The sequence below is a fragment of the Streptomyces sp. VNUA24 genome (genome assembly GCF_029167005.1).
In the GTDB taxonomy this organism is placed as follows: Bacteria; Actinomycetota; Actinomycetes; order Streptomycetales; family Streptomycetaceae; genus Streptomyces; species Streptomyces scabiei.
The window spans coordinates 230,686-346,028 of the sequence record NZ_CP119143.1 but is presented as its reverse complement, the minus strand read 5'-3'; the positions used below and the strand labels follow the sequence as shown (position 1 = coordinate 346,028).

General features: G+C 71.5%; 77 protein-coding genes and 14 pseudogenes (2 of these 91 only partly in view). 64 read left to right on the top strand and 27 right to left on the bottom strand.

What is annotated here, in order from left to right:
* A protein-coding gene (locus PYR72_RS01415; RefSeq protein WP_275453427.1) for a GH1 family beta-glucosidase crosses the window boundary here: on the top strand, positions 1-825 show its 3' portion. Its footprint begins 615 nt before the window's first position; only the last 825 of its 1,440 coding nucleotides appear in the window; its start codon lies off the left edge, out of view; the stop codon is at positions 823-825.
* 518 nt (positions 826-1,343) lie between these two features.
* On the opposite strand, the gene PYR72_RS01410 is transcribed toward PYR72_RS01415, so the two are convergent.
* On the bottom strand, positions 1,344-1,802 hold the full coding sequence (locus PYR72_RS01410) for a hypothetical protein (RefSeq protein ID WP_275453426.1): 459 nt from the start codon (positions 1,800-1,802) through the stop codon (positions 1,344-1,346).
* A 410-nt stretch (positions 1,803-2,212) separates the two neighbouring features.
* On the opposite strand from PYR72_RS01410, the gene PYR72_RS01405 reads away from it, so the two are divergent.
* A complete protein-coding gene (locus PYR72_RS01405) occupies positions 2,213-2,818 on the top strand; it encodes a hypothetical protein (RefSeq protein WP_275453425.1) in 606 nt (201 codons plus the stop codon).
* 910 nt (positions 2,819-3,728) lie between these two features.
* On the opposite strand, the gene PYR72_RS01400 is transcribed toward PYR72_RS01405, so the two are convergent.
* The gene (locus tag PYR72_RS01400) at positions 3,729-4,772 is read right to left on the bottom strand and encodes a zinc-dependent alcohol dehydrogenase family protein (protein WP_275453424.1); all 1,044 of its coding nucleotides are present in this window, start codon (positions 4,770-4,772) and stop codon (positions 3,729-3,731) included.
* A gap of 88 nt (positions 4,773-4,860) precedes the next feature.
* Positions 4,861-6,048: an MFS transporter gene (locus tag PYR72_RS01395; protein WP_275453423.1), complete on the bottom strand. Its 1,188-nt coding sequence runs from the start codon at positions 6,046-6,048 to the stop codon at positions 4,861-4,863.
* Positions 6,049-6,499: 451 nt separating this feature from the next.
* On the opposite strand from PYR72_RS01395, the gene PYR72_RS01390 reads away from it, so the two are divergent.
* The 6 genes and pseudogenes from PYR72_RS01390 (at position 6,500) to PYR72_RS01365 (ending at position 11,559) form a co-directional block, all read left to right on the top strand.
* Positions 6,500-7,585: a hypothetical protein gene (locus PYR72_RS01390; protein ID WP_275453422.1), complete on the top strand. Its 1,086-nt coding sequence runs from the start codon at positions 6,500-6,502 to the stop codon at positions 7,583-7,585.
* 71 nt (positions 7,586-7,656) lie between these two features.
* Positions 7,657-7,746 (top strand): annotated as a pseudogene (locus tag PYR72_RS01385) (IS5/IS1182 family transposase); the annotation flags it as partial.
* Positions 7,747-7,962: 216 nt separating this feature from the next.
* A complete protein-coding gene (locus PYR72_RS01380; RefSeq protein ID WP_275460675.1) occupies positions 7,963-8,163 on the top strand; it encodes a hypothetical protein in 201 nt (66 codons plus the stop codon).
* A gap of 70 nt (positions 8,164-8,233) precedes the next feature.
* A complete protein-coding gene (locus PYR72_RS01375; RefSeq protein ID WP_275453421.1) occupies positions 8,234-8,899 on the top strand; it encodes a DUF485 domain-containing protein in 666 nt (221 codons plus the stop codon).
* Positions 8,896-10,473, top strand: a complete 1,578-nt coding sequence (locus tag PYR72_RS01370) for a cation acetate symporter (protein WP_275453420.1) — start codon at positions 8,896-8,898, stop codon at positions 10,471-10,473. The genes PYR72_RS01375 and PYR72_RS01370 overlap by 4 nt, the downstream gene beginning before the upstream one ends.
* A 474-nt stretch (positions 10,474-10,947) precedes the next feature.
* Positions 10,948-11,559 (top strand): XRE family transcriptional regulator, encoded by a 612-nt coding sequence (locus PYR72_RS01365; RefSeq protein WP_275453419.1) that lies wholly within the window; start codon positions 10,948-10,950, stop codon positions 11,557-11,559.
* Positions 11,560-11,576: 17 nt separating this feature from the next.
* Here PYR72_RS01365 and PYR72_RS01360 read toward each other — a convergent pair whose 3' ends face one another.
* The gene (locus tag PYR72_RS01360; RefSeq protein WP_275453418.1) at positions 11,577-12,464 is read right to left on the bottom strand and encodes an IclR family transcriptional regulator; all 888 of its coding nucleotides are present in this window, start codon (positions 12,462-12,464) and stop codon (positions 11,577-11,579) included.
* A 446-nt stretch (positions 12,465-12,910) separates the two neighbouring features.
* On the opposite strand from PYR72_RS01360, the gene PYR72_RS01355 reads away from it, so the two are divergent.
* The 26 genes from PYR72_RS01355 to PYR72_RS01230 all read left to right on the top strand — a co-directional run bounded on the left by PYR72_RS01355 (position 12,911) and on the right by PYR72_RS01230 (position 44,378).
* Complete coding sequence (locus PYR72_RS01355) at positions 12,911-14,236, top strand: aromatic ring-hydroxylating dioxygenase subunit alpha (protein ID WP_275453417.1); 1,326 nt, start codon at positions 12,911-12,913, stop codon at positions 14,234-14,236.
* Positions 14,236-14,598 (top strand): bifunctional 3-phenylpropionate/cinnamic acid dioxygenase ferredoxin subunit, encoded by a 363-nt coding sequence (locus tag PYR72_RS01350; RefSeq protein ID WP_275453416.1) that lies wholly within the window; start codon positions 14,236-14,238, stop codon positions 14,596-14,598. Before PYR72_RS01355 ends, PYR72_RS01350 begins: the two co-directional genes overlap by 1 nt.
* Entirely contained in the window at positions 14,595-15,821 is a 1,227-nt protein-coding gene (locus PYR72_RS01345) for an FAD-dependent oxidoreductase (RefSeq protein WP_275453415.1), read from the top strand. Before PYR72_RS01350 ends, PYR72_RS01345 begins: the two co-directional genes overlap by 4 nt.
* 121 nt (positions 15,822-15,942) lie before the next feature.
* Entirely contained in the window at positions 15,943-16,509 is a 567-nt protein-coding gene (locus PYR72_RS01340) for a 3-phenylpropionate/cinnamic acid dioxygenase subunit beta (RefSeq protein WP_275453414.1), read from the top strand.
* A 96-nt stretch (positions 16,510-16,605) separates the two neighbouring features.
* Positions 16,606-17,472 (top strand): alpha/beta fold hydrolase, encoded by an 867-nt coding sequence (locus PYR72_RS01335; protein WP_275453413.1) that lies wholly within the window; start codon positions 16,606-16,608, stop codon positions 17,470-17,472.
* 2 nt (positions 17,473-17,474) lie between these two features.
* Positions 17,475-18,368, top strand: coding sequence for an SDR family NAD(P)-dependent oxidoreductase (locus tag PYR72_RS01330; RefSeq protein ID WP_275453412.1), 894 nt, complete (start codon positions 17,475-17,477; stop codon positions 18,366-18,368).
* A 13-nt stretch (positions 18,369-18,381) separates the two neighbouring features.
* Entirely contained in the window at positions 18,382-19,968 is a 1,587-nt protein-coding gene (locus tag PYR72_RS01325; RefSeq protein ID WP_275453411.1) for a long-chain fatty acid--CoA ligase, read from the top strand.
* Positions 19,969-19,991: 23 nt separating this feature from the next.
* Positions 19,992-20,615: a hypothetical protein gene (locus PYR72_RS01320; RefSeq protein ID WP_275453410.1), complete on the top strand. Its 624-nt coding sequence runs from the start codon at positions 19,992-19,994 to the stop codon at positions 20,613-20,615.
* A gap of 197 nt (positions 20,616-20,812) precedes the next feature.
* The gene (locus tag PYR72_RS01315; protein WP_275453409.1) at positions 20,813-21,814 is read left to right on the top strand and encodes a zinc-binding dehydrogenase; all 1,002 of its coding nucleotides are present in this window, start codon (positions 20,813-20,815) and stop codon (positions 21,812-21,814) included.
* 9 nt (positions 21,815-21,823) lie between these two features.
* On the top strand, positions 21,824-22,762 hold the full coding sequence (locus PYR72_RS01310; RefSeq protein WP_275453408.1) for a 3-carboxyethylcatechol 2,3-dioxygenase: 939 nt from the start codon (positions 21,824-21,826) through the stop codon (positions 22,760-22,762).
* Between the two features lie 5 nt (positions 22,763-22,767).
* On the top strand, positions 22,768-23,598 hold the full coding sequence (locus PYR72_RS01305; RefSeq protein ID WP_275453407.1) for a fumarylacetoacetate hydrolase family protein: 831 nt from the start codon (positions 22,768-22,770) through the stop codon (positions 23,596-23,598).
* Positions 23,595-24,545, top strand: coding sequence for an acetaldehyde dehydrogenase (acetylating) (locus PYR72_RS01300; protein WP_275453406.1), 951 nt, complete (start codon positions 23,595-23,597; stop codon positions 24,543-24,545). Before PYR72_RS01305 ends, PYR72_RS01300 begins: the two co-directional genes overlap by 4 nt.
* Positions 24,542-25,564 carry a 4-hydroxy-2-oxovalerate aldolase gene (dmpG, locus tag PYR72_RS01295; protein ID WP_275453405.1) on the top strand — a complete coding sequence of 341 codons (1,023 nt, stop codon included), beginning with the start codon at positions 24,542-24,544 and terminating at the stop codon, positions 25,562-25,564. The genes PYR72_RS01300 and dmpG overlap by 4 nt, the downstream gene beginning before the upstream one ends.
* A 237-nt stretch (positions 25,565-25,801) precedes the next feature.
* Positions 25,802-27,142 carry an MFS transporter gene (locus tag PYR72_RS01290; RefSeq protein ID WP_275453404.1) on the top strand — a complete coding sequence of 447 codons (1,341 nt, stop codon included), beginning with the start codon at positions 25,802-25,804 and terminating at the stop codon, positions 27,140-27,142.
* A 244-nt stretch (positions 27,143-27,386) separates the two neighbouring features.
* Positions 27,387-28,184: an aminotransferase class IV gene (locus tag PYR72_RS01285; protein ID WP_275453403.1), complete on the top strand. Its 798-nt coding sequence runs from the start codon at positions 27,387-27,389 to the stop codon at positions 28,182-28,184.
* A 118-nt stretch (positions 28,185-28,302) separates the two neighbouring features.
* Complete coding sequence (locus tag PYR72_RS01280; protein WP_275453402.1) at positions 28,303-30,102, top strand: class I adenylate-forming enzyme family protein; 1,800 nt, start codon at positions 28,303-28,305, stop codon at positions 30,100-30,102.
* 108 nt (positions 30,103-30,210) lie between these two features.
* Positions 30,211-30,897: a DsbA family protein gene (locus tag PYR72_RS01275; protein WP_275453401.1), complete on the top strand. Its 687-nt coding sequence runs from the start codon at positions 30,211-30,213 to the stop codon at positions 30,895-30,897.
* Positions 30,898-31,056: 159 nt separating this feature from the next.
* Positions 31,057-32,442 carry a nitrate/nitrite transporter gene (locus tag PYR72_RS01270; protein WP_275453400.1) on the top strand — a complete coding sequence of 462 codons (1,386 nt, stop codon included), beginning with the start codon at positions 31,057-31,059 and terminating at the stop codon, positions 32,440-32,442.
* A 58-nt stretch (positions 32,443-32,500) separates the two neighbouring features.
* The gene (locus tag PYR72_RS01265) at positions 32,501-33,595 is read left to right on the top strand and encodes a phenazine antibiotic biosynthesis protein (RefSeq protein WP_275453399.1); all 1,095 of its coding nucleotides are present in this window, start codon (positions 32,501-32,503) and stop codon (positions 33,593-33,595) included.
* Positions 33,595-35,058: an aldehyde dehydrogenase family protein gene (locus PYR72_RS01260; protein ID WP_275453398.1), complete on the top strand. Its 1,464-nt coding sequence runs from the start codon at positions 33,595-33,597 to the stop codon at positions 35,056-35,058. Before PYR72_RS01265 ends, PYR72_RS01260 begins: the two co-directional genes overlap by 1 nt.
* Positions 35,055-35,705, top strand: a complete 651-nt coding sequence (locus PYR72_RS01255) for an NAD(P)H-dependent oxidoreductase (RefSeq protein WP_275453397.1) — start codon at positions 35,055-35,057, stop codon at positions 35,703-35,705. The genes PYR72_RS01260 and PYR72_RS01255 overlap by 4 nt, the downstream gene beginning before the upstream one ends.
* A 75-nt stretch (positions 35,706-35,780) precedes the next feature.
* Complete coding sequence (locus PYR72_RS01250; protein ID WP_275453396.1) at positions 35,781-37,202, top strand: 3-deoxy-7-phosphoheptulonate synthase class II; 1,422 nt, start codon at positions 35,781-35,783, stop codon at positions 37,200-37,202.
* Between the two features lie 70 nt (positions 37,203-37,272).
* The gene (gene pabB, locus PYR72_RS01245) at positions 37,273-39,456 is read left to right on the top strand and encodes an aminodeoxychorismate synthase component I (RefSeq protein WP_275453395.1); all 2,184 of its coding nucleotides are present in this window, start codon (positions 37,273-37,275) and stop codon (positions 39,454-39,456) included.
* Entirely contained in the window at positions 39,453-41,603 is a 2,151-nt protein-coding gene (locus PYR72_RS01240; protein ID WP_275453394.1) for a molybdopterin oxidoreductase family protein, read from the top strand. Before pabB ends, PYR72_RS01240 begins: the two co-directional genes overlap by 4 nt.
* A 22-nt stretch (positions 41,604-41,625) precedes the next feature.
* Positions 41,626-42,864, top strand: a complete 1,239-nt coding sequence (locus PYR72_RS01235; protein WP_275453393.1) for an FAD-dependent oxidoreductase — start codon at positions 41,626-41,628, stop codon at positions 42,862-42,864.
* Positions 42,861-44,378: an FAD-dependent oxidoreductase gene (locus PYR72_RS01230; protein WP_275453392.1), complete on the top strand. Its 1,518-nt coding sequence runs from the start codon at positions 42,861-42,863 to the stop codon at positions 44,376-44,378. Before PYR72_RS01235 ends, PYR72_RS01230 begins: the two co-directional genes overlap by 4 nt.
* A gap of 104 nt (positions 44,379-44,482) precedes the next feature.
* Here the strand turns inward: PYR72_RS01230 and PYR72_RS01225 are convergent, their stop codons facing one another.
* Positions 44,483-46,042, bottom strand: coding sequence for a PLP-dependent aminotransferase family protein (locus PYR72_RS01225; RefSeq protein WP_275453391.1), 1,560 nt, complete (start codon positions 46,040-46,042; stop codon positions 44,483-44,485).
* Positions 46,043-46,319: 277 nt separating this feature from the next.
* On the opposite strand from PYR72_RS01225, the gene PYR72_RS01220 reads away from it, so the two are divergent.
* The 4 genes from PYR72_RS01220 (at position 46,320) to PYR72_RS01205 (ending at position 49,300) form a co-directional block, all read left to right on the top strand.
* Entirely contained in the window at positions 46,320-46,646 is a 327-nt protein-coding gene (locus PYR72_RS01220) for a hypothetical protein (protein WP_275453390.1), read from the top strand.
* 238 nt (positions 46,647-46,884) lie between these two features.
* Positions 46,885-47,415, top strand: coding sequence for a hypothetical protein (locus PYR72_RS01215; protein ID WP_275453389.1), 531 nt, complete (start codon positions 46,885-46,887; stop codon positions 47,413-47,415).
* A gap of 44 nt (positions 47,416-47,459) precedes the next feature.
* On the top strand, positions 47,460-48,632 hold the full coding sequence (locus tag PYR72_RS01210) for a histidine kinase (RefSeq protein WP_275453388.1): 1,173 nt from the start codon (positions 47,460-47,462) through the stop codon (positions 48,630-48,632).
* Positions 48,629-49,300 (top strand): response regulator transcription factor, encoded by a 672-nt coding sequence (locus PYR72_RS01205; protein WP_275453387.1) that lies wholly within the window; start codon positions 48,629-48,631, stop codon positions 49,298-49,300. Before PYR72_RS01210 ends, PYR72_RS01205 begins: the two co-directional genes overlap by 4 nt.
* A gap of 529 nt (positions 49,301-49,829) precedes the next feature.
* On the opposite strand, the gene PYR72_RS01200 is transcribed toward PYR72_RS01205, so the two are convergent.
* From PYR72_RS01200 to PYR72_RS01185, 4 genes are all read right to left on the bottom strand, one after another.
* Positions 49,830-51,317 carry an FG-GAP and VCBS repeat-containing protein gene (locus PYR72_RS01200; RefSeq protein WP_275453386.1) on the bottom strand — a complete coding sequence of 496 codons (1,488 nt, stop codon included), beginning with the start codon at positions 51,315-51,317 and terminating at the stop codon, positions 49,830-49,832.
* Between the two features lie 742 nt (positions 51,318-52,059).
* On the bottom strand, positions 52,060-52,392 hold the full coding sequence (locus tag PYR72_RS01195; protein WP_275453385.1) for a hypothetical protein: 333 nt from the start codon (positions 52,390-52,392) through the stop codon (positions 52,060-52,062).
* A gap of 714 nt (positions 52,393-53,106) precedes the next feature.
* Positions 53,107-53,394 carry a hypothetical protein gene (locus tag PYR72_RS01190; RefSeq protein WP_275453384.1) on the bottom strand — a complete coding sequence of 96 codons (288 nt, stop codon included), beginning with the start codon at positions 53,392-53,394 and terminating at the stop codon, positions 53,107-53,109.
* Positions 53,391-53,630 carry a DUF6417 family protein gene (locus PYR72_RS01185; RefSeq protein WP_275453383.1) on the bottom strand — a complete coding sequence of 80 codons (240 nt, stop codon included), beginning with the start codon at positions 53,628-53,630 and terminating at the stop codon, positions 53,391-53,393. Before PYR72_RS01185 ends, PYR72_RS01190 begins: the two co-directional genes overlap by 4 nt.
* Before the next feature lie 54 nt (positions 53,631-53,684).
* Between PYR72_RS01185 and PYR72_RS01180 the strand changes: the two genes are divergently transcribed.
* Positions 53,685-54,158 carry an NUDIX domain-containing protein gene (locus PYR72_RS01180; RefSeq protein ID WP_275453382.1) on the top strand — a complete coding sequence of 158 codons (474 nt, stop codon included), beginning with the start codon at positions 53,685-53,687 and terminating at the stop codon, positions 54,156-54,158.
* A 442-nt stretch (positions 54,159-54,600) separates the two neighbouring features.
* On the opposite strand, the gene PYR72_RS01175 is transcribed toward PYR72_RS01180, so the two are convergent.
* The 5 genes from PYR72_RS01175 to PYR72_RS01155 all read right to left on the bottom strand — a co-directional run bounded on the left by PYR72_RS01175 (position 54,601) and on the right by PYR72_RS01155 (position 58,339).
* On the bottom strand, positions 54,601-54,933 hold the full coding sequence (locus PYR72_RS01175; RefSeq protein WP_275453381.1) for a tetratricopeptide repeat protein: 333 nt from the start codon (positions 54,931-54,933) through the stop codon (positions 54,601-54,603).
* A 145-nt stretch (positions 54,934-55,078) separates the two neighbouring features.
* Complete coding sequence (locus PYR72_RS01170; protein WP_275453380.1) at positions 55,079-55,747, bottom strand: NAD(P)H-binding protein; 669 nt, start codon at positions 55,745-55,747, stop codon at positions 55,079-55,081.
* The gene (locus tag PYR72_RS01165; protein WP_275453379.1) at positions 55,744-56,577 is read right to left on the bottom strand and encodes an NAD(P)H-binding protein; all 834 of its coding nucleotides are present in this window, start codon (positions 56,575-56,577) and stop codon (positions 55,744-55,746) included. Before PYR72_RS01165 ends, PYR72_RS01170 begins: the two co-directional genes overlap by 4 nt.
* 191 nt (positions 56,578-56,768) lie before the next feature.
* Entirely contained in the window at positions 56,769-57,689 is a 921-nt protein-coding gene (locus tag PYR72_RS01160; protein WP_275453378.1) for an RNA polymerase sigma-70 factor, read from the bottom strand.
* 176 nt (positions 57,690-57,865) lie between these two features.
* The gene (locus PYR72_RS01155) at positions 57,866-58,339 is read right to left on the bottom strand and encodes a carboxymuconolactone decarboxylase family protein (protein WP_275460314.1); all 474 of its coding nucleotides are present in this window, start codon (positions 58,337-58,339) and stop codon (positions 57,866-57,868) included.
* A 172-nt stretch (positions 58,340-58,511) separates the two neighbouring features.
* Between PYR72_RS01155 and PYR72_RS01150 the strand changes: the two genes are divergently transcribed.
* Entirely contained in the window at positions 58,512-58,895 is a 384-nt protein-coding gene (locus tag PYR72_RS01150; protein ID WP_143644986.1) for a DoxX family protein, read from the top strand.
* A gap of 115 nt (positions 58,896-59,010) precedes the next feature.
* Positions 59,011-59,482, top strand: a pseudogene (locus PYR72_RS01145) (LLM class flavin-dependent oxidoreductase); the annotation flags it as partial.
* Positions 59,483-60,031: 549 nt separating this feature from the next.
* Here the strand turns inward: PYR72_RS01145 and PYR72_RS01140 are convergent.
* From PYR72_RS01140 to PYR72_RS01125, 4 genes and pseudogenes are all read right to left on the bottom strand, one after another.
* Positions 60,032-61,270 carry a histidine kinase gene (locus tag PYR72_RS01140; RefSeq protein WP_275453377.1) on the bottom strand — a complete coding sequence of 413 codons (1,239 nt, stop codon included), beginning with the start codon at positions 61,268-61,270 and terminating at the stop codon, positions 60,032-60,034.
* Between the two features lie 256 nt (positions 61,271-61,526).
* On the bottom strand, positions 61,527-62,828 hold the full coding sequence (locus PYR72_RS01135; protein ID WP_275453376.1) for a heparan-alpha-glucosaminide N-acetyltransferase domain-containing protein: 1,302 nt from the start codon (positions 62,826-62,828) through the stop codon (positions 61,527-61,529).
* 701 nt (positions 62,829-63,529) lie between these two features.
* A pseudogene (locus tag PYR72_RS01130) lies at positions 63,530-63,694 on the bottom strand (dienelactone hydrolase family protein); the annotation flags it as partial.
* Positions 63,695-63,782: 88 nt separating this feature from the next.
* A pseudogene (locus PYR72_RS01125) lies at positions 63,783-64,022 on the bottom strand (transcriptional regulator); the annotation flags it as partial.
* Positions 64,023-64,143: 121 nt separating this feature from the next.
* Here PYR72_RS01125 and PYR72_RS01120 point away from each other — a divergent pair.
* On the top strand, positions 64,144-64,329 hold the full coding sequence (locus PYR72_RS01120; protein WP_275460313.1) for a hypothetical protein: 186 nt from the start codon (positions 64,144-64,146) through the stop codon (positions 64,327-64,329).
* Positions 64,330-64,421: 92 nt separating this feature from the next.
* Here PYR72_RS01120 and PYR72_RS01115 read toward each other — a convergent pair whose 3' ends face one another.
* Together PYR72_RS01115 and PYR72_RS01110 are read right to left on the bottom strand one after the other, a co-directional pair.
* The gene (locus tag PYR72_RS01115) at positions 64,422-64,577 is read right to left on the bottom strand and encodes a hypothetical protein (RefSeq protein WP_275453375.1); all 156 of its coding nucleotides are present in this window, start codon (positions 64,575-64,577) and stop codon (positions 64,422-64,424) included.
* Between the two features lie 175 nt (positions 64,578-64,752).
* Positions 64,753-64,959: pseudogene (locus PYR72_RS01110) on the bottom strand (helicase associated domain-containing protein); the annotation flags it as partial.
* A gap of 28 nt (positions 64,960-64,987) precedes the next feature.
* Here PYR72_RS01110 and PYR72_RS01105 point away from each other — a divergent pair.
* Positions 64,988-66,114: pseudogene (locus PYR72_RS01105) on the top strand (IS630 family transposase).
* A 41-nt stretch (positions 66,115-66,155) separates the two neighbouring features.
* Here PYR72_RS01105 and PYR72_RS01095 read toward each other — a convergent pair.
* The gene (locus tag PYR72_RS01095) at positions 66,156-66,779 is read right to left on the bottom strand and encodes a helix-turn-helix transcriptional regulator (protein ID WP_275453372.1); all 624 of its coding nucleotides are present in this window, start codon (positions 66,777-66,779) and stop codon (positions 66,156-66,158) included.
* Between the two features lie 257 nt (positions 66,780-67,036).
* On the opposite strand from PYR72_RS01095, the pseudogene PYR72_RS01090 reads away from it, so the two are divergent.
* The 8 genes and pseudogenes from PYR72_RS01090 to PYR72_RS01055 all read left to right on the top strand — a co-directional run.
* Positions 67,037-67,237 (top strand): annotated as a pseudogene (locus PYR72_RS01090) (IS630 family transposase); the annotation flags it as partial.
* A 155-nt stretch (positions 67,238-67,392) separates the two neighbouring features.
* A complete protein-coding gene (locus PYR72_RS01085; RefSeq protein ID WP_275453371.1) occupies positions 67,393-67,878 on the top strand; it encodes a hypothetical protein in 486 nt (161 codons plus the stop codon).
* A gap of 76 nt (positions 67,879-67,954) precedes the next feature.
* Positions 67,955-68,785, top strand: coding sequence for a SpvB/TcaC N-terminal domain-containing protein (locus PYR72_RS01080; protein ID WP_275453370.1), 831 nt, complete (start codon positions 67,955-67,957; stop codon positions 68,783-68,785).
* 13 nt (positions 68,786-68,798) lie between these two features.
* Positions 68,799-69,263 (top strand): hypothetical protein, encoded by a 465-nt coding sequence (locus PYR72_RS01075; protein WP_275453369.1) that lies wholly within the window; start codon positions 68,799-68,801, stop codon positions 69,261-69,263.
* Positions 69,264-69,273: 10 nt separating this feature from the next.
* A complete protein-coding gene (locus PYR72_RS01070; protein WP_275453368.1) occupies positions 69,274-70,506 on the top strand; it encodes a histidine kinase in 1,233 nt (410 codons plus the stop codon).
* 12 nt (positions 70,507-70,518) lie between these two features.
* Complete coding sequence (locus tag PYR72_RS01065) at positions 70,519-71,193, top strand: response regulator transcription factor (protein WP_275453367.1); 675 nt, start codon at positions 70,519-70,521, stop codon at positions 71,191-71,193.
* Between the two features lie 134 nt (positions 71,194-71,327).
* Positions 71,328-72,153 (top strand): annotated as a pseudogene (locus PYR72_RS01060) (ABC transporter ATP-binding protein).
* A pseudogene (locus PYR72_RS01055) lies at positions 72,150-74,685 on the top strand (FtsX-like permease family protein). Before PYR72_RS01060 ends, PYR72_RS01055 begins: the two co-directional pseudogenes overlap by 4 nt.
* A gap of 222 nt (positions 74,686-74,907) precedes the next feature.
* Here PYR72_RS01055 and PYR72_RS01050 read toward each other — a convergent pair.
* Positions 74,908-76,077, bottom strand: a complete 1,170-nt coding sequence (locus tag PYR72_RS01050) for an IS110 family transposase (protein ID WP_275460312.1) — start codon at positions 76,075-76,077, stop codon at positions 74,908-74,910.
* Between the two features lie 262 nt (positions 76,078-76,339).
* Between PYR72_RS01050 and PYR72_RS01045 the strand changes: the two genes are divergently transcribed.
* Positions 76,340-77,737, top strand: a complete 1,398-nt coding sequence (locus PYR72_RS01045) for an MFS transporter (RefSeq protein WP_275453366.1) — start codon at positions 76,340-76,342, stop codon at positions 77,735-77,737.
* A complete protein-coding gene (locus PYR72_RS01040) occupies positions 77,734-78,900 on the top strand; it encodes an FAD-dependent monooxygenase (protein ID WP_275453365.1) in 1,167 nt (388 codons plus the stop codon). Before PYR72_RS01045 ends, PYR72_RS01040 begins: the two co-directional genes overlap by 4 nt.
* Before the next feature lie 211 nt (positions 78,901-79,111).
* Here PYR72_RS01040 and PYR72_RS01035 read toward each other — a convergent pair.
* Positions 79,112-79,306: pseudogene (locus PYR72_RS01035) on the bottom strand (IS1380 family transposase); the annotation flags it as partial.
* Positions 79,307-79,617: 311 nt separating this feature from the next.
* On the opposite strand from PYR72_RS01035, the gene PYR72_RS01030 reads away from it, so the two are divergent.
* Positions 79,618-80,406, top strand: a complete 789-nt coding sequence (locus PYR72_RS01030; protein ID WP_275453364.1) for a hypothetical protein — start codon at positions 79,618-79,620, stop codon at positions 80,404-80,406.
* On the opposite strand, the pseudogene PYR72_RS01025 reads toward PYR72_RS01030, so the two are convergent.
* Both PYR72_RS01025 and PYR72_RS01020 read right to left on the bottom strand, forming a co-directional pair.
* Positions 80,355-80,894: pseudogene (locus tag PYR72_RS01025) on the bottom strand (GNAT family protein); the annotation flags it as partial. The gene PYR72_RS01030 and the pseudogene PYR72_RS01025 overlap by 52 nt on opposite strands.
* 101 nt (positions 80,895-80,995) lie before the next feature.
* Positions 80,996-81,166, bottom strand: a pseudogene (locus PYR72_RS01020) (IS5/IS1182 family transposase); the annotation flags it as partial.
* 286 nt (positions 81,167-81,452) lie between these two features.
* On the opposite strand from PYR72_RS01020, the gene PYR72_RS01015 reads away from it, so the two are divergent.
* Both PYR72_RS01015 and PYR72_RS01010 read left to right on the top strand, forming a co-directional pair.
* Complete coding sequence (locus PYR72_RS01015; RefSeq protein WP_275453363.1) at positions 81,453-82,091, top strand: dihydrofolate reductase family protein; 639 nt, start codon at positions 81,453-81,455, stop codon at positions 82,089-82,091.
* A 504-nt stretch (positions 82,092-82,595) separates the two neighbouring features.
* Positions 82,596-82,820: pseudogene (locus PYR72_RS01010) on the top strand (hypothetical protein); the annotation flags it as partial.
* A gap of 94 nt (positions 82,821-82,914) precedes the next feature.
* Here PYR72_RS01010 and PYR72_RS01005 read toward each other — a convergent pair.
* The gene (locus PYR72_RS01005) at positions 82,915-84,036 is read right to left on the bottom strand and encodes an FAD-dependent oxidoreductase (protein WP_275453362.1); all 1,122 of its coding nucleotides are present in this window, start codon (positions 84,034-84,036) and stop codon (positions 82,915-82,917) included.
* Between the two features lie 196 nt (positions 84,037-84,232).
* Positions 84,233-84,409, bottom strand: coding sequence for a hypothetical protein (locus PYR72_RS01000; protein WP_275453361.1), 177 nt, complete (start codon positions 84,407-84,409; stop codon positions 84,233-84,235).
* 255 nt (positions 84,410-84,664) lie between these two features.
* Between PYR72_RS01000 and PYR72_RS00995 the strand changes: the two are divergent.
* From PYR72_RS00995 to PYR72_RS00960, 8 genes and pseudogenes are all read left to right on the top strand, one after another.
* Positions 84,665-84,911, top strand: a pseudogene (locus tag PYR72_RS00995) (hypothetical protein); the annotation flags it as partial.
* Between the two features lie 608 nt (positions 84,912-85,519).
* On the top strand, positions 85,520-86,773 hold the full coding sequence (locus tag PYR72_RS00990; RefSeq protein WP_275453360.1) for an NAD(P)/FAD-dependent oxidoreductase: 1,254 nt from the start codon (positions 85,520-85,522) through the stop codon (positions 86,771-86,773).
* Between the two features lie 304 nt (positions 86,774-87,077).
* Positions 87,078-88,283 carry an aromatic ring-hydroxylating dioxygenase subunit alpha gene (locus PYR72_RS00985; RefSeq protein WP_275453359.1) on the top strand — a complete coding sequence of 402 codons (1,206 nt, stop codon included), beginning with the start codon at positions 87,078-87,080 and terminating at the stop codon, positions 88,281-88,283.
* Between the two features lie 2 nt (positions 88,284-88,285).
* Positions 88,286-97,783: a polyketide synthase gene (locus PYR72_RS00980; RefSeq protein ID WP_275453358.1), complete on the top strand. Its 9,498-nt coding sequence runs from the start codon at positions 88,286-88,288 to the stop codon at positions 97,781-97,783.
* Positions 97,780-107,115 (top strand): SDR family NAD(P)-dependent oxidoreductase, encoded by a 9,336-nt coding sequence (locus PYR72_RS00975; RefSeq protein WP_275453357.1) that lies wholly within the window; start codon positions 97,780-97,782, stop codon positions 107,113-107,115. The genes PYR72_RS00980 and PYR72_RS00975 overlap by 4 nt, the downstream gene beginning before the upstream one ends.
* A 26-nt stretch (positions 107,116-107,141) precedes the next feature.
* On the top strand, positions 107,142-113,444 hold the full coding sequence (locus tag PYR72_RS00970) for a type I polyketide synthase (protein ID WP_275453356.1): 6,303 nt from the start codon (positions 107,142-107,144) through the stop codon (positions 113,442-113,444).
* Positions 113,437-114,558 carry a DNA alkylation repair protein gene (locus PYR72_RS00965; RefSeq protein ID WP_275453355.1) on the top strand — a complete coding sequence of 374 codons (1,122 nt, stop codon included), beginning with the start codon at positions 113,437-113,439 and terminating at the stop codon, positions 114,556-114,558. Before PYR72_RS00970 ends, PYR72_RS00965 begins: the two co-directional genes overlap by 8 nt.
* Positions 114,555-115,343, top strand: partial view of an aminotransferase class I/II-fold pyridoxal phosphate-dependent enzyme gene (locus PYR72_RS00960; protein WP_275453354.1) — the beginning only. The gene runs 3,120 nt beyond the window's last position; 789 of the gene's 3,909 nt are visible here — the first part of the coding sequence; its start codon is at positions 114,555-114,557; its stop codon lies beyond the right edge, outside the window. Before PYR72_RS00965 ends, PYR72_RS00960 begins: the two co-directional genes overlap by 4 nt.

Here is a 115,343-nt window from a genome sequence, read left to right as displayed (position 1 = left end):
GCCCACCACCTCAACCTGGGGCACGGCCTGGCCGTCCAGGCACTGCGCGACCGCCTGCGCGCGGACGCTCAGGTCTCGGTCACACTCAACATCCACCATGTACGCCCGCTCACCGACTCGGACGGCGACGCCGACGCGGTCCGCCGGATCGACGCCCTCGCCAACCGGGTCTTCACCGGCCCGATGCTGAACGGCGCCTACCCGGAGGACCTGCTCAAGGACACCGCCGAGCTGACCGACTGGTCCTTCGTCCAGGACGGCGACCTGCGCACCATCCACCAGCCGCTGGACTTCCTGGGCGTCAACTACTACAGCCCCACCCTGGTGTCCGAGGCCGACGGCAGCGGCACCCACACCTCCGACGGGCACGGCAACAGCGCCCACACCCCCTGGCCGGCCGCCGACCGGGTCGCCTTCCACCAGCCGCCCGGCGAGACCACCGCCATGGGGTGGGCCGTCGACCCCAGCGGTCTGTACGACCTGCTGCGCCGCCTCTCCGCCGACTTCCCCGGGCTGCCGCTGGTCATCACCGAGAACGGTGCCGCCTTCGACGACTACGCCGACCCGTCCGGCCAGGTCAACGACCCCGCCCGCATCGCCTACGTACGCGGGCACCTGGCCGCCGTCCACCAGGCGATCCTGGACGGTTCGGACGTACGCGGCTACTTCCTGTGGTCCCTGCTGGACAACTTCGAGTGGGGCCACGGCTACAGCAAGCGCTTCGGCGCCGTCTACGTCGACTACCCGACCGGCACCCGCATCCCCAAGGCCAGCGCCCGCTGGTACGCCGAGGTCGCCCGCACCGGCGTACTGCCCGGCGCCTGACCGGGCCGGTGCGGCACACACCATCCCCGCGTGGTGTGCCGCACCAGGGGTCCGCTCCCCGCTCGCCGCGAGAGCGCGGGCGGGGGGTGGTCCTGTGCCGGGGCCCGGTGCGCATGAACGACGGCAGGGGGCGTCCATGCGGCGCGTCACTGCGTACACCGGAGCGTTCGCTGAGCATCTCGACGAAATTCAGGGAAGCCCAGCAAGTCCATCCCGAGAGCGTCTCGGAACACGTCGTCGGGCCCCAGCGCGGAGAAATCGACAGGGGGATGACGATGGCGATCGATTCCCGCTCCTGGAGCTGAGGTCGCGGCCGGGGCTGGGCCGGGCCCCTGGTCTGGCTCGGTTCCGGCTCAGGCTTTGGCTCTCGGCAGCCGGCGGTGCCACAGCTGCGGCACTACCCGGCGTCGCCGCCCGCCCTACATCTGATCGACACGCCGTCCCATCCTGCAAGCGTCCACCCCCGGCCGCTGACAACGCCAGACGCACGGCGCCGCCGAACCTCTGCCGTCACGGCACTACGTGATGTCGCCGGAGTCGTCGTCGTTGTCGGCGTACCACCAGCCGGCGCACTGCTGGTTGCCGTTGCGTCGCAGGCAGGCCCGCACGCCGTGGTGTGCCCCGTCGATCCGTTCGGTCCGGACGAAGCCGTCGCGGGAGGCTGTCGTCTCGCAGTAGTCGTAGGAGCCCGCCTGAGAGTTGTTCCACCAGTAGTGCTCGGCACTCCCCGTGGCGACTCTGTGGGTCCGGTGGATGGAGAGGACGTCCCCGGCTCGTGCGCCGACCGTCTGGAAGAACGCGGCTCCGTTCCTCCGCTCGCTGTACAGCTTGATGGTGGCGCCGTGAAGGGTCACGGGATAGTGGGTTTTGATCTCGGCTGTCACGAGGATGTTGTTGTTGCGGTGGCAGGCGTTCGCGGCGTGGGCGGCCGTCGGCGTCAGCAGCGGCACGGTTGCGGCCATGACGAGCGCGCCCACGGCAGCGGCGTAGGTTCTGGATCTCGTACGGTGGATCAAGGTTTCCCCTTGCTTGCTTCGCCCGGAGGGCGTTGGTCACCACTGAGACGCACGAAGGCGGCGCATGGTTGTGGCCCTTTCCCGCCCCGTCCCGCCTCTCGCGGCGGCGTCAGGTCGGCAACGAGGGTGGTCAAGTCGACGTCGCGCGGGTGCAGTTGGCCCACCACGGCGTGCCAGGCGATCGAGTTCCACGCCTGCTCGCCGTCGTCGTGCAAGGCCGACAGCAATGCGACCGGGGGTGTTGCCGGTTATGTCCCGCCCAACCGAACTGGCTGATATGGGACTTGTTCATCTCATGTGCCTCGAAGAACCCTGAAGTCAGATTGACCCCCAGTCACGCGAGGGGTCATCAGAATCGGGGGAACACCACCATGCGCGTACCCATACTCGCGGTCGTCGCCGCGACCGCCGCCCTCCTGCTCGGAACCGGGGCGACCTCTGCCGTCGCCGCGCCGGACTCCGACACCACGAGCGTCTCGGCCGCAAGCGGCGGAGTGCCCTTCGCGGACCAGGCCGCGAAGGCGAACCTGACGAAGGCCCAGACCACTTCGCTCCAGGCGAAGGTCGACCGATACATGAAGCGGACCGGCGGGAAGCAGGTCGCACTCAACGAGATCGACCTCGGTGGCGATGCCACCCTGCTGGTCGCCCTGCCCGGAGAGAAACACCCGAGGGACTTCGCGTCCGGCGACAGCTCTCGGGCCGCGTTCGACCCCTGCCTGCAAGGGCAGGTCCACAGTGGCTGGTTCTGCGCCTACAGCCGGGAGGGATTCAACGGCGACGCCCTGCGCTGGTACGAGTGCGGAAGGCGTGCCATGCCGTGGGGTGGCTGGGGGTCGTGGATCAACGATCAGACGCCCGGTACGAGGGCGATCTTCTACGGCGCGGACGGAGCCGCGTACGACGCCACCCCGGCCCCGTACAGCTCCAACAGCCGCTACTACTGGACACCCGTTTGGAGCATCAAGAACTGCTGACGGCGATTGCGGGCGCGGCCCGTGCGTACTGTGCCGGGAGCTCCGGCCATGGCCGGAGCTCCCAGCACAGTGCCGTTTCTGCCTGATGGTGGCGGCCCACGAGATACGACCGGCTCGCAGCTTCTCGAAGGCATGGAAGAGGCGTCCGACGGTTTGCCTCGCCAGGGCACCGCTCTCGACGTGCTCTCCGCCGACGCAGTCGCGCGCACGGTTACGGCCGGGAGGCCGACGTGCCCCCTCCCGAGCCCCGATTCTGTCCCCGCTCCGACCGAGGGTGCCGCGAACGGATGCCCGGTGGACCGGGCGGAGTCCCAGGGGCGCCGTCCACGCCGAAAGGCGGGGCGGCAGACCGGCGGGATGCGGCCCGCACCCGCTCAACGCCCCCAGGCGGTACTGCGGCCCGATCCGCTCGCGGTCGACGACGTCCTGCAGGCCGAGGAAGTCGACGGCCGCGCTGTAGTCCTCGGTGCAGATCTCGGGCGAGGCGACATCGCGCACCGTGCCGTCGATCGCCAGGGCGGGCAGCCTGCCTGTCGCGTTCTTCGGCACGTAGAGGTCACCGGCGACCTCGATGCCGTAGCGGTTCCTGAACCGCACCGAGGAGCGCTCGACGTTCTCGTCCAGCGCGAAGGCGCAGCCGTCCGAGGTGGTCATGGTTCTCTCCTGCTACCCAGCAGCGATTGCGGTCGGGGCCGGGTGCCGGGGTCGTTGCGTCACCGGGTCCAAGGTCCGCGGGACCGGGGGTGCCCGCATGTCCGGCAAGCCGCCGCCGTGGTCCCGCCCGGGGACGAGCGGGCAGGACAGGCGGCGATGGAATGCCGTACCTGTTCCTGCCCGCCTCACGGCGGCGGGTGCCGCTGTCGACCTCGCCGAAGACGGTGTGCTGCCGCTGTGTCGGCAAGGCGTCGGGTCAGGGGTTGATGAGGACCTTGAGGCTCTTGCGGTCGGCCATGTCCTGGTAGCCGGCCGGGACGCCGTCGAGGCCGGTGGTGACGTCGAAGACCTTGCCGGGCTCGATGGCGCCGCTGAGGATGTCGGGCAACAGCTCCTCGATGTAGGCGCGGACCGGCGCGGGTCCGCCGGCCAGCCGGATGTTGTGGCGGAAGAGGCTGCCGAAGCCGATCGGGGCCTCCTCGTACTGCGGGACGCCGACCCGGCTGATCACGCCGCCCGGGCGGACGACGCCGACGGCCTGCTCGTAGGAGGGCATGTTGCCGACGCACTCCAGGACCACGTGCGTGCCCTGTCCGCCGGTCAGCTCCCGCACCCGGGCGATGCCTTCTTCGCCCCGTGCGGAGACGACATCGGTGGCGCCGAACTCCCGGCCGAGGTCGGTACGCGCCTGATGACGGCCCATCAGGATGATCTGCTCGGCGCCCAGCCGCTTGGCCGACAGCACGCCCAGCAGGCCGACCGCACCGTCACCGATCACGGTGACCCGGGTCCGCTCGCTGACCCCGCCCGCGACGGCGGCGTGGTAGCCGGTGCCGAACACGTCCGAGAGCGTCAGCAGGGACGGGATCAGGGCGGAGTCGGCGGCGACGGGGAGCTTGACGAGGGTGCCGTCGGCGAGCGGGACACGGGCCGCCTCGGCCTGGCCGCCCTCGTCCGGCAGGCCGTCCCAGAAGTTGGCTTGGGCGTGGGCGCAGGAGGTGTGCAGGCCCTCGCGGCAGAACGCACAGGTGTTGTCCGAGATCGCGAAGGGGGCGACGACCAGGTCGCCGCGCTTGACGGTGGTGACCTCGGAGCCGGTGTCCTCGACGATGCCGATGAACTCGTGCCCCATCCGCGCGGGACCGTCCTCGGGCTTCGCCGAGGCGTAGGGCCACAGGTCGCTGCCGCAGACGCAGGACGCGGTGATGCGGACCAGGGCGTCGGTGGGGTGCTTGATGACGGAGTCGGGGACGTTCTCGACGCGGACGTCGCCGGCGCCGTACAGGAGTGTCGCGCGCATGATGTGTTCTCCAGGTGCTGTTTCGGGGCGGTGCCGTTTCCGGGCAGTGCTGTTTCGGGGAGGTGCCGGTCAGAGCGGGCGTGACGGTTCAAGCCTGGTCGGCAGGGGCGGGGGCCGCATACCGGACGGTGGTGCCGGGTGAACCGGCACGGTGGTGCGGTCGCAGAGCGAGGGTGACGGTGGGGATCAGGGTCAGGGCGGCGATGGCGGCGCCGACCACGGTGGGGCCGGTGGTGCCGGCGCGCTCCAGGGCGAGGCCGGCGAACCAGGAGCCGATGGCGGTGCCGAGGTTGAACGCCGAGACGGTCAGGGCCGAGGCCAGGGTGGGGGCCTGGCCGGCGTAACGGACGGCCAGGGCCATCAGGACCGGGTTGGCGCCGAGGCCGAAGAAGCCCAGCAGAGTGACCAGGACGATGGTGGCGGGGGCGGAGCCGGCCGACAGAACGATCGCCAGGAGCAGGAGCATGGCGCCCGCGGCGGCGACGACGGTCACCAGGTGCGGGCGGCGGTCGCCCAGCCTGCCCCCGACCAGCGAACCGGCGAGGGCGCCGAGGCCGAAGCCGACGAGGACCAGCGGCACCAGCCCGGCGGCGAGCCCGGCCCGGTCGGTCAGCAGCGGTGCGATGTAGGAGTACGCGGCCAGGACGCCGCCGGTCGTGGTGGCGCAGGCGGCCAGCACGAGCCACAGGCGGCCCGAGCGCAGCACGGTCAGCTCGGAGCGGATCGATCCCGCCTGCTGGGCGGCCGGGCCACCTCGCGGGACGGTGCGGGCGATCAGCGGGACGGCCGCGGCGGACAGAGCAGCCAGGGCCCAGAAGGGTCCGCGCCAGCCCATGAGCTGTCCGGCGAACGCGCCCAGAGGCACGCCGACGACGTTGGCGAGCATGGCTCCCGCCCCGACCAGGCCCAGGGCGCGGGCGCCGGCGGCAGGGCCGGCGGCACGGGTGGCGGCCACGTTGGCCACGGCCCAGAACGCCCCCGTGGCGATCGCCGTCAGGAACCGTGCCGCCAGCAACAGCGTGAAGCTGGAGCCGACGGCGACGATCACATGCCCGAGGGCGAACACGGCCAGGGCGAGCATCAGGGTCCGTCGGGTGGGCAACCGCAGCGTGAGCATCGCCATCAGCGGCGCGCCGACGATCATCCCGACGGCGAAGACGGTGATCAGAAGTCCGGTCTGGGCGACGCTGACCTGCAGGTCTCCCGCGATCTCGGGCAGCAGGCCGGCCACGACGAACTCCGTGGTGCCCATCAGGAACGTGCCCAGTGCGAGCACGTGGACGACCAGCGGAAGACGGGCGGACGGGGGCCGACCGTCTTCATCCCGTACCGCCTCAGCCGGAGCGTGGAGGGTTGCTCCTCGCGTACTCAAGGTTCATCTCCGTGGGGTTGTGATCGGGGTACGTCTCCCAGAGAACAACCCGCTGCACCCGTGAGGAAGGCTGCGTTTATAGGGGGGACAAACTCAACCTCCCTCTTCGCGAGCCGATCGCCACCGTGAAAGGCATGGCGGCTGTCACGTCAAAATCGCGCGGTCGGGCCGACCACCGGCCGGAACGGCCTGCCCCCCGGCCTCTCCACCGTCGTGTGCTGGTGGTCACGTCGGCGGGCCGGCTGTCGCTCTGGCCGGGGTGCATGCGTTGGACTTGATCTGCTGAACACCGTTGTCACCGAAGCTGGTTGAGGGGGCCAGGGGGTTGTCGGTGGCTGGTGGCAGGATCATCCACATGGTTTTCGTACGTACTACTCCGCCGCGGCCCGTGGACGTGGCCGCGGTCTTTCCCGAGCTGGCGCCGTTGGCGCGTCCTGCGCTTCGGCTGCATCCGCGTCCCGGGTCGCCTTCGGTCGGGGAGAGCTCGGTCGGGGGGCCGTTGCTGTGGCCGGCCGAGGAGCCGTGGCCGCACTGCGAGACCTCGCACCTGCACGTGGACAGCGGGTTCCGTCAGTCACCGGCCGACGTGCGGCTCAAGAGACGCATGCGGGCCCGGTGGCACCGTGATCACAATGGCCGTGGGACAACGCCCGAGGAGGCGGCGGTCAAGGCACAGAACGCCGCGAGGCTCGCGGAGCGGCTCGACGCCGGCCCCCCGCCCGCGGACTGTCCGGTCCCCATGCTGCCCGTGGCCCAGCTGTACCTGCGCGACATTCCCCTGCTGCGGCCGCCCGGACAGGCCGACCTGCTCCAGGTCCTCTGGTGCCCCTACGACCACGATCCGGATCACAAACCGTCGACCGCACTGTTCTGGCGGTCCGCCGCCGAGGTTGGCGACATCCTCGCCACACCGCCCGAGCCGTACGAGGTCAACTGGGAGGGCTATCTGCCGGAACCGTGCGTGCTGGCACCGGAAGCGATCACCGAGTACCCCAACAGCCTCGACCTGAACCCGCAGATGCGGCTGATGGTGGAGGACTTGAGCAGATGGCAGGCAGCCGGCGTCGACATGGACGGCTCCGAGCACGCGGACTGTCCGCGGGACTTCTATGACGTGCATCTGGCAGACGCGCCCGGCTGGAAGGTCGGCGGCTGGCCTCCATGGGGCCGCACCGATCCCAACCCCCGGTACTGCTCCGTCTGTGAGGTACGGATGGTCCCGCTGCTGACCATCGCCTCCTACGAATGGGACGGCGGTGAGGGACACAGCTGGGCACCTCACGAAGAACAGGCCGCCGCCTCCGCCGCCAACACCACCGGTCATTGCTGTGGCCAGGGCCCCTCGCAGCCGACCAAGGTCGAAGTCGGCAGCACCGACAACATGCAGATCTACATCTGCCCGACCTCCCCCGAGCATCCGCACACCGACCTGATCCAATGAACTACCGGGACGGTCGCACACCCTCCGCAGCCGGAGACAGAAGCCCTGCCGCACGCGACCTGCCGCATTAGGTGGTTGTGTGGGTCACCATGCTCGTCGTCACCTGTGAGGGTGACCGCCGCTGCAAGCTCCCGCCGCATCAGCGGGCACTGATCGCGCTGTTCATGGTGGGAGCAGGCGGCGCCGTCGATGCTCAGCAGAGTGCGCGTCATGGTGCTGGTCGGAGTGGACGGCTCCAAGGCGCGCCGCCGGCTCTCCCGGGCACGGCGGGTGTCCGCGAGCCCGGCCGCTGCTTTCGGGGCGCCGTAGTGGAGCGGGACCACCGCCTCGCGCGCCCGGACCCGGGCGTACAGCTGGCTGTCGCCGGGGATTGCGATGTGGCGCGGACCCATGCCCTGGGCGGGGAGATCATGGACGAGGGCGTGGTGGACGCGAGCCAGGTCGTCGCCGCGGTCGGCCGACGCCGCGTCCGGTCGTCGACGCGCTCCGGCGACCGTGCCCGCGAGGGGCGGACCCACGATCTGCCCCTATCTCCTCGCAGCAAGTCCATGTGCCGTGAGGCGGCACACGAGCTGTGAGGGGTCGGGCGATTGCTGTGTGATGTGGGGCGCCCCGCATCCCCACACCCAACCACACGAAGAGCCGCTCATGAACCTGCGCAAGAGGCATCCCCAGGATCCTCGCCGGCCACAGCCGACCCCCCGGCCACCACAAACTCCGCAGCCCCAGGATTCCTTACAGGACCCGCTCGTCGCCGTCCTCCTGTACCTCAGCCATCTCGACCACGAACACTTGCATTCCGAGGAGGAGTTGAGCCGGGCGATCCATGAATGCCACCGGTCGTACGGCAGCGTGGCGGACCTGTGCGTCTGGTATCGGCAGTCGCTGAGCGTGGGGCAGGCCGTGACGGTCGTCCAGGAGCGGCGGGAATGGGCGCTGAACATCGCCTCCCACCTGGCTCACCGCCACCCCTACGACCGCTCCCTGCCCTGGTGCTCGGGCGTCACCCTGGCCGAAGCCTTCCGAACGGTGGGTGTGGACCGCACCGTACGGCGCGCGCGCCGTCGCGCGTTCCTGGTGGCCGCGCCCGTCATCGGGCTGTACCTGCTGATCAGCTGCCTGGGAGAGACAGCCGCCACCATCATGGCCACGCGCGTCGTGGGCCTGTTGAACGTGGGCCTCCTCCTCGGTCTGGTCCAGCTCGCCGCCGTCGTGACATGGGTTCAGTGGTACGCCTGGTACTGCCGCACCACGATCGACCCGCTCGTCGAGAGCCCGGTGACGCCCGACGAGCGACTGGAGCACCAGCCATGACCGGTACCTATGTCACAGCCGATCTGCCGGTCTTCTTCGTCTTCCTCGTCTGCGCCCTGTTCCTGGTGATGTGGGCCGGACCCCAACGGGGGACGGTGTCGGAGTTCTACGTCAGCGACGGCCTTCTGAAGCCCGCCCACAACGGAGTCGCCCTGTTCGGGGACGTGATGTCCGCGGCCGCCCTGCTGGGCAGCCCCGGCCTGATCGCGCTGACCGGCTACGACGGCACGCTCTCCGTGCTGGGGCCGGCCGTCTCATGGATCGTCATCCTCCTCCTCGTGGCGGAGCGCTACCACAGCACCACCGAGTTCACCATCGGTGACCGCCTCGCGCGGCGTCTGCGGTCCCGGCCGGTGCATCTGGCGGCGGGTGTCGCGACTCTCGTCGTCTGCCTGCTGTACCTGATCGCCCAACTCGTCGGCGCGAGCGCGCTCACGGTGGGCATCCTGGGCTCGGCCGGACGGGGCATGGAAGGGGCCGTGTCGGCCGGTCTCGGCGCGCTCATGGTCCTCTACGTGGTCCTGGGAGGGATGCGCGCGGCCACGCTGGTCCAGACGGTCAAGGCGGTTCTGCTCGTGGGTGGCGGTGTCGCCCTGGCGGTGCTGGTCCTGGCCAGGTTCGACTTCGATCCGGGCGCCCTGCTGAGCTCGGCCGCCAAGGGCAGCGGCCACGGCGACGCTTTCCTGAGCCCGGGGCTCCGCTTCGGCGGTGGATCGACGCAACTGGACTCCCTGAGCGAGCAGCTGGCCCTGCTGATCGGAGCCGCCGGTCTGCCGCATCTGCTGATGCGGATCAGTACCGTACCCACGCCCAGCGCGGCCCGTCGGTCGGTCCAGTACGCGGCAGTGCTGACGGTCGTCTTCTATCTCGCCGCCCTCGTGCTCGGCTTCGGGAGCGCGGCACTCGTCGGCACACAGGTCATCGCGAGCGACAGCCCGTCCGGCAACACAGCGGTGCTCCTCCTCGCGGCGCACATCGGTGGCTCGCTCCTGCTCACGTTCGTCGCCTGTCTGACCTTCGCCACCGTCCTGGCCGTCGTCGCGGGCGTCACGCTCGCCGCCGCGACCTCGCTGGCCCATGACATCTACGGCGCCTTCCTCACGCATGGGACGGCGTCCGGGCAGCAGGAGCTGGTCGTCGCGCGCGTGGCGGCCGTGGCGGTCGGTACCACCGCCACGCTGCTGGCCGTGTTCGCGCGCAGCCTCAACGTCTCGTTCCTCATCGGACTGGCGTTCGCCGTGGCCGCGTCGGCGATCGTTCCCGCTCTGCTGTACAGCATGCTGTGGAAGAGCTTCACCACCCGGGGCGCGACGTGGAGCATCTACGGCGGTCTGCTCACCTCCGTGGTGCTGGTGGGTCTGTCTCCTCAGGTTTCCGGAAGTGCGACCGCACTGCTGCCGCAGCTGGACTTCTCGGTGTTCCCTTTCCGCAACCCGGCGCTCGTTGCGGTTCCGGTCGGCTTCCTGCTGGGCTGGCTCGGCTCGGCACTTCCCGGACCCGTCGAGCCGACCGACGCCCCGCCGAGCCCGCACGTCGTCCCGGAGGAGCCCGGCGCCCCCGTGGTCCGTCCGTGAGCATGAACGCCTCGGCCGGGGCGTGACCGCCGGGAAACCCGGCGCGGCATCACGCACTCCGGACCGCCCCGAACGCACCTCGGGCCGACGCGGACACGCCCGGTCGTGACTGCCGACGGACACCGCTCGGGACGGTGTCGGCGGCGGAACCGAGCGCGGTGCGGCCCGGCTTCCGAGCCAGGCCGTGCCGACGCCCGCGCGCCCACCACCCTCTCACCGCGCGCCAACCGCGCGCCAACCGCGCACGGGCAGCCGTGGCGGCACATCCACGTCTCCCTTGCCGCGCGCGAGCCGACCGCCGACCGGCTCGAAGCGGCTCGCACGCAACCGGCTCCAGCGTCCGCGCCGGCGGTCCGGCATCCTCGACGGCCCTCCGGCCCTCGTCCCGGCCTCGGCGATCCAAAGTCACGCCGACGAGCCGAAGTTCGGCACAGGACGAGCTGAGCAGGGCCGAAGCCCGCTTACAGTGGTGTGGTGTCCGCAGGAAATGCCGTCGTCGCGCGCAATGTGCGCCTTCTCAGAGAGCAGCGAGGTCTGTCCCTGGCCAGGTTGGCCCGGGAGGCGGGCCTCGCCAAGCAGACGTTGTCCAATCTGGAACAGGGCACGGGCAATCCCACCGTGGACACGCTGTTCTCGATCGCGACGGCTCTGGGGGTGCCGGTCACCAGGCTCGTGGCCGAGCGCGAGCAGGTGATGACCGTCCAGCACGGGGCCGACGTGGTCTGGAAGGAGCACGAGGGGTTGGAGACGCGAGCCCTGGACCATGTGTACGGGTCGGGTGTCATCGAGAACTACCTGGTGCGCGTGGGCCCCGACCGGGACGGCACGAGGAGGCCGATCGAGCCGCACCCGGTGGGCACGCTGGAGCATCTGTATGTGATCAGCGGGCGGGTGCGCGTGGGCCCGGCCGAGAGTCCGGTGGAGTTGGACGCCGGGGACTTCGTGCGCTACCCGGGTGACCGGCCGCATGTGTACCAGTCCCTGGACGGGGAGAGCCTGGTGCACATCGTGGTGAGCGTGCCGCGAGTGCAACCGGGCACGGCGGGCACGAAAACGCAGCGGACCCACGGCGGCGACGAGCCCTGAGCCGTGTGCCGGCCGGATCAGAGGGCGGGCGCGTCACCCTGGCTCGACGCCGCGTGCCGCTGGGCCCTCGCGGCCGAGTTGATCGCCCGCGCCGCCTCGTAGGCCACGCGGCGTAAGGCGGGGGCGAAGCGGGCCCGGTCGAACCGGTGATCGGCCCCGGCGACGGAGAGAGCCGCGACCGGTCGGCCCGCGGGTCCCATGACAGGGACGGCGACGCAGGTCAGGCCGAGGGTGGCCTCCTGGTGGTCGTAGGCGATGCCGTCCCGCCGGATGCGCTGCAGTTCGGCGCGGAAGACATCGGGGTCGGTGATCGTGTGCTCGGTGAGCCTCGGCAGTCCCGCCGCGATGGCCGCCTCCATGGCGTCGTGGTCGAAGGCCAGCAGCGCCTTGCCGACGGCGGTGCAATAGGCGGGCAGCCGGGCGCCGATACGTGAGGGGGAGCGGGTGGCGCGGTGCCCGTGGATCTTGTTGACGTACACGATGTCCGTATCGTGCAGCACCGCGAGGTGAACGGTCTCCTGGGTCAGTACGTACAGGTCCGCGAGATGGGGCAGGAGCGACTCGCGCAGCAGCAGGGAGGTGGGGCCGTACACCCGGGTACCGATGTCGAAGAGCTGGGCTCCCAGGCGGTAGTCGCTGCCGACCCGTTCGACGAGGTCGTTGCGCTGGAGGATGCCCAGCAGCCGGAACGCCGTCGACTTGGTGAGACGGGTACGGCGGGCCAACTCGCTCACGCCGATCTCCCGGTCCTGTTCGGCGAGCGACTTGAGCAGGACGAGTGCCTTGTCCACCGCGGTCCGCTGATCCGGCGCGGCCGTCCGCGCCTGGGGACGTGCAGGGTCTGCGGGTGGGGGCTCGGAGAGCGAGCCCTCGGCGAGGTGGGGTGTGGGGGAGGAAAGTGACATGGCGGGCTCCCGGAACTGTGCGGATGCAGCCATCATGATGGACGCGCGTCCAATGTAGAGGTCCCCTTGCGCGTTGTAAACGGCCGGGGACAGTGCGTTGACATCGGTTGTCGGTGTGCCACATCGCGGCACGTGGGCTGTGCCCGTTCCTCGCGTCCGTCGTCTTCTGAGCGCATGCACCGACTCGAAACCGCCGTGCCGACACTCCGCTCAGCACCCCGCGTGCCTCGACACCACAGCGCGGCGCGACCCGGGGAGCCGGGTGGCGTGCCGGTCTCACGCGCACGACCCGGACGCCTGGGATCCGCCCCGGTACCCGTGCTCCACCGTGATCGCGCGGTACTTCCGCCAGACCTTGCCGCCGCGCCCTCGTCCGCTGCCGGACGCGCACGCGCGCCGTTCGTTCGCCCGGACCTCGCCCAGGCCCGCGCCGAGGAGATCCAGCGATGACCGCTCCGCCGGTACGGCACGGAGAGCGTGTGACCGGGGTGCCGCGCGCCTCTGTCGACGTGAGCGCGTACTTCGACCTCGACCACGGGCTGATCGACCGCACGATCTTCAGTGACCAGGCCCTGTACCAGCAGGAGTTGCGCAGGGTCTTCGCGCCCAGCTGGCTGTTCCTCGCCCATGAGAGCCAGTTCGAGCGGCCCGGCGACTTCTTCACCACCTACATGGGCGAGGACCCGGTCATCGTCGCGATGGGCCGGGACCGGAAACTGCGGGCGTTCCTCAACGCCTGCCGGCATCGCGGGATGCGGGTCTGCCGGGCCGACGCCGGCGCGGCCAAGGCGTTCACCTGCAGCTACCACGGCTGGTCGTACGACATGTCGGGCAAGCTCGTCAACGTACCCAACCGGGAGGACTATCCGGACCACTTCGAGCAGGACCGGTGGGGACTGGTCGAGGTCGCGCGGCTCGACACGTACAAGGGCCTCGTGTTCGCCACCTGGAACCCCGAGGCACCGCCGCTCGTCGAGGCGCTGGGCGGGATGACCTGGTACATGGACGCGATGCTGGACCGCGATCCGGAAGGCACCGAAGCCGTCGGCGGCGTGCACAAGTGGGTGTTGGAGGGCAACTGGAAGCTGGCGGCGGAGCAGTTCGCCTCCGACTGGTACCACGTCAACATCTCGCACGCCTCCGCGCTGATGGTCATGTCGCCGACCGGCAAGGGGCCCAAGGCGGAGATCGTGCAGACTCCGGGACGCCAGTACACCGATCCGCTCGGCCACGGGCACGGCTTCCCGACCCACCCCAAGAGCCGCTTCGACGACCGGATCGTGCACGCCCACTACGACTACGAGGCGCTGCGCGAGCGGCTCGGCGACGCCCGGGTGGAAGGACCGATGACCACCGGGCACGCCACCGTCTTCCCCAACTTCTCCTACCTCCCGGTCAACGGCTCCATCCGGGTCTGGCACCCCAAGGGCCCGGACCGGATGGAGGTCTGGGCCTGGACGCTCGTCGACAGGTCCATGCCCGACGAGGTGAAGAACGCCCAACGGTTGTACAACCTGCGCACGTTCGGACCCACCGGGATCTTCGAGCAGGACGACGGCGAGAACTGGAGCGAATGCCAGGCCACGGCCCATGGGTTCGTCTCCGGTTCCATGACCCTCAACTACCAGATGGGCTTGGGGCTGGAGACCGAGGACGGTGTCCATCCGGGCACCACCGGCCGCCTCTACACCGACGGCGCCGCCCGGACCATGTACACGCGCTGGCGCGACCTGATGAACACGCCCGCCTGGCACGAGAAGGACGACACCTGATGAGCACGAACGCGAACGGCACCGCCGTGCGCGTCGCCGCTGTCGGCGACATCGAGGACGGCGAGGCGCTGAAGGTGCCGGCCGAGACCACCGGTCACGGCGAAGCCATCGCCGTGTTCCACGAGGGCGGAGCCTACTTCGCCCTCGACGACACCTGTTCGCACGGCCGGGCGTCCCTGTCCGAGGGATGGATCGAGGACGGCGAGGTCGAGTGCCCGCTGCACAGCGCCCGCTTCTGTCTGAAGTCGGGCGAACCGCAGTGCATGCCCGCCACCCTCGCCGTGCGCACCCACCACGTCGAGGTCCGCGACGGCGCCGTCTGGCTCCACCCGGGCCGGACCGCCGCGGAGGTCGGCGCATGAGCGCCCCGCCGCCCCCGCCCCGGCGGATCGCCGTCGTCGGCACGGGCCCGGCCGCCGTCTCCACCTGTGACGCGCTGCGCGCCCAGGGGTACGACGGGCACGTGGTCCTGTACGGCGCCGAGCACGGCCTGCCGTACGACCGGCCGCCGCTCAGCAAGGACGTCCTGCTCGGCAAGGCCCGGCGCGCGGACGTCCTGCTGCGGCCCGAAGGGTGGTACGAGGAGCAGCGCGTCCAGCTCCGTGACGGCACCCGGGTCCGGGCGATCCGGCCCCGCGCGGGCGGAGTGGAACTGGCCGACGGCACGATCGTCGAGGCCGACCGGATCGTGCTGGCCACGGGAGGCACACCGCGCCCGCTGCCGGTGCCCGGGGGCGACGACCCGGCGGTCCATCAGCTGCGGACCTGGGAGGACGCCGACCGCCTCCGGGAACGGCTGCTGCCCGGTGCCCGGGTGATCGTCGTCGGTGCCGGCCTGATCGGCGCCGAGACCGCCGCCGTCGCCGTCGCCCTGGGCTGCCGGGTCACCCTCGTCGATCCGGTGCCGGTACCGCTGGCCGCGGCGGTCGGCGGCGACATCGCGGGCGCGCTGCACCGCAGGCACACCGCCGAGGGCGTCGAGGTGCTCACCGCCGGGGTCGCACACGTCGAACGGAGCCCCCTGGGGCTGCGCGTGGGTCTCACCGGGCACGGCGGCACCCTGGCCGCGGACGTCCTGGTGGCCGGCATCGGAATCCGCCCGGCCACCGACACGGCCGAGACGGCCGGGCTGCGCGTCGACAACGGCGTCGTCGTCCACCCCGGACAGCGCACGTCCCACCCCCACGTCTTCGCCGTCGGCGACGTGGCCCGCCCCGACGGCCACCGGGTGCGGCACGAACACTGGGAGGCGGCCCAACGGGACGGTGAGGCCGCGGCCCTGGGCATCCTGGACCGTCCGGTGCCGGACAGGGGAGCGCCCTGGTTCTGGTCCGACCGGTACGGCTCGCGCCTGGAGGCGGTCGGCACCATGGCGGACGCGGGGCGGCACGTCCTGCGCGGCGACCCCGCCGGCGGTGCCTTCACGGCCTTCGGTCTGCGCGGCGACCGTCTGGTCGCGGCCGCCGCCCTCGACCGTTCCCGCGACATCAAGGCCGCCCGGCGTCTCATCGACCGAGCGATCCCGCTGTCCGCCGCGGAACTGACCGACGAGCACACCGACCTGCGGACCCTGCTCACACGCTGACCCGGGGCCGTTCGCCCGGCCGCCCACGCGGCCGTGCCGCCCCGTGGCACACGCGCTCCCCGGACCCGGTCCGCCGCGCTGGAATGCCTGCAAGCAGCAGGTCTCGTAGGAGGAACCATCGATGAGCATCCACGCACCCGAGCCAGCGGTCGCCGGGACGGAGCCGGTGTCCGATGCCGATGTCCGGCTGCACTTCGAGGTGCAGCGGCTGTACGCCCAGGAGGCGCAGCTGCTCGACCAGCACCGCTACGCGGACTGGCTGGAGCTGTTCACGGAGGATCTGCACTACTGGGCGCCGGTACGCACCAACCGGCTGCGGCGACAGCAGGCGCTGGCCGACGGGACACCCGGCGAGGTGGCGATCTTCGACGAGACCAGGGCGAGTCTGGCCTGGCGGATCCGCCGGTTCGACTCGGGCATGGCCTGGGCCGAGGACCCGCCGTCCCGATCCCGGCACCTGATCACCAACGTCATGGTCCGGGCCGCCGAGGAGCCGGGGGAGTACCTCGCCGAGTCGGCCTTCCTCTGCTACCGCAACCGCCTCGAACGCGAGGTCGACCTCTACGCGGGCGGCCGTACCGACCTGCTGCGCCGCGCCCCGGGCGACGGGCGGCTGCTGATCGCCCGCCGCACGATCCTGCTCGACCAGAACGTCCTGCTCGCCAAGAACATCAGCACTTTCCTCTGACCGTTCCTCCGACCGGACGACCAGCGGTCGGACGGGCGCGTCCCGGTCGGCCCGACGGAGGAACGGCCGGGTGAACGACCCCTCAGGAGATCTCCCGTGACCACAGACCAGACCCAAGAGCCGAAGCTCGTCGAGCAGACCGTGGGGACCACGCTCGGGCCCGTCAGGGTCAGCGAGACCGGCGAGGGGCCGGTGCTGGTGATGCTGCACGGCGGCGGTCCCGGCGCGAGCGCCGTCGCCAACTACCACCAGAACCTGCCCGCCCTCGCCTCCCGCTTCCGCGTGGTCCTGCCCGACCAGCCGGGCTTCGGCGGCAGCTACCGGCCCACCGAGGCGGATCTCGACGCCCGCAGCATCACCGAGATCACCGTCGACGCGCTGCTGCAGACCCTGGACGCCCTCGGCATCGACCGCTTCCACCTGCTCGGCAACAGCCTCGGCGGCGCCGCCGCCCTCGCCACCGCGCTCGAAGTCCCCGAGCGGGTGGAGAAGTTGGTGCTGATGGCCCCCGGCGGCGGCTGGCTGCCCTTCGGACCCACCCCGACCGAGGGGCAGAAGGCCATGTTCCGCTACTACCACGGCGAGGGCCCGACACTGAAGAAGATGCGGGACTTCATCGGGGTGATGACCGCCGAGCCCAAACGCTGGGCGGACACCGCCCAGGCCCGCTACGAGGCCTCGCTCGACGAGTCCCACACAGCCTTCTACCACGCCTACAACGCGGCCTTCGCCAAGCGGCACGGCATGGACCCGCTCTGGCAGCGCGTCCACGAGATCACGGCCCCCACCCTGCTGCTCTGGGGCCGCGACGACCGCACCATCACCCTGGACGGTGCACAGCTGATGCTCAAGCAGATCCGTGACGTCCGGCTGCATGTGTTCGGCGGCTGCGGCCACTGGGTGCAGCTGGAGCGCCGGGCCGAGTTCGAACGTCTGGTCACCGACTTCATCGAGGGGGCCTGACCATGGGCAGCGGCTGGCTGGAGAACGAGGTCGCACTGATCACCGGCGGGGGCTCCGGCATCGGCCGCGCCGTCGCCCTGCGCTACCTCGCCGAGGGCGCTCGCGTCGCCATCCTCGGCCGTACGGCCGCGCAGCTGGAAGAGGTGGTGCGCGCCGCCGGCGAGCTGGGCGACCGGGTACTGCCCCTCACCGGCGACGTACGGAGCCCGGACGATCTGCACCGGGCCGTGGAGACCACCGTCGAACGGCTGGGCAGGCTCGACATCCTGGTCCCGAACGCCGGCATCTGGGACTACCACCGCAGCGTGACCCGTCTGTCGGGCAAGGAACTGGCCGAGGCCTTCGACGAGATCTTCGCGATCAACGTCAAGGGGTACGCGCTGGCCGTGGAGGCCGCCTGGCGGGAGCTGGTCGCCACCCGCGGCAGCATCGTGATGACCCTGTCCAACGCCTCCCTGCACACCGACGGCGGCGGCTCCCTCTACACCGCCAGCAAGCACGCCTGCCTCGGCCTGCTGCGTCAGTTCGCCTTCGAACTGGCGCCGAGAGTCCGCGTCAACGGGGTCGCCGTAGGAGGCATGCGCACCCAACTGCGCGGCCCCGAGAGCCTCGGCCTGCACCACCGCACGCTCGCCGCGTCCTTCGCCAGGAACGAGGAGGCCCAGGCCCTCTCCGGTGAGAAACCGCCGCCGCTGATCCCGTTGTACGACTCCAGTGTGGAACCCGAGGACTTCACCGGTCCGTACGTCCTGCTGGCCTCCCGCACCGACAGCGGCACCATCACCGGTGCCGTGATCCCCGCCGACGGAGGCATCGCCGTCCGTGGTTTCCGCGCTCCCGCAGGCGGCGCGGGGCTGTGCCCCCCACGTATGAACGTCTCGCCCGACAGCCATTGAAGGAGCCGCCGTCATGGCCGCCGTCGACATCAGTCCCGCCGCCGCGCTGCACCGCAGAGCCCAGCACGCCAGGTCCCCCGCCGTCGTCTACGAGAACCGTGAGATCACGGCGGTGGAACTCGGCGCCACGGTGGCGGAGTTCGCCGCCGGACTGTCCGAGCACGGACTGCGCCGGGGCGACCGGATCGCCTACCTGGGCCTCAACAGCGTGACCTTCCTGGAGACGCTGTTCGCCGCGGCCCGTCTCGGCGCGGTCTTCGTCCCCCTCAACTTCCGCCTCGCGGCCGACGAGGTCCGCCACATCCTCAACGACTGCGGCGCCCACACCGTCGTCGTCGAGGAGGGCCACCGCGAACTGGTGGAGTCGATCCTGCACGACATCCCCGCCCGCACCCGCCTGCTCGTCGACACCGACCCCGCATGCCCGGCGACGCGGACACCCGCGCCCGCCTGGACACCGCTGTCCGCGCTGCGCGGCCCGCACCGCCCCGTACGGGAACCGGTGGCGCTGTACGACGACGACCTCGCGGCCCTGATGTACACCTCCGGCACCACCGGCCGGCCCAAGGGCGTCATGCTCACCCACGGCAACCTCTGGTGGAACGCCGTCAACGTCGACGCCGTCGTGGACACCCGCTGCGACGACGTGAACCTGGCCCTCGCCCCGTTGTTCCACATCGGCGGCCTCAACGCCTTCACGTTGCGCACCCTGGTGCGCGGCGGCACCGTGGTGCTGCGCCGGGCCTTCGAGCCCGCTCAGTGCCTGCGGGACCTCGTCGAGCATCGAGTGAACACCTTCTTCGCGGTCCCCGCCATGTACGCGGCCCTCGCCCGGGTGCCCGGCTTCGCCGACGCCGACCTCGGCGCCCTGCGGTCCGCGATCGTCGCGGGCGCTCCCGTACCACCGCAGCTGATCCGGGACTACGGCGAGGCAAGCCTGTCGCTCCAGCAGGCCTGGGGACTGACCGAGACGGCCCCGTTCGCCACCTATCTGCCTGCCCGGCTGCTCCCCGAGAAGGCCGGCTCGGCCGGTGTCGCGATGCCGTACACCGAGATCCGGTTGACGCACCCGGGCACGGGGACCGGGATCGAGGAGCCGGACACCCGGGGCGAGATCTGCGTACGCGGCCCCAACGTGACCCCCGGCTACTGGGACAACCCGGACGCCACCCGGGGCGCCTTCGACGACATGGGCTGGTTCCACACCGGGGACATCGCCTACCGGGACAAGGACGGCTTCTACTACATCGTGGACCGCCTCAAAGACATGATCATCACCGGCGGGGAGAACGTGTACCCCGCCGAGGTGGAGCGCGTACTCGCCGAGCTCCCGGGTGTCCTGGAGGCCGCCGTCGTCGGGGTACCGGACGCCAAGTGGGGCGAGACCGTCCTCGCCGTCCTGAGCTGCGCGTCCGGTGCCGAGCCCACGGTGGAGGAGGTGCGGGCGTTCGCGGACCGGCATCTGGCCCGCTACAAGCTCCCCACCGACGTCCTGGTCATCGACCGGCTGCCCCGCAACGCCAGCGGCAAGCTGGACAAGATCGAGCTGCGCCGGTGGGTGACGGCGCGGCGGAACGCGCCCAGCACGGCGACGGCCTGAACACCGTGCGGGGAGTACGAGTCGTGGTCACACCTCCCGACACCGCGCGGCGGACCGTCATCGGCGACGGCTGGTCCCTGCGGCCGCTCGCCGGCACGTCCGACGAGCCGCTCGGGGTACGCCGGTCGGCCGCGCGCGGCTATGCGGCCTCCTGCGACGGAACGGACCGTTCCGGAGGCGGAGGCAGAGGCAGAGGCGGGGGCGGGGGCGCAGACGGGGGTGGAGGCGGGCGCGCGGAGTTGCTCGTCCATGTCCAAGGGGTCCCGCACCACCCGGTGCGGGCCTGCTATCCCTACGGCGCGCACGACGTGGTCGTATGGCTCGGCGACGGTGACGACGAAACCGATCACGGTGACGACGAAACCGATCACGGCGACCGTGCCGACCGCGCGGGGCGTGTGCCCGAGGAGGCAGGCGCGGACCTGCTGCGTGTCCTCGTCCCCGCGCTCTTCGCCGCCGACGCCCGCTGCCGCCGGGTCGTCGCCGCGCCGGACGAGGACGACGGCCACGCCCAGCGCGTCCTGGCGGCGGGAGGGTTCCGCAGGATCACCGAGGCGGACCTGCCCCACGGCTCCGTGGTCCTGTTCGCCGCCGAGCCGCCCGAGCTCGCCGGGCTGTCCACCGCCCTCGACGACATGCCTCACTGAAAGGGCCGGCCGAGCGGGCCCACCACACCGTCAGCCACGCCACAGCCGCGCCACAGCCGCGCCGCGAGCCGGGACCGACCCGGCCCGCGGCGCGGCTGTGGCGTGCGCACACACATCGCTGGTGCGTACACGGAACCCGTGCTGCACAGCGGCACACGGGCTAGGCCGGTTCGGCCGGTCGGGGCGACCGTGGCCGCGTGCTTGCCGCTACCGCAATCTCCCAGAGCGCCGCCGACCCGCTGTCGGGGCTGGTGCTGCGCGACGTCCCTGAACCGACTCCGCGTCCGGGCTGGTCACGTGTCCGCGTCGTCGCCTCCTCGCTCAACATGCACGACGTGTGGACGCTGAGAGGAGTAGGACATCCTCCCGACCGGCTGCCCGTCATCCTCGGGTGCGACGCGGCCGGTTACGACGAGGACGGCAACGAGGTCATCGTCCACCCGGTGATCGGCGACCCGGACGCGGGCCGGGGCGACGAGACGCTCGACCCCGGTCGCGCGCTGCTCTCCGAGCGGCACGACGGAGCGTTCGCGGAGTATCTGACCGTTCCCGCCCGCAACCTGGTCCCGAAGCCGGACTGGCTCTCGTTCGACGAGGCCGCCTGTCTGCCCGTCGCCTGGACCACCGCCTACCGCATGCTGTTCACCCAGGCCCGGATCACCGCCGGTGACCGGGTGCTCGTCCAGGGCGCGGGCGGCGGCGTCGCCTCCGCGGCCATCAGGCTCGCGGTGGCCGCGGGGGCCGTCGTGTACGCCACCAGCCGGAGCGCGGACAAGCGTGCCGAGGCCGTGTCGTGGGGGGCCCGTGCCGCCGTGGCCACGGGCGAGCGGCTGCCCGAGCGGGTGGACGTGGTGATCGAGACGGTCGGCGAGGCGACCTGGTCGCACTCGCTGAAGTCGCTCCGCCCGGGCGGCACGGTCGTCATCGCCGGGGCGACCAGCGGTATGAACCCGCCCGCCGACCTCGGCCGGATCTTCTACCTCCAGCAGCGCATCCTCGGCTCCACCGGCTGCACCCGCGTCGAACTGGTCGCGATGCTGCGGCTGATGGAGGCCACCGGTGTCCGGCCGGTCATCGACCGGGCACTTCCTCTCGCCGAGATCCACAAGGGCCTCCAGCTCATGATCGACGGCGGCCTCACCGGAAAGCTCGTCGTCCATCCACCGGGCCCGGCCCGCCCCAGCACCTCGCAGCAGTAAGGAAGCACCATGACCGCAGCAGCCGTCGGGCTGTCCCACTCACCCCTCATCGGCAGGAACGACCCGGACCCCGAGGTCCTGGCCCGGGTCGACCGGGCCGTCGAGGGGGCACGGGAGTTCATCCGCGCCTACGACCCGGAGTTGGTCGTCCTCTACGCGCCCGACCACTACAACGGCTTCTTCTACAAGGAGATGCCGCCCTTCTGTCTGGCCACCGAGGCTCACGCGGTGGGTGACTTCGGAACGTCGGCGGGCCCGCTGTCGGTCGACACCGCCGCGGCGAGGACGCTGGCCCGCGGCGTGCTCGACCGGGGCGTCGATCTGACGGTCTCGGCACGGATGACCGTCGACCACGGGTTCGCGCAGCCCCTGGAGGTGCTGTTCGGCGGGATCGACAAGGTGCCCGTGGTGCCGGTCTTCGTCAATGGTGTGGCCACTCCGCTCGGTCCGGTCGGCCGGGTCCGGGCGCTCGGCACCGCCCTCGGACGGGCCGCGGCCGAGATCGACCGCAGGGTGCTGTTCCTGGCCTCCGGCGGCCTCTCCCACGACCCGCCCGTCCCGGTCCTGGACGGGGCACCGCCCCGGGTCGCCGACGCCCTGATCGAGGGCCGACCGCCCACTCCCGAACAGCGGGCCAAGGCCGAACAGCGGGTCGTCCGGGCAGGCCGCGACTACGCCGCTGGCTCGACCGGGATGATCCCGATCAACCCGGACTGGGACAACCGGTTCCTCGACCACGTCGAGCACGGCGAGCTGGCCGCGTTCGACACCTGGACCGTCGAGGGCATGGCGAAGGAGGGCGGCAACTCCGCCCACGAGGTCCGCACCTGGATCGCGGCCTTCGCCTCCCTCGCCGCCACCGGCCCCTACGACCTGGCGTCACGCTTCTACGAGGCCGTCCCCGCCTGGATCGCCGGCTTCGCCGTCGCGACGGCGAAGGGACGGTGACCACCATGGCCATCGACACGTACGCGGTGGAGCGAGCCGTCGCACGACTGGCGGCCGCGGTCGAGGACGGACGGCCCGTCGCTCCGGTGCGGGATCTGCTGGGTGAGCACGACATCGCCGTCGCCTACGCCGTGCAGCAGGAGTTGACGCGCCGCAGGCTGGCCGCGGGCGCGACCGTCGTCGGACGCAAGATCGGGCTCACCTCCCCGGCCGTGCAGAAGCAACTCGGTGTGGATCAGCCCGACTTCGGGATGCTGTTCGCCGACATGGACGTCTCGGCCGAGCCGGAGATCCCCATGGCGCGGCTGTCGCAGCCGAAGGCCGAGGCCGAGATCGCCTTCGTCCTGGGGGAGGACCTGGCGGAGGGGGATCTCGACGCCGCCCGGGTCCGGGGCGCCGTGGAGTACGCCGTCGCGGCGATCGAGATCGTCGACAGCCGGATCGCCGCCTGGGACATCCGGCTCACGGACACCATCGCGGACAACGCCTCCAGCGGCCTGTTCGTGCTGGGGGAACACCGGGTCACGCCGGACGCCTTCGAGCCGCGCGAGACCACCATGCGCATGTACGCCGACGACGAGCCGGTCTCCGAGGGCGACGGCGCGGCCTGCCTCGGTGACCCGTTGAACGCGCTGGCCTGGCTGGCCCGCACGGCCAGGGAGCACGGCCTTCCGCTGAGGGCCGGGCAGATCGTCCTGTCGGGCGCTCTGGGCCCGATGGTCCCGGTGTCGCCCGGCGCCCGGATACGCGCCGAGATCAGCTCGCTGGGCACGGTCACCGCGCTGTTCTCCGCGCGGCCGCAGGAGCGTCACCAGCCCGAGGAGGAGGACGCGTGAAACGAACCAAGGTGGCCGTCATCGGCTCCGGCAACATCGGCACCGACCTGATGATCAAGATCCTGCGCCTGTCGGACACGCTGGAGATGAGTGCCATGGTCGGCATCGACCCGGACTCCGACGGACTCGCCCGTGCCGCGCGGCTGAAGATAGCCACCACCCACCAGGGTGTCGAAGGGCTGATCGCGCTCCCCGGTTTCGAGGACATCGGCATCGTCTTCGACGCGACCTCGGCCAAGGCCCACATCGCCAACGCCGCCCGGCTGGCGCCGTACAAGAAGCGGCTCATCGACCTCACCCCTGCCGCGATCGGCCCGTTCGTCGTACCGCCGGTCAACGGGGACGCCCAACCGGACGCCATGAACGTGAACATGGTGACGTGCGGCGGCCAGGCGACCATCCCCGTGGTCGGGGCGGTCTCGGCGGTGACCCCGGTCCACTACGCGGAGATCGTCGCCTCCATCGCCTCCCGGTCGGCGGGACCGGGCACCCGTGCCAACATCGACGAGTTCACCGAGACCACATCCCACGCCATCGAGTCCGTCGGCGGTGCCGCCCGGGGCAAGGCGATCATCGTCCTCAACCCGGCGGAGCCCCCGCTCATCATGAGGGACACGGTGTTCTGCCTCATCGGAGACGCCGACCACGAGGCCGTCCGCGCGTCGGTCGAGGCCATGGTCGGCCGTGTCGCCCAGTACGTCCCCGGCTACCGCCTCAAGCAGGAGGTGCAGTTCACCCCGGTGGACGGCACCGAACCGGTGCACACCCTGGTGCCGCCGGGCGCGGGTCCGGTGCGCACCCGGGTGTCGGTGTTCCTCGAAGTCGAGGGCGCCGCGCACTACTTGCCCGCCTACGCCGGAAACCTCGACATCATGACGTCGGCCGCCCTGCGGGTCGCCGAGTCGATCGCCCGGCGCGACGCCGTTCCCCCGGAGGGCCGCCCATGACGCACAAGCTGTACATCCAGGACGTCACCCTGCGGGACGGCATGCACGCCGTCCGGCACCGCGTCGACCCCGTCGACGTCGGGCGGATCGTCGCGGCGCTCGACGCCGCCGGGGTCGACGCGATCGAGGTCGCCCACGGCGACGGGCTGGCCGGCGGCTCGCTCAACTACGGGCCGGGCAGCCACACCGACTGGGAATGGATCGAGACGGCGGCGGCACACCTGACCGACGCCGTTCTCACCACCCTCCTCCTGCCCGGCATCGGCACCATTGCCGAGCTGGAACGCGCCCACGCCCTCGGCGTCCGCTCGGTGCGCGTCGCCACCCACTGCACCGAGGCCGACATCGCCGCCCAGCACATCGCCAAGGCCCGTGACCTCGGCATGGACGTCGCCGGGTTCCTGATGATGAGCCATATGGCCCCGGCCGCCGAACTCGCGGCCCAGGCACGGCTGATGGAGTCGTTCGGAGCACACTGCGTGTACGTCACCGACTCCGGCGGCCGGCTCACCATGAACGGCGTGCGCGAGCGGGTCCGCGCCTACCGGGACGTGCTGGACCCGGCCACCGAGATCGGTATCCACGCACACGAGAACCTGTCCCTCTCGGTCGCCAACAGCGTGGTCGCCGTGGAGGAGGGCGTCACCCGCGTCGACGCGTCCCTCGCCGGACAGGGCGCAGGTGCCGGCAACTGCCCGATCGAGGTGTTCGTCGCGGTCGCGAACCTTCAGGACTGGAAGCACGGCTGCGACCTGTTCGCCCTCCAGGACGCCGCCGACGACCTGGTACGGCCGTTGCGGGACCGCCCGGTCCAGGTCGACCGGGAGACCCTCACGCTCGGCTACGCGGGCGCGTACTCCTCGTTCCTGCGCCATGCGGAGACCGCCGCCGCTCGTTACGGGGTCGATGCCCGCGCACTGCTCCTGGAGGTGGGCCGCCGGGGGCTCGTCGGCGGACAGGAGGACATGATCGTCGACATCGCGCTCGATCTGGTGTCGGCCCGGAACCCCACCCGCTGACCCCGCGCACGGTACGCCGCCCGCCCCACCCGCCCCAGGGAGAGACGGGCGGCATACCAGGAAAAGCATGCATATGGCATCCGCTCGACCGTGTCTCCCTCGCGCGATCGGCCGCGTTCCACAAGGCGGCACAGTCGAGCGCCGACGGACGGCCGGGCTTCCTACAGTCCACGGCATCAGTCCCCCTTGTGGCCCGTATCACTCCGAGACCCGGGCCTGTCGGAGGTGAACCGCTCCATGTCCGAGACCAGCAGCGACGCCGCGGTCGGTACCGTCGCAGCCCCAGCCCCGCCGCCCGAGCCCACGGAGAACGTCTCGCGCGTCGCCGTCGCCAGCCTCGTCGGCACCACGATCGAGTACTACGACTTCGCCGTGTACGGCACGGCCGCCGCGCTCGTCCTGGGCCCCGCCTTCTTCCCGTCCACCAGTTCCACGGGCTCGACCCTCGCGGCCTTCCTCACCTTCGCCGCCGCGTTCCTCGCCCGCCCCGTCGGCGTCGTGCTGTTCGGGACGATCGGCGACCGCCTCGGCCGCAAGCGGGCCCTGGTGACCTCGCTGGTCCTGATGGGCATCGCCACGGTCGGGGTCGGACTGCTGCCGACGTACGAGACCGTGGGCATCGTCGCGCCCGTGATCCTGGTGGCCCTGCGGCTGCTGCAGGGCGTCAGCATGGGCGGTGAGTGGGGCGGCGCGGTCCTGCTGGCCGCCGAGCACGCTCCGCCGGGGCGGCGCGCGGTGTACGCGTCCATCCCCCAGATCGGCGCGCTGCTGGGCTTCCTGTTGTCGAGTGCCGTGATCCTTCCCACGATCGCGATCGCCGGCCGGGACGGCTTCGCCGACGGGGCGTGGCGGGTGCCGTTCCTGCTGAGCACGCTGCTCATCGGCGTAGGGTTCTGGGTGCGTACCAGGGTCAGCGAGTCACCCGTCTTCCGCGCCGAGCCCGGGGACGACCGCCCCGCCGCCCCGCGGTTCCCGCTGGGCGCCCTGGTCAAGGAGTTCCCGGGACGACTGCTGCTCGGCATCGGCGCGGCGGCCGGCGGCTCGGCCGTCTACTACCTGACGATCGTCTACAGCCTGTCGTACGGGCCGAAGGCGCTCGGCATCGCGCAGAACACGATGCTGGCCGCCACCAGCGTGGCCGCCGGCGTCACCGCCGTCGCGGTGGTACCGGTCGCCCGGCTGGCCGACAGAGTGGGGCGGCGGCCGGTCATCATGACCGGCGCCATCGGGTGCGTGGTGTGGGCGCTGCCCATGTTCGGCTCCATGGGGACCGGCAACGGGCTGGTCATCACCGGCGCGTTCACCGTGGGATTGGTGCTGTTCATCCTGATGTTCGCGCCGATTGCGGCCTTCCTGCCGGAACTGTTCCCGGCCCGGCTGCGCTACACGGGGGCCTCGGCGACCTTCATCCTCGCCAACACCCTCGGCGGCGGGTTCGCTCCACTGGTCGCGACCTGGCTGAACTCCCACTGGAAGTCGCCCCTGGTTCTCGGTGTCTACGCGGGAGGACTGTGCCTGGTCAGTCTGCTGTGCGTACTGGCGCTGCCGGAGACACGAGACCGGGACTTCGCGGCCTGACCGGCCTTGCGGTGCATGACTGGGCGCGGTGACTCCGAACGGGGTCACCGCGCCCAGTCACGCACCGAGAAGAACGGTCCATCGGACAGGGGCCAATGGGGCGCTCGGTGTTTCGTATACAGCGGGATTGGCCCCCTCAATTCGGCCCGCACATGGCTCTGTTGCATCATTCGCGCCTTCATTACCTTCATGGCTGACAGAAGTTCGCATCCGGAGCTCTTCCGGAATGAGGAGGGTCACCGTCATGCGTACCGAAATCGACAGCCAGTCATTTCTCGTATGGAATTCCGGTGCCGGCCTCATCGCCGAGGAGAATGACAAGGGAATGGTCGTGGCGGATTCCTGGCTTGTCCGGGACGGCCGGGTCCGGGGTTATGAAATGCACTGGGACCGGTTCTCGGACTCGGTCGGCTCCCACGGCGTCGACCGGGGCGAGATCGCCGACTTCCGGGCTGCCGTCACCGCGAGGCTGCCGCGGGTCGGCGCCTGGTTCCCCCGGGTCGAACTGCTCGCCGGCCCGTCGCCCAGGCTCGCCCTGCGGCTGCGCCCCGCCCCCGCGCTGCGGGACACCGCCCGGGTCTGGGTGGCGGACGAGGTCGACCCGCGCACCCGTCCCACGGTCAAGGGCCCCGACTTCGCCGCCCAGGGCAGGCTGCGCAAGCGGGCCAGAGCCCACGGCGCCGACGAGGCGCTGCTGGTCGACGGCGACGGCCACGCGGTCGAGGGAGCCTTCAGCAGCCTGCTGTGGTGGGACCGCGGCGACCTGTGCACCGCCCGGGACGACGGCCGGATCCTGCCCGGCATCACCCGGCGGCTGCTGCTCGACCGCGCCGCCCGGCTCGGGGTCACGGTGCGGCACACCAGGGTGAGTCCCGCCCGCCTCGCCCGCTGCGAGGTGTGGATCACCAGCGCCCTGCACGGCATCCGGGTCGTGACCGGCTGGGCGCCGGGTGACGCACCGGCGCCGCCCGTCGCCCCCGGGGCGGCCGGCCCCTGGCAGGCCCACCTGGACTCGCTCCTGACACCCCTGCCCCCGGGCTGAGCACCACCGCATCCCCACTTCCCGGCCTGAACCCCAACCCCCCGTCCCAACCCGCAACACCCCACCCCCGCACCGATGTTCAGGACAGAGTCCCCGCACAGAGTCAAGGAGAGCCGAGATGAAGATCCGATCCCTGCAGCGGCATCTGGCGTCCGTCCGCCGTATGAAGCTGGGCCCTTCGCACCGCGGGCTGCGCGCGCGGCTGGAGTTGGTGTCCGAACGCTCCCTCGGTGTGGGGACCTTCCTGTGGCACACCCTCGACCGGGCCGCGGACCTCGACGCCCCGCTCCTGCACCATCTGCCGCGCGGCGGCGGCGAGAAGGACATCCGCACCTACTCCCTGGCGGATCTGCGGGACGCGACCGAGCGGTACGCGCGCTGGTTCCACGCCGCCGGTGTGGCACGCGGCGACCGGGTCGGCATCTACAGCGGGGACGGCATCGCCAACTTCGTCCACTTCATGGCCCTGAACAGCATCGGTGCCATCCCCGCTCCGGTGAACCCGAACATGGCGCCCCAGACCGCGGCACGCTACCTGAAGCGGCTGGAGCCGCGTGGCGTCGTCGCCGACGCCGACCGGCTGGAGACCCTGCTGGCGGCCACCGACAGCCCCGAGGGGTTCGGCTTCACCGTCTCGCAGGAGGAGGTGGACTCGGCGGGCCGCGTCGGCCCGCTGCCTGTCGGCTACCCGTACATGCACGGCGACCACGACCCGGTGCTGATCGCGCACTCCTCCGGCACCACCGGCATGCCCAAGGCGCCGATCCTCGGACACCGCCAGTTCTTCGCCGGCAAGCGCCCCCGCATCCTCACCATGCCCTCCGGCGTCGACGACAAGAACCTGCTGGTGTTCCCGCCGTCCCACGGCTCCGGCCTCAGCTACATGATGATGGCCACCCTGACCGGCGTACCGACCCTGGTGATGGAGGAGCAGCGCGGACCGGCCGTGGCCGAGGTCATGCGCTGGTGGAAGCCGACGGTCGTCATCGCCTTCCCCATCACCTTCGGCGAGCTGGCGGCACTGGGCGTGGAGCCGTCGGCGGCCTCCCGCGTGACCACCTGGCTCAGCACCGCCGACGCCTCGCACGAGGCACACGTCCGTGAGCTGGTACGACTGGGCAGGCACCGCGTCGGCGGCACGTGGCGCCAGGGCTCGCGCTACATCGACGGACTCGCCTCGACCGAGGTGGGCATGGCCGTGTTCCAGAACATCCACGGCCCGGACACCGACGCCTACAAGCGGTGCGTCGGCTACCCGGAACCCATCGTCGAGGAGGCCACCGTCTACGACGAGCACGGTAAGCGGCTGGGCCCGAACGAGATCGGGTTCATCGCGGTCAAGACCCCGACCGAGACCCTGGGCTACTGGAACGACCCCGATCTGACGCACCGTTCGAAGCACGACGGCTTCTGGCTCACCGGCGACATCGGGTACTACGACGAGCAGGGGCGCTTCTACCAGTACGACCGTGCCACCGACGTGATCCACACCGCTCGCGGGCCCGTCTACAGCCTGCCCACGGAGGAGATCGTCCTGAAGGCGTGCCGCCAGGCCGTGGACTGCGTCGTGGCCGCCGCCATCAGCCCCGCCGACGAGGACCTGTCCGAACCCATCGCCGTGGTCCGGCTGGCCGACCGCTGCGACCTCACCTCGCGGGAGCTGCTGGCCCAACTCAACGGGGCGCTGCGCAAGGCGGGGGCGCACGAGCTCTCCGCGGTCGTGCTGGTCAAGGGCGAGAACGACATCCCGCTCGGCGTGACCGGCAAGGTGCTCAAGCGCGAGGTGCGCACCACCTACGAGAAGGTCCTCCTCTCCGACGACGACCACGGGCTCGACATCGCCCGCACCCGCTCGGCGCGCAGCACACCGAGCGCCCCCGCCCCGGCCTCGCGGCGCCGGCCGGCGAAGGCCGCGTAGACCCCGCCCGCCCCTTCCGCGGCAGTCCCGGTCCTCCCCGCCCGGGACTGCCGCCGGGCAGGGGCCGGACCGGGTCACGCACCAGTACAGGAGAAGGGACCCTGACACATGATCAGCGTGCTGCCGGGCACCGTGGCGGTCTACGCGGACCTCGCCTGCCCCTGGGCCCATGTCGCCGTGCAGCGACTGTGGCGGATCCGCGCCGAGTTGGGCCTGGCCGGGACCGTACGGTTCGATCACCGGGCCGTCCTTCTCGAGGTGGTCAACCGGGGCACTCTGCCCAAGCCGGTCATCGACGCCGAGATCCCGGTCGCGGCGGAGATGGAACCCGACGCCGGCTGGCGGCTCTGGACGGAGCCCGACTGGCGCTGGCCGGTCAGCCGACTGCTCGCGGCGGAGGCGGTGCAGGCGGCGAAGGAGCAGGGGGCGGCGGCGAGCGAAGCCCTCGACCGGGCCCTGCGCAGGGCGTTCTTCGCCGACAGTGCCTGCATCACGATGCGCCATGTGGTGCTGGACGTCGCCGGGTCGGTGCCCGAGGTGGACGCGGCGGCACTGGGCGAAGCCCTGGACACCGGGCGCGCACGGGCAGCCACACTCGCCCAGGTCGCCGACTTCGCTGCCGGAGGCGCGGTCACCAGCCCGCACCTGTTCACCGCCGACGGCGGCTCCTGGCCCAACCCCGGGGTCGACTACCGGTGGGCGGGCGCGCCCGGCGACAGCGCCGTCGTCCTGAAGTCCGACGATCCCTCGGTCTACCACCGGATCCTGACCGCCGCGGCGGACTCCGCCCGTTGACGAGGGGATCACGACGCCGCCGGCCGGCGTCATGTACGGGCGTCGCCGACCGGTGGCGCTCCCGGCCCGGTGCCATGGCTCCGCCCGACTGCCGGCGGGCGGGCCGGCCCGGTGCCGAGGCCGGGCTCCGACGTGTCCGTCTGCTTCGGGAGGTTGTCGATGAGCGCTGAGGTGAAGCGCGGCTCGCCCGCGATCCGCTACTGGGATCCGGAGGACGACGCGTTCTGGCGCCGTACGGGGCGGCGCATCGCGATGCGGAATCTGGCGTTCTCGATACTCGCCGAGCACGTCGGGTTCTCCGTCTGGAGTCTGTGGTCCGTGCTGGTGCTGTTCCTGGGACCGGAGTACGGGCTGTCCCCGGCGGACAAGTTCCTGCTCGTCTCCGTCCCGACCCTGACGGGAGCCGTCCTGCGGATCCCCTACGCGCTCGCCGTGGGCCGGTTCGGCGGACGCACCTGGACCGTGCTCAGCGCGGTCGTCCTGCTGGTGCCCACCGCGCTGGCGGCGGTGTACCTGCGTCCCGGCACCTCGCTGGGCACCCTGCTCACGGTGTCCGCCGTGGCCGGCCTCGGTGGCGGCAACTTCGCCTCGTCCATGGCGAACATCAACGCCTTCTTCCCCGAGCGCCACAAGGGCTGGGCACTCGGCCTGAACGCGGGCGGCGGCAACCTGGGCGTCGCCGTCACGCAGTTGGCCGCCCTCGCGGTCCTGGGAACCTTCGGAGCGTCCGAACCACGGCTGCTGCTGGGGGTCTTCGTCCCGGCGATCGTCGTGGCCGCCGTGTGCGCCGCGCTGTTCATGGACGACCTGCCCGGAAACCGCAACGACACCGACGCGCTCAGGGACGTCCTGAGGGACGCCCACTGCTGGGTGATGTCCCTGCTCTACCTCGGCACGTTCGGCTCGTTCATCGGCTACTGCTTCGCTTTCGGCCTGGTGCTGCAGACGCAGTTCGACCGTACGCCGCTGCAGGCCGCGTCGCTCACGTTCCTCGGGCCGCTGCTCGGCTCGCTGACCCGGCCGGTCGGTGGCTGGCTGGCGGACCGGATCGGCGGCGCCAGGGTCACCTTCGGCGTGTTCGTGGCGCTGATGCTCGGGACCGGGGGCGCGGTCGTGGCCTCGCGCACGGACTCGCTCGGTCTGTTCGTCGCCGACTTCATCGTGCTCCTCGCCCTGGCAGGGGCGGGCAACGGATCGACGTACAAGATGATCCCGGCCATCTTCCGGGCGAAGGCGCTCCGGGACGGCGCGGCCGACGAGGGCGACGAGGGCGACGCGGGAACCGGCGCCCGGCTGGCGCGGGCCCGGCGGCTGTCGGGCGCGCTCATCGGTATCACCGGAGCCCTCGGCGCGCTCGGCGGTGTCCTCATCAACCTGGCCTTCCGCGCCTCGTTCGCCGGCTGGGGGAGCGGAGTCCCGGCGTTCACCGGCTTCCTGGTCTTCTACGCCGTCTGCGCCACGGCCACCTGGGCCGTCTACCTCAGGCGCCGCCCCCGCCCCCGGACCGCCCACGACTCCCGCCCCGATGCCGTCCTACCGGTCTGAACCCCGATCCGAGATCCCCGTCCGCACGCCGGTCCGCACCCGGCTCGAAGGAGCACACATGGCAGTCGCCTCCGACCCCGTCCTCACCTTCCCCCCGGACCAGGTCCCCGATCCGCAGGAGTTCGTCCAGGCCGCCATGCGGTGGCACTTCAGCCCCGAGACGGGTTCGCCGTACTGGCTCCGCAGGGCCCGGACCCTGGACTTCGACCCGCGCCGGGACGTACGCACCTTCGACGATCTCCGACTGTTCCCCAACACGGTCAACGAACTGAGGGACGTGCCTGCCCGGGACCTCGTCCCGCAGGGCTACGGTTCGGCGGCCGAGGTGGTCGGCATCTACGAGAGCGGCGGCACGACCGGTGCCCCCAAGCGCGTCGCCTATCTCGCCGACTGGATGGACCGGTACGTGACCTGGTCCACCCGGCGGATGGACGAGCGCGGCCACCCCCATGGTGCCCACTGGCTGGCCATGATCCCCAGCGGCCCCCATCTGTGGGGAGAGGTCGTCGCCCGGCAGGCCCGGCGCCGGGGCGGCTTCACCTCCACCATCGACCTCGACCCGCGCTGGGTGAAGAAGTGCCTCGCCGAGGGACGCGCCGACGAGGCCGGCCGCTATGTCGAACACCTCCTGGAGCAGGGCCGGTTCCTGCTGGAGACCCAGGACATCGGCGTCCTGGTCATCACGCCCCCGCTGCTGGAACGCCTCGCACAGCACGAGCACCTCGTCAAACTGGTGAACGAGAAGGTCCGGGTCATCATCTGGAGCGGCGCCCACATGGACGCCGACAGCCGGTACCTGTTCCGCACCGAGGTCTTCCCCGACGTCCAGCTGTTCGGGAACTACGGCAGCACCATGATTCTCTGCGGGGCCGTCGAGCGCGCCGGAGGCGACGAGGAGTGCGTCTTCGATCCCTTCTCGCCCCATGTCACCTTCTCCGTCGTCGACCCAGGGACGGGAGAGCCGGTTCCCTACGGCGCACGCGGCCAGGTCGTCATGAACCACATCAGCCGAGGCGCCCTGTTCCCGAACAACCTGGAACGCGACGTCGCCACCCGTATCCGTCCCCGGGCCGGACAGCTCGGCGACTCGGTGGCCGACGTCAGCCCCGTCAAGACCTTCGACGACGAGGTCGTCATCGAAGGGGTCTACTGATGAGCGCCCCGACGGGCACGGCGCCCCACGCCCCGACGGACGCCGCGTCGGGCCGCCCGATCCAGCTCGACGCGCTCGGTCCCCGTGGCGCCTTCCGGGCCCGGAACCGACTGACCGTGGCCGATGTCACCGGGCGGCCGGTCGCCGAACTCAGCCAGGTTCCGAGCCTGTTCGTCCAGCGCGGCCTGTCCGCGCTGCGGGCCGCGCGCCCGGCCGGCCCCGGTGAACTCGCCGAGGCCATCGCCCGGGCGGGGCACGCGTTCGCGCACGCGACGGTGGGCGGCCTGTCGGCCCCGGAGCATCAGCGCCTCGTGAGCCGGGTCGCCGGTGTGCCGGTCGCGGTGGTGAGGGCCGCCGCCACCAGGATCGAGCGCGCGGCGGCCGAGGTGGAACGCACCGTGCGCGGTGCCCGCCCCACGGCGACGGCCGGTCACTGGCGGGATCCGCTGACGCGGGGCGGCGGCGCGGTCTGGGCCCGGCGGGGTGACGTCTTCGCCGTGCACGCCGCCGGTAACCACCCCGGTGTGCACAGCCTCTGGCTCGAAGCGCTGATGCTGGGATACCGGGTCGCGGTACGGCCCTCCGGCCGGGAGCCCTTCACCCCGCACCGGCTGGTGACCGCGTTGCGCGAGGCGGGGATCGGCGACGAGCGGCTCCTGCTGCTGCCCACCGACCACCACGTGGCCGACGGCATCGTCCGGGGCGCCGACCTCTCCCTGGTGTACGGCGGCGACGCGGTGGTGGAGAAGTACCGGACGCATCCGAACGTGCTGACCCAGGGCCCGGGCCGGTCCAAGATCCTGCTGGCGGACCCCGATGTGGGCGCCGTGACCGGCGCGGGCGGGGCCGCGGGCCTGTCGTCCGCGCTCGACACGGTGGTCTCCTCGATCCGGGACGAGGGCGGAGTCGCCTGCGTCAACGCCACCGCCGTCCTCGTGGCCGGCGACCCGACGCCGGTCGCCGAGGCCATCGCCGAGCGGCTGGCCCAGCTGCCCAGCCTGCCGCCGGAGGACGACAAGGCGGTCCTGCCCGTCCGCCCCACCGCCGAGGCGCGCGGGCTGGAGAAGTACCTGCTCACCCAGGCGGCCGGCGCGCGCCTGCACCTCGGCGCCGAGGGAATCGCCGACGAACTGGGCGACGGAAGCGCCGCACTGCGGCCCGCCGTGATCCAGCTGGACCGCCCGGACGCACCGCAGCTCGGCGTCGAGCTCCCCTTCCCCTGTGTCTGGGTCGCCGCCTGGTCGCCCGAGGACGGCATCGGACCGCTGCGCAACACCCTGGTGCTCACCGTCGTCGGCCGGGACGGACGGCTCGTCGAGGAACTGATCGACGAACTGGTCGACGAACCGACCATCGGCAACGTCCATGTCGGAGACCGTCCCACGCACTGGATGGCGCCGGGTGTCCCGCACGACGGCCATCTCGCGGAGTTCCTCATGCGCTCCAAAGCGGTGGTCCGGTGAACGCGGACACGCCCTCGGCCCCCTCACGTCTGCTGCACATCGCCGCCTCTCCCATGGGGGAGCGCTCGCAGTCCAGAGCCGTCGCCGAGACCCTGGTCACCGCCTACCGCCGAACTCGTCCCCGCGCGACGACCGATGTTCTCGACCTCTGGCGGGAACGCCTTCCCGAGTTCGGGGCGGCGGCGGTCGGGGCCAAGCGGACGGAGGCCGCCGGGGGACGGGCCGACGGCGAGGGCGCCGTGGCGTGGAAGGAGGTCCGTCGCGTCTTCGAGCACTTCGACAGTTACGACCGATACGTGTTCAGCGTACCCATGTGGAATTTCGGAATTCCCTATGTGCTCAAGCATTTCATCGACGTGGTGAGCCAGGCGCACATGCTCTTCTCCTTCGACCGGGAATCGGGCTACCGGGGTCTGCTCAGAGGAAAGAAGGCGGCGGTCGTCTACACCAGCTCGATCTACGGGCCGGGTATGCCGACGGAATTCGGCGACGACCACCAGACACCGGCTTTCGACGGCTGGTTGCGGTGGGCGGGAATCACCGACATCTCCACCATTCAGCTGAGAGCGCATCAGATCGCCGACGACGCCGATCTGCTGCGCCGCGACGCACACGCCCGGGCACAGGAGATCGGGAGCAGACTCTGAGCCGCGGGGCCGTCCCTCCCGATGCGAACAGCCCACGACGCCATGCCGTTCTCGATCCGCAACAGGAGCACCCGCATGCCCGTTCCGCCCCTGCTCGAACCCGTCGGCCCGGCCGACCACGTCCCCGACACCCGGAAAGGCGAGGAGCCCGAGGCCGGCCCGAGCGCACCGTCCTGGCATCCGCCCGCCTGGCGGGGCCTGCCGATACGCCAGCAGCCGCAGTGGCCCGATCCCGACGAGGTGGCCGCCGTCACCGACAGACTCGCCCTGCTGCCGGCCCTCACCACGCCCAGCGACGTCCGCAGCGTCCTCGCGGCCCTGGCCCGCGTGCAGAACCGGGAGGCGTTCGTCCTCCAGGGCGGCGACTGCGCGGAGCCGCTCGGCCCGGCGGCCGTCACCGGCGCCCGGGACAAGCACCGGGTGCTGGGCGCCGTCGCGGAACGCCTCAGCGGCTGCCTGGACCTGCCCGTGGTCACGGTCGGCCGCCTGGCGGGGCAGTTCGCCAAGCCCCGCTCGGCCGCCGTCGAGGAGGTGGACGGCCGACCGCTGCCGGTGTTCCGGGGGCTCACGGTCAACGGGCCCGAGCCGCACGAGGACGCCCGCACCCCCGACCCGTACCGGATGCTGTCCGGCTACTACACGGCGAGGAACGTCCTGCGCGAACTCGGCGCCCTCGCCCACGGGACGGCCGGTTCGTTCGCCCCGCGGGCCTGGGACCCGGCAGCCGCCCGTGCGGTGCCGTGGAACCGGCGCGAGGAGGGCGTGCCCGACGGTTCACTGAGGTCGCTCGTCCACGGGTACGGGCAGACCCGCTGGACCGAGGACCGGGGCTGGCTCCACACCGGGCTGTGGACCAGCCACGAGGCGCTGCTCCTGGACTACGAGAGCCCGTTGACCCGCCAGGATCCCGTCACGGGTGAATGGTTCCTGCTCTCCACGCATCTGCCGTGGATCGGCGACCGTACCCGCCAGGTCGGCGACGCCCACGTGGAGTTCCTGGCGGGCATCGCCAATCCGGTCGCCGTCAAGATCGGCCCCGGCGCGGAACCCGCCGAGATCGTGCGGCTGTGCGAACGGCTCGACCCGTACCGCAGGCCGGGCCGGCTCACCCTGATCTGCCGGCTGGGTGCCCGGGAACTGCGCGGCCGGCTCCCGGCGCTCGTCACGGCCGTACGCGCGGCGGGCCACCCCGTGGTCTGGATGTCGGACCCCATGCACGGCAACACCACGGCCACCGGCACCGGCGTCAAGACCCGTCACCTCAAGGACATGCTGGACGAGGTCACCGACTTCTTCGACGTGCTGCGCGGCCTGGGCGAGTGGCCCGGCGGGGTGCATCTGGAGGCGGCCGCGGCCGAGGTCACCGAGTGCGTGGGCGGCACCCGCGTCACCTGCGAAGCCGAACTGGACACCGCCTACGAGTCGTTGTGCGACCCCCGGCTCAACAACGAGCAGCTCCTGGCCATGGCGGACATGGTCGCCAAGCTCGCCGTGTGACCACTCCTCCGACACAACCCCCAGCCGCCGAGCCCTCGGTGAGGGCCGCGCCGTCTCCAGGGAGACCGCCATGCGAACCCTGCTCGTCGACAACTACGACTCCTACACCTACAACCTCTTCCAGCTGATCGCGCAGGTGAACGGGGCCGAACCCGTGGTCGTGCACAACGACTCACCGGACTGCGCCTCGCTCGACCTGAACGACTTCGACAACGTGGTGATCTCGCCCGGGCCGGGTGACCCCACCCGGCCCAAGGACTTCGGCGCCTGCGCGCCGATCATCGCATCCGCCCGGCTGCCCGTTCTCGGCGTGTGCCTGGGCCACCAGGGCATCGCCGCCGGGTCGGGCGCCCGGATCGTGCGGGCGCCCGCGGCCAGGCACGGCCACCTCACCGCCGTACGCCACGACGGACGCGAACTCTTCCACGGCCTTCCGCAGGACTTCACCGCCGTGCGCTACCACTCGCTGTGCGTGCGCGAGCCGCTGCCGCCGGAGCTGGAGCCGACCGCGTGGGCCGAGGACGGGGTGCTGATGGGCCTGCGGCACCGGACGCGCCCGCTGTGGGGCGTGCAGTTCCACCCCGAGTCCGTCGCCACGGAGTTCGGCTACGAACTGCTCGGCAACTTCCGCGATCTCACCGAGCGGTTCCACCACGAGCGCGGTTCCGCGCGCCGACGGACGCCGGCGCGCTCCGCGTCCCACCTGGTGCCCGTGGACACCGGCACGCGGCCCGCACCCCGGCCCGTCGAGCCACGCCCCTACCGCCTGCACACCCGGATCATGGAGTCGGCGGTGGACACCGAGGCGGCGTTCACCCGGCTCTTCGCCGACTCCTCGCACGCTTTCTGGCTCGACAGCTCCCTCATCGACCCGCGGCTGTCCCGCTTCTCGTTCCTCGGCGACGCCTCCGGCCCGCTCGCGGAGATCGTCCGCTACCGCGTCGGTGACGGCGCCGTCGAGGTGACGGCGGCGGGCGGGCAGCCCCAACGCGTCGAGGGCACCGTCTTCGACTACCTCCAGACGGCGTTGCGCGCCCGCCGCGTCGAGAACCCCGCCCTCCCCGTCGACTTCTCCTGCGGCTACGTCGGCTACTTCGGCTACGAGCTGAAGGCCGACTGTGGCGCCACCGCCACACACACCTCACCCACCCCGGACGCGTTCTGGATCTTCTCCGACCGGCTGATCGCGGTCGACCACCAGCAGGGCGCCACCTATCTGCTGGCCCTCAGCGACGGCAGCCCACGCTCCGACCGCGACGCGACGGTCTGGATGGAGAGGACCGCCGCCGGGCTCGCCGCTCTGCCCCGCCCCCGGCCGACCCCCGTACCCGACCAGCAGGCCGTCGACAACGCCCTGCTGGAACCGGCGCTGGTGCGTGACCGCGCCCAGTACCTCGCCGACATAGCCGCCTGCAAACAGGAGTTGCTCGCCGGGGAGAGCTACGAGATCTGCCTGACCAACGCCGTCCAGGCCCCCCGCCCGGCCGACGGACTGCGCTTCTACCGGAACCTCAGGCGCTCCAACCCCGCCCCGTACGCCGCCTATCTGCGCCTCGACGGGATGGAGATCGCCTGCTCCTCGCCGGAGCGGTTCCTGCGCATCACGCGCGACGGCATGGTCGAGACCAAACCCATCAAGGGCACCGCCCGGCGCGGCGCGGACGAGGCGGAGGACGCCATGCTGCGCCGGGAGCTGACGACGAGTCCCAAGGTCCGGGCCGAGAACCTGATGATCGTCGACCTGCTCCGCAACGACCTCGGCCGGGTCTGCGAGGTCGGCAGCGTCACCGTTCCCCGGCTGATGCGCACGGAGACCTACGCCACCGTGCACCAGCTGGTGTCGACCATCCGCGGCCGCCTCCGAGCCGACGCCGACGCCCTGGACTGCGTCCGCGCCTGCTTCCCCGGCGGCTCGATGACGGGCGCGCCGAAACTGCGGACCCTCGACATCATCGACTCCCTCGAGACCCAGGCACGCGGCGTCTACTCCGGCGCGATCGGCTTCCTCTCCTGCAACGGCACGGCCGATCTGAACATCGTCATCCGCACCGCCGTACTGACGGATCAGGGCCTGCACGCCGGCGCCGGGGGCGCCATCGTGCTCGACTCCGATCTCGTCGAGGAGTACGAGGAGATGCTGCTGAAGGCGGCCACATCACTGCGGGTGCTGCTCGCGGGCACGTCCGGCCAGGACAGCGCGCCCACGACCGACGGCCCGGCACCGGCACACGCCGCGGAGGGCGGGCTCCGATGACCGAGCGGGCCGGCGCCGTCCGTACGCACTGCCCGTACTGCGCACTGCAGTGCGGTACGGAGCTACGGCCCGACCTGGGCGGACCGGCACCGCTCGCGGTGTCCGGGTGGCCGGAGTTCCCGGTCAACCGGGGCGCGCTGTGCGGCAAGGGACAGCACGCCGTCGACCTGCTGGACCCGGCCGCCCGGCTCGGCACACCCCTGGTCCGCGACGGCCGGGGCACACCACTGCGGCCCGCCACCTGGGACGAGGCACTCCGGCGCGTGGTCACCGGCGTCCGGTCGACGCAGACCGCGCACGGCAGCGACGCCGTCGGAGTGTTCGGGGGCGGCGGACTGACCAACGAGAAGGCGTATCTGCTGGGCAAGTTCGCCCGGGTCGCGCTCCGCACCTCGGCGATCGACTACAACGGCCGGTTCTGCATGTCGTCCGCGGCCGCCGCCGTCAACCGCGCCTTCGGCCTGGACCGGGGGCTGCCGTTCCCGCTCGCCGACATCGCCGGGACCGACTGCGTCCTGCTGGTCGGCGCCAACCCGGCCGACACCATGCCGCCCGCCCTGCGTCACCTCACCCGGCTGGCCGACCGGGGCGGGCGGCTCGTCGTGGTGGACCCGCGCCGCACCCGCACCGCCGCAAGGGCCGACCTGCACCTGCGGCCCCTGCCCGGCACCGACCTCGCCCTCGCCCTCGGCATGCTGCACATCGCGCTGGCCGAGGGGCACGTCGACGAGGACTTCGTCGCCTCCCGCACGACCGGATTCGAGGCGGTGCGGGCCACCGCCATGGAGTACTGGCCGGCCCGCGCGGAAGGACTCACCGGCGTACCCGCCCACCAGATCCGCGCGGCCGTACGGATGTTCGCCCAGGCGCCCACCGGCATGGTGCTCACCGCCCGGGGCACCGAGCAGCACAGCAAGGGCACCGACACCGTGCACGGCTGGATCAACCTCTGCCTGGCGCTGGGCAAGGCGGGCCGGCCGTACAGCGGATACGGCTGCCTCACCGGCCAGGGCAACGGACAGGGCGGGCGCGAACACGGCCAGAAGGCCGACCAGTTACCCGGCTACCGCTCCCTGACCGACCCCGCGGCCCGCGCACACGTCGCCCGTGTCTGGGGCGTCGCCCCCGAGGAACTGCCGGGCCCCGGCACCTCGGCCTACGAGATGCTCGACACCGCCGGTACACCCGACGGGGTCCGGGCCCTGCTCGTCATGGGTTCCAACCCGGTCGTGTCGGCCCCGAACGCCGGCCACGTGGAACGCCGGCTGCGCGCACTGGACCTGCTGGTGGTCGCGGACGTCGTACGGTCCGAGACGGCCGAACTCGCCGATGTCGTCCTGCCGTCGGCCCAGTGGGCCGAGGAGACCGGCACCCTGACCAACCTGGAGGGCAGGGTGATCCTGCGCCGCAAGGCCGTCGAGCCGCCCGCCCAGGTGCGCACCGATCTGCAGATCCTCTCCGCTCTCGCCGCCCGGCTCGGCCGCACCGACGGCTTCCCCGCCGACCCACGCCTCGTCTTCGACGAACTGCGGGCCGCCTCGGCCGGCGGCCGGGCCGACTACGCGGGCATCAGCTACGAACGGATCAGCGCCGAGAACGGGGTGTTCTGGCCGTGCCCCTCCGCCGGACACCGCGGAACGCCCCGCCTGTTCCTGGACTCCTTCGCGACCCCCGACGGACGGGCCCGCATGGTGCCCGTCCACCACCGGCCGACGGCCGAGGCCACCGACGAGCGGTACCCCCTGCACCTGGTCACCGGGCGAGTGCTGGCCCACTACCAGAGCGGGGCGCAGACCCGCCGGGTGGCCGCTTCACGGGCCGCCGCCCCGGAACCGTACGTCGAGATCCACCCCGCCACGGCCGGCCGGCTCGGGGTGACGGACGGAGCGCCCGTGACGGTGACCAGCAGACGGGGGACGGCCGTCGCCCCGGCCAGACTGAGTACGGACATCCGCCCCGACGTGGTGTTCATGCCCTTCCACTGGTCCGGGCCGGGACGGGCCAACACCGTCACCAACCCCGCGCTCGACCCGGTCTCCCGCATGCCCGAGTTCAAGGTGTGCGCCGTACACGTCGCACCGGTGGCCCCGCCCCGTACCCGCCCGCCGGGACGGCCGTGTGCGGCGACCGCCGTACAAGCCCTGTGATCATCGGTTCCTGGAGGTACCCATGGGAAGGGAAGACGGCGCCGCACACCGTGTTCTCGTGGTCGGCTGCGGCATGGCGGGAGCGCGATTCGTCGGCCGACTGGCAGAGCTCGACCCCGACGTCCGGATCACCGTCCTCGACGCCGAGCACCGCCCCGCCTGCAACCGCACACTCCTGACCGGTGTCCTCGCCGGTCACCATCGCCCCGAGGACACGGCCCTGCCCCTGCCGCCGGGCATCGACCTGCGCACCGGCGTCCGTGTCGTGGCCGTGCGCCGGGCCGCCCGCACGGTCGTCGACTCCACCGGCACCGAACACCCCTACGACGCGCTGGTCCTGGCAACCGGCAGCCGGCCCCGCGCCCCCTGGCCACGGTCCCTTGGGGCCTCGGGCGAACACCGTCTCCACACTCTCGACGACTGCCGGCGCCTCATCGCCGACCACGTGGGCACCCGAACCCGCGCGGTCGTCGTCGGAGGCGGTCTCCTGGGCGTGGAGGCCGCACTCGGCCTCGCCGCCCGCGCCCACCCGGTGACGCTCGTCCACCGGGGCCCCCACCTGCTCCACCGCAGGCTGGACGGCAGGGCCGGAGCGCTGCTCCGCGCTCTCCTGGAGGACGCGGGCGTCACGGTGCGCACGGGAACCCCCGCGACGGGTCCGGTCCGCGGCCCCGGAAACCCTGGGGTGCTGCTCGGTGACGGCGACACCGTCACCGCGGACTTCGTCGTGGCCGCCTCCGGGACCCGGCCGTGCGTCGGGCTCGCGCGTGCGGCGGGGCTCCCGGTCGGCGCGGGGGTCACGGTCGACGACACGCTCGCCAGCGTCGGAGATCCGCGGGTGTACGCGATCGGGGACTGCGCGGAGCACCGCGGGGTCGTGCACGACACGGCCGCGCCGGCCTGGCGGCAGGCCGAGGTCCTCGCGGCGCGGCTGTCGGGGCACGACCGGCACGCACGCTTCAGGGGAAGCCGCGCCCTCACCCGGCTCATCGCCGGGGACGTCGACCTGGCGGTGTTCGGCGAGGCCACCGCGGGCGTCGGACCCGCCCTCCCCGGCGCGGCCGGCACCGACGTCCTCTCGCTCTCGGACGACCGGCGACGCGTCTACAAGAAGATCGCCATCCGGGACGACCGTGTCGTCGGCGGCATCCTGCTCGGCGATCTCGCCACCGTCGACACCGTCCGCCGGGCCTACGAGGCGACCCGGCCCCTGCCACCGGACCGCCTCCACCTGGTCTCGGCACTCGGAGGGGACGGATGAGCGACCGCCTGGTCCTGATCGGCCACGGCATGGTGGGTCACACCCTCCTGACGGCCCTCGACGCCCGAGGCGCGCTGCGGGACCGCCAGGTCACGGTGGTCGCCGAGGAGGACGTCCCGGCCTACGACCGCATCCAGCTGTCCCGGTACCTCCGCGAGACCGGCCCGGCGGACCACCTGTTCCGGCGCACCGGACCCGCCGGCCTGCTCCTCGGGTCCCCCGGTGACCGTACGGGCATCCGCACCCGCCTCGGGGACCCGGCCGTCGCCCTCGACCGACGCCGGCACCGGGTGACCACGGCCGCCGGCCGTGTCCTCGACTACGACGTCCTGATCCTCGCCACCGGAGCCCGCCCCCTCGTCCCACCCGTACCCGGATCCGATGCCACGGGCTGTTTCACCTACCGGACGGCCGCCGACGTACGGGCCATCCGGGCGCACTGCGACCCCGCGGGTGCCCAGGGCACCGGCGTGGTGATCGGCGGCGGGCTGCTGGGCCTGGAGGCGGCGGGCGCACTGAGGGCCCTCGGACTCGCGGTCCACGTCGTCGAGTTCTCCTCCTGGCTGATGCCCCGTCAACTGGACGAGGACGCGGGCTGGACGCTCCGCCGCCACATCGAGGACCTCGGGATCACCGTGCATACGGGCACCCGTCTCACCGCCGTCGAGACCGACGCGCACGACCAGGTCACCGGCGTACGGCTCCAGCCGCCCGACGGCGCACCGCCCGTCGGCGTCGGGGCCGACGTGGTCGTGTTCGCGGCGGGCGTCCGCCCCCGCGACGAACTCGCCCGGTCCTGCGGGCTCGCCGTGGGGGAGCGCGGCGGCGTCCTCGTCGACGAGACGTGCCGCACGCGGGACGAGCACATCTACGCCGTCGGGGACTGCGCGCTTCCCCACGACGGACACGCTCACGGACTGCTGGCCCCCGGCAACGCGATGGCACAGGTGGTCGCCGACCGGTTGACCGGCGGCACACGGACCTACACCGGCTGGGACGCGGCGACCCGGTTGAAGCTGCTCGGCGTGGAGGTCGCCTCCCTCGGCGACCGGCCGGAGGAAGCGGCGCCCGGCGCGTACGAGGCCACCCACCTCGACACCCGGGCCGGGGTGTACCGCAGCCTCCGCGTCTCCGGCGAGGGGCGGCTGCTCGGCGGGACGTTCGTGGGGGACACCTCCGGTTACACGACACTGCGCCCCCTCGTGGGCGGCGATCGGCCGCTGCCCGCCCCCGTCGAGGAACTCGTCGTCCCCGGCCGACCGCCGGACCTGCCGTCGGCCGTCGGACCGCTCCCGGACGAGACGGTGATCTGCCACTGCCACGACGTCCCGGCCGGCACGGTCCGCTCAGCCGTCCGCGACGGCTGCGCCACCCCAGCGGCGATACGCCACCGCACCCGCGCCGGCAGCGGCTGCGGCGGCTGCGCGGACACCGTCGCCGCACTGCTCGGCGAAGGGCTCGCCGCCCTCGGGCCCGCCGCGACCACGCCGACGGCTACGGGGAGCCTCGTATGACCCGAACGACCGAACCGACGAGCGCGCGGAGGGGCGGGCGACCAGACGCCCCTCGGACGCCGTCCAGCGGCGCCCGGTCCCCGGTCCATGCCCGGCCCGGCCGTCTACCCGTCGAGGCCGTGCCCCGGCCTTTCCGCGCAGGCGGACCGCTCGAACGCGGCCGCGATCCGGCGCGCGCCGAGGACCGCCTGCTCGGGCGGGGTGGCGCCGAAGCCCAGGACGAGCGCCGGAACGGGGGCCGTCCCGGTGGAGTAGTAGGAGGAGAGCGGGTAGACGGTCGCCCCGGAACGGCTGCTGAGCCGGGCCAGCAGCCGCTCGTCCGTACCAGGGGGGAACCCGGCGACGAGGTGTGTGCCCGCGGTCGTCGCCGACATGACGCGCACCATGCTGCCGAACTGGTCGCGCAGGGCACGGACGCACCCCTCTCGCCGCTCCCGGTAGGCCTGGCGCATCCGGCGGATGTGACGGGCGAAGTGGTGCTCCGCCATGAAGTCGTGCACGGCCGCCTGTTCGAGCACGGGCGGCGCGCCGTACGCGGAGTGCTGGGCGGCGGCGACGATGTCGACGAGATCCGGCGGGACCACCGCGTAGGCGAGCCGCAGTGCGGGGAACAGTGCCTTGTTCAGGGTGCCCAGATAGATGACCCGGCCCGCGGTGTCCATGCGTTGGAGCGGCGGGAACGGACTGCCTGAGGTGAATTCCCCGTCGTAGTCGTCCTCGATCACCCAGCCGTCGGACCGCACCGCCCAGTCGAGCAGCTCACCGCGTCTGAACTCCGACATGAGGCAGCCGGTCGGGAACTGGTGGTTGGGAGTCACCAGAGCCATCCGCGCCGAGGGGTGACGGCTCTCTCCCGAGGAGATGCACAGCCCCTCGTGATCCACATCCACCGGGCAGGGCACGACACCGGCCGCCACGAGCGCGGTCCGGGCACCGGGAAAACCCGGGTTCTCGACCATCACCTCGTCACCGGGCTCCAGCAGGACGCGGGCCAACAGATGGGTGATGGTCCGCGTGCTGTTCGTGATCACCACCTGTTCCGCCGTGCAGGACACCCCCCGCGCCAGGCCCAGATAGGTGGCCACCTCCTTGCGCAGGGGCCAGTACCCGACCGGGTCCTGCGCGTGCAGCAGGGAGTTCGGCAGCCGGGCGGCACGGCGTGAGACGACGCGGGACCACTGCTTGCCGGGGAAGAGGTCCAGCGCCGGTACACCGAGGACGAAGGGCTGGGCGACGGCGGTGGGCGATGTCTGCTGTCGCTCGTCGAACGCGCGGGTGGCCTGGAGCATCAGCTGCGCGGTGCCGGAAAGCTGCGACGTCCGGCCCCGCTCCTCGGGCGGAGTCGGCAACCGGGTGACCTTCGACGTTCTCGCGCTGCTACGTCGTCCCTCGCCGTGGTGGACGGCCACATGGGTCCCCGACCCCACCTGCCCGGTGGCGAACCGTTCCGTCACGAGCCGTTCGTAGGCGACCAGCACGGTGTTCCTGGAGACCCGGAGCTCCTGGGCGAGCGTCCGGGTGGCGGGCAGCCGGACGCCGGGACGGAGTTGTCCGCTGCAGATCGAGTCCTTGAGCCGTTCGTAGAGCTGCTGGTAGAGGGGCTCGGGCAGGGTGCGGTCAAGGGTGAATCCGCCTAGCGGCAACGCTGTGGACTCTCGCGGCACGGCCTGTGCACCTCCGGGATCATGTGAGGGGAAGGGCCTCGTGGCGCTGTACCTGGACGGGACCGCTCGTGGGGGAGCGGCGGGTGCCAGGCCAGCAGACGGGACAACCGGCGAAACATGCCAGTCACCGTTCCGGAGTGCGGGACACGCCGGTGCGGGACGTCGCGGCGGCCGGCCCACGCACGGCGGGAAACCCCGACCCGCGACCGGCCCCGATGCCGCGACCGCGCGGCTCGGTTCCTGCTTGCCAGTGGCGGGTCGGAGCGCGGCCCGGCGGGTGGCCGACAGAACGCGCAGGGCCGCGCCCGCCTTCGCGTCGACGGCCCGGGCCACCGTCATCCTGGCCGGTCAGCCGGTCAGCCGGTCAGCCGGTCAGCCGGTCAGCCGGTCAGCCGGTCAGCCGCGCTCGTCCCGCGAGTTCGAGCAGGCCGTCATGGATTTCGGCATGTTCCGCCTGCTCGCGGTGAGGAACGCTCAGCGGGCCCGGCAACTGGCCGGCCCTGCCCAGATCGCCCAGATCGCCCAGACCGCCCAGGCCGCACTGGCCCAGGACGACTCTCTGAGGCAGGCGAAGGCGTCGCCAGTCGAGCAGGGCCCACGATGATCCTCGGCACCTTGCCGCACATCGCCCTGGACGGAGCTTCCCCCAGTTCCAGTCCTTGTGGGCCGACCACGACTGGGCCTCCAGCACCTGGTCGCCCTGCCCTGTGCAGATCGTGTCACCCGCGATGTCACCCCGTTCGTCACCCCGCGGTGTGACGTGCCGTTCGGCGTCGCTTCCTAATGTCGAATCCCGGCGGGGCATCCGGCCCCCGCCGGGGAACACCAGGGAGATCTGCGTCATGCTGGAAGCACTGGCCGTCGTCGCGATCGTCGTCTACGTCGTGGGGCGGCAACTGCTCGGGGAACCGCTGCGGGGCAAGCGGGTGATCCTGCTTCCTGTCATTCTGACGGCGATCGGGGCGAAAACGCTGAGCGGGGACGTCACCCAGGCCGACATCGGGTTCATCGCCGTCGGCGCTGTCGGTGCCGCCGTGATCGGGATCGGCCAGGGTGCGACGCTCCGTCTGGAGCACCGCGACGGCGGCCTCTGGGGCCGGATGCCGCTGGGCGGGCTCGGGTGGTGGGCTGCCCTGATCGCGACACGGATTGCCCTGATGCTGATGGCAGGGGCAGCGGGAGCACACGTCGCGGCCTCGACCGAGCCGATTCTGCTGACACTCGGCCTCAACCGGCTCGGCCAGGCCGCGATCGTCACCCTCCGTGCGCACCGGTCCGGCATCCCCTTCGCTCCGGAGAAGGACGGCTCGGTGTTCATGGGCGGCCGGGACTCGAAGTCCTCCGGGGCCTCGAGCCGACGTGGACAGTCGTGATCCGCCTTCTTCGGAACGGTCCGGCGGAGGAATATCGTGAGCATGTGCTGTTCGCCATGACCTGGCTCATCAGAGCGGGAGTCTTCGCCGCCGCGGGGGTCGGCGTATTCCTCCAGTCCTCGCTCGGCCCCGTCGCGCTGCCGGTGACCGTCACCGTGTACATCCTGTGCGGGGTTCTGATGGTTGGGTGGGCCGTCATGGAGTGGCGGCAAACGGCCGGCCGCCGGGCGGTACCGGTCGTCCTCGGTGTCATCACGGTGCTGTCCTGCGTGGTGAGTGCGCAGAGCGGCATCACGTGGATGGCCGGTCTGGCCGTGGTGACAGTGATCGCCGGCGCCGCGGATCCCCGGCTGGCCGTCGGCTGGACGATGTTCGCCGCGGGAGCCACCGCCGTGACCGCCACCTCACTGCTGACCCGGTCCGCCGGGCACGAAGCACTGGAGGTCGTGTTGATGCTGGTCGTCGGGCTGCTGGCGGGCCTCAACCGTCGCTCGTACCGGGTCCGGGCCGAGCAGAACGCGGTCCTGCTGGCCCAGGCCGAGGAGCTGCGAGCCGAGCAGGAGCGCGGCGCCGTCCTCGACGAGCGCTCCCGTATCGCTCGTGAGATCCACGACGTGCTGGCGCATTCTCTGGGTGCCCTGAGCATCCAGATCCAGACGGCCCGCGCACTGCTCGCCGAGCCTCTCGACACGGTGACCGGACCTGATCCGGCTCGCGCCGATGCTGTACTCGCGGTGGCACATAGGCTGGCTTCCGAGGGGCTGCAGGAGACCCGGCGTGCCGTCCACGCCCTGCGATCGGGTACCCGGCCGTTGAACGAGGAACTGGCCGCGATGGCCGAGGCCCACCGGCAGCGGCACGCGGCCGCCGTCGACCTGCGGGTGGAGGGCACTCCTGTGTCCCTGCCGCCGGAGCAGACCCTCGCCCTGGTGCGCACGGCCCAGGAGTCGCTCGTCAACGCGGCCAAACACGCACCGCGCCGGCCCGTCACTCTCACGCTGACCTATGAGGACCGTGACGTGACCCTGCAGATCACCAACCCGCTGGGCGGCACCTCCACCGACGGCTTCGCCACTGTCGACGGCGGCTACGGGCTGACCGGCATGCGTGAACGTCTGCTGCTCCTCGGCGGAACCCTCACCGCGGGCGCTGCCGACGGCCGGAGCCGCGGCGGGAACGATGAGCTGTGGACGGTCACGGCACGGGTACCGCGATGAACCGACCTCCGGAGACCGGACGCCCGCTGCGCGTCGTCGTCGCCGACGACCAGGCCAGTGTCCGCGAAGGCCTGTCCCTGATGCTGGACCTCCTCCCCGACATCGACGTCGTGGGCTCCGCGGCCGACGGACAACAAGTACTGCACCTGGTAGCCGAGTTGAGCCCCGATGCCGTCCTGCTGGACCTGCACATGCCGGTGATGGACGGCATCGAGGCCACTCGGAGGCTGACGGCCGAACACCCGGAGGTGGCCATCGTCGTCCTCACCACGTATGCGGACGACCGTTCCGTGCTCGACACACTCCGGGCCGGCGCGCGCAGTTACCTGACCAAGGACGCCGACCGCATGCACATCGCGGCCACCCTGCACAGCGCGGCGGCCGGCCTGTCCGTACTGCACCCTCAGGTGCAGGCGACACTCCTCGCCGCCGCTTCGGGCACAGCCGTCTCCGACCGGCCCGCGCAGAAACTCCCGGACGGCCTGACCCGCCGCGAGGCCGAGATCCTCACGCTCATCGCCCAGGGCCTCAACAACGCCGAGATCGCCGACCGGCTCTTCCTCAGCGGCAACACCGTCAAGACGCACATCAACCGCGTCTTCGCCAAGACCCGCTCCCGGGACCGGGCGGCGGCCACGTTGTACGCGCGTCGACATGGGCTGGCGTGAGGCGGTACCGACCGAACGCTGTGTGGGCCACCCGTACGTGGTGCGGCGCGGACCCTCATCACCGTGTTGGGCCCGGCCCTTCGGGCCCGGCCCTTCGGGCCCGGCAGGCCCGCTGGATGTGCGGGACTGGGCCCCCGCGGGCAGCACGACCAGAGCGTGACCTGGCTCATTCGTCGGGGACGGCGGTTGCGGCATGTGCGCGAGTGCATGGCGGACGCCTTCGGCCGGTCCGCGGCGGCAGGGCTGTTCCGCCCGGAATTTTCGGCGCTCGCGGAGTCCTTCGGTGTCCCCGGCGTACGCGCCGCTGCCGGACTTTCCGGCCGGTGATCTCGCCAAGTCCTGTGCCACGCCGGGTGCTTGGGTGGTCGTGCTGTGTGCGGTGGTGCAGGTGTTCGCGCCGTCTTGCCGGGGCCGGGGCGGTGTGGCGGCCCGCGGGCCTCGGCCGGAGCCGGCTGGCTCCGCCCCGGGGATGACGGTGGGGCGGCGCCAGGCCGCCCCACCGTCACGTCCGGTTGCCCGGTCGGCCGGCTCAGCGCAGGAGCGCGCCGAAGCGGGCGCCCGTGGCAGGCGCCGAGAGGTCGCCGGCGCCGAACGCGAGGGACGAGGTGGCCGTGAGACCGGTGGCCGTGCCGCGCAGCACCCAGACCGCGCCGTTCCAGCTGTTCTCGGCCTCGGAGCCGGCCGCGAGGTCGGCGTGGCCGTCACCGTCGAGGTCCAGCAGCGCGCTGCTCGCGCCGAACTGGTCGTCGTTCTCGGCGACTCCGGGTACCCCGGCGGTGTCCTGGTGGAAGACCTGCGTACCGGCGCCCGTGACACCGGAGGCGCTGCCGGGGACCAGGGCGACGGACCCGGCGTCGGTGATGTCGCCGATGTCCTCGCCCGGGATGCCGAGCGCGATGTCGCCGAAGCCGTCACCGTTGACGTCCGCCACCGAGATCGTGGAGCCGATCCCGTCACCCTCCTCCTCCACGCCGGGGAAGCCGGGCAGGTCCTGGTCGAAGGTCTGTACGCGTTCTTCGGACAGGGCGGAGGCCGACCCGAACGCGATCCGGACCTTGTCGCCGTTCCCGGAGTTGCCCACCACGACGTCGTCGAACCCGTCGTTGTTCACGTCCCCGATGTCGGTGCCCGCACCGGTCACCGTGCCGTCGGCGGGGACCCAGCCGCTGGTGAAGCCCGTGCTGCCGCCGCCGAGGAACAGACGGTTGCCCCACTGGCCGTCGCCCGCGTACTTCCAGGCGACGATGTCGTCCTTGCCGTCGCCGTTGACGTCGCCGGTCCGGGTGGAGCGGATGGGCCCGCTGATCGAGTCGCCGTCCTCCTGGCAGCCGCCGTTGGTGGCGCAGGACGCGTCGCCGGCGTCGTAGCCCCACCAGTCGGCCTTGTCCAGCAGCGGCAGGATGGCGGTGGGCTGTCCGGCACGGGTGACCGGGCCCTTCCACACGGTGGCGTCGCCGCTCGCCGGGTCGTCGCCCGCGCCGGACAGGTAGGAGAACAGGGCGAGGTCCGTCTTGCCGTCGCCGTCGAAGTCGCCGGTCGTGGGGGACTGCCCGTACCCGGGGAGGGCCGTGCCGCCGGTGAGTCCGGAGGCGGAGCCCCAGAGGATGACGGAGCCGGGACTGCCGCCCGAGATCACCAGGTCGCTGAAGCCGTCGCCGTCCAGGTCGCCCTTGGTGAAGTTGGTGCCGAAGCGCTGGTTCGCGGTGGCGGAGCCGGGAACGCCGCTGGTGGAGCGGCTGATGAGCTTCTTGTTGGCGGTGGAGACGCCATGGGCGGAGCCGTACATGACGGCCACGTAGCCCGCCTTGGCCTTGCCGGAGATCGTGGCGTCCGGAGCCGAGACGACCAGGTCGGCGTATCCGTCGCCGTTGAAGTCGTCCTGGGTGTCCGCGGACCCGGTGGCCGCCAGCGCCGGGCTCCCGGTAAGAGCCATGGCGCCGAATCCTCCGGCGAGCAGCACCGCGGCTGCCAGGGGTGCGGTGAGCGCGGTACGGGTTCGGCGGTGTGCTCGGGACATGCGTGAGCCTTTCGAGTCGGTCGGTTCTGTACGCGGAAGGCCGCGTGCAGTGGGTACGACTCGAGCCGGGCGATCCCAGTTGTACGTCCCCATGTCATGGATTCGTAACTGATGAGACAGGTGTGGCGCTAAACTCCCTTGTCGGTACAGGGAGTTCAGGGCGTGTCACTGTCGGTCTACCAGTGGCCTCGACTCACTCGGGGTGGTGGATGAACGGGTTTTGAGGAGGCGTTCGAGTATGAGCGGCAGCGCGCGGCGCGTTCCTCACGCCGTATCAGGGCCGAGCACGGCATTGCGCATCTCAAGCACTGGGTGCGCTGGCCCGCCACTTCGGCCGCCGCGAGCATAGAAGCGATACGGTGCAGGCCATCGCCGGCCTGCTGTCCCCCCAGCAGACCGCGGACCTGACATCGGCTCAGCAGATGTGAACCCCGGGCCCCACCGAAGTCTTCGACGTCTCACCGCCAACCACGCACGAGCTTGTTTGTGCCACGGCACTGGTACCGCCATGTGCTTGTTCTGACTGCTGGGCAGTGGCATGGGCTGTGTCCGCGTCGTTTGCAGCGGCTGATGCGGGCTCGGTGTTGTCGTCGACAGCGCCATTCCGACCAGTGTGGGATGCGGCCGGTCGGGGTCACGCCCGACCGGCCGTCGGGTGGTGCGCGGGTTCGCACCGGCGGTACATGCGTGCGCCGGGCCGGTGGCAAGGGATGCCACCGGCCCGGCGGGCGGTCGGCTCGGGTCAGCCGAAGGTCAGCCCGGTAGTCTTGTTGGACATGTCGCCCATGGTCGTCATGGAGCGCTTCGGGCCGGTGGTGTCACCGCCGTTGCGGACCTGGTGCTCGTAGTGGTTGACGTCGCAGGTGTTGAAGCCCTGGAAGGACGAGATGCGGTCGTTCCACGAGGGCCAGGCGTCCCGGACGTCGTTCACGGTGAAGTCCCGCTGCCCGTCCTCCACACACGGCCCGCCCGCCGTGATGGTGAGAGTGCCGCCGGAAGGGCTGAGGTTGGCGATGTCGTACTCGATGGACAGGACGTAGTCGGCGGCTGCGGCGGTGGCCTCCGTCGCGGACATGGGCCCCTCCAGCCGCTTCAGGAACGACGTGTCGGAAAGGGCTGTACGGGCTACGGGCGACGCGTTGGTCACCTTCCCGTTGGTGGCGTCGGCGACGGCCGCGCGGAAGGTGCTGTGACATGCCGTAGCACCCGTGGACACGTTGTACACGCAGTGTCCGTTGGTCCCTTCGGCAGCGCCTGCCTGTCCCGGTACGGCGACGACGCCCCCGAACAACAGGCCTGCAGCGAGAACCGATCCGGCTGATGCACGCAATGCGTTCATACTTCTTTTCCCCCATTCCGGGCCGATGGTTGATCGGCCCGTTCCGATACGGCGCATGCGGTGAATCCACTGGTCAGGCATCGACCGCATGTACAAGTCAGTTCCCTAACCGTCACACGATCTCCCACTCACCACAAGAATGTTTTTCTGTCACGGCAGGCGCACGAGGCACGGGAAATCGGCCATTCCGCCTTGCGTACATCCTTCGAGACCCCCTTGTCCACAGTGGGGCTGACGCGACTTCAGGGCTGCGTGACACGGAGCACCACAGCGCTTGCTGCGTCGTCCCGCCCACCGAATGCCCCCGTGTCACCGAGGGGTCCGTGTGAGGGAGGGGTGTCGTGACGCTGGAACCCCGCGATGACGGCGCGGACGTGCCAGCCAGATGAGGGCATGGGCGGCTTCGAGCTGTGTGACCGGTCCGGCCGGGTCGACCGGTCCGGACGACCGTCACACGAGGACGTTCTTGTAGAAGACGTTGGAGAGACGTTCGCCCTCTCTCTCACCGGAGGCGAAGCCGAAGAAGAGGCAGGGCTCTCCTCCGGCGGTGGTGTAAACGGCCATGCCCTCCGGTTCACGGAAGGTGAGGGTGGAGCCGGCTCCGGTGAGGAACTCCTCCGCTATCTGTCCGGTGTTCATGTTGACGCACCAGAGGACCGCGTCGGTGTTGACCTCGCCGGTGACGCCCCCGAACTCGCCGCGGCGGCCAGGCCGGGGCTGGAGGTTGATGCCGCTCACGGATGTTCGCAGGGCTGGTATGCCGTGCGGGGGTCGGGAGAGGGCCGGTGTGGAGCGGGGTGGTGGGTGATGCCATAGTCGCGGGTTAGGTGGTTGGCTTCCATCGCTGATCCGGTCATCCGGTGCAGCCAGAACCCGTACGCCACCGTGTCTGTAAGCACTTCTTCGGGCTCCACCGCACGGAACTGAAGTGGCTCCAGGCGTAAGAAGCTGATCTGGCTCCACTCTGCGCTCATGGCGCTGAATGGCTTTCGGACGTCGGGATAGGGTCCGGTGGGAGGTGCGGGGGAATGAGTTTCCGGCTGGCGGCGTACGCCGTGTGCATCCAGGGCGGGCGGGTACTGCTCGCCCGTCACGTGCCGCCGAAGGGCGAGAGCACCTGGACCCTTCCGGGTGGCAGGGTCGAGCACGCGGAGGATCCGTTCAACGCGGTGACCCGGGAGGTCGCCGAGGAGACCGGCTGCGATGTGGTGGTCGAGCGCCTGTTGGGCGTGGACTCCCGGGTGATCCCCGCGGCCGAACGTGCCATCCCCGGCGGACCAGAGCATCAGAATGTGGGCGTCTTCTACCAGGTTCGTATCACCGGCGGCCGGCTGCGGCCGGAACCGAACGGTGAAATCGCCGAGTCGGTCTGGACTCCGATTCCCGATGTCGCTCGCCTGCGCCGGTCATCGCTGGTCGACGTCGGCCTCGCCCTGGCTCAGACGCTTCCGGCGACCGGCCACGTTGCTGCCGTCCCGGTCGGCGGCCTGATTCGGCACTGAGGCGCGATCAACATCCGACTGGCTGCCCCGCAGGGGGCGTCGTTCGCCAGTGGGCCGGCTGGCAGGTCCGCGACGTGCCACTCTTCGGAGTGGATGCACTGGTCCGTCCGCCCGGCGACGGCAGGGTTTGTGCGTCGATCACGGTCATGTCGGAGGCCGTGTTGCTTGACCACGGTCGTGTCGGGAGGCCGGGATGGGTTTGTCGCGGGCGGAGCTGTTCGCTGTGATCCGGAGGGACAAGCGTCTTGATCCGGAACTGTCGCAGCTCTGGCGGAGAAGTACGGGGTCCATCGCCGGACGGTGGGACAGGCTTTGCTGTCTGCGGTGCCGCCGCCGAGCAAGAGGCCGACGCCGAGGGCCACGGTCCTGGACCCGGCCAAGCCGTGGATCGACGAAAATGCTGCGGGAAGACACGACCGCGCCGCGCAACGACGCTCCGCCCTCACATCAACTTGGGACCGTCGACTGCCTGCTTGGCGATAGCAGAAGAAGCGTGAGCGCGGCGGACTGCATCGGTCGGTGGGTGCTCCTCGCCCAGTACTCGCACTGAGTCCTCCAGGGTCCGCTCGTACAGCGGGATGGCACGGCCCAGATTCCCCGCCGCCCGGTAGGTGGCGGCGAGGTTGTTGCGGGAGTCGAGTTCGACCAGCCGGACCTGGGTGCAGACGGTGCTGTCGAAGCCGCGCAGCGAGAGTTCCAGGACGAGGACCGACGTGAGGAATCCGGCGAACAGTCCCGCGCATACGAGGCTGACGAAACGGGCGCACTTCGTCATGATCACGCGCTTTCGGATGGGTGACCCGGGCGGCGAAGGGTGGGCGGGACGGCCGAGGCGTCTTCTCGACGTTGTTGGTGGCCGTCGCGGGTCGTCGCTTGTTTCCTCTGTCGCAGCCCGGGTCGCGTGCGTGGCTGGTTGTGGGTCAGTTCGCGATTCCTACGACCTGCTCGATGGTGTCCGGCTGGTTCACCATGGCCAGCATGTGGTGGGCGACGTCGGCGCGTGGCACGGAGAACCCGCCCCGGATGTTGCGGTTCCACGCGGTCCGGTACGTCCCGGTCAGGGGCTTGTCGGTGAGTTTGGGTGGGCGCGACACCGTCCATTGCAGTCCGCTGTCGCGCAGGATCTGCTCGGTGACGGCGAGGTCGGCGTAGTGCCGGCCGAACATGGCCCGGGTCAACGGGACTCCGAGGTGGCGCATGAAGAAGCCGTCGCCGGGATCGTGCCTGGGTGGCGTGGGCCGGCCCGGCAGCGGCACCGGTCCGACGGGTGCGGCGCTGACGATGATGATCCGCCGGACGTGCTCGGCCTGCATCGCCGCGACGATCGCGCGGGTACCGAGGGAGGTGATGCCCGCGTCCGTGCGCGGGTTTCGCGGGCCGAGCGCGGACAGTACGGCGTCGGCGTCGTGTACCGCGTCGGCGAGCGCGCGCATGTCGGGGCGGGTGAGGTCGACGGCGATCGTCCGGACGCCGTCCGGCAGTCCGCGTGGGTGGCGGGCCACGGCGGTGACGTCGTGCCCGTCGGCCACCGCCTGCTCGACCAGGTGCCGTCCGATACCGCCGGTGGCGGCCACGATCGTGAGTTTCATCGACGTCCTCCCGCGGTGAAGGCGGCGCGGTGGTCCTGCGCCCAGGTGGCGTACGTGCGCGCCGGGCGGCCCAGCAGCCGCCGTACGGTGTCGGTGGTGGGCCCGGCTTCGCGGGCGTAGTCGGCCAGCGAGCCGAGCAGCCGGTCGGGTACCTCGTCGGGCAGGCCGGCGGCGAGCATGCCGCGGCGGATCTCGTCCGGTGCGGCCTCGCTGAAGGACAGCGTCCGGTCGAGCGCCGCACCGAGCGCGGCGACCTTCTCCGGCTGAGTCAGCGACTGCTCTCCGGTGAGCGGGTACGTCTGACCGCGGTGCTGCGGGCGGGTCAGGGCGAGGGCGGCCACCGCGGCGATGTCACGCTCGTCGACGGTCGAGGTCCTCGCGTGCGGGTACGCCCCCCGCACGGTCCCGGTCGCCCGGATCTGTCCGGCCCAGGCCAGGGTGTTGGCGGCGAAATCGGCGCAGCGCAGGATCGTCCAGTCCAGGCCGCTCTCCCGGGCGATGTCCTCGACCGCCTGGAACTGCTGCCGGAAGCGCGCGTGCCCGGCCGGGTACTGCACGGTCACGGAGGACAGCACGACCACCCTGGCCGCCCCCGTCTCGCGGGCGCGGGCCAACAGGTCGACGGCGGTGGGACCGGCGGCACGCGGGCTGAGCAGGACGGCCTCCACGCCGTCGAGGGCGGCAACCTTCGCGGGGTGGACGAGCAGTGTCCCCGCGGGGAATGCGGCGTGCGGGTCGCGGGTGACAGCGGCGACTTCCGCTCCCCCCTCGACCAGGAGGCGGACGGTTTCCCGGCCGACGACGCCGGTGGCCCCGGTGATCAGGATCATGACTGAACCTCTCGTGGGTGTGTCGATAGTCGATCTTGCGCGGTGGATGCTCGCGGTTCGTGTCGCCGTTTGTGTCGCGATTCGGGCGCGATTCGGGGCGCGGGAGGACGTCACGGACGAGCCGTGCGCCAGAACCCATCGGCGTGCGGCACTGAAAGCTCCGGTCCTGCCCTGTCAGGCCGGTCGGGAGATCACTGGGTTCTACGGGCCTGCTTCACTTCCTGGTCGACGGCCCAGGCGTCGGCGACCGGGCCGAGGTGGCTGAGTTTGTCGGGGTTGATGACCGCGCGGATCGTCTGGATCTGCCCGTCGAGTGTGTCGAGGGCGAGGACGTGGAGGATCCTGCCGTCGCGGTCGCGGAAGCGCGCGCCCGGCTGGCCGTTGACCTCGTGCTGTTCGAACGTGATGTCGATCCGGGCCATGAGCGGGTAGACGCCGGCGAGCAGCCTGGCCACGTTCTCGGCGCCGGTGACGGCCCTGGCCAGCTGTGGTGCCTTGCCGCCGCCGTCCCCGACGAGCTGGACGTCGGCGGACAGCAGATTCCGCAGTCCGTCCACATCTCCCTGCGACAGCGCCTCGAAGAACCGCCTCGCCAGCTCCTGCCGTTCCTGGCGGTCCGCTTCGAACCGGGGCCGTCCCTCGTGCATGTGACGGCGAGCCCGTACGAGCAGCTGCCGGCACGCCGCCTCCGAGCGCCCCACCGCGACGGCGATCTCGTCGAAGCCGAAGGCGAAGACCTCCCGCAGCACGAACACCGACCGCTCCAGTGGACTGAGCCGCTCCAGGAGCAGGAGCGCCGCCATGGACACCGAGTCGGCCAGCTCCGCCGCGCGGGCCGGGTCCTGGTACGGATCGTCCAGCAACGGCTCGGGGAGCCACGGTCCGACGTACTTCTCCCGCCGCACCCGGGCGGAGCGCAGCACGTCGATGGCGATCCGGGTCACCGTGGCCGACAGGAACGCCCTGGCCGACACGGGCCGGGTGGTCGAGGCGTCGTAGCGGAGCCAGGTCTCCTGCACCGCGTCCTCCGCCTCGCCCACGCTGCCCAGGATCCGGTACGCGATCGAGAACAGCAGCGGCCGCAGTTCCTCGAACTCCTCGACCTTGCCCACGCCGACTCCCTCTTTGCGGTCTGTGTGCCCGGCCGGACCCGCGCCGGCGAGGCATCCTTCATCCTTCGAAGATCATTCGATGTGTGGGCGGTGCAGACAACGCTCGCGCCGCGACCGCCTTGACCACGGCGTCCTGGCCCCGGCGGGCCCGACCTGGGCCGGGGTGCGGTGGTGGTTCAGTGGAACTGGCCGACCTGGTAGTCGCCGGCCGGCTGCTGGGTGATGATGTTCAGCCGGTTCACCGTGTTCATGAACGAGACCAGCAGCACGAGGGCCGTGAGCTGCTCCTCGTCGTAGTGCTGAGCGGCGCGGGCCCACACGTCGTCGCTGACCCCGGTGGCTGCGTCCGCGACCCGGGTTCCCTGCTCCGCCAGCTCCAGTGCGGCGCGCTCGGCCGCGGTGAAGACCGTCGCTTCCCGCCAGGCCGCGACCAGGTTCAGCCGCACCGGGGTTTCGCCGGCCGCGGCGGCTTCCTTGGTGTGCATGTCGATGCAGACCGCGCAGCCATTGATCTGGCTCACGCGCAGCGCCACCAACTCCTGCGTCGTGGTCGGCAGTGGCGATTCCTTCAGCTCCCGGCCGGCCGACATGAGGTACTTGAGTGCCTTGCCGGCGGCAGGGTTGGCGAAATAGTTCAATCGCGCGTCCATCGTGTGCTCCTCCATGTTCGTCGATGCCTTCACCCACAGGACGAGGCGGCCCTCACTCCTGTGACACGCAACGGTGTGACCCACGTCTCTCCGCTGTCTGGGTTGGGGCATGTCACAGGCCGAGTCACTGCCTCGTCCTCGGGTAAGGAAGTCCGCGATCAGGGAGTTGATGATGAACGTCGCGCTGTGGATCATCGCTGGGGTGCTCGCCGCTGTCTGCCTCGTGGGCAGCTCCAAGATGTTCGTGCCGCAGGAGAAGCTGGCCGCGATGGGCTCCTCTGCGCAGTGGGTCCTGGAGTTCAGCCCCGGCGCTCTCAAGGCCATCGGCGCCGTCGAGCTGCTGGCTGCGGTCGGCCTGATTCTGCCCGCGGTGCTCGACATCGCGCCGGTGCTGGTGCCGCTGGCCGCCACCGGACTTGTTCTGCTGTTCGCCTGCGCGGTCACCATGCGTCTGCGCCGTGGCGAGAAGGCCACGATCGCCGGCGACCTGATCTACCTAGCCCTGGCTGCCTTCGTCGCATGGGGCCGTTTCGGCCCCGAGTCCTTCACCGGCTGACCACCGGCGCATATACGCCGCTCGGCCGCCGTATCCCGCGCGGGCCCGCCGCGCGGACGTCCCCCGAGATTCTCTCTGGTCGTCTCCGGACAGTGTGTCCACCCGCTGGGCGAGATCCTGGCTGGCCGCCCTCACCACCCGTGTCCGGCTCGGCACGACGGTCCTCCTCATCGCTCCCTACCGGCACCCGCTGCTCACCGCCCGTATGGCGGCCCATCTGAACGAGCTGAGCGGCGGCCAGTTGGTCCTCGGCGTGGGAGTGGGCTGGGCGCGGCAGGAGTTCGCCGCCCTCGGCATCCCGTTCGCACAGCGGGCACGGCTGACCGACGGGCCACCTGCGGGGCATCCGGGCCGCCTGGAAGGACACCGACGCATACGGAGACCGCCGGGTCCCGGTGTGGGGCGGCGGCAACAGCGACGCGGGGCTGCGAAGGGCCGTACGGCTCGGAGACGCATGGCATCCGCTGCGCCCCACCGTGCCGTGGCTGCGCGAAGCCGCAGGCAGGCTGAAGACGTACGCGGACGAGCAACACCTGCCCATGCCCGCCCTGGCTCCCCGCATCGCCCTGCGCCTCACCACGGAACCGGCCGACGGGTCGTGGGAGTTGGGTTTCGGTTCGGGTTTGACGTGTCGGCGGCGTGTGGCTGGCTGGCTGGGACGGGGCCGGGGTGTGGGACGTACTTGCACCTGGTGCTGCTGGGGAAGTTGCGGGTCGCGGGAAAATGGACTGGTCGTGGGCGGTGGTTGGCTCTTTGCACGTGTGGGCTGCTCGGCGGGGCTCAAAGGCGGGTCCGGCCCGGTAGGCCGCGCGCGGCCGGGCAAAGCACGACGTCCTCACCGATGGCCGGGGCGTCCCGCTCGTTGTGTCGCTGACCGGCGAGAACCGCAACGACGTCACTCAGCTTGCTGCCCCTGCTGGACAAGGTCCCTGCCGTGGCCGGCGTCGTCGGCCGGCCGGCACGGTTCCGGCCTGGGCGTCTTCCGTTACATCGTCGAGCGCACGATCGCCTGGCTGCACGGCTTGCGCCGACTGCGGATCCGCCGGGCACGACGCGACGACATCCACGAGGCATTCCTCGGCCTCGTGACCTGCCTGATCACTCACCGTCACGTCCAGTACCTGTGTCAGGATCTCTTATTGTGCCGGGCTCTTGTGGCGCAGGGGGAGTTCGGCGGTGAGGGTGTGGTCGCCGGTGGCCGGGTCTGTGCCGGTGGTGAAGTCGCCGCCGAGCAGGCGGACGCGTTCACGCAGGCCGGCGAGTCCCAGGCCGCTGCTGGGCGGTGGGTCGGCGGGCGGGCGTGCGGCGTTGCGTACGTCGATGGTGAGTCTGTCGGTGTCGACGGTGACGGTCAGCCGCGTGGGCGCGCCCGGGGCGTGCTTGTGCACGTTGGTGAGTGCTTCGCGCACGATGCGGTTGACCGCTCGGCGGATGCCGAGGTCGGTGTCGGTGAGGTCGTCGCCGTGCCAGGACAGGGTGAGGGGCAGGTCCGCGTGCTGGGCCTCGGCGACCAGGTTGCCGACGTCCTCGCGTGTGCCGACCACCGCTTCTGTGCCGTCGGTGCGTTCGGCGCCGTTCAGGCGCAGGATGCCCAGGACGGTGCGCAGTTCGTCGAGTGCGGTCCGGGAGGTGGTCCGCAGCAGGTCGGCCTGCTCGTTGATCTCCGGGGCCGCGGTGCGGGTGCGCATCTCCAGGGCCCCGGCGTACAGGACAATCAGGCTGAGGCGATGTCCGATCAGATCGTGCATCTCGCCGGTGATGCGCGCCCGTTCCTGCATCCGGGCCTGCGACTCGCCGAGCAGGTTGGCGCGTTCCAGCAGTGCGTTGCGTTCCTGCAGAGCGTCCATGGCGCGGGCTCGTTCCCCTTGGGCCATGCCGATGGATCCCGGCAGCACCACCAGCAGCACGGTCACGACGAGGACCAGGCCGACATCCCCCAGGTCAGTCTCCAGTCCGGCGACCTGATCGGCGAAGTTGGCTGTGAATTGCACGCCGGCGGCGAGCGCCAGGGCGGCCACGGCGCGGCGGGTGTCCGGCACCTGGCGGCCCACCGTGTAGGCGAGTATCACACTCACCGGCCACAGAAGGTCTGACAGGGTCATGCCCGGCCAGGTCAACGCCGCTGTCGCGACGCCGGTCCCGGCCAGCAGCGAGGTGATCGGCCGGGTGAACCGGCAGAGCAGGGCGAGCGCGGCGATCAGCAGGCCGATCGCCGCGGCGGGCTGTTCGGGGAGGTTGATGACGCCGGTGACGATCGCCGCGGCGGGCAGGAGCAACCACCACGCCAGCAGCAACCTGCCCTGCCGTGCCGAGCGCTGCCAGGTCGTCACCGCCTCGGTGGTGACGACCTGGGCGAGTTTCGCCCGACAGGCCACGACTCCTCCACGACGACGGCGGCGGCGGCGGTGGTGGTGGTCGGCGAGCCGGGTGGCCGCCCACCGATGAACGCGGCAGCCTCCCGGCCGGGCAGGCCGGGCCCGCCGGCCCCAGCGGTGCTGCGGCCGGGACGGCCGGTGGCCCGCGACCGGAGCCGACCGTACCCGAGGGCGGGGGCCGTGGTCATCGTATCCGGCATCGACCAGGGCCGGCCTCGTACGGGCGGAGGGGGAGCGCCCTCCGGCACGCCGGGTCTCACCGGACGAACGTGGCCAGTTTAGTGGTGCTGTTGAGCAGGTGTTCCAGCGGTCCGCGGCGGAAGAAGCGCGACCAGACGGCGGCGAACAGGATCGCCCCGGCGATGAACCCGAGCAGCGGCACAAACGTGTCGGTGGCCCTCTCGGGCAGCATGGCGTAGGCCACGACGTGGGCGACGTAGAGCGTCAGGGACATGGTGCCCACGGCGACCAGCGGGCTCGCCAGCCGGCGCAGCCACCCCAGCCGCTCCATGGCCACGGTCGCGCAGACGAGCACGGTGATCGCCACACCGAGGCTGCCGACGATGTCGAAGGTCGTACCGGTGTGCGGATCGGATCCCAGCAGGTCCAAGACCGTGCTCGACGAGGGGTTCGTGTCAAACCTGTCCTGAAAGCTGTTCTGGATGGCCTCGAACTCCGCCGATCCCGGTTCCAGGGATTTCACCTCCATGTTCGCGAAGAGTTCCTTCATGCTGGCCATGTCTGCCCCGTTCGCACCGGTCTCGTATGCCCGAAGTGACGGGAACAGCTTGGGTGCCAGCCAGGCGGCACCGTATCCGAGTGCCGTCAGTGCGGCGCCGAGCGCGGCCAGCCGACGTTGCACCACCCCGGCGGCCAGATCGACCCGGGCCAGAGCCATGCCCGCGATCACGTACGGCAGCCAGGTGATCGTCGGGTAGGTGCCGTTGAGCAGCAGATCGAGCAGTCCGTCGCCGCCGAGCCGGTCTATCGGGTCGTACGAGTCGAGGGTGTTCGTGAGCGACGGGCTCAGCAGTCGCTCGAGACCGAATGCCGCCTGCGGCGCGACGAGGGCGAGCACGGCCGCGGTGATCGCGAGGGTCCTGGCCCGCAGTCGAACCAGGGGGAGTGCCAGCAGGAAGTACACCCCGTAGAAGGCGAGGATCACGATGATCCCGTTCTGGAGGATCGTCAGCGCGGTGCCAAGTGCCAGCAGGACCACGGCACGGATCGCGATCCGGGCCTTCGCCTGCCGGCCGGCCAGGCCGGTCTTCGGCTCCCGGCGGCCCGCGATCAGCATCAGCGAGAACCCGGCGAGCATGGCGAACAGGACGGACGACCGGCCGAAGGCCAGTTGCAGCAGCCAGCCGCGGAAGCCACTCACGTCCTCGGGAGCCGGGGCGACGTGTACCGCGAACATGCCGAACACGGCCAGCGCGCGGGCCAGGTCCACCCCGGCCAACCGCCCCACCGTCGGCTTCTGCCCGGCCACGCCGACGGGCCCGGCCGGTGCCCCGGGCCGTGAAGGCGGCGTTTCGTGCGGGATTTCGATCTGTGTCATGCGCCCAAGGTCGCCGGTCCCGGCGCACCGCCGCGTCTGCCGACCTTCCGGACCGCCTCTGCCGATCGGCAGAGGGCGCCGAGCCGATCGGCCATCACCAAGCGACAGCGGCAGCGGCACCCGTCCCGTACGGCTGGTGCTGTCTGACGGCGCCGAGGGCATCACTACGCTCGCGAACCGCACCTGCTGGGGCAGCAGCAGCACCACCGCCGGACAGCGCCTGCTTCAAGGCAGCGCGGGAACCAGCATCACGCCCGCCCTCGCGGCCGCCGACCAAGGAGTTTGTCGGCGGCTTGGCGGCTGGACCAAGACCTTCAGCGCCCCTCGCCTCTGAGCGGCCATCGTCGACCGCTTGACCTGCAACGGCACCATCGTCGAGACCGGCACCGTCTCCGGCCGGCCTCGACCCGGGCGCGGAGCCAGGCTCCCGCCGAAGCTCGCTGACCGCTGCATGGTTCAGCTTGCTGGTTCTCCGCCCCAAGGATCGTCGAGCGCTGTTCCGGGGACGCTGGCCGTGAGCATTTCGTCGATGAACCTGAGCAACCCCACGCCGGCGGGGTCCATCCGGGCGAGCCATGGCACCGGCTGAGCAGGTCGGCGTATTGACGGGTGCTGGGGTCGGTGAGGAGGAGGCGGAGCTCGTCAGGGGCGGGGCCGGTGACCGGGCAGAGCCGGGCCGGGCCGGCGCCGATGCGGACCTCGGGCCGGACCTTTTCCCCGAGGTGCTCGGGTAGTTCGATTACCGGTGCCGGGCCGTGGCGGTAGAGGAGGTTGGGCACGAGTACGTAGTACCCGTGCCCGGTCAGTTCGCGGGCCATCTCCCGCAGTACGGGCCGGATGCCGAAGCCGTCCGTATGCATCAGCACCCCTGGGTGCCGCTCACCACCGTCGGGGAAGGCGGCGAAAGCGTCGGCCTGGCCGCCCGCGGTGGGACGCCGCAGGCACGGTCGCGCCAACCGGAGCCGTCGCAGCCGCACCAGGAGCGGGGTACTTCGCCGCCCACCCGCTCAGCAGCCGCTGGTAGGCATCAAGGCGCGGCGACTTCGGCTCGCTGCGGCCGTTCTCCCCGTTCTTCACCGACTGGGTCGTGGTCTTCGACGCGGCCGCCAGGCGGGCTTGGGTGATGCCGTCGATCTCACGCAGCCGGGCCCGCTCCGCCGGAGGCGGCAGCTGCGGCAGGTAAAACTTACCCACAAACTTATCCCATTCCTTAACCTTGCGCGCCCGTTCCAGCGTGGTGGGTGAGGTGAGTTTGCCGGCGGTGGGCTTCGCGCAGCGTGCTTATGGCCGTCGGGGGAGGGGAAGTGTGATCGCCATGAAGAGCGTGATGCAACACTACGGTCTGCTGTGGACCGACCCTGACGGCGCACCGCAGGCGTCGGCCGGCAGGTACGACAAAAGGTCGGCGAAGCGTCGCCGCACCGAACTCAAAGCCGTGGGCTGCACCCGTGTCGAGATCGTGCCGGTCAGGCCGGGTGACGTTCCCGAGCCGGTTTCCTGAGCGAAGCGGGACGCAGGCAGAACTCTGCGCTCAGAAGTCCCGTCCAGCAGCCCTCGCCACGTGGCAGCGTCGACCAGTCAGTGAGCCTTCCCTCAGTCGAACAGACCGAGGTCCGCGAGCTGTTTGAGTCTGGCGGGGGCGAGTCTGGCGCGGCGTCCCTTCTGGTTCATGATCCACACGCTGAGCTTGATGGCGTGCTCCTGGCCGTCGATCTCGACCACCTCTGCATGGGTTCCAGGGACGGTCACGAGGCCTTCTCGTGCCTTGTGCTGCGCGTGGGGCCGCCACCCCCTTCTCGAAGGCGCTCACGAGCGCCGTCGACGGGTTCGCGGGCGTTTCCGGCTCCGGGGCGGGCGGTGTGATGCCGAGCTGCTGCAGGCGCTCGCGCTGCCCGGCCCCCAGGGCATCCCAGACCTTCGGCGTCCGCTGCTTGGCCAACCACTTTCCGATGTCCATGCCGTGGACAGCGAGGCCGGGCAGGACGTCGGCCTGACCCGCTTCGTCGGGTACGAGCGCGCGTAGGGCGGTGTAGTGGCGCTGCCAGTCGGCCGGCCATGACGCTCGGAGGGGGCTAGTGCCGCAACAGACAACCTTCGCCCCGTCCTGACGTGTCGCCCGGTTGCTGTGCAGGGCGGCGTCGGACGGACAGAACGATCACGTGGTTGAACGTGTGCAGGTCCGTGAGATCGACGATGACGAGGGCAGACGGTTGCTGCGGATTATCCGCAGAGGAACCGGGTCGGTGGTGACCTGGCGGCGGGCCCGGATGGTGCTGCTTTCCGCGCAGGGCATGCCGGTGGCGAAGATTGCCGAGGTGGCGTTCACCAAGGTGGACCGGGCCCGCGACGTGATCCACAACTTCAACGCCGATGGCTTCGAATCGCTCCACCCCAAGTACAAGGGCGGGCGGCCGAGGACGTTCACGCTACCCGAGCGCCGGGAGATCAAGAAGATCGCCAAGTCCAGGCCAGCCGAGCACGGCCTGCCGTTCTCGACCTGGAGCCTGGCCAAGCTGACCGATTTCCTGGCCGCCGAGGGGGTGGTCGACGACATCAGCCACGAGGGCCTTCGGGTCCTGCCCCGCGAGGAGGGCGTCTCGTTTCAACGCGTGAAGATCTGGAAGACCTCCCGTGATCCCGACTACGCCGCGAAGAGGGCCCGCGTCGAACACCTCTACGCAGTCGTCGACGGCGAGGTCGTACCAGAGGAGGGCGAGCCCGAAGTTATCTTCTGCATGGACGAGTTCGGGCCGCTCAACCTCCAGCCCCACCCCGGTCGGCAATGGGCCGGCGGCAAGCACAAGGACCCCGACCGCGAGCCCCGGCCCCGACGGCGGGCGACCTGCACCCGACCGCACGGGTCCGGCACCTGTTCGCCGCCTACAACCTCGCCAAGGATTACCTCTACGGCCACGCCAAGATGACCAAGAATCGCTCCAAGTTCCCGGATTTCTGCCGCTATCTGCGCTCGCTGCACCCGGCGGACGTGCGTATCGCGATCGTCTGCGACAACTACTCACGCCACCTGACCACGAAGCGGTGCCGGCGGGTCGGAATCTGGGTCGCGGCGAACAACGTCGAGATCGCCTACACCCCGACCAACAGTTCCTGGCTCAACCGGATCGAGGCCCAGTTCACCGCCCTGCGCTACTTCGCCCTCGGCGGCACCGATCACCCCAGCCACAGGGTCCAGGGCAGCATGATCCGCCGCTACATCATCTGGCGGAACGAGCACGCCGCCGATGAACACCTACGCGAAGTCGTCACCAGGGCGAACGTCGCTTGACGCAGCGCCAACACCCCACCAGTGACGTCGGCATCTGTCAGCTACTGTGTGCTGCCGTCGTCGAGTCCGGCGATGACTCTGACGTCCGCTTCGGACATGTCCAGGATCCCGGCGATCAGGCGGGCCTGCTGCAAGTTCGGGTTGCGCCCGCGGCGGAGCATGTGGATGGTGGACATCGACAATCCGGCGGCTCTGGCCATGTCCCTGACCGGAATCCCGCGCAGGTCCATCAATCCGGTGAGTATCCGGGCGAACGGATGCGGCTCCGTCCGCCCGGCAGGGGCAACGGCCGGGCTGATGACAACGTCACCGATCTTGGCCTGGAAGCGGATCAGTTGGTCGCCCATGAACCCGATCTTCGCGACGAACGGCAGGCTCTTGCCGTTGCCAGAAGCGACCGTTCCCGGGATCGACACCTCGGTGAACCTCACGGCAGGATCACAGAGGTGATCCCCGGTCTCTGCGGGAAGCCCCGGCTGGACGCGGTCGACCTCCCAGTCGCGGTTCCACCACGGAAGGTCCTGCAGCACGTCGTTGAAGAAGGGTGGCAGGACGGTCATGTCCACCGGGTCAGGAGGATTCTTCTGACCTCCCCAAATGACACCGGGCCAGTATCGCAGTGCCGCGATCACGTCCAGCGTCAGCACGCGGTTGGCAGTCTCCACGGCCACACTCTCCCCCCAGTCGACGGAGCAGTCTCCCATGACGAGGCAAACGTTGTCTGATGCGGCACTAGTACGTGTGGCTGCACCCGTATCACAGCGTAGCCAGGCATTCTGCGGTGTCTGGCTGGGTGCGGCCCAGGCTGCGGCGGCCAAGGGGCGGTGTACGTCGGCCCGTCGGGTGCAGACGCTGACGGTGAGGTGGTCGCATACGGATGGGGCCCAGACGAACCTGACCGAGCAGGCCCGCGACCACGGCCATCGACACCGCCTGCCGGCTGCTGCGGCTGCTGTCGATCTGCAACGGGTTCGCCGAGATCGCCGACCGGGCCGCGAAGGAACATATGACCTACCGGGGCTTCCTCGCCGAGCTGCTGATGACTGAATGCGACGCCCAGGCCCGACACCACTCGGAGCGCAGGATCAGGGCCGCTGGGTTCCCCCGGGACGAGTCGATCAGGCCGTCTGAGGTAGTGGCGAAGGACTCTGGTAAAGCTGCTGTTCGGGAAGCTGCGGACGCGTCAGGAAGGCGGCTGAGTCCGCCCTCCGCCCAGGTTGCCTGCTCTTGGAGACAATCCACTGTTCTGCTGGAGTGGTGCTTCCATATGATCGCGTGATGACTGCCGATGCCCCGCTCACCCGAGAGTCGTTCCGGCGCCTCCACCCCATCAGCACGCCCCGGCCGGTGTCTCAGATTCCTGATCGTGTCTGGACTGACGAGGACTGGGACCGGATCCAGCGCGGATATCGAGCCCGGGACATGGATGAGAAGTGGAACGTCTTCGTTGAAGGCGATGTCCTTTTCATGCACCGGAGTTGGACCGGTCATGGCGTCTATGAGGTGTCCTTTGCCCCCGCGGCTGGTCGTGGGAGGAGGATCGCCTCTGCTGTGGTCGAGGCCGATGGGGAACGCTATCGGAGCAGAGGCGATGAGCACGACTGTCTGATGATGGAGCTGATCATCAGCGCGATCGTCCTTGGTGAGCCCGCCGCCGAACTCCGGGCTGGCCTTGTTGAGTTGACTGCCAGGGCTTCGGGAAAGAAGGATCTTCCCGCGGGTGTGGTGCAGCACAGTGTTCTCGGATTGCGCTCTGGATCGTAAGTTTCTGCAGTCCGGAGAGCGCTGCGACCGGGGCGACTACCGGGCCTCCACGCTGTCGCCCACCGGATCGTGGGATGTGTCCACCGGCTCGGGCGCCTTCAGCTACAACCTGCCGATCCAGCTGCCCCAGCCGCCGATGGGATCGGCGCCGCCGCTGGCGATGACGTACAACTCGCAGTCGGTGGATGGCCGTACCTCGGCATCGAACAACCAGTCGTCCTGGGCGGGTATGGGCTGGGACCTGAGCGTCGGTTACATCGAGCGCCGGTACCGCAACTGCACCGAGGACGGGCTGCCGACGATCGGAGACATGTGCTGGGACTCCCCGAACTCCGCGGAGGAGCCGTCCGGCGCGGTCTACGTCATCAACCTCAACGGCGTCACCTCGGAGCTGATCCAGGACAACACCGGCAGCGGCGCCTACCACGTCAAGGACGATCCGGGCTGGCGGGTGCAGCGTCTGTTCGACGGGCACGGCGCGGGCCGTAACGGCGAGTACTGGCTGATCTCCACGCAGGACGGGCAGCGTTACTACTTCGGCTGGGGCCGCTCCGAGCGCTCAGGCACCGCGACCGCCTCCGTCTTCACTGTCCCCGTCGTCGGCAACGACAGCGGCGAGCCCTGCCACGACCAGTTCCCCGAGCCGTGCACGCAAGCCTGGCGCTGGAACCTTGACCGCGCGGTCGACGCCAATGAGGTCGAGACGATGTACTTCTACGACAAGGAGTACAACCACTACCGCTCGGTCGCGAACACCGACAAGGCCCGCCAGTACGTCTCCTCCGGCTATGTGAAGGAGATCCAGTACGGCTGGTCCTCGCAGATCACCGGCGGCAAGGTTCCCGCGAAGGTCGAGCTGAGCCACGTCAACCGGTGCATCGAACCGCTCGACGCGGTCCGGCCATGACGACGCAGGCCGCGTGGTGTGGACCGAGGACGGCAAGGACAACCGCACCACCACCACCTACAGCCCGGCCAACACTTGGCCCCTCAACGGCATCACCACCACCACGCCCGACCCGGACGGCGCCTTCTCCACTCGCACCGGACTGACCTCCACCGTGTGGACCTCCCGCTTCTGGGGCGCCCCGACCACCGTCAAGGACGCCAACGGGCACTCCACCAAGGTCACCCTCGACTCCGCCGGCCGCATCGTCGAGTTTTGGAAGCCGACCGAGACCGGCCCTGGCATGCCCCGCCCGCACCTGAGGCTCGCCCAGTCCGTGGTGAAGGCCCGCTGCCGCGACCTCGGCATCCCTACGCGGAGGCCGACCTCGTCGACTCCTACCGTCAGGCCCTGCGGCACATGGGGGAGAACCGCTGTGTGCCGACATATGAGGAGCCGACGCCTTGCGCCACTCCGGACGCCGTCGCGGCGCACATAGGCTAGTGCGCATGACCTCAGTGGAGGAGGAACGCTCGCGCGCACTGCTCGCGGGGGCTTCGCGGCGATGGGTGCGGCTGCTGCCGTGGGCCGTGGCGTTCGTGCTGTGCGTCGCCCTGCTGCCCACGACGATCGTGGTCCTCACCGCCGACTACGGCCTGACCGGAGGCGTCGCCGGCGGGTTGGCCGTCGCGCAGGCGGCGCCGCTGCTGCTCGCCGTCGTACGGCCGCTGCAGGCCTGGTACGTGGTCTTCGTCGCGGACGTCGCCGGGGCGCTCGCCCTGCTCACCGTCGACTTCCAGGAGCGGCTGCTGTGGCCGTTCCCGCCCATGGAGATCGTCGGGTACGTCGGCCTCTGCCTCGCCCTGGGGCTGCGCGAGCGGCGCCGGACACTGCTGCTGGTGTGGCTGGCCACGGCCGCCGCGAACGTGGCCCTGGGGGTCGTCGCGCCCCATGGCTTCGACGCCATGGGCCTGCTGTTCACCATCCTCGGGGGCGTCGCGCTCCTGGTGGGCGGTGCGCTGCGCGAGCGGTCCGAGGCGCAGCGCAGGCTGGTCGAGCAGGAGACGATCAGCGAGGCCGAACGTGGCCGGCGGACGCTGCTGGAGGAGCGCGCCCGGATCGCCCGCGAGCTGCACGACGTGGTGGCACACCACATGTCCGTCATCACCGTGCAGGCGGACACCGCGGAGTACCGCCTCGACAGGCTGCCGCCGGACGTGCGGGAGGAGTTCACGTCCATCGCGGCGACCGCGCGCGAGTCGCTCGGCGAAATGCGACGGCTCCTCGGCGTGCTGCGCAACGAGGAGGCGCACGGCGAACTCGTGCCCCAGCCGGGCCTGGCGCAGATCGGGCAGCTGGTGGAAGTGACGGCGAGGGCCCGCGGGCCGGTGGAGTTCACCCCCTGCGACGTCGAGGTGCCCGAGGCGGTCGGCCTGTCCGCGTACCGCATCGTCCAGGAGGCTCTCTCAAACGTTGTGCGGCACGCGCCGGGTGCCCGCACGCAGGTGTCGCTGTCGGTGACGGATTCCGATCCGCAGGACGGTGCGCGGCTCACCGTCCTGGTCGTCAACGGACCGCCGCCCCAGCCGCCCGACGGGCCGCTAGAGGTGGGCGGCACCGGGCACGGCCTCGTCGGCATGCGCGAGCGCGTGCGGCTCGTCGGCGGCAGCCTGGACACGGGGCCGCTGCCGGACGGCGGCTTCCGGGTCGCCGCCCAACTTCCCCTGAACTTCCTTGACTGAAAAGGACTTCACGTGACGACGCGCGTCATCATCGTCGACGACCAGGCCATGGTGCGGGCCGGCTTCGCCGCCCTGCTGGCCGCCCAGAGCGACATCGACGTGGTGGGCGAGGCCCCCGACGGCGCGCAGGGCGTCGAGCTGAGCCGGCGTACCCACCCGGACGTCGTGCTGATGGACGTGCGGATGCCCGAGATGGACGGGCTGGAGGCCGCACGCCGCCTCCTGGAGCCGGCACCCGGTGTGACACACCGGCCGCGCGTCCTGATGCTCACCACCTTCGACGTCGACGACTACGTCTACGAGGCGCTCCGGGCGGGCGCGAGCGGCTTCCTCCTCAAGGATGCGCCGCCGGCCGACCTCATCGCGGCGGTCCGCGTCGTGGCCTCGGGCGACGCGCTGCTCGCCCCTTCCGTGACGCGCCGCCTCATCGCGGACTTCGCCAAGCAGCGTCCCGCCGTCCGGGGCAAGCCCGCGCTGCGGCTCAAAGGCCTGACGGAACGCGAGACCGAGGTCCTCATGCTGGTGGCCCGCGGGCAGTCGAACGGGGAGATCGCGCAGACGCTGGTGCTGGCTGAGCAGACGGTGAAGACGCACGTCAGCCGAATCCTGACCAAGCTTGACCTGCGCGACCGCGCCCAGGCGGTGGTCTTCGCCTACGAGTCGGGGCTGGTCGCCCCGGGCGAGTAGGACCGCCCCCGCCCCTCCTCCACCCCCTACCGCGGTAGCACCCCCACATTGGCTCCCCGGTATGACGCCCGGCGCAAGGCCGTCCCCGCACTCTTCACCCGGCACAGAAAGTGCGCGTGGGAGGGAGACGGGACATGAGGCTACGCAGGGGCAAGCGCAGAAGGCGGACAACCGGCCCGAGGTCCCGGCCGCCACGCCCGGTCTCGCCGTCGAACTGCGCGACGTCCGGCGGCAGTACGGCTGCGGGGCGGGCACGGTGCACGCCCGCACGGGCATCGACCTCGCCCTGCCGCGCGGCACGTTCACCGCGGTCATGGGCCCGTCCGGGTCCGGGAAGTCCACCTTCCTGCAGCGCGCCGCCGGGCTCGACCGGCCGACGGCGGGATCCGTCGCCTCGGCGGCACGGAGATCACCGGCATGAGCGAGAACGAGCTCACCGAGCTGCGCCGCAGCCGCCTCGGCTTCGTCTTCCAGGCATTCAACCTGCTGCCGTCGCTGACCGTGGAGCAGAACGTGCTGCTGCCCATGCGCCTGGCCGGGCAGCGCCAGGACCGGCGCCAGGCGCAGGCGGTGCTCGCCCAGGTCGGACTCGCCGACAAGGCGAAGCGTCGGCCCGGAGAGCCCTCCGGCGGTCAGCAGCAACGCGTGGCCGTCGCCCGCGCCCTGGTCACCAGCCCCGACGTGATCTTCGCGGACGAACCCACCGGCGCCCTCGACACCGGCACCGCCGCCGAGGTCCTCGGCCTGCTGCGCAACGCGGTGGACGCTCTGGGCGCCACCGTTGTCATGGTCACCCACGACCCGGCCGCGGCCGCCTGGGCCGACCGTGTGCTGTTCCTCGCCGACGGCGCCTTCGCCGACCACCTCGAGCGCGGTTCGGCGGAGCAGATCGCGGCACGGACGGCCGTGCTCACCTCGCGCGCCTCCCGCTCCGGTGCGATGGCGGGGGTGGCGGCATGACGCGCCCCAACGGACTCGCCCGTGAGGCCGTGCGCTTCAAGCCCGCGTCCTTCGCGGGGACCTTGCTCGCGCTGCTGATGTCCGCATTGATCGTCTCGGCCTGCGGAATCCTGCTCGAGACCGGCCTGTGCGCCTGCGTGCCGCCGGAACGGTACGCGAACGCGCTGGTCGTCGCGGCGGCGGACCAGAACAAGTACGTCGTCACCGGCAACGGCGAGGACCGTGCGAAGGAGGCGACGCCCCTGCCGGACACGGCACGGATGGGCGCCGGGCTGGCGGCGAAGGCCGCCGGGGCGCCGGGTGCGGCCACCGCCGTCGCGGACTTCACCTTCCCGGTGCGCGCGACGGACGCCGGTGCTCGTGCACCGACTGTTCCGGGCGGGGTGCTCACCGCGCACGGATGGGGCTCGCACACGTTCACCGGCACCTCGCTGACCACCGGCTCCGCACCCCGCGAGGAGGAAGTCGTCCTCGACGCGGGAACGGCCCGCGCCGCCCACGCCGCGGTCGGCGACGCCGTCGTACTGGAGACCGCCGCCGGCCGGCAGGACTTCCGCGTCGCCGGCGTCGCCGAGGCCGGCCTCGCGGAGACCGCCCGCGACTTGGGCGACGCGGGTGCCCTGACGTGGTTCGCCGACACCCAGTCGCCCATGCTCGACGGGCATCCCGGCAAGGCCGACGCCGTCGTCGTGCTGGCGGAGGACGACACCGACACCGACGCCCTCGCCGGCGCCGTGAAGCAGGCCCTGGCCGGCTCCGGCGTCCAGGTCCACACCGGCGACGACCGCGGTGCCGTCGAGGACCCGGGCCTCGGGTACGCCAAGGTGACGCTCTTCGCAATCGGCGGCTCCTTCGGCGGCATCGCAGCCGTCCTCGCGGTCTTCACGGCCGCCGGAACCGTCGCGCTCTCGGTTGGTCAGCGGGCCCGCGAGTTCGCCCTGCTGCGCGCCATCGGCGCCACCCCGCGGCAGGCCCGCCGCGCGGTCGCCGCCGAAGCACTGCTCGTCGCGCCGCTCGCCGGGATCATCGGCTGCCTGCCCGGCATCGGGCTCGCCCACTGGTGGTTCGGGCAGCTCCAGGACCGGGGCGCCATCCCGCGCGCCGTGGACCTGCACGTCTCCGGGCTTCCGCTGCTCGCCGCCGTCGTCATGGGGCTGCTCACCGCGCTCGGCGCAGGCTGGATGGCCGGGCGCCGGTCCGCGAAGATCAAGCTCGGACAAGCGCTGTCGGACGCGTCGGTGGAGCGGCTGCGGTCCGTTCCGGTCCGTACCCTCCTCGGCGTCGGCGCCCTCGTCGGAGGCGCGATCCTCACCGGCGTGTCCGCCCGCTCCGCCGGGGACGACGCGGCCGGCGCCGCCCTCGGCGTCGTCATGCTCTTCATGCTCGCCGTCGGGCTGCTCGGCACGCTGGTGGCACGGCTGTGCGCCGGCCTGTTCGGCCTCCCGCTGCACGGCGCGGGCCCGTCCGCCGAACTCGCGGCCGCCAACTCCCGTACCAACGCCCGCCGCCTCGCCTCCGCGATCACCCCGATCGTGCTCGCCGTGGCCTTCTCCTCGACCCTCGTGTTCATGCACACGAGCGAGACCCACGCCGCCGACAAGCAGCTGCGCGCGGGCATCACCGCGGACCACGTGGTGACGGACCCGGCCGGGCTCCCGGTGGACGCGGCGGCACGCGCCGCCCGCGCGCCGGGCGTGGAGGCGGCCGTCGGGCTGCTGAACACGCAGGTGCTGGTGCCGACCGGCTCCGGCGAGTTCAAGTCGCTCCAGGGCGCGGCCACCCAGGGCGTCACCGGCTCTGGCGCCGAGCTGGCGAAGGTGCAGGACCTGGACGTACGCGACGGCAGCCTCGACCGGCTCGGCGAGGGGAGTATCGCCATCGACAAGACCCTGACGACCTCGGCGGACGCCGGTGTCGGCGACCGGCTCCCGCTCTACCTCCCCGACGGGACGGAGGTCAGCCCCGAGATCGTCGCGGTTTACGGCCGCGGCCTCGGCCTGGCCACGGTGACCATGGACCGGGCAGGCGTCCCTGGCCGGCCACGTCACCTCGGGCTTCGACAGCACGCTCCTGGTACGGGGCGGCTCGGAGAAGTCGCTCACCGCCCTGGGCGAGGTCTCCGACGCCTCCGGCTACTCCACCGAGCAGGACCGCGGCGCGAAGCTGGGCGCCTGGATGAACAACACCATGGCCGTGGTCCTCGGTGGGTTCGCCGCCGTCGCCGCGGTCAACACCCTGGTGATGACGGTCCTAGACCGCCGCCGCGAGCTGGGCGTGCTGCGCCTCGTCGGCTTCACCCGGCGTCAGGTGATGACGATGCTCCGCCGGGAGGGCCTGCTGGTCGCTGTGGTGGGCGTGGTCCTCGGCTCCGCGATTGCCGCGGCCACGCTGATCCCGATGATGAGCGGCGTGACCGGTGACATGCCGTACGTGCCCCCGCTGGTGTACGGATGCTTCGCGGTCGCCGCCGGCGGCCTGGCCCTGCCGGCGGTCACGCTGTCGGCCCGGGCCACGCTGCGCCGCTGGTCCTAGCCCATCCGGGGCGGCAGCCGGCATCGCATCGGCCCCCGTACCCGGCTCCCACCCCGTATCGGCTCCCGTCTCTCGGGCCGCGGAGCAGCGCACACCGTGCCGCGGCAGCCCTTGCCCGCGTCCGGCACGAGCCGCGGGGCGGCAGCGCCACATGCTGTGCGCGCCCCCCGCTGCCCCCTTCCTCACCCGGGCAATGACGGAAAGGACTTCCCAATCGTGATGTCAAGCCGCTCCCGTGACGGGAGGTGAACTTTGATAGCACTCTCCGTCACGGATCATCGCCCACAGGACGTTCAGCCTGCGGCGGGCGAGCGCGAGCAGGGCCTGCTTGTGTCCCTTCCCCTCGCTTCGCTTGCGCTGGTAGTACGCCTTGGAGGCTGGGCATGCCGTGATGCTGACCATCGCCGACAGGTACATCGACCGGAGCAAGCCGCGGTGATACCGCCTGGGCCTGCGCAGGTTGCCGCTGACGCGGCCGGAGTCGCGGGGTCTGGGCGCCAGGCCGGCGAAGCCTGCCAGCCGGTCGGCGCTGCCGAAAGCATCCATGTCCCCGCCGGTCGCGGCGATGAACTCGGCACCGAGCTTCGGGCCCATGCCGGGCAGACTGCGGATCACCTCGGCGTGCGGATGCTCGCGAAACCTGGCCTCGATCAGGGCGTCGAGCTCGGCGATCTCCTCATCGAGGGCCATCACCCCTTTCGCGAGGCGGGCCACCATGGCAGCAGCCAGCTTCTCGCCGGGCAGCGCGCTCTGCTGGGCCTCAGCGGCCTCTACGGCGGTCTTCGCCAGGGCGGCGGAGCTGCGAACCTTGCGGTTCTTCAGCCATCTCTCGATCCGCTTGGCGCCCGCTCGGCGGATCGCGGCAGGAGTCTGGTAGCCGGTCAGCAGCATCACCGGTCCCTTGTTGACCAGCTCCAGCGACCGCTCCAACGCCGGGAAGATCTGCAGCAGTTGGGCCCGAAGGCGATTGATCTGCCGGGTGCGGTCGAAGACCACGTCCAGCCGCCGGGTGGTCAGGGTCCGCAGGTCGACGGCGATCTCGTCGCCCGGTCGCAGGAGCCCCAGATCCCGGCGGACACGCGCCTGGTCGGCGATGACGAAGGCGTCCTTCGCGTCCGCCTTGCCCTCGCCGCGGTAGGTGACCGAGGCCCGGTGAACAGCCAGGCCCGTGAGATAGGCCATGGGCTGGCCGTGGTTGAGGAGCAGGCCGATCAGCAGGGCGGCACCGCCGTGGTTGAGGTCGACGGCCCACAGCACATCGGCGGATATCTCCAGGACGTCGCCGATGAGCTGGAGCAGCTCGGCCTCGTCATTCAGGACCCGGCGGGACAGCAGCCGTTCGCCGTCCGCGCTGATCACAACGCAGTGGTGGTGTTCCTTGCCGATGTCCATCCCGGCCCAGATCTCGGGCACGGTCACCTCCGCCAGCTCGCCATCTCATGTCAAACCCGCAGACGACCTCGCCGACGTTGTCCTACAGCAGCGATCAAAGTCGCGTCTCCCAATTGGCGGTCGAGCCGTCGCGGGACTCCGGGCGGCCAAGTCCTTTGAGCCTTGCCAACGGCGCCCGCATGACAGCCATACCCAGAGCCCCTGGGCCCTCCGATCCTACGAATGACCAGATCAGACCCACGTCTAGAAAGGTAGGACACTCATGACCGCAACCCTGGCTCCCCCGGTCCCCATCGGGAAGGCCGCTGTCGGAGCCCTCGGTCTACTGGCACTGTCCACCGGCGCTCTGGAGTCGGTGGTGTCACCGACGATCCCGCTCCTGGAACGCGAACTGGACATGAGCCAGTCCGAAGGGGCGCTGCTCAGCATCGTGCTCCTCATCACCGGGGCACTCATCACGCCGTTGGCAGGCAAGTTCGGCGACCGTTACGGCGGGAAACGGGTCCTGATCCGGCTGATGGCGGTCGTCGCGGTCGGCGGCACGGTGTCCGCCCTGGCCCCGAACCTGCCCGTGCTGCTGCTCGGGCAGGTGCTGCAAGGGGCGATGGTGGGCGCGCTTCCCCTGTCGTTCATCGTCGTGCGTCAGAACCTGCCCCCGGGAGAGTCGAAGGTTGCCATCGGGGTGGTCAGCGGGCTCTTCGTCGGGGGAGGGATGGTCGGCATGCTGTCGGCCGGGCCGGTGGCGGAAGAGCTCTCCCGGCACTGGATGTTCGCGCTGCCCACGATCGCGGTCATCGGGGCCACCCTGCTCGTGAACAGGCTCATGCCGTCCGACCGGCCGGGCGGGTCGGACGACGCCGACATCGACTGGCCCGGCCTGCTGCTCCTGAGCGGGATACTGGTCACGCTCATGCTCGTACTCGCGCTGGCGCCCGAAGCGGCCTCGCAACCACTCGTGCTCGGCGCCCTCGTCGTGTTTCTGGCCGTCTTCGTCACCGGTTGGGTGTCCGTCGAACGGCGTGCGGCCTCTCCGATGATCGATCTGCACATGCTGGCACGGCCCGCGATCTGGAAGGCGTTTGCGCTGACATTCGTGATCTGCCTCGGCACCTCGATGGCGGTCTATCTCGTTCCGCAGCTGCTCGACGAGCGCGGCGACGGGTACGGATTCAGCGCCGGCGCCACCGAGATCGGCTTCTTCCTGCTGCCCGGCGCCGTCGCCGCGACGCTGGCCGGGCCGCTCGGCGGTATCGGGGACCGGCTTTTCGGCTCGCGTGCCGTGGTCAACACCGGAGTCGTCATGATGGCCGTCTCCCTGGTCGTTCTGGCGTCCGTGCACACCGAGGTCTGGCACGTCGTCGTCGGCAAGGCGCTGATCGCGCTGGCCAACGGCCTGTGCGTCACGGCGATGATGACCAGCACCGCCACGGCCGTCGATGCCAAGGACACCGGCATCGCCACCAGCCTGATCCTGGTGAGCCGCGTACTCGGCTACGCCGTGGGCGGGCAGCTCGGTGGTGCGCTCCTCACCGCCGCAACCCCTTCCGGGTCGCAGGTCGCGGCCGAATCGGCCTACGTCACCGGCTTCGTCATAGCCGGCGTCGTCACGTCGCTGGCCCTGTTCGTCACTCGCACCATGCCCAAAGGAGTCAAGGAATGACCCTCACCGATCAGCTGACGGATGTCCGTGGCACGCCGAGGCGCAAGGTCCTGATATCCGGGGCCGGCATCGCGGGGCCCGCCCTCGCGTTCTGGCTGAACCGCTACGGATACGCGGTCACGGTCGTGGAGAAGGCGCCCACCCTGCGTGGGGGTGGCTATCCCATCGACGTGCGCGGCACCGCACTGGAAGTCGTCCGGAGGATGGGGATCCTGCCGCGGCTGCGGGACGCGCACATCGACCTGCGGCGGCTGACCTTCCTCGATTCGGACGGCAGCGAGGTGACCTCCCTTCACCCGCATGCCGTCACCGGCGGCGTCGCGGGACAGGACCTGGAGGTACGGCGCGGGGATCTGACGCAAGCGCTGTACACGGCGGTCCGTGACGACGTGGAGTTCCTGTTCAACGACTCCATCGACACCCTCGACCAGAGCGAGGACGGGGTCGACGTCACCTTCCACGGGGGCGGCAGCCGTACGTTCGACATGGTGTTCGGTGCGGACGGCATGCACTCGCGCACCCGGGAGATGCTGTTCGGCCCCGAAGAGCAGTTCCACCGCTACCTCGGCTACTGCTTCGCTGTGTTCACCATGCGCAACACCTTCGGGCTCTCCCACGAGACCGTGATGTGGAACGCCCCGGGCAGGGCCGCCGCACTCTACGCCGTGGGGGACGACGACGAGGTGCACGCCTTCCTGAACTTCGCCCGGCCGGAGCCGCCCATGGACGCGTTCCGGGACCCGCAGGCCCAACGCGACCTGGTCGCCGTGGTCTTCGCCGACGCGGGATGGGAGGTCCCGGGCATGCTGGCCGCCCTGCGCGAGGCGGAGGACCTGTTCTTCGACGGGGTCAGCCAGATCCGCATGCCCCGCTGGTCCAGCGGCAGGGTCGCGCTGGTCGGCGACGCCGCGTACGCGCCCTCGTTCCTCACCGGACAGGGCACCAGCCTCGCGCTCGTCGGCGCGTACATGCTCGCCGGCTGCCTCGCGGACCGGGGTCACGGCGCGGGCTTCGCCGCCTACGAACGCGACACCCGGCAGTTCGTGACCGCGAACCAGGGGCTGGTCGGCCAGGGCGGCGCCACCCTCTTCCCCACCACCGCCCAGGCCCTGGAGCAGCGCAACGAACGACTGCGCAGCCTCAGCGCCATGCCCCGGGCATAGGGAGAACCGGCTCATTCGGCGCTCACTCTGCTCGAGCCCCTGCGCCCGGCATGACCGCCGAGCCCGGCGGGGCCCTGCCGGCTGCTGGAACTCCGTCTGGAACAAGTCGAGCCGTTCCGTCACCGACCCGTGTCATGGGGCAAGCGGCGACGAACTCGTGGGTGCCGCCGGGGCCGCTACGGTAGCTGGGCCAGGGACAGCTGGTGCTCTCGATGTGGTCGGCGGCGGTGTTGGAGCCCGGGTTGCTGGGCCGCAGCAGGCCCACCACGGGCTCACCGGACCCGCCGCGGCCATGGTCGACGAACCCCGTCAGCGGATGGTGACCGAAGGTCTTCTTCCTGGTCGCGGCGGCGTCCGGCTTCTCGGAGTGCGCCAGGACGAGAACCCCGTCGATGTCCACGATCACCTGCCCGCCCGCGTCCGGCGCCGCATCCCCGTTGGCGGTGGTGATGCGCACGACGTCGGCAGGCCCAGGAGTTCGGCGATGTGCTCGCGAGGGGCAGCAATACTTGTCGGTGAGTTCCGGCAACGGTCGGGTGGGCTCGGCTCCGGAGTTGAGGGCGAGGGGCCGCCAGCTTCAACGACCCCCGTGCCGGCCAGGAGACCCGCTGGCGCAACCAGGGCAACCGGGACGAGATCCGCACCGCCACCCAGCTGGGCATCCACGGCCGGAGCACGCCGCGGCACGGCGACATCTACGACGATGCGACCCGGCAGGTGCACAGCAGCGCGAACGCGAAGTTCTCGAAGAACGGTTCCATCCCGGACCACAAGTACCCGCAGCGCGAGACACAGACCCGCAAGGCCCTGGTCGAGGCAAAGCAGGCCATCTCGACGGTGCTCGCTCTGCTGGCCGGAGCCGGAAACGCCCCCGGGGGCCAACTGCTGACCGGCCTCCAGTCGGGCTTCCCCGCGTTCCGGGGCGCGACGCCCGCGCAGATCGCCACCTTCCTGCCGCGGATCATCGAGGTCGTACGGCGCATCCAGGCCGGCCTGAACGCCGAGGGCGCGGAGATCGCCCTGGTGGGCGACGGCGGAGCCCCGCCCGGGGTCGCGGGCTGGGTCGCCCCCAGCGCGACCGACCTGTACAACCGCGTGTTCAACCCCAACCAGCAGAAGAGCGAGGACCTTCCGACCATGGACGCGGGCCGGAGCGGACCGATCAACCTCACCGACGAGGGCCAGAACGCCTGGTACATCATCCACGAGGCGACCCACCGGTTCGCGGGCACGCTCGACTACCAGTACAGCGCGCGCGACATGGAGATGGAGGAGGAGGACCGCAACGCCGAACTGGCCACCCTCGTGCCCGAGTCGGCGGCGGCACGCGAGGGGGACATGCTCGGCAAGCGCGCCCTCCGGGACCCCTCCACGTACAGCGGCGCGAACGACGGTTCCAACCGCCAGCCGAACTGGTACGCCATGGGACAGCGCGCCCTGATGAACGCCGACTCCTACGCCCAGTTCATCCTGACGGCGACGGGGTACCGGGCCCCACGCTTCTGACCGCGTGCCCGGCCACCGTCGGCCCGCCCGTCACCGCCGGGTGGCGGACGGCTGGATGAGCTGGTCGACGGGTGCACAGGAGCGCCGACCGGGGCGACATGCCCAGCGCCGAGCGTCAGGGAGTCCCGCCAGCCGTCCCGTATCCAGGCCGTGTGCCGAAGATGCCCCGCGTACGTCATACCGAGCTTGGCCAGCACTCGGGCGGAGCCGAGATTCCGCGGGCCACAGGTGGCGAAGATTCGATGAAGCCCCAACTGGCCGAAGCCGCGTGCGAGAAGTTGGCGCCCGATTCCTGTGCCAATGCCTTGCCCCCATACCCGAGGATGCACAAAGCAGGAAATCTCGCCCTGGCGCTGCGTGTGACTGCGGACATGCAGCTCGCCCACACCGACAACGTCGTCCCCGAAGCGCGCCACATGGGCGAACCTCTGCTGGGGTGTGCTCGACCAAGCCTTGACTGCTGCCTTCACGAAATCGTGTCTCTGGTCTTGAGTGTTTGGCCCTCAGGGTTGGAAACGACAAGCCTCAGGGAGGCAGGCCCACATGTGAATGGCCTGCCAGTCCTCAAGCGCAATCTTGTCAACTGGAGTCAGCCAGGGCATCGAACGATGGTGCAGAGAAGGGTGAGGGCCGCCCAGGTGATGAGCGTCTCCCTGACCTGCGGCAACCTCTCATGGTGCCGGCAGTGGCGACGGGCCCGCATGATCCACGAATGCGACCTCTCGACCACCCAGCGGCGCGGCAGGACGACGAAGCCCTTGGCCCCCGCCCGGGCGCCGGACCCTGTCGCGTGAGATTAGTGCCACGCCGATTTGTTCCCTGCGGTAGCAGTCCCGGTGTGTGCCCCCGGAGGACTGGGCAAGGCAGTCTCGGCGCCGCGGCACCGCGGTGTCGGCTTCGCCCCGCCCGCGGCTCGCACACGCGCTGTGGCGCGGTGCTGGGCATCGGTGTGGTCTGTCGAAAGAAAGTGCGCGGGGATGTCGATCCAGGGAGGCTCTGTTCGACGCAGGGGTGAGAGAAAGTCATCAACACGAGAGGTGAATGCCATGCCCAGGGTCCGCGTACACAATGTGACGGTCTCCCTCGACGGCTTCATGGCTGGGGCGAACCAGCGACTGGATGCCCCGTTCGGCGACGGCCTCGGTTGGGGTGACGACCTGCACAGCTGGTTTGTCTCCGCGGTGGAGGACTTGTCTGCGGGAAAGACCGGAATCGATGTCGACTACTTCGCCCGCGGCGAGCAGAACATCGGCGCCACGATCATGGGGCGCAACATGTTCGGGCCGCAACGCGGTGAGTGGGAGGACGAGTCCTGGAAGGGCTGGTGGGGCGACAACCCGCCCTACCACCACGACGTTTTCGTGCACACCCACCATGGACGCCCGACGCTGGAGATGGACGGCGGAACGACCTTCCACTTCACCGACCAGCCGCTGGAGACGGTGCTCCAGCGCGCCTTCGACGCCGCGGGCGGCAGGGACGTCCGGATCGGCGGCGGCGCGGCGGTCATCCGGCAGTATCTGCGCGCCAGGCTGATCGACGAGCTTCACCTGGTGATCGCGCCGATGCTCATCGGGAGCGGGGAGCGCCTGCTCGACAACCTGGGTGACGGAATCGACGGCTACCGGGTGTCCGAGCTGGTCGGCTCGCCGACCATCACGCACGCGGTGCTGGTCCGTCGCTGACGCGTTCGATGACTTCGCGGAACCAATCTCCTGAGACACCACAACTGGTGCTCTGGCCGCGAAGATTCACCGGGGCTGGGTCTTCCGCCGACGCTGACGATCTCGAAGTATCGAAGGATGGGGAATCGGGGGGATCTGGGCGAGGCATTCCGGGCGGAGGTGGACGTTGAGTTCGCGTTTTGGTCGAGGACGTCGGCTTCTCGGGCCCGGAGTGGGCCGCGACCGCCCCAGATTTCCCGGAACTCCCGTACAACCCTCCTGCCACTTCAGCAGTCTTCTGTTTGGCACCTCGTTGCCAGCCAGAGGAAGGTCCTGCTCGTCATGGTCACCCCGGCCGATGTCACCGACCGGAACGCGGCCCAGGAGACTTCTTCCGGCTCCACTTGATGCATCCCGCGATCGCCATCGTCTGGGCGGACTCCGCCTACGCGGGAGGACTGGTCGACTGGGCGAAGGAACGTCTCGACATCAAGGTCAGAACGGTCCGGCGCCCGGGCGGGGGCCAAGGGCTTCGTCCTCCTGCCGCGCCGCTGGGTGGTCGAGAAGTCGCCTTCGTTGATCATGCGGGCCCGTCGCCACTGCCGGGGCCATGAGAGGTTGCCGCAGGTCAGCGAGGCGCTCATCACCTGGACGGCTATCACCCTGATGACCCGACGGCTCACACGAAGGCCGACACGCCGACCCACGCGGGCATCGACCGTTGCGACCGTGATGGCGGCGGCTGCCTGAGCACCATCCATCTCATCGTCGTCACACCGACGGTGCCCAGGATCGCCCGGGGAGCATCCGCCTGGCTGCGACCGTGGTGACGCAGCCCGGGCTGTCACGAGGGGAATCGCTCGGGGCGGAAGTCCGTGAGCAGCTCGTCTCTCTTTCCGCTGAGGATCTCCGAAGCCAGCAGTCGGCCGATGACCGGCCCCAGCGTGATCCCGCTGTGGGAAACGGCCTCGTAGTAGCCCGGCACGGACGGCACCGCTCCCACCGAGGGCCAGCCGTCGGAAGGGATGGGCCGGTCGACGATTCGTGTCTCTGCGATGCGGGAGTCCCCGAGCTCGGGGACGACGTGGCGCGCCGATTCGTGGAGCAGCCGTGCGAGTTGGCCTGGATCTTTGCCTGTGTCGATGAGTGCGTCGATCTCGCGGCTGTGGAGGACGACCGAGGTGTCTCCGGCAGGACGGATCTCGATGTGAGGCGCGTGCATGGCCCGGTGAACGGGGACCTGAGCACAGTCGATCCGGGCGACGACGCCCGGTTCCCGGCGCATCGGCAAGCGCCCTGCGACGAGCCCTGCGACGAGCCCTGCGACGTGGCATGCGCTGGGGCCCGCCGCGTTCACGACGATGTCGACGTCGAGACGGCTCCCATCGGACAGCACAACTGACCGGATGCTTCCACCGGCATCGGTGCCGATGTCGCATACCGCGTTGCCGAACCGGAGCTCGGCACTGGATGCGCTGGCCTGGCCGACCAAGCGGCCGACAAGATGGCGTCCGTGCACCCAGGCTTCATCGGGGTAGAACAGGACCGGTACATCGTCGGGCACCGTGAGAGCCGGTTCGAAGCGGCTGCGGACCTCGGCCCCCGTGTACACCTCGACCCGGTAGTCCCAGCCGGCCAGCAGTTCGGCTGTTCGCAGGAACTTCGCCTCCGCTGCGGGATCGTCTGCCCAGCGCAGGTAGCCGCTGGGATACCACCACGAATCCGGACCGATGGTCCCGGCAAGCTCACAGTGAGCTGCCATGCCCGCGACGTTCAGGTCGAAGTAGGACTTGCGCGCGGTCTTGTTGCTCGCGTTGACCCACGAGAAAGACCAACTGGTGACGCCTTCGCCCGGCTGACCTGAGTCGATCAAGACCACCTCGGCGCCGTGCCGGGACAGGTTCCAGCCCACGCTGGCCCCGATGACGCCCACTCCGATGACAGCAACACGTTCAGGCCCCTTCACGGACCCGCTCCTCACGAACGGCCCCTTCCGAGATCACAGACGAACTCCCGTTTCCAGCCCGGGCACCAGCAGTCCTCTCGTCGTACGGCAGGCAGAGGACAATCACGGCAGCCAGCAGCGCAGACACCTACACCCGAACGCCGGACTTCGGCCAGATCCTCGCTCACCGAGACCGACCGCCGACCCGACTTCGGGATCACCCCATGTCCCCATCTGGGCTCACCTTGGCTATACCCCCGTCGAGGGCGTAGGCGCGGGTGGCGACGGCGGCCGCCGACGTCGCCGCGGCGGTCGGCCGGGTGCCGACGGCGTGCCGGGCCTGGGCGGCGAGTCCGGCTGCTGCCTTCGGTGCGCCGTAGTCGAGCGGGACCATCGCCTCGCGCGCCCGTGCTCAGGCGTACAGCCGGCCGTCGCCGGATTCGGAGGCCGCCCGGGCGGCCGTGTTGCACCAGGCGCGGGATTCCCGCCGGCTGCCCCGCTGCTCGCCGTCCCGCAGCCCGCACCGGATACGGGCGCGGCCGTGCCGCACGGCCGGACAGATGTCCGGGACAACCGCGATCGTCCTACACGACCTGTCGTACGGGCTGGCCCAGAAGCTGCGCGAGGCTCCCGACGGGCCTGGCGTGCTCTGCGCAGCGCCGCCGTCGCGGACTTCGTGTACCTCACCGGCTGGATGGCAATGTACGAAAACCAGCAGGGCCTGGGCCAGAAGTGCTACCTGCGCGCTCTCGAACTCGCCGGCACCGCCGAAGACCACGTCACCTACTGCCGCACCCTGCGCGGCATGAGCCTGCAGGCGACGCACCTGGGCCACGGCAAAGGGACTGGAACTGGCCGATGCCGCTGCCGAGGCGGCGCCCTCCGCTGGTCCGCGCTCTGTGAATACGGTGACCATGTCGGCCAGGACGCGGGTGGGCTGCCGGCCGTGGCAGCCGTACCGGCAGCTGGCGATCGGCTGAGGCTGCCCGCCGAGCCCGTGGCCGGTGTGGCTGGTGCGGTCTGGAGTGTATCCCGTTAATCGTCGTCCTCACCCGAAAGGTTTGAACGACGGAATCCGATCATCCGCGCGATTTATTCATGTAATTACTCGGGTTACGTCAACTGGGTAATTAGAGGGGTGGCTGGGGGGAAGTAGATTTCCGGAAGCGGGCTTTTTGCTTTACCTACCCTGCGTGTCAGGCGTAGGGGATCTCTCACCGAGCGTGGTGGGGCGATCCGAGTTCCACCAGCGACATAAGCGTCAATTCGGTTGAAAGTATCCATCTTGAAGAGTGCGTAGCGGTCCATAAGGTTGCCCGGGTCTCACAGTGCCGAACGGAATGAAACATTCAGGTACCTTATGGCAATGGTGTGTAATTACTATCTCAGTACCAACTCTTGAACTTCTTTGGCTGATACGCATAGCCTGCATGTCGATATCGGCGCCGCTGATCACGGAGCGCCGGAACCGTGCCTGACGCACTCTCAGGCGCTGGACTTATTCATGGGGGATTGCGTGTACGACGTCATTGTTGTGGGTGCCCGCTGCGCCGGATCGCCGGTCGCCATGCTCCTGGCGCGGCTCGGGCACCGGGTCCTTGTGGTGGACCGGTCCTCCTTTCCCAGCGACACCGTCTCGACGCACTACATCCACCAGGCCGGGCTGCTGAAGCTCCAGGAGTGGGGACTGCTGGACGAGATCGTGGCGGCGAAGACGCCGGCGCTCCGCACGATGCACTACGCCTACCGGGGCATCGAGCTCAACGGCTTCGCCGATTCCGTCGACGGGGTCGACGCCGTGTACTGCCCGCGCCGCACCGTCCTCGACGAGATCCTGGTCAATGCCGCCCGCCGGGCCGGCGCCGAGGTGCTGGAGGGCTTCACCGTCTCCGACGTGATCGCCTCGGGCGGCCAGGTGACGGGCATCCGCGGACGCGAGGGCGACGGGCCGGAGCGGGAGTTCCGGGCCTCGCTGGTCATCGGCGCGGACGGCTTCCACTCCACGGTCGCGAAGAAGGTCGGCGCGCCGCTGTACAACGTGCGCCCCGCGGCCGGCTTCGTCTACTACTCGTACTACAGCGGCCTCGACTGGGGCCTGCACCACAAAACGGGGCTCAACGAGCGCTGGTTCGGCAGCTGGCCCACGAACGACGGGCTCACCATGCTGGCCATCATCTGTACCCGCGGCCAGCTGAAGGACTTCCGCCAGGACGTGGAGGGCCGCTTCCAGGCTGTCTTCGACGACGTCGACCCGATGATGGGCGCCCAACTGCGCGAGAGCGGGCGGCGCGAGGAGAACTTCCGTCCCATGCGCTACCCCGACAATTACTACCGCCGCGCCCACGGCCCGGGCTGGGCCCTCGTCGGCGACGCCGGCTACCACAAGGACCCCTACACAGGATGGGGCATCACCGACGCCTTCCTCCACGGTGAACTGCTTGCCGAGCGCGTCCATCAGGGGTTGTCCGGAGAACGGCCGATGGACGAGGCGCTGGCCGAGTACAACAAGGTGCGTGACGAGGAGAGCGCCGGAGTCTACGACTTCACCACCACGCTCGGCGAACTCACCGAACTCCCGCCGTTCTTCAAGGCGACGATGAGCGCGATGAGCGCCAGCCAGGAGTGGACGAACAAGATGCTCGGCCTGATCGGCGGCGTCGTCCCGGACTACGAGATCTACGCGCCGGAGGCCCTGGAATCTCTCTACGACGACGCGGGCGTACCGCAGGAGGAGCGGGTCTACGACCCGACCGCGTGACTTCCCGGAACCGGGGCCCCGGGCGGGCCCCGGTATCCGCGAAGTGACCTCAGCGATCGAAGTGACCGGCGTGCACCGGACAGCCGAAGCGGCCCCGAGCGCCAGGCGCCGTGACCCCACGCCGCGCCGAGTCCCGGGCATCACCTGCGTACGGCACGCACCGCGTGGCGACGGGTGTTCCCGCGCACCGCGGCGGCCGGCCCGGTGGCGCGACGGCTCCCTGCGCACACTCCCCTCGCCCGGGCCCAGGGGCCCGGCGCTCCGCCACCGCCTTCCACGCACCTCACCCGAGGGAGCCCAGCAGATGACACGCGCGTCCAGCATGTTCGACCTCATCAGCGAGCAGACCGAGCAGCGGCCCTACTTCGAGTCCGGCGGCATCGGCCGGTCGCACGAGTTCTACACCGGTGAGGAGCAGTTCCGGCGGGAGATGTCCCGTATCTACGGCCGGCACTGGCTCCCGGTGGATCATGTCTCCCGCCTCAAGGAGAAGGGCGCCTACAGCACCCTGAACATCGGCAGTGGTTCCGTCCTGCTCCTCCACGGCGACGACGGCATTCAGGCCTACCACAACTACTGCCGGCACCGGGGCTACAAGCTCGTCGAGGAGGCCAGCGGCAAGCGACAGAGCCTCGTATGCCTCTACCACTGCTGGGTGTACGACCGGAACGGCAAACTGAAGAGCCTCAACGGCACCTACTTCGACCACTTCTTCGAGAAGGAGAAGAACGGTCTGCTGCCCATCCGCACCGACATCCGCCACGGCGTCGTCTTCGTCACCTTCTCCGACGACGCCCCCGACCTTGACAAGGCCCTCGGGGAGTTCGGGGAGTTCGCGCGCGTCTACGAACTCGCCGACCTGGAGTGCGTCCAGGCCAAGGACTACCCGGTCGCCTCCAACTGGAAGCTCGTCGCGCACAACGTCAACGAGAGCCTGCACTTCCCGACCGCGCACAAGGACCTGCACCGCATCACAGACTTCGACGACGCGGGCACCTACGACCTCGAAGGCGACATCGTCGGGGCCTGGCAGTCCATCCGCGGCGGCTTCAACTCCGTGTCCATGACGGGCCACAGCAGGCGCACACCCATGCCGCTCGTGCCCGACGCCGACCGGCAGCGGATCAACTGGATCACCATCCTGCCCAACCTGCTGCTCGGATTCACCGCCGACTACGTGATGATGCAGTGGGTCTGGCCCGAGAGCCCCGGCACCTGCTTCGTACGCCACTTCTGGCTGTTCCACCCCTCCGAGACGGCCAAGAGCGATTTCTCCCACGAAGCCGTGTTCGCCCTGTGGGACAAGGCGAACTACGAGGACTGGGAGATGTGCGAGCGCACCCACCGCGGTCTGTCCAACCCGCTGTGGACCCCCGGTCAGCTCTCCCTCGACGAAGAGGTCGTCTCCCAGATCGACGGCTGGGTCGCCGCCCGCACCGCCGACGCCGTACAGGACACGGACGCCACCGACCCCGCCCGCGCCGCCGAGTCCGCCGCGGCGGAGGGGTGAGCATGACGACCAACTGCTACATCATCGGGGGAACCCGGGTACTCACCCGGTGCGCGGCGCGACTGCTCGACGTGGGCGTACGCATCGAGGGAATCCTCAGCGACGACCCGGCCGCCGTGGCCTGGGCCGGCGAACACACCGTGCCCGTGCTCGATCCGCACGGCGACCTGACGGCGACGCTCTCCGAGCGGAAGTTCGACTACCTGTTCAGCATGGTCAACTTCCGCATCCTCACCGCGGGCGTCCTGGACCTGCCCGAGATCGCCGCCGTCAACTTCCACGACGGCCCCTTACCCCGCTACTCAGGCAGCAACGCCCCGGCCTGGGCCCTGTACGAGGGCGCGACCCGGCACGCGGCGACCTGGCACCGCATGACGGAGGCCGTGGACGCCGGGGGCGTCCTGCTGGAGCGCTGGTTCCCGGTCCGCGACCACTCCACCGCGCTCTCCCTGACGTACGAGACCGCCGAGACCGGCATCGAACTGTTCAAGGACCTCGTTCCGCACATCGTGGCGGGCACCCTGCCCGACGGCGTCGACACCGGCGACCGCGAACGGCGGTTCTACCGGCGGTCCGCCCGCATGGCCTCCGGCGGGCTCATCCACGCCGGCACCTCCGCCGCCGAGGCCGCCCGTATCTCCAAGGCCCTGGACTACGGCAGTTTCCCCAACCCGCTCGGCATCCCCACGCTCGTCACCGAACAGGGCGCCGTCCTCACCCGGCAGATCAGGCTCATCCCCCGGGACGAGCCCCGCACGGACACCACCGTGCTGTCGGTGACCACATCGGCGCTGACCCTCGCCGCCCCGGACGCCGACCTCGTCCTCAGCGACTTCACCGCCGTCGACGGCAGCGCCCTCAGCGGTCAGGCCGCCGCACAGCGGCTCGGCGCGATCGAGGGCACACCCCTGCCGCCCATAGGCGAGGAACGGCTCGCCGCCATCGCCGCCGCCCAGAAGCCGCTACGGGCGCACGAGCCCTGGTGGCGCGCCCGGCTGCGGGACCTGCGTCCGGCACGGCTGCCCGTCGACGACTTCAGCGCCGGCGCGGCGCACTACGGCCGCTACGAGATGGCGTTCGTCCCAGGTTCCCGCGACGAGGCGCTCGCCGTCGTCCACGCCTTCCTCGGCGTCGTGGCCGAGCGCGCCGACGAGCCGGCCTTCGACTTCGCCTGGTCGCCGTCGGACGCCCGCGCACGGGCCGGGGAGACCCATGGCATCGCCGCGGCGCGCTTCCCCGTACTGTTCGACGGCGACAGCGCCGACGCCCTGCGCGACAAGCTCGACGAGGCCGCCGCCCGGCACGGCTACGCCGCCGACCTGGAGGTCCGGCTCGGCCTCGCGGGACGCCCCCTGGGCTCCGGGGAGCCGACGTTCACCGATGTCATGGTCCTCGAACGCGGCGCGGGGGAGGAGGCGTCGGCCGAACCGCACACCGAGATCGCCCTCCTCTGCCTGCGGGACGGCCCGCCGACGGTCTTCGTCCGTGACACCGCGATGGGCCGCGACGAGGCACTGGAGTTCACCGAGCGCGTCGAGGACCTCGCCCTGGCCGCCCTGGTCCACGGCGAGGAGACACAGCCCGCGCCCCGCCCCGAAGCCGACGAGGCCGCGGCGGCGACCGGGACGACTGCGACGACTGCGACGACTGCGACGACTGCGACGACTGGGACGACTGGGACGACGACGGAAACCGATACGGCGGAGACGCCGGCATCCGGCAGCGCGACCCTGCTCGATCTGTTCGCCGCCGCGGTCGCCGAACGGCCCACGGCCACCGCCGTCCGCAGCGGTACCCGCACCCTCGACTACGCCGCCTTGGACGCCTGGGCCGATGCGATCGCCGCCCGTCTGCACGACCAGGGCATCGAGTCCGGATCGGTGGTCGGTGTCCTGGTCGAACGGGGCATCCACCTGATCCCCGCCCTCCTCGGCATCCTCCGCTCCGGCGCCGCCTTCCTCCCGCTCGACCCGGCCTACCCCACGGACCGCCTGCGTGGATACACCGAGGTCGCGCGGTGCGACCTGATCCTCACCGACCACACCACCGACGCCCTCGGCGCCTCACTGGGCACCACCCTGCGCCTACCCGAGGCGGACGGTTCGGCACCGGCAGTACCGCCGCGGGTCGAGACGGACGACCTCGCCTACCTCCTGTTCACCAGCGGATCCACGGGCACCCCCAAGGCCGTTGAGATCGAGCACGGGGCCCTCGCCAACTTCCTCACGGGGATCGGGGAGCGGCTCGGCTCCTCGGCCCAGGACGCCGTACTCGCCCACACGACGGTGGCCTTCGACATCTCCCTGCTGGAACTCCTCCTCCCGCTGACCGTCGGCGCCGAGGTCGTCCTCGCCTCCCGCGAGACGGCCCGCGATCCGCAGCGCCTGGCCGAACTGACCGACCAGGTGACCGTCGCCCAGGCCACGCCGAGCATGTGGCGGCTCCTGCTGGCGACCGGGTGGACCCCGCCTGCGGGTCTCACCGTCCTCTCGGGCGGCGAAGCGCTGCCGCGGAGCGTCGCCGAGGGCCTACATGCCCCGGCCCGCGCCCTGTGGAATCTGTACGGCCCCACCGAGGCCACCATCTGGACCTCCGCCCACCGCGTCACCTCCGTGGGCGACTTCGTCCCGCTCGGCGAAGCGCTGCCGAACCAGCAACTGCACGTCCTGGACGAGCGGTTGGAGCCGTGCGCGCCCGGTACGACGGGCTCGCTGTGGATCTCCGGTGCCGGACTCGCCCGCGGATATGCCCACCGGCCCGACCTCACGGCGGACGCCTTCACCGTCCATCCCGTCACCGGGGTGCGCCTCTACCGGACCGGTGACGAGGTACGGCTCCACGCGGACGGCGCCGTGGAATGGCTCGGCCGCGCCGACGCCCAGGTCAAGGTGCGGGGCAACCGTATCGAGCCCGCCGAGATCGAGCAGGTGCTGGAACGGTTCGCCGGGATCACGGCGGCCGTCGTCGTCGCCGCCCGCTTCGAGGGCCGGGGCGAACCGCGTCTGACCGCCTATCTGGTCGGCGACGCAGCACCGACGAAGGCCCGGCTGGACGAGTTCGTCGGCGCCACGCTGCCCGAGTACATGGTGCCGGACGCGTACGTACGGCTCGACGCGCTGCCCCTGACCGACAACGGCAAGGTGGCGCGGGCCCGGCTGCCCCTGCCGACACGCGACACGGTCCTGCGCGCCGACGCGGCCCTCACCGGGGCGGTGTCCGAGGCCGCCGCTCCGGCACCCGAAGCCGCCGCCCCGGCACCTGAGATCGCAGCCCCGGCTGTCGCCGCCGCGATCGCCGGCCTGACCACGGAGGCGCTGACCGCACTCGTCGCGCGCGTCTTCGCCGACACCGTGGGAGAGCCCGCCTTCGCCTCGGACGCCAACTTCTTCGACCTCGGCGGCGACTCGGCCAACGTCACCGTCGCCGCCGTACGTCTCAGCCGTGAGCTGGGCGCGGAGGTCACCCCTCCGTCGGTCTTCGCGACCGGCACCCCGGCCAGGCTGGCCCGGCTGCTGGCCGCCGACGGCCTGGTGCGGATCGCCGAGCCGGAGCCGGAGCCGGAGCCGGAGCCGGATCCGCAGTCGCGGCCGGAGAGGCACGCTTCCGCCCCGGCCGCCGTTCGCGGGCAGGAGACGATGGAGGAGGAGGCGGCGGCGGAAGCGAGCCCCTCGACGGCCGTGGCGGGGCCCGCAACCCCCGGACCCGCCCACCCCGGACCCGCGCGGGAGGACACCCACGGTGGTGCGCTGGCCGTGGTCGGGATGGCGTGCCGGTTCCCGGGCGCTGCCACGCCGGACGAGTTCTGGCGCAATCTGGCCGACGGCGTCTCCAGCGTCGGGGACGCGCCGCCGGGCAGGCGGGGCTGGGCCCACCTGTGGAGCGCGGACGACGCCGACGAGGCGCCGATGGGCTGGGTCGACGGCGTCGAGTACTTCGACCCCGCGCGCTTCGGTCTCACCGACCGCGAGGCCCGGCGCCTCGACCCCCTGCAGCGCGTCCTGCTGAGCGTGACCGCCGAGGCGCTGGAGAGCGGCGGCCACGACCATGTGTCGCTCGGCGCCGACACCGGCGTGTTCATCGGCACGATCGCGAGCGACTTCCCGGAACTGGTGGCACGGAGCATCGGCCACGGTGACCCGCACGTCGCCACGGGCACCGCGATCTCCATGGTCGCCAACCGGCTGTCGCACGTCTTCGACTGGTCGGGACCGAGCTTCGCCGTCGACACGGCGTGTTCTTCGTCCCTCGTCGCCCTGCATCAGGCCGCCATGCACCTGCGGTCGGGTGACATCGACGCCGCCGTCGTGGGCGCGGCCAACCTGGTCCTGACACCGGACAAGACACGCTCCTTCGCACGCAACGGCATGCTGTCCCCCCAGGGCGTGTGCCGGGCCTTCGACGAAGGGGCCGACGGCTACGTCCGCGGAGAGGGCTGCGGTGTCGTCGTACTGAAGCGGCTCGCGGACGCCCGGCGCGACGGGGACCCGGTCCTCGCCGTGATCCGGGGCACCGCCGTCAACCACACCGGCGGCAGCGCCGGGTTCCTCACCGCGCCGAGCAGGCCCGCCCAGGCGGCGGTACTGCGCAAGGCACTGGCCGCAGCCGGCGTCACCCCCGGCGACATCGGCTACATCGAGGCGCACGGTACCGGTACCCAGCTCGGTGACCTCATCGAACTCGAAGCGCTGCACGCGGTGCTCGGCGAGGAGGCCACGCATCCGGTCGCCGTGGGCTCGGTGAAGACGAACATCGGCCATCTGGAGCCGGCCGCCGGCATCGCCGGACTCATCAAGACGGTCCTCGCCCTCCAGGCCGGCACCATCCCGCCGTCCCTCAACCTCACCACCCTGAACAAGGCGTTCGCCTTCGCGGCCTCGCCGCTGTTCGTCGCCGACCGGCCGCTGCCCTGGGACGGGCCGAGGATCGCGGGTGTCAGCAGTTTCGGCTTCGGCGGCGCCAACGCCCATGTGGTGGTCGAGGCCGCGCCCCCCGTCACGGACGCCACGCGGGCCGCAGCGGACCACGACCGGCTGCCCCGGCTGCTGACCTTGTCGGCGGCGTCGGACGCGGCGCTGCGCACCCTGGCGCACCGCCTCGTGCTGATGCTGCGCTCCCCGTACTGCCCGTCCCTCACCTCACTGAGCGAGGCGAGCCGCAGACGCCCGGCGGCGACTCATCGTCTCGCCTGCGTCGTCGACAGTCTCGAACAACTCGACGACAAGCTGCGGCTGTTCCTGGCCGGCGTGGACGAAGTCCGCTCCCTCCACCCGGGACTGGCCGACGGCAACGGGCCGCGCACGGAGAAGGCCACGGTCCGGGACGGAGCGGGCCGGGAGGAACTGGGTGAGGCGGCACGGCGGTTCGCCGCCGGCGCGGACCTCTCCACCGGGCCAGGCCGGGCGGGCGTACGCTTCCCGACCGCGCCGCACGACGAGAAGTACCTCTGGCTGGAGCCCACCGGGCAGCCGCAGCCCCTGCCGCAGCCCCAGCAGCAGCCGCAGCCGACGGTCCCGGAGTCGGGCCAGGCCGCCGCGAGGGGCCGTACGACCGACTCGTGGGCGCGGCTCCCCGAGGCCGCCGAGCACGTGGTCCTCGGCAGGCCGACCCTGCCCGGTGCCGCCTACCCCGGCAAGGTGGCGGAGCTCGTCGGCAGTGAACGGTTCGGCCTGCGCGACGTGACGTTCCGCAAGGCCGTCGAGACGCCCGCGACCCTGTCCGCCGAACTGGAGGGAGCACGGGTCACGTTCCGCGACGGCGACGGCGCTGTCGTCTGCACCGCCGAACTGACCCCGCCGGAACAGCCGGTGCTTCCCGTCCCCCCGTCCGGCGACGGTTTCACCGACGCCCGCACTGACGGCTTCACCACCGTCGAACTCGACGCGCTCTATCGCGCGTTCGAACGCGACGGACTCGCCTACGGCTCCGCCTACCGGACCGTCGCCGCCCTCTCCACCGCACCCGGCCGGGCGACGGGCGTGCTCCGCGCCGAAGCCGGACTCGACGGCGTGGTCGACGCGCGGCTCCTCGACGGCGCCTTCCAGGTCGCTCTCACCGCGTGCGGTGCGCGGGGCCTGTATGTGCCGTTCACCGTCGAACGGCTCACGGTCCTCGGCCGGGTCCCTGCCACGGCCCGTGTGTACGCCCGGCGCGACCGGGAGACCGGTCCCGACTCCGGTCTGCTGACCGCCAGCCTGGTGATCCTCGACGGCGACGAGCCGGTGCTCGAAGCCCGTGGCATCACCTGGAAGCGGCTGTCGAGCACGCCGTCGGCCGGGACCCCGCGACCCGTCGCGGCCCAGGGCGTCGGCGCCGGTTCCGGTCGGCCCATGGCCACGGCCGTCGAGAGCAACGGTCACCGGCCGGTGCCCCCGCGTCCCGGACGGGGCGACGGTCTCGACGCCACCCTGGCCCGTTGGGTGGCCGACGCCCTGGAGACGGGCATCGACGACCTCGAACCGGACCGCCCGTTGCAGGAGCAGGGGCTTGACTCCGTGCTCGCCGTCGCGCTGGCCCAGGACATCCGCGCCAAGCTGGGCGTCGACATCCCCGTCACCCTCGTCCTCGAAACCGGATCGGTCGACCGGCTCGCCGCCGAACTCCGCGAGGAGTACGGCGTCACCACCGTCCCCGACGACACCGCGTCCACCACCGGGCTGCAAGACACCCTGTACACCGTGGACCCGGGCGACACCGCATACGCCACGCACGCCACGTACACCGCCGAGCTGTACGACGCCCCACAAGCGGCTGCCCGGGACGAGCAACCCGCCCCGGTGGCAGAGCCGTTCGCCGTTCCCGCGACGCGGGCCACCGGCGCGGCCGACCCGGACCGGCACGACATCGCCGTCATCGGTGTCGACGGCGTCTTCCCGAACGCCGCCGACACCGACGAACTGTGGCGGGTCCTGCTCGACGGTGACGACTGCCTCAGCGAAGTACCCGCCTCCCGCTGGGACGTCGACGCCTACTACGGCACCGACGGCACCCCCGGCACCGTGTACCTCAGGCGGGCCGGCTTCGTCGACGGGCTGACCGACTTCGACCCCGGTTTCTTCCGGCTGTCACCCGCCGAGGCACAGTGGATCGACCCGCAGCAGCGGCATCTGATCCAGTCGGCCTGGCGTGCCCTGGAGGACGCCGGGCTGGCGGGGAAGCCGGACCGCTCCACGGGCGTGTTCGTGGGCGCCAGCTATCAGCACTACCGCGACGTGGTCGTCGACGACGTCGTCCAGACCGCGGCCGGCCTCGGCAACCACAACGCGATCCTCGCCAACCGGCTCAGCTACTTCCTCGACCTGCACGGCCCCAGCATGACGGTGGACACGCTCTGCTCGTCGTCCCTGGTGGCCCTGCACACGGCGGTGCGCAGCATCCGGGGCGGGGAGTGCGAGCAGGCGATCGTCGCCGGTGTGCACCTGGGGATGTCGCCCCAGTACTTCCAGCTCGGCTCACGCCTCAGGTCGTTCTCGCCCACCGGCAGCTCACGTGCCTTCGACGCCGGCGCCGACGGGTTCGTGCCGGGCGAGGGGGTCGTGTCGGTCGTGGTGAAGCCCCTGGCCGCCGCGCTGCGCGACGGGGACCGGGTGCGCGGGGTGATCCGGGGGACCGCCGTCAACCACGGCGGCCGGACGAGCGGACTGACGGTTCCCAGCGGTGGGGGACAGCAGGAGGTCGTGGCCGCGGCCCTGGCGGACGCCGGGGTGTCACCGGAGTCGATCGGTCTGGTCGAGGCCCACGGCACGGGCACCGGACTGGGCGATCCGATCGAGGTGGAGGGGCTGACACGCGCGTGGCGCCGCTTCACGGCACGGTCGCAGTTCTGCGCACTGGGCTCCCTGAAGAGCAACATCGGCCACCTGGAACCCGCGGCGGGCCTCGCGGGACTGGTGAAGGTCCTGCTGGCGCTGGAGCACGGGGTCGTCCCGCCGACGGTGAACGTGACACGGCCGAACGACCACATCCGTTTCGAGGGCACCCCCTTCTACCTCTCCGACCGGCCCCTGGAGTGGCCGCGTACGGGCGGACCGCGCCGCGCTGCGGTGAGCGCCTTCGGCATGGGCGGCGTCAACGCGCACGTCATCGTCGAAGAGGCACCGGACACGCCCGCTCCGGCGGACCTGGCCCAGCACAGCCATCTCGTACGGGTCACCGGCGCCGACGAGACCGCCGTGCGCGCCCTCGCCGGTGTCTACGCCGAACAGGTGGCCCGCACGGCGGAGGACCGGCTGGGTCACCTCGCCTTCACCGCCAACACCGGCCGCGCCGCCCAGCGCCACCGTGTCGCCGTACAGGGGGCCACGCCCCGGGAACTGGCCGACCGTCTCATCGAGGTCGCGGCCGGCCGTACCCCCGTCGTCCGGGACAGCGGCAAGCCCGCCACCACGGCGTTCCTCTTCACCGGCCAGGGCTCCCAGTACCCCGGCATGGGCCGTGACCTGTACACCACGGAACCGCACTTCCGCGACGCGCTGCACGAGTGTGCCGACCTCCTGGCGCCCTGCACCGACATCCCGCTGCTCGACCTGCTGTGGGGCGACGCCCGGCACCTGCTGGACCAGACCCGGTACGCGCAACCCGCCATCGTCAGCGTCGAGGTGGCTTTGGTCCGGTACCTGGAAGCGGCAGGGGTGCGCCCCGACGCCGTCGCCGGGCACAGCCTCGGTGAGCTGACCGCAGCCTGGTCCGCCGACGTGCTCTCCCTGCCCGACCTGCTCCGCCTCACCGCCCTGCGCGGACGGCTCATGGACGACCAGCCCTCGACCGGCGCCATGGCCGTCGTCCACACCGACATCGACACACTCACCGCCGCACTGCGGGCCCACCCCGGCCTGGAGATCGGCGCCTACAACGCGACCCAGGTCCACACCGTCACCGGCCCCGCCGACGCGCTCGCCCGGTTCCGCGAGCAGACCCCGCACCGCACCCAGCTCCTTCCGGTCAGCCACGCCTTCCACTCCGCCGACATGGAACCGGCCGTCGCACCCTTCGCCGGGGCCGTGGCCGCCACCGCCCTCAAGCCGCCCGCCATTCCGTTCGTCTCCACCCTGACCGGGACCTGGCACACACCCGACTCCGCCGTCGACGCCGCGCACTGGGCCGAGGCCATCCGCCGGCCCGTCCGCTTCGCCCAGGCCCTGACCGTGCTCGCCGAGACCGTCCCGCAGGCCGTCTGGGAGATCGGGCCCCACCCCCATCTCACGCCCCTGGCCCGTACGACCCTCAGTGAGCCGCACCCCGTCTGGCTCACCACGCTCCACCGAGGGCGCGAGGACCAGATCCAGCTCCACACGGCCCTGGCCGCCCACCACAACCGCACGGGCGTCGACCTGACCTGGAGCGCGCTCCACGAGGGCAAGCGGCACCGCACGACCACCATCCCCACCTATCCGTTCCACCGAGAGCCGCTGGCCGCGCCCCCCGCTCGCCGCCGCGCCGTGACGAAGGCCGTCAGCCACCCGCTGTTCGACCGCCACTACGAGCACCGGAGCGAGGGACAGTGACGCACCGAGCCGAGACCTACGAGAAGACCTTCGCGGGACACGAACCCTTCATCGCCCAGCACCGCGCCGCGGGCACCGGACTGCTGCCCGCCGCCGTGCAGTTGGAGATGGCGATGGTGGGCGTCGCCGGGCTCGGGCCGTTCACTCCGCTGGAACTCACCGACGTGGCCTTCCTCAGGCCCCTCACCGTCGCCGACGACGCGACGGCCGCCGTCCGGCTCGACATCGCCCACGACCCGGACATCAGCCCGGACACCAGCCCGGACATCCGCTTCGAACTGAGCACCGTCGTGGCCGGGGAACGCAAACAGCTGTCCACCGGCCGCGGCCGGCGGCTTCCGGACGGCTCGGCACCCGGGTCCGTCCCCCGGGTGACCGGCACACGCACCATCACCTCGGACGACCTGTACGACAGCTGGTCGCGCGCCGGACTGCGGTACGGGCCGGACTACCGTACGGTCCGGGAGCTGACCGTCGGCGACGGCACCGCCCGGGCCGTCCTGCGCAGCGACGCCGAGCCCATGCCGTGGTTCGCCCACCCCCTGCTGACGGACGGTGTGTTCCAGGTCGTCAGCTGCGCGCTCCAGGACCTCCCGGGCACGACCGCGCCCCGGCCCATGCTACCGATCGGCGTGGCACGCGTCGCCGTCCACACCGATCTGTCGGCCCTGTCGTCCGGGGCCACGGTCCTGGTCCGCCGGACCGGGGTCGAGGGCGCCTACTCGACGGCCGACGCCGTGATCCTCGGGCCGGGCGGCGAGATCGCCGCTCAGTTCGACGGTGTCCGTATGCGCCGTACGACCGCGATGGCCCCGGCCACCGAGCCCTCGGGGCGGGCCGAGCCCTCGGGGCGGACCGCCCAGCCGCTCTCCCGCATCCACTGGCGGCCCGCGCCCGGCCCGGAGCGCGAGCCCGCGCAAGGCACCTGGGTGGTGCTGCACCACGGCGACGCGCTGGGCCGGCACACCGCCCGGCAGCTGCGCGCCGAGGGCGCCCGCGTGGTGGAGGCCGGCCTCGGCACGTCCCCGGCACACCCGGCGCGGGACCGCGACCACCTCGTCCTGCCGCACGCCGACGAGGACGGATTCCGGCGGCTGTGGCAGGACATCGGCGACCCGGTGGCGGGAGTCGTGCACCTGTGCAACGCCACCGGAGCGACCGACGACCGTACGGAGGCCTCCGACCTCCGCGCCGGACTGTACGGGTGCTTCGCCGCCCTGAAGACGCTCGGCGAGCGGCAACGCAAGTCCCGCTTCCTCGTGGTGACCCGGCACGCCCAGCCGGTGGCGGACGACGACACGCCCGTGCCCGCCCGCGCGGCGCTGTGGGGTCTCGTGCGGACGGCCGCCATCGAGTACCCCGGCCTGCGCCTCCGGCTCATCGACCTCGACGACACCGCCGGCGTCGACGCGTTCGCGGCGGAACTCGGCGAGGGTCCCACGGAGGTCGCTTACCGGCACGGCGTCCGTCACGAGCCCGTCCGACTGTTCGATCTGTTCGGCTCGTTCGATGTGCCGGACCGCCCGGCGAGCGGTCCCATCAGGCGGGGCGGCCGCTACCTCGTGCTCGGCGGGCACGGGGGACTGGGCCTGGAGGTGGCCCGCCGGTTCGCCGAGGAGGGCGCCGGACTCGTCGCGCTCGTCAGCCGGAGCGGCACGGCGGGCGCCGACCGGTCCCGGCTGGCCGGGATCGAGGCGGCGGGCTGCGCCGTCGTGTCGTACGCCGCCGACATCACCGCCCCTGGTCAGCTGCGGGCCGTCGTGGAACGCGTCCGGGACGAACACGGCGAACCGCACGGCGTGGTCCACGCGGCGGGCACCCTCAAGGACGGACTCATCCGGTCCACGACCGCCGAGGACATCGACGCGGTCATGCGGCCCAAAGTCGACGGCGTCCGCGAACTCGCCGCCGCCGTGGACGGAACGGACCTCGACTTCGCCGTCCTGTTCGCCTCCGTTTCCGGCACCTTCGGCAACCTCGGTCAGGGCGGATACGCCGCCGCAAACGCCTATCTGGACGCCTTCGCCCACGCGCACGGCACGCCCTGGCTCAGCGTCGACTGGGGCCTGTGGGGCGAGGTCGGCATGGGTACGGCGGTCGCGGACCAGCTCCGCCGCCGGGGCGTCCGGCCGCTGAGGACGACCGAGGCCCTGGACGCCTTGATCGCCGTCCTGGGCACAGACGCCCGTCAGGTGGTCGTCGCCCACCCCGACGACGCGGAGCCTGGGCCCGACACCACGGGCGTCGTACACGCCGACGAGGGCCGGGAGCGGGTGGAGGACGAACTGGAGCGCTTCCTCGGCGAACGGCTGGGCGTGGCCGCCTTCGACCGCCGTACCCCCCTCGCCGACTACGGCATGAGCTCCATCATGAGCGTCGAACTGTCGGAGGAACTGTCCCGCCGCTGGGACCTCCACCTCCCGGCCACCCTCTTCCTGGAACACGGCGATTTCACCGAACTGGCACGAGCGTTGACGGACCGGTACGGCGCGGCCGGCGCGGTACGGAAGCCGGCCGCCGGGGAGACCGCTGAACCGGCGGCGGACGATGTACACGCAGCACAGGAGGCAGAGGAGGCGCGGGCGGCACAGGGCGTGCGGGAGCCCGAGCCGGAGGCCGCTCCTGCCGCCGCCCCTGCCCGGCGGGCGGAGACCGGGCGGGACAAGGACGTGGCCGTGGTCGCCGTCTCCGGCGACCTGCCCGGAACACCCGACATCGCCGGTCTGTGGCCCCTGCTGCGCTCCGGCAGACACGCGTTCACCGAGATCCCGGCCGAACGCTGGGACATCGACGCGCACTTCGAGGAACGCGGCCCCCATATGACGGGCACCTACTGCCGCACCGGCGCCTTCCTCGACGACATCGACCGCTTCGACCCGTCGTTCTTCGGCATCTCCGTGCGTGAGGCCGAGGAGATGGACGCCCAGCAGAAGCTGCTGCTCGAACACGCCTGGGCGGTACGCGACGAGAGCGGTCTCGTCGGCCGCCGCGACATCGGCGTCTTCGTCGGGGCCACGTACACCCACCACCGCGACGCCCAGGGCCTGGACAGCGTCGGACCGCACACCGCGCTCGGCTCCCTGAACGCCGTACTGGCCAACCGCGTCTCCTACGCGCTCGATCTGACGGGCCCTTCGCAGACCGTCGACACCTTCTGCTCCTCCTCCCTCGTCGCCGTCCAGCAGGCGGTCGCCGCGCTGCGCGCCGGAACGTGCGCCGCCGCGATCGTGGCGGGCTGCCACGTCGGGCTCACCCCCTGGTACTACCGCAGCCTCAGCCAGCTCGGAGCCCTGTCCCAGACCCTGCCGCACCCCTTCGACGACCGTGCCGACGGCTTCGTCCCCGGCGAGGGAGCGATCGCCGTCATGCTCAAGCGTCGTGCGGACGCCGAGCGCGACGGCGACCGCATCTGGGGTGTGATCCGGGGGACGGCCGTCAACCACGGCGGCCGGGGCAGCGCTCTGCCCGTGCCCCGCAGCGAGGCCCAGACCGCCGTCGTCCGCGCCGCCCTCGACGACGCCGGGGTGGCCCCGGCGGACATCACCCTGATCGAGAGCCACGGCACGGCGACCCGGCTGGGCGACCCGGTCGAGATCGCCGCGCTCACCGATGTGTTCGGCGACGACCCGGACCGCCGTACGCCGGTGCACATCGGCTCGGTGAAGGCCAACATCGGTCATCTGGAGCCGGCCGCCGGACTCGCCGGACTGATCAAGGTCCTCTTATGCCTGCGACACGGCGAGATTCCGCCCCTCGCCGGCTACGAGAGCCCCGGCGCGCACCTCCACCTCACCGGCGGACCCTTCGTGATCCCGACGGAACCCCGGCCGTGGCGCTCGGACGGGCCGCGCCGTGCGGGGATCAGCGCCTTCGGTATGGGCGGCACCAACGCGCACATCGTCGTGGAGCAGTACGAGGGGCACTCCGCCGTACCGCCCGCCGAGCACACCCCCGCACCCTCCCGCCTGGGCGGACACCTCCTGCTCCTGTCCGCGCACACGCCGGAGGCACTGGCCCGGCGCGCAGCGGATCTGGAACAGCTGCTGCGGGCCGAGCCGTCCGCCGCGAGCGTGCTCTGCCGCTCGGCCGCCGTGGGCCGCGACCACCTGCGGCACCGCGTCGCGATCCTCGGCTCCACAGCCGGGGACCTGTCGGCCGGACTGGCGCACATCGTCCGCCGGGGCGGCGAGGCCCAGGGTGCCGTCCTGCGCGGCGGCACACTCCTGGAGAGCGGTGCCCGTACGGCCGACGCCGCGCTCGCCGCCCGCCTGGCCCCCTTCACCTCGCACACCGCCGAACGGCTCGCGGACCAACTCCGCGTCCCGGAGCACCGGTTGCGCACCGCACTGGCCTTCTTCCACGTCGGTGGCGGAACCGTCGACTGGCACCGGGTGTACGAGGGAACGCCCACGCGACGGATCGCCCTGCCGCCGTACCCCTTCCGGACGGACCTCCAGAAGACGGACCTCCAGAGGACGGAACTCATGGCGACGGACTCCACGAGGACGCGGAACACGGACGAGAGGACGGACAGGGAGACGGACAAGCGGGCGTACCAACGGGCGAGCCGGCAGGCGGTCACGGGCACGGCAGACGTGACCGCGACCGTCCACCGGCTGTCCCGGGCACACCGCGTGTTCGGTGAGGCGACGCTGCCGGGGGCGCTGACGGCGGCCCTGGCACTCGGGAGCGCCGACGTCCTGCGGCGGATCGCGTTCGTGGGCCGGGGGACCGGACTCCACACCCTCGCCAGCGACCTGGACGATCCCACCCGCACGGGACCGGTCACGTTTCGGTACGGCGACCGGATCGTCGCCCGCCTCGAAACGGGCCGTGCGGACGAGGGGTTCGTCGACCCGACCGGCACCCAGGACATCGACGCCCTCCGCGCGGGCCTCGACCGGACGCTGGACCCCACGGGCCTGTACGCCTGGTTCGCGGCCAAGGGCATGGACTTCGCCGCCCCGCTGCGCTCCCTCACGGACGTGCGCTTCGGGCCGGCCCGCGTGCTCGCCCGGGTCGGCGGCACCACCGGCGACGACCTGGAGAAGGCCGTGGTCGCCCTCGACGCCGCCCTGCAGAGCATGGCCGTACTGACCCTGGCCGACCCGTCCGCGACGGCGGCGACCTATCTGCCGGTGTCCATCGGACGGGTCGTACGGCGGCACGATCCGGCGCGGACGGCCTACGTGCTGCTCGACGCCGACACCGACGCCACCGCGCCGGACGGGGTACGACGCGGCCACGCCACCCTGCTGGCCGCGGACGGCAGGGTGCTGGTGTGCCTTGAGGACGTGGAGTACCGCACGGTGATCGCTGAGGACGCGTCCGACGTGACCGAGGAGCCGCGGCGGGACGCGCCCCGGCCGGCCGTGACCGCGTCCTCGTCCGCCCCCGGGGCCGCGATCCAGGCCTCGGTGCTCGCCCTCGTGCGGAACACCCTGCACGATCCGAGCGTCACCCCCACCACCTCGCTGTCCTCCGCCGGGCTCGACTCCATGCTCGCCACGGCCATCGCGGCCGACATCGAGGAGACCCACGGTGTGCGGCTGAGCCCCACGGACGTCCTGGACGCGGCGGACTGCCGCGCCCTGGCCGCACGGGTCGCCGAGCAGACCGACGTGCCCGAGCAGACCGACGGGCGCGGGCAGGACGACGTGCCTGGACGGACCGTCACCCTCACCACGCCCGCCGTCCCCGTCGAGCCGACGCCCGACCCGAAGGACATGGCCGTCATCGGCTTCGCCCTCGCCCTGCCCGGGGCCCAGAACCCGACGGAGCTGTGGTCGCTGCTCACCCGGGGCGGCACGGAGATCGGCCCCGCGCCCGCCCACCGCTGGGGAACGTACGCGCAGGGCACGGAGTCCGACGTCGGCGGCTTCCTCGGCAACGTCGAGGAGTTCGACGCCCGCTTCTTCGACTTCTTCCCCAAGCAGGCCGAGGTGCTCGACCCCCAGGCCCGCTGGCTGCTGCGGACGACCTGGGAGGCATGCGAGTCGGCCGGCCTGCCGCCACGTCGACTCCCTTCGTCCACGGGCGTGTTCGTCGGCGCCAGCTACCAGCACTACCGCGACTACAACATCGCGCCGGAACTGGACGCCCACAGCGGCCTCGGCAACCACAACGCCTTCCTCGCCAACCGGCTCAGCCACTTCCTCGACCTGCGCGGCCCGAGCATGACGGTGGACACGCTCTGCTCGTCGTCCCTGGTGGCCCTGCACACGGCGGTGCGCAGCATCAGGAACGGCGAGTGTGAACAGGCCGTCGTCGCGGGTGTCCGGGTCGCCATGTCGCCGTTGCACTACGTGGCCATGAGGAACCTGCGGGCCCTGTCACCTTCGGGCGCGTCGCGCGCCTTCGACGCGGCGGCGGACGGGTTCGTGCCGGGTGAGGGAGTGGTGTCGGTGGTGGTGAAGCCGCTGGCCGCCGCCCTGCGGGACGGGGACCGGGTGCGCGGTGTCATCCGGGGCAGCGCGGTCAACCATGGGGGCCGCACCAGCGGGTTGACGGTGCCGAGTGCCCGCGCGCAGGGGGACGTCATCGCCGGGGCGCTGCGGGACGCCGGTGTCTCGCCGGAGACGGTCGGGCTGCTGGAGGCGCACGGTACGGGGACGGGGCTGGGGGATCCCATCGAGGTCGAGGGGCTGACCCGGGCATGGCGGGAGCACACCGATCGGGCGCAGTTCTGTGCGATCGGATCGTTGAAGTCGAACATCGGTCATCTGGAGCCGGCCGCCGGTCTGGCGGGTCTGGTGAAGGTGCTGCTGGCGATGGAGCACGAGGTGATCCCGCCGACGCTGCACGTGACCCGCCCCAACGACCACATCCGCTTCGAGGACACGCCCTTCTACCTCGCCGACCGCCCACGGGCCTGGCCGCGAGACGGTCACCCGAGGCGGGCCGCGATCAGCGCGTTCGGCATGGGCGGCGTCAACGCCCACGTCATCGTCGAAGAGCCACCGGCGGCGCCGGTTCGCGCCGGGGCGGCCCTGGGCAACCATCTGGTACGGGTGACCGGCGTCGACAAGGCTGCCGTGCGCGCCCTCGCAGCCACCTACGCGGACCGCTTCGACGCGGCACGCGACGACTGGGAGACCGCCGACCTCTGCCATACGGCCAACGTCGGCCGCGCGCCCCTGCAGTTCCAGACGGCCGTCAGCGGGCCCGACGCCGCCGCGCTGGCGACGGCGCTGCGCGCGGTCGCCGCAGGCCGTGTGCCGATCGCCCGCGCCGACAGCTGCCTGACCGCCGAACAGGCCCGCGAACAGGCCCGGGGAGACTGGGCTCCGGCCGGGGAACGGCAGCGCCACACCGCCGTCGCCGTCCTGGTCCGCGCCGGATACGCGCACCTCGACTGGGCGGCGCTCTCCGCGCCGGGAGCACGGGTCACGGACCTGCCGACGTACCCGTTCGCCGCGCAGAAGCACTGGCACATGCACCAGCCCAAGGCGGAAGCACGGGCCGGGCGCCGCCCCGAAGCCCACCGGACCGAGTGGCGCACCGACGAACTGCCGCCGCCCGCTCCCGCGTCGCGACAGGCCTCCGTGCGCCTCGTCACCACGGACCCCGCCCTGCGGGACGCGCTCACCTCCGCCCTCCGCGACCAGGGCGCGTTCGTCGAGGAGGCTGCTCAGGAGGGGCGGAACGGGCAGACGGTTCGGACCGAGCAGACCCCTTCGAGCCCGGACACGACCGTCGTCGCGGACACGATCGTCGTCATGGACACTCCGACCCCGCAGTCCGCCGAGCCCTACGACCTGCGCGCGTTCTGGTCCGAACTCGGCGCCCTCGTCGCGGCGTTGCCCGCCCACGGGCGGCTGCTGTGGGTGGGACACCACAGTGCGGCCGTGCACGCGGCGGAACGCGGGCGGCTGCGTCCGGAGGCCGCCGCCATGGCCATGGCCGTACGGGCGGCCTGCGCGGAGAGCCGGAAGCACTCCGCCGTCGTCGACCTGGACCCGGCCGACCCGGCGGACGTACGGGCCCGGCAGGTCGCCGCCGAGTACGCGGCGCTGCCCCAGGGCCCCGACGCCGAGCCGGGCACGGACCCGTACTCCGGCACCTTCGCGGCCTACCGCCACGGCATCAGGTATGTGCCGCACACGGTCGCCGCCCCGCCCGGTCCGGCGTACGAGCCGTCCGGGGACGGGTACTACCTGGTGACGGGCGGACTCGGCGCTGTCGGACGGCATCTGGTCCGGCGGCTCGTCGACCGGGGAGCGCGTCATGTCGGCGTGGTCGGGCGGTCCGTGATCGACGAGACCCGCTCCGAACCGCTGCGGGAGCTGTCGGGGCGGGCCGAGGTGGCGTACCTGCCCTGTGACGTGTCCGACGCGTCGGCCCTGGCCGCCGTGGCGCGGGAGTTCGGGGCGCGCTGGGGCCGGCTGCTCGGTGTCGTGCACTGCTCCGGCGGGGTCAACCCGTTCGGCGCGATGCACCGCCGGCCGTGGAGCGACGCCACGAAGGTGGTCGCCCCGAAGATCCCCGGCTCACTGAACGCCGTACGGCTTGCTCAGGAGCAGGGCGCCGACTTCGCGGTCCTGGTCTCCTCGATCGCAGGCACCCAGGCCCGGGCCGGCCGCGGCCTGGTCGACTACGGCCTCGCCAACGCCTACCAACTGGCGCTGGCCGAACGCGAGAACGGCATCGCCACCACGGTCACCGCGCACGCCTGGCCCAACTGGACGGGCACCGGCATGGAGGCGGACGCGTCCTACTCCGCCGCGCACTCCATCGGCACCCATGAGGCGGCGGACGCGTTCCTCGACCACCTACGGTCGGGCGGCGCGGTCGTCTTCCCCGGCACCGCGCCCACCTCCACGCCCCCGTTTGAACCCACACCCACACCCACGCCCACGGAGCCCGGCGTTCCCGCCGCATCGGCGCAGGGCGCGGCGTGGCGCGGGGCGTACGGTGCGGTCACGGAGATCCGTACCGTGATCCCCGCACCGGCGACCGGTGGACGGGACCGGGAGGAGATGCGCGGGCATGTGCGGGACGCCTTCGTGCACGTTCTGGGGGAGGACCCGGGCGACCGCTCGCTCCAGGCGCTGGCACTGGACTCCCTGGTCATCGCCGAGCTGACCACCGCCCTGGAACAGCGCGGCGGTCTCACCGTCGACCCGTCCCTGTTCATGCGGGTCCGTACGGCCGACGACATCGCGGCCGCGCTCGCCACAGCCACGGCCACGGCCGCGCCGGGCCGGCCCGCCGCCCTTGAGCAGGAGGCGCCGCCCGGTCGGCCCTCGGCCTCCGACGACCAGCGCGCCTCGGCCCTGAGCGCCCTGCTGCATCCGCTGGTCACCCGCGACCGGGGAACGGTGACGCCATGACGACGGAGCCGAACGAAAGGACCGCTGTGAGCGAGCCCGACAGCCGAATCGCCGTGATCGGCATGGCGGTACGGCTCCCGGGGGCCGAGGACGTCACGGACTTCGGGGCCCTGCTGAGGCACGACGGGGTCGAGGTCGACGACGTCCCGCCGAGCCGCTGGGCCCGGGGGCTGTACCTCGGGGACGGCGCCCACCAGGGCACGCACCACCGCGGTGCCTTCCTGCTGGACCCGTTCTCCTTCGACCACGCGGCGTTCGGCATGAGCGCCGAGGACGCCGTCCTCCTCGACCCGCAGCAGCGCGTGATGCTGGAGGTCGGTGCCCGGGCCCTGGAGGACTCCGGCTATCTGGGGGCGCGTCGGCGGCTCGACGCGGGCGTGTTCGTCGGCGCCCGTATGAACGGCTACGGGTTCGATCACGGACGGAGCCCGGGCCCCGGGGGCGCCCAGGCACCCGGCCTCGCCGGGGAGCCGAGGGCAGCCTCCCTCTGGGGCCGGTCGCAGAACTTCATGGCGGCCTGGCTGTCCGACCGGTTCGACCTGGCGGGCCCCAGCCTCGTCGTCGACACCGCGTGCTCGTCCTCCCTGTCCGCCGTCTGGCTGGCCTGCCAGAGCCTGACGGCGGGAGCCTGCGAGCTGGCCGTCGTCGGCGCGGTCGACCTGCTGATCGACCCGCTCACCTTCGTCCTGCTCTCCCGCACCGGAGCCCTGTCCCCGGACGGCCTGTGCCGGACCTTCGACCGCAGGGCCGACGGGTATGTGCCCGGCGAGGGGGCCGTCGCCCTGGTCCTGAAGCCGATGCGGGCGGCACTGGCCGACGGCGACCTGGTCCTCGGAGCCATCGCCGCGACCGCCGTCAACAACGACGGCCGCACCATGGGCGTCACCTCGCCGAACGTGGAGGCCCAGGTCGAACTGCTCGGCAAGGTCTACGAGCGGATCGACCCCGCGACCGTCCAGTACGTCGAGGCCCACGGCACCGGCACGGCCATCGGCGATCCGATCGAGGCGCGCGCCCTCACCGAGGTGTTCGGCCGGCACGGCGTGCCCCGCAACTCCGTGGCACTCGGCTCCCTCAAGCGCCGCATCGGCCATCTGCACTCGGCGTCGGGCCTGGCGGGACTGGCCAAGGTCATCGTCATGCTGCGCGACGGCATCGTCCCCGCGCTCACCGTCGAGGAGCCCAACCCCCGCCTGGGCCTGGCAGACAGCCCCTTCCACCTCCCCGCCACGCACGGCCCCTGGCCCGAGACGACCGTGCGACGCGCCGCGGTGAGCGGCTTCGGCTTCGGCGGGACGAACGCGCACGTCGTCGCCGAAGCCGTACCCCCGGCTCCGCGCGCCCGGAACCGCTCCGGCGGGCAGCCCCGTACGGTCCACGTCCTGCCCCTGTCGGCCGACACCCCGTACGCGCTGCGGGAACTGGTCGCGCAGTGGATCGAGTTCCTGCCCACCGTGTCCGACGACCTCGACGACGTGTGCGCCACCGCGCGGCTGGCACGTCCGCACCGCTCCGAGCGGGTCGCCGTCCGCGGCGCCGACGCCACGGCACTGACGTCCGCCCTGCGCGCCTGGCTCCTGCGGTACGACGCGTCCGACACCGCCGCGCCCGGCCTGCTCGCCGTATGCGTGCGGCCCCGGGAGGACGAGACAGCCCCCGACTGGCTCGTCGCCCTCGACCGCTCGGTGCCGCCCGTGCACGAGATCATCGGCCGCTTCGAGACGGCGACCGGAGCACGCCTGAACGACTTCACCGGCGAACTGCTGCGCATCAGCGAGGGAGTCGCCCTCACGGTGGCGCTGCGCGACGCGGGGTTGCCGGACAGCGCGGTGGACCTGCCCCCGGGGTGGGAGGCGATCCGGGAGTTCGCCTGGGGCCGCGTACCGCTCGAAGAGGCGTTGGCCGACGTCCTGCGCCACGACGGTGACCCGGCCCCCGAGCCCGCGCACCAGCCCACCGCCGCCGCCGACCTGTGCGCCCGCCTGGCCCGGGCCCGCGACGGCCGGGACGTGGCCGAGGTACTCGCCGCGCTCACCGCCGACCTCTTCGGGGCCGGCCGGGACATCGACTGGGCCGCCCGCCAAGGGGACACGGCATGGCACAAGCGCCTGCTGCCGTCGGCCCAGCCGCGCGGCCGGGCCCTCGACCTGCGCGAGCCTCAGCGCTCGCCCGAACCCGGCACGCCCGCTGAACTCGTCCGGGACGAGGGCACCGACGGATACGTCTTCACCCGGGTCTTCGGGCCCGGCGAGACCGCCCTTGCCCAGCACGCCGTGTACCGCAGGATCATGCTGCCGGGGGTGGCGTGGTTCGAGTTCCTGCGCGAGGGCGCCGCGTTGCGCGGCGAACCCTTCCACGGAGTACGGGACCTGCTGTTCCACCGCCCACTGATCCCCTCCGGCGCGTGCCGCGTGGTGTGCCGCGTCGACGCGCGGGGGCGGTTCACCGTGGCGGACGACCGGAACGGGGACCCCTTCGTCACCGGCCGGCTGCTGCGCGAGCCCGCCGCCGAACCGGCCCCCGTACCGATCGCCTCACTCATCGGTTCCTGCGCGCAGGTGCACGCCGGCTCCGGTCTCTACCGGTGGCTGCGGAGGATCGGCTACCACCACGGCCGCTACTACCGGAACATCTCCTGGGTGGCGGGCCTCCCGGACGGCGGCACGCTCGCCCGGATCGAGGGGCGTCGCCAGCGGGAGTCGAACCCGCCCGGCGTCCAGCTGTTCCCGGGGTTGCTCGACAGCGTCACCATCGCCGCGATCGCCCCGGACAACCCGGTGTTCGGCGCCGCCGAGGCGTCCGCGTTCATTCCGCTCTCGGCGGGCCGGGTGGACGTCCACGGCCCGCTGGACGACGCGGCCTACGTCCGCACGGAGATCGCCTTCTGGAACGAGGAGGCCTGCCGCGTCACCCAGACGGTGACCGACGCGACGGGCCTGCCGCTTCTGGTCTTCGGCGACATGTCGTCCAAGAGGGTGCCGCTGGAGGCGTTCAGCGACGAGGTGGCCGCGCTCGGCGGTGCGGCGACGGCGGCCGACGGCGGCCGTACGACAGGCGCTGCGGCCGGAGACACGGCTGCGGCGTCCCGAGGTACGGCTGCGGCCGTCCCCGCCGCCAAGGCAGGCACCGTCGCCGGCAGTACGGCCCCGACCGGGCCCCGCGACACCACCACCCCGCCTCCCCTCCGCCCTGTGCCCGCCCCTGCCCCCGCGGCGCGCGGTGACCGGCCGACGATGCCCGGGCGGGTGCTCGACTGGTTCCTGGAGCTGACGGGGACCTCCGCGGACGACGCCGACACGGAGTTCCTGTCCGCCGGGTTCGACTCGGTGGGCCTGGTGTCGCTGAGCGAGCGGATCTCCCAGGAGTTCGGGCTGTCCCTCTACCCGACGGTGTTCTTCGAGCACCCGACACCCCGGCAGTTCGCCGAGTTCGTCCTGACCGAGGCCCCGGACCTGGCCGCCGCACTTACCCCGTCGCCCCGCCCGACCGACGGGACGTCAATCCCCGCCGCGCCGCCCGCGCCCGCCGAGCCCACCACCACACCCCGAACAACCGCCGACCCGACCCCGGCCCCCCGCCCGTCCACCACGAGGCCCGCGGCGCCCGCTCCCACACCCGCCCCCGACCGCACACCCGCCCCCGGCCCCACACCCGACACCCCCCGCTCCCGCGACATCGCCGTCGTCGGTGCGGCGGTCCGTCTCCCCACCGCACGTACCCTCACCGGCTTCGCGGATCTCCTGCGCGAAGGCCGGGACACCGTGCGCGCGCTGCCCGACGGCCGCTGGAGTCGGCCGTCGCACGGACCCGCCCCGCACGCCTCGTTCCTGGAGGCGGTGGACGAGTTCGACCCGGGCCCGTTCCGGATCTCGCCCCGGGAAGCGCCCCTGATCGACCCCCAGGCGAGGATCGTGTACGAAACGATCTGGGAGGCCCTGGAGGACGGGGCACGGGCGGGCGAGCGGGCCGAGCACAGCCGTACCGGACTGTGGATCGCGTACAGCCACGACCACTACCACGAGGAGCGCGCCCACCACGGCGTACCGGACGGCCGGGGCCTGGGCCTGGAGGCGATGATCGCGAACCGGCTGTCCTACCTGATGGACTGGCACGGCCCGAGCGCACTCGTCAACACCCTCTGCTCGTCCTCGCTGGTGGCTGTGCACACGGCCTTGCAGCACCTGCGCGCCGGGGACATCGACACGGCGGTGATCGGTGCTGTGCACGCCGCCATCAGCCCGGAGTACTTCCGCTCGATGGGCGATCTGATGGCCCTGTCACCACGGCACCGCTGCCGAGCCTTCGACAGCACCGGCGACGGCTTCGTCCCCGGTGAGGGCGCGGTCGCCGTCGTCCTGCGCCGGTACGACGACGCCCGGCGGGACAGCGACCGGATCCGGGGCCTCATCAAGGGCGCGGCCGTGAACCACGGCGGCCGTACCACCCGTTACTCCGCCCCGAGCCCCCGCGCCCAACGGGACGTCATCACGGCGGCGCTGCGGGACGCGGAGATCCCCCCGGAGACGGTCGGGCTGTTGGAGGCGCACGGTACGGGGACGAGCCTCGGCGACCCCATCGAGATCGACGGGCTGACCCGGGCGTGGCGGGAGCACACCGAGCGGGCGCAGTTCTGTGCGATCGGGTCGTTGAAGTCGAACGTCGGTCATCTGGAGCCGGCCGCCGGTCTGGCGGGTCTGGTGAAGGTGCTGCTGGCGATGGAGCACGAGGTGATCCCGCAGACGCTGCACGTGACCCGCCCCAATGACCACATCCGTTTCGAGGACACGCCCTTCTACCTCGCCGACCGCCCTCAGCCGTGGCGGCGTGGCGGTCACCCGAGGCGGGCCGCGATCAGCGCGTTCGGCATGGGCGGCGTCAACGCCCACGTCATCGTCGAAGAGCCACCGGCGGCGCCCCGGGACACCCCTCTCCCGCAGGACAGCCACATCGTGCGGGTCGGCGCGGCGGACGAGGCCACCCTGCGCGACCTGGCCGGCGCCTACGCCGACCAGCTGGCCGGTACCGCCGAGGACCGGCTCGGCGACTTCGCCCGCACCGTCAACACCGCACGCTCTGCCCACCGTTACCGCACGGCGGTGCACGGCACCACGGCCCGCGAATTGGCCGCCCGGCTCACGGAGGTCGCCTCGGCCACCACACCCCCGACCCGCCACACCCGTACGGCGACGACGACCGCGTTCCTCTTCACCGGGCAGGGCTCGCAGTACGCCGACATGGGCCAGGGGCTGAGGGCCACCGAGCCGCACTTCCGCGACGCGCTCCAGGAATGCGCCGACCTGCTCGTCCCCTGGACCGACGTGCACCTGCCGGACCTGCTGTACGGCGACGCCCGGCATCTGCTGGACCGGACCCGGTACGCGCAGATCGGCATCGTCAGCGTCCAGGTCGCCCTGGTGGCGTCCCTGCGGGCGGCCGGGGTCCGGCCCGACGTGGTCGCCGGGCACAGCCTGGGCGAACTGACCGCGGCCTGGGCGGCCGGGGTACTGGCCCTGCCCGACCTGCTGCGGCTGACCGCGCTGCGCGGAGAGCTGATGCAGGCCCAGCCCGCGACCGGAACCATGGCCGTCGTCCACACCGACGCACAGGCCCTCATGGCCGAACTGGAGGCGTACCCCGGCCTCGAGATCGCCGCACACAACGCGCCGCGCGTCCACACCGTCAGCGGCCCGGAGGAGGTGATGGCCCGCTTCCGCCGGGAAACCTCCGCCCGCGTACAGCCCCTGACAGTCAGCCACGCCTTCCACTCGGCGGTGATGGAACCCGCTCTCGCCCCTTTCGCCGACGCTGTGGCCGCCACCCCGCTCGCACCCCCCTCGATCCCCTTCGCCGACACCCTCACCGGCACCTGGCACAGCGATGTCACCGCCACCGACCCCGGGCACTGGGCCCAGGCGATCCGCCGTCCCGTCCGCTTCGCCCAGGCCGTCACCACCCTGGCCGAGACGGACCCCCACGCCGTCTGGGAGATCGGCCCGCATCCGCAACTGGTCCCGCTCGCCCGCGCCACGCTCACCGAGGAGCGCCCCGACCTCGACTGCGCGTGGATCACCACCCTCCGGCGGGGCCGTGCGGACCAGCCGGAGTTCCACGCCGCTCTGACGGCGCACCACAACCACACCGGCACCGACCTGAACTGGACCGGCCTCCATCACGGCAAACACCAGAGCGTCGCCACCGTCCCCGGCTACCCCTTCCGGCGCCGCCGGTTCTGGATCGCATCCGGCACGCCCGCCGCACCGGGCCCCGACACCACGACCACCGACAGCACCCATCCGCACGAGACGAAGAGGCCCGAGCACCATGGCTAGCGAATACGGACTGAAGCGACACTTCAACGGTGAGGCCGCGCGCCTCATCGGCGGCAAGGTCCGCGCCCTCCACCCCGAGTTCGACGTCGAGGGATACGCCACCGAAGTCGAACAGCGCATCCCCGGCAAGGAACTCAAGGACCGCGTCCTCGTCCTGACCGAGGGACTGCGCACCCGGCTCCCCGAGGACTACCCGGCCGCCGTGGCCGTGCTCGTGTCGATCCTCGGCGACGACCTCGCCGAGGGCGAGGGCATGTTCAACACCAGCTGGTTCCTCATGCCGGTGGCCAGGTTCGTGGAGGAGTACGGCCGGGACCACCCCGAGGTCTCGCTGGATGCCATCGAGGAGATCACCCGGCGCCACACCGGCGAGTACGCCATCAGGCCCTTCGTCGAGCATCACTACGCGATGACCATGAAGCGCGTCGCGCAGTGGGCGGTCAGCCCGAGCCACAACGTACGGCGCCTCGCCAGCGAGGGAATCCGCCCGCGTCTGCCCTGGGCCCGCACCCTCGACGTGTTCGTGAAGGACCCTGCGCCCCTCCTGGAGATCCTCGAACCCCTGCGCAGCGACCCCTCCGAGTACGTGCGCAAGTCCGTCGCCAACAACCTCAACGACATCTCCAAGGACACCCCCGACATCGCGCTCGCCACCGCGCTGCGCTGGCTGGAGGAGAGCCCCACCCCCGAGACGAACTGGATCGTGAAGCACGCCCTGCGCACCCTGGTGAAGAAGGGCGACCAGCAGGCCCTGGCCCTCCTCGGGGCGACGGGCGGCGAACTCGTCCAGGTCACCGACCTGCGCGTCACCCCCGGGGCGGTGGTCGTCGGGGACACCGTCGTCATCGACTTCACCGTCGAGAACCCCGACGACCGGGCCCACAGCGTCACCGTCGACTACGTGGTCCACCACGTGCGCAAGAACGGCCGCAGCATCCCCAAGGTCTTCAAGCTGACGACCCTCGAACTCGCCGCCGGCGAACGGCGGGTGGTACGCAAGAGCCACCCCCTCAAGGAGGTGCAGACCCGCCGGTACTACGCGGGCGAGCACGCGGTCGACATTCAGGTGAACGGCCTGGTCAAGGCCACCGAGCGGTTCGACCTACGCACATGAGCGGCACCCGGGTCCATCTCGCCGCCACCGATCCGCTGGTCTACGACCACCGGATCGGTGACACCCCCGTCGTCCCGGCCGCTGCCCAGATCGACGCCCTGCTCACCGCCTGCGACACCCGACGGCCCGACCGTGTGTGGACGCTGGAGAACGTCACCTTCCGCGCCCCGCTGCGGGTGACCGGGCCCGGCGTCGACCTGAGTGTGGTCACGGCCGACGACGGGCGCTGCGCGCTGCGTTCGCACCCGGCCGACCGAGACGGCGCGCCGGTCGAGCACAGCACGGCGCACGCCAGTGGCGTCCCCCTGCCACCGCCCCACTACGTCGACCTGACCGGGCTGCGGGCCGACTGCACGCGGTCCGTCCCGCTGACGGACGTGGCCGCGTGGCGGCGGGCCAGCGGCATCACGTACGGGCCCGCCTACCGGGCGATCCGGTCCGCGTACCGGGGGCCGGACCGGATGCTGGTGGTGCTGCGCGCGGACGACGACCTGCACGGGACCCGGTTCGTGCCGCCGCCCCTGCTCGACAGTGTCTTCCAGGCCCTGGGCATGGTCGACGACGGGGCCGCCGGGGCGTGCCTGCCGTGGTTCGTGGGCCGGCTCGTGGCCCGTCGGCGGATCTCCGGCACGGTCCTCGCCCTCGTGGAGCGGGACGCGTCGGCCGGGTCCCTGGGCGGTGCCGTACGGGGGAGAGCCACCGTCTGCAACCAGCAGGGCGAGGTGCTGCTCGAACTGGACCGCGTCACTCTCAAGTCACCGGCCCCGCCCCGGCCCGCCGGGGCG

Bases quoted from the DNA above. Each gene is read 5' to 3' on its own strand.
- PYR72_RS01360 (WP_275453418.1), bottom strand. From the start codon at position 12,464: ATGTCACTTTCCTCCCCCACACCCCACCTCGCCGAGGGCTCGCTCTCC.
- PYR72_RS01230 (WP_275453392.1), top strand. From the start codon at position 42,861: ATGAGCGACCGCCTGGTCCTGATCGGCCACGGCATGGTGGGTCACACC.
- PYR72_RS01280 (WP_275453402.1), top strand. From the start codon at position 28,303: ATGAAGATCCGATCCCTGCAGCGGCATCTGGCGTCCGTCCGCCGTATG.
- PYR72_RS01330 (WP_275453412.1), top strand. From the start codon at position 17,475: ATGGGCAGCGGCTGGCTGGAGAACGAGGTCGCACTGATCACCGGCGGG.
- PYR72_RS01375 (WP_275453421.1), top strand. From the start codon at position 8,234: ATGAACCTGCGCAAGAGGCATCCCCAGGATCCTCGCCGGCCACAGCCG.
- PYR72_RS01235 (WP_275453393.1), top strand. From the start codon at position 41,626: ATGGGAAGGGAAGACGGCGCCGCACACCGTGTTCTCGTGGTCGGCTGC.
- PYR72_RS01180 (WP_275453382.1), top strand. From the start codon at position 53,685: ATGAGTTTCCGGCTGGCGGCGTACGCCGTGTGCATCCAGGGCGGGCGG.
- PYR72_RS01350 (WP_275453416.1), top strand. From the start codon at position 14,236: ATGAGCACGAACGCGAACGGCACCGCCGTGCGCGTCGCCGCTGTCGGC.
- PYR72_RS01195 (WP_275453385.1), bottom strand. From the start codon at position 52,392: ATGTCCGCGACGGAGGCCACCGCCGCAGCCGCCGACTACGTCCTGTCC.
- PYR72_RS01135 (WP_275453376.1), bottom strand. From the start codon at position 62,828: ATGACACAGATCGAAATCCCGCACGAAACGCCGCCTTCACGGCCCGGG.
- pabB (WP_275453395.1), top strand. From the start codon at position 37,273: ATGCGAACCCTGCTCGTCGACAACTACGACTCCTACACCTACAACCTC.
- PYR72_RS01205 (WP_275453387.1), top strand. From the start codon at position 48,629: ATGAACCGACCTCCGGAGACCGGACGCCCGCTGCGCGTCGTCGTCGCC.
- PYR72_RS01000 (WP_275453361.1), bottom strand. From the start codon at position 84,409: ATGGTCCCGCTCGACTACGGCGCACCGAAGGCAGCAGCCGGACTCGCC.
- PYR72_RS01150 (WP_143644986.1), top strand. From the start codon at position 58,512: ATGAACGTCGCGCTGTGGATCATCGCTGGGGTGCTCGCCGCTGTCTGC.
- PYR72_RS01155 (WP_275460314.1), bottom strand. From the start codon at position 58,339: ATGGACGCGCGATTGAACTATTTCGCCAACCCTGCCGCCGGCAAGGCA.
- PYR72_RS01310 (WP_275453408.1), top strand. From the start codon at position 21,824: ATGACCGCAGCAGCCGTCGGGCTGTCCCACTCACCCCTCATCGGCAGG.
- PYR72_RS01050 (WP_275460312.1), bottom strand. From the start codon at position 76,077: ATGGACATCGGCAAGGAACACCACCACTGCGTTGTGATCAGCGCGGAC.
- PYR72_RS01355 (WP_275453417.1), top strand. From the start codon at position 12,911: ATGACCGCTCCGCCGGTACGGCACGGAGAGCGTGTGACCGGGGTGCCG.
- PYR72_RS01045 (WP_275453366.1), top strand. From the start codon at position 76,340: ATGACCGCAACCCTGGCTCCCCCGGTCCCCATCGGGAAGGCCGCTGTC.
- PYR72_RS01345 (WP_275453415.1), top strand. From the start codon at position 14,595: ATGAGCGCCCCGCCGCCCCCGCCCCGGCGGATCGCCGTCGTCGGCACG.
- PYR72_RS00965 (WP_275453355.1), top strand. From the start codon at position 113,437: ATGGCTAGCGAATACGGACTGAAGCGACACTTCAACGGTGAGGCCGCG.
- PYR72_RS01070 (WP_275453368.1), top strand. From the start codon at position 69,274: ATGACCTCAGTGGAGGAGGAACGCTCGCGCGCACTGCTCGCGGGGGCT.
- PYR72_RS01040 (WP_275453365.1), top strand. From the start codon at position 77,734: ATGACCCTCACCGATCAGCTGACGGATGTCCGTGGCACGCCGAGGCGC.
- PYR72_RS01175 (WP_275453381.1), bottom strand. From the start codon at position 54,933: ATGACGAAGTGCGCCCGTTTCGTCAGCCTCGTATGCGCGGGACTGTTC.
- PYR72_RS01240 (WP_275453394.1), top strand. From the start codon at position 39,453: ATGACCGAGCGGGCCGGCGCCGTCCGTACGCACTGCCCGTACTGCGCA.
- PYR72_RS01285 (WP_275453403.1), top strand. From the start codon at position 27,387: ATGCGTACCGAAATCGACAGCCAGTCATTTCTCGTATGGAATTCCGGT.
- PYR72_RS01370 (WP_275453420.1), top strand. From the start codon at position 8,896: ATGACCGGTACCTATGTCACAGCCGATCTGCCGGTCTTCTTCGTCTTC.
- PYR72_RS01120 (WP_275460313.1), top strand. From the start codon at position 64,144: ATGAAGAGCGTGATGCAACACTACGGTCTGCTGTGGACCGACCCTGAC.
- PYR72_RS01265 (WP_275453399.1), top strand. From the start codon at position 32,501: ATGGCAGTCGCCTCCGACCCCGTCCTCACCTTCCCCCCGGACCAGGTC.
- PYR72_RS01165 (WP_275453379.1), bottom strand. From the start codon at position 56,577: ATGATCCTGATCACCGGGGCCACCGGCGTCGTCGGCCGGGAAACCGTC.
- PYR72_RS01260 (WP_275453398.1), top strand. From the start codon at position 33,595: ATGAGCGCCCCGACGGGCACGGCGCCCCACGCCCCGACGGACGCCGCG.
- PYR72_RS01015 (WP_275453363.1), top strand. From the start codon at position 81,453: ATGCCCAGGGTCCGCGTACACAATGTGACGGTCTCCCTCGACGGCTTC.
- PYR72_RS01305 (WP_275453407.1), top strand. From the start codon at position 22,768: ATGGCCATCGACACGTACGCGGTGGAGCGAGCCGTCGCACGACTGGCG.
- PYR72_RS01270 (WP_275453400.1), top strand. From the start codon at position 31,057: ATGAGCGCTGAGGTGAAGCGCGGCTCGCCCGCGATCCGCTACTGGGAT.
- PYR72_RS01250 (WP_275453396.1), top strand. From the start codon at position 35,781: ATGCCCGTTCCGCCCCTGCTCGAACCCGTCGGCCCGGCCGACCACGTC.
- PYR72_RS01185 (WP_275453383.1), bottom strand. From the start codon at position 53,630: ATGAGCGCAGAGTGGAGCCAGATCAGCTTCTTACGCCTGGAGCCACTT.
- PYR72_RS01325 (WP_275453411.1), top strand. From the start codon at position 18,382: ATGGCCGCCGTCGACATCAGTCCCGCCGCCGCGCTGCACCGCAGAGCC.
- PYR72_RS01405 (WP_275453425.1), top strand. From the start codon at position 2,213: ATGCGCGTACCCATACTCGCGGTCGTCGCCGCGACCGCCGCCCTCCTG.
- PYR72_RS00985 (WP_275453359.1), top strand. From the start codon at position 87,078: ATGACACGCGCGTCCAGCATGTTCGACCTCATCAGCGAGCAGACCGAG.
- PYR72_RS00980 (WP_275453358.1), top strand. From the start codon at position 88,286: ATGACGACCAACTGCTACATCATCGGGGGAACCCGGGTACTCACCCGG.
- PYR72_RS01390 (WP_275453422.1), top strand. From the start codon at position 6,500: ATGGTTTTCGTACGTACTACTCCGCCGCGGCCCGTGGACGTGGCCGCG.
- dmpG (WP_275453405.1), top strand. From the start codon at position 24,542: ATGACGCACAAGCTGTACATCCAGGACGTCACCCTGCGGGACGGCATG.
- PYR72_RS01200 (WP_275453386.1), bottom strand. From the start codon at position 51,317: ATGTCCCGAGCACACCGCCGAACCCGTACCGCGCTCACCGCACCCCTG.
- PYR72_RS01400 (WP_275453424.1), bottom strand. From the start codon at position 4,772: ATGCGCGCGACACTCCTGTACGGCGCCGGCGACGTCCGCGTCGAGAAC.
- PYR72_RS01275 (WP_275453401.1), top strand. From the start codon at position 30,211: ATGATCAGCGTGCTGCCGGGCACCGTGGCGGTCTACGCGGACCTCGCC.
- PYR72_RS01340 (WP_275453414.1), top strand. From the start codon at position 15,943: ATGAGCATCCACGCACCCGAGCCAGCGGTCGCCGGGACGGAGCCGGTG.
- PYR72_RS01170 (WP_275453380.1), bottom strand. From the start codon at position 55,747: ATGAAACTCACGATCGTGGCCGCCACCGGCGGTATCGGACGGCACCTG.
- PYR72_RS01290 (WP_275453404.1), top strand. From the start codon at position 25,802: ATGTCCGAGACCAGCAGCGACGCCGCGGTCGGTACCGTCGCAGCCCCA.
- PYR72_RS00990 (WP_275453360.1), top strand. From the start codon at position 85,520: ATGGGGGATTGCGTGTACGACGTCATTGTTGTGGGTGCCCGCTGCGCC.
- PYR72_RS01085 (WP_275453371.1), top strand. From the start codon at position 67,393: ATGACTGCCGATGCCCCGCTCACCCGAGAGTCGTTCCGGCGCCTCCAC.
- PYR72_RS01215 (WP_275453389.1), top strand. From the start codon at position 46,885: ATGCTGGAAGCACTGGCCGTCGTCGCGATCGTCGTCTACGTCGTGGGG.